The following is a 101,730-nucleotide window of genomic DNA, read 5'->3' as shown; positions in this document are numbered from 1 at the left end:
CTCAGAAGTGAAACGATGCATCGCCGATGGTAGTGTGGGGTTTCCCCATGTGAGAGTAGGTCATCGTCAAGATTAAATTCCAAAACCCCTATCTGCGCATGCAGGTAGGGGTTTTGTTTTTGTCCGCGAGAAAGACTCGTGCACAAATTGGCACAGTTATTTTTGATTCATGGCACTAGAATAGGCCCAACTTTTTCGGAGTCAGAGCTTCATATGCCAGATCCGGTTGACACCTCAAAGCTGTCAGAATTACCGCTGAGCAATTTGGTGGCATGCCATGAGTGCGACTTGCTGTTGCGCAAGCCAGAGCTCGACCATGGCGAGAAAGCCCTGTGCCCGCGATGTGGTTACGAGCTCTACGCCCATCGATACAACGTCGTGCAGCGTAGTCTCGCCCTGGTGATTGCGGCACTGCTGTTGTATATCCCGGCGAACTTTTTACCCATCATGCAACTCAATCTGCTCGGGCAATCGTCGCAAGACACCGTCTGGAGCGGGGTTGTTGCGCTGTTCGATACAGGCATGCAAAGCGTTTCAGTCATTGTGTTCCTGTGCAGCATGGCCATTCCGCTGCTCAAGCTGCTCTGCCAACTGGTGGTGTTGCTGAGTATCCGTTTTGACGTCGGACGTAGCTACGGCTTGCTGCTCTACCGGATTTACCACCATTTGCGGGACTGGGGGATGCTCGAGGTTTACCTCATGGGCGTACTGGTCGCGATCGTCAAGCTGGCAGATATGGCAGCAATGACCATCGGCCTTGGCCTCGCATGTTTCATTGGATTGTTGTTGGTTCAGGTCTTGCTGGAGGTCGTGATGTCTCCCCACCAGATCTGGCAGGCTTTATCAGGAGAGGATGCCCATGCGGGCGATTGATGCAGGCATTCTGATTTGCGCCGAATGCCATGAATTGAACAAGCAGGAAGCTGATACCGACGAACAGGTCTGCACTCGCTGTGGCGCGCTGGTGCATGCCCGCCGCCCGAACAGTGTGGCGCGGACCTGGGCGTTGCTGATCACCGCCGCCATTCTTTACATACCGGCCAATCTGCTGCCGATCATGACCGTGAGTTCCCTGGGCAAGGGTGATCCGAGCACCATCATGTCCGGCGTGATCGAACTGGTTCAGCACGGCATGATTCCCATCGCCGCGGTGGTGTTTATCGCCAGTATCATGGTGCCCACGTTCAAACTGGTGGGTATCGCCCTGCTGCTGTTCTCCGTGCAGCGCCACCAGCCACTCTCGGCCCGCCAGCGTATATGGATGTACCGCTTTATCGAGTTCATCGGCCGCTGGTCAATGCTCGATATCTTTGTGATCGCCATCCTGGTGGCGCTCGTGAATTTTGGACGGCTTGCCACCATCGAAGCCAATCTTGGCGCCATCGCGTTCGCCAGCGTGGTGATTCTGACGATGCTTGCCGCAGTAACTTTCGATCCCCGACTGATTTGGGATAACACGGAGTCGGACGACGACCATGACTGATTTGCCTGTAGCGAAAACCCGACCGGCCTCGAACTGGTCTGCCATCTGGATTCTGCCCCTGATCGCCTTGATCATCGGCGGTTGGCTTGGCTGGCGTGCCTACAACGAAACCGGTATCGAGATCCAGGTACGTTTCGAAAGCGGTGAAGGCATCCAGGCCAACAAGACCGAAGTCGTCTACAAAGGCATGTCGGTCGGCAAGGTGAAGACCCTCAAGCTTGATGATGAAGGCAGCTCCAAAGGTGTGATCGCGACCGTCGAGATGAACAAGGACGTGGAGCAATACCTGCGCACCAGCACGCGCTTCTGGCTGGTCAAGCCGAGCGTGACGCTGGCCGGTATCACCGGACTGGAGACGCTGGTTTCGGGTAACTATGTCGCAGTCAGCCCGGGCGAGGGCGAGCCTACCCGCAAGTTCAAGGCCCTGGCCGAGGAGCCGCCGCTGTCCGACGCGCAGCCAGGCCTGCACCTGACGATCAAGGCGGATCGCCTGGGTTCGCTGAACCGTGGCAGCCCGGTGTTCTACAAGCAGATCAAGGTCGGGCAGATCAAAAGCTACGTGCTCTCCGAAGACCAGAGTACGGTCGAACTCAAGGTCTTCATCGAGCCGACCTACGCCAAGCTGGTGCGCAAACACACACGCTTCTGGAACGCCAGCGGCATCAGCATCGATGCCAACCTGTCCGGTGTAAAAGTACGCAGTGAGTCCCTGGCCAGTATCGTCGCTGGCGGTATTGCGTTTGCCACGCCTGAAAACCGCAAGGACAGCCCGCCGACCGATCCGAGCCTGCCGTTCCGTCTTTATGAAGATTTCGACGCGGCAGCGGCCGGGATCAAGGTCAAGGTCAAGCTGACTGACTTCGAAGGCTTGCAGGCTGGCCGCACGCCGGTGATGTACAAAGGCATTCAGGTCGGCACCCTCAAGGCGCTCAAGGTCGATCCCGATTTGTCCGGTGCCAGCGCCGAGTTGACGCTGGACCCGCTCGCCGAGGATTACCTGGTCGATGGCACGCAGTTCTGGGTGGTCAAGCCGTCGATCTCCCTGGCGGGCATCACCGGCCTTGAAGCATTGGTCAAGGGTAACTACATCGCCGTGCGCCCAGGAGACAAAGGCGCCGCGCCGCAACGCGAGTTTGTCGCACGGCCGAAAGCGCCGCCGCTGGATTTGCGTGCACCGGGCCTGCATCTGGTGTTGTTCACCGATAACCTCGGCTCGCTGGAAGTGGGCAGCCCGATACTTTACAAGCAGGTCAAGGTGGGCTCGGTCCAGAGTTATCAGTTTTCGCGCAAAAAGAAACAGCTGGTGATTGGCGTCCATATCGAGAAGGAATACGAAGACCTGGTCAACGCTTCCACGCGGTTCTGGAACGCCAGTGGCATCACGTTGACTGGCGGTCTGACCGGCGGGATCCAGGTCAAGAGCGAATCGTTGCAAAGCCTGATGGCCGGCGGCATCGCCTTTGAAACACCGGAAGCCAAGGCTCCGTTGCAGAAGCGCATCCCGCGTTTCCGCCTGTTCGCCAGTCATGAACTGGCCAACCAGAAAGGCGCGATGATCACGATCAAGGTCGACCGGGCCGATGGCCTGCGTACCGGCACTCCGATCCGCTTCAAGGGTTTGGATGTCGGCAAGATCGAAGACGTTGACCTGAGTGACGATCTGCAGTCGGTGCTGCTGACTGCACGGATCGATGAAGTCCCGGAGCGCATCGCTCGCGTCGGCAGTCAGTTCTGGGTGGTCAAGCCTGAGCTTGGGTTGATCAAGACCTCGAACCTGGAAACGTTGGTTACCGGGCAATATATCGAGGTGCAGCCAGCAGCGAAGAACCTGGGGCCGCAGAAGAACTTCGTGGCGCTGGCCAGTCCGCCGGAAACCACCAAGCAGGAAGCTGGTTTAAGCCTGGTGTTGAGCGCCCCTCGCCGTGGCTCGCTCAAAGTTGGGGTGCCGGTGACCTATCGCGAAATCACCGTGGGCAAGGTCACGGGTTACGAGTTGGGGCAGACGGCGGATCGCGTGCTCATCCGCATCCTGATCGAGCCGAAATACGCGCCATTGGTGCGCAGTGGCACGCGTTTCTGGAACACCAGCGGTTTTGATTTCGATGTCGGCCTGTTCAGAGGGGCGACGGTGCGCACCGAGTCGCTGGAGACGATGATTCAGGGCGGTGTTGCCTTCGCTACGCCAGACGGCGAGCGTATGGGCAACCCGGCGCGGCCCGAGCAGACGTTTGCGTTGTTCGACAAGTTCGAAGAGGAATGGCTGACCTGGGCGCCGAAGATCCCGCTCGGCAAGTAACAGGAAGTACTTGGGCGTCAGTGATGACGCCATCGCCAGCAGGCTGGCTCCCACAATGAATTTATATATACAGGTCCAATGTGGGAGCCAGCCTGCTGGCGATGAGGCCCTGAAGCGCACTGAAAGAACCACAAAAAAGGCCGCGATCCAATGGAGCGCGGCCTTTTTCGTCTCTAACGGTTCAACTAAACCGCATCCAGCTCCGGCTCATCCGCTTCGACATTCACCGGCGCCTTCACCGGTTCGTGACGACGGATGTACTTCCAGTCCTCTTCGTCGATGTAGATGCCCGCCGGGCCGCTGCCGCCTTCCAGGTCGATGGCGACACTGGCGCAGACCTGTGGCTTCACACTGGCCAGGATCGGCACGAAGCCCAGTTGCAGGCTGGTTTCCAGCAGTGCTGCCTGGTTCTTCTCGTCAATGTCCGCCGCCTCGTCGAGGTAGTACGGCAAGCGCACACGCCCGGCCAGGTCACGGTCCATCAAGTGCAGCAACAAATACATGTTGGTCAACGCCTTGATGGTCATGGTGGTGCCGTTGGACGCGGCGCCGTCGATGTCGGTGTGGATCACCGGCGATCCGTTGACCTTGGTGATCTCGAACGCCAGTTCGAACAAGTCCTTGAGGCCGAGCTGGTTGTGGTTCGCCGCCACCAGCCGCGCCAGGTATTCCTTGGCCTCTTCGTTCTTGTTGTCCTGCTCGGCGCTCTGGCTGAGGTCGAAGACCGACAGGGTCTCGCCTTCTTCGTACTGGCCGGCGCTGTGGATGATCTGGTCGATGTGCTTGAGCGCTTCCTTGTTCGGTGCCAGCACGATGCGGAAACTCTGCAGGTTGGACACCTGGCGCTTGTTGATCTCGCGGTTGAACAATGCCAGCTGGTGCTCGAGGCTGTCGTAGTCACTACGGATGTTACGCAGGGTCCGGGCGATGTCGGTTACGGCCGCGCGACGGGCCTTGCCCAGAGTCAGGGCTTCGTCGGTGCGGTGCGCGTACGCGTTGATCAGCAGTGACAGGCGACGTTCCATATCGTCTTCGCTGTCGAACTTGGCCACGCCCTTGAGGCGTACCTGGGCATACAGCGCCTCGATCTGGCCATCGGCGCGCAGCAGGCCCTGCCAGCTGTCCTGATAGTCGTTGAGCAGTGGCAGCAGGTTGTCCATCGAATCGTCGACCGGATCCATGAACGGCGTGCCGAACGGCAGATCTGCCGGCAACAACTGACGGCGGCGCAGGGCGTCGTCGAGGGTGCGTTGCTTGGCTTCCATGTCACCGATCTGGCGGCCAACCAGTTGCAACTTGGCCGACAGTTGCTGGACACGTTCGGTGAAGGCATCGCTGGAACGCTTCAATTCGTCTTGGGCGGCCTCCATCTGCGCCAGCTGTTCGAGCTTGTCGCCTTCTTCGGCGCTCAGGGTTTGCGCGCGACGGAAGTCTTCCAGCGCTTTCTGCGCATCCAGCACTTGTTGGTACAGCGCTTCGGTCTGGGTCTTGCTCGCGGCGCGGTCGGCGGCCACGGCTTGCTGGGTTTTCAGTTGCTTGAGTTCTTTGTCCAGGCGCTCTTTCTGGTCGCGCAGCGCCGCGCGGTCAGCCAGGGCCTGCAACGCCGGCGGTTCGATGTGCGAGATGTCGATGGACAGGCCTGGCACCTCGAAACGCTCGCCTTTAAAGCCGTCGAGGATCAGTTCGACGGATTTCACCCAGTCGCCATTCTCGTCCAGGCTGATGCCGTGTTCGCCCAGCGGCAGACTGAACAGCGCGCTGTTGAACAGGCGCATCAGGCGTTCGACGTCTTGCTGCGAAAACTCCTCGCGCAGGCGGGCGTAGCTGTTGTTGTCGGCGTGGTCGAGTTGCTGCTTGACCGACTTCAGGCGTTTTTCCAGGTCGCGCAGGCGTTCTTCCAGGTCCTCGGCGCTGAACTGCCGCGATTGCGCCAGGGCGCCTGCCAGCTCGTCGTGGGCGTCCTTGGCCGCGAGCAGTTGTTGCTCTAGCACCTTGACGTCATCGATCAGCGCGAAGCGATGCTTGAGCACCGACAGCTCGCCGAGCCAGCGCTGGATGCCGGTGATTTCCCGCTCCAGGCGCATCAGTTCCTGGGTGCCACCCCGTTGATCGTTCTGCAGGGCGTCCTGCTCGTGGCGATAGTGCTCGGCCTGGAGGGTCAGCTCTTCCTTGCGGGCACTGGCGTAGTCCGACCAGGTGCCGAGCAGGGAGTCGAGCAGCGGCGAGATCCGGTGCAGCTTGCCGCGCAGGATGTCGCGCTGCTTCACGCCGTTGGCCAGGGCTTCGACCAATGGGCCGGCGGCCACCAGCGAGTGGTAGTCCTGTTCCATGCGTCGCACATCGCGGAAGGCTTCTTCGCACGCGGCGATGTAATCGACGCTACCGGAGCGCAAGCTGTGCTCGAAGGCATCGAGAAATAGCTGCTTGAGCTTGGCCGCGGTGATTTCACGCATGTGCAGCAGGTTGATGAACAGGGCGCGGAAGGTCTTCAGGCTTTGTTCGCTGGTGGAACGCAGCGGGATGAGAGTCAGGTCCAACGGGATCGAGGTGTGTCCACCGACCAGCAAGCGCCGCAGTTCATCGGGCTTGAGTTCGTAGGCTTTGAGGCCTTCGCGCTCCAGGTTGCTGAACAGCTCCTTCTGGCGCAGGCAGGTGTCGTTTTTCTGGTAGTGCGCCAGGTCCAGCTGGCCGGCATAGGCGAAGAACTGGTGACCGAAGCCGCCACCCGGGCCGCGTCCGACCACGCCGATGACGTGAGGACCGTGGGGCAGGTTCACTTCGACGAGGATGTAGCTGGTGTCCGAGGCAAAGTAGAAGCGCCGGGACTGCTCCAGGCTGTACTTGCCGAAGCTCATGTCCGACATGCGCGCCAGGATCGGAAACTGCAGGGCGTTGATCGAAGCGGATTTACCGAGGTTGTTCGCGCCGTAGACCGACAGTGGCTCTTCCAGCGGAAACAGGCCAAGGCTGTAGCCGGCGGTGTTCAAAAGGGCAAAGCGGCGGATGCCGTAGCGTTCCTTGCTCATGCGTCGAGCTCCTGTTCTTCGGCGATGGCGCGGGCCAGGGCGTCTTCTTCGCTTTCCTCCGCAAATTCCGCGAGGTCAAGCGGGTCGTCGGTCTGCAGCAGTTTTTCGTCGCTGTCGTCGTCGATCAGCACCGGGACCGGCAGCGGCAATACGCTGTGCAGGCTGGCCGCCAGGTCACGGTCCTGCTGCACCGACAGGCACACATCGAGGAAGCGGTGCATCGGCGGCAGGAAGCGGTACACGCCGTTTTCTTCGCCGGCGAAGCCGAGCTGGGTCATGCGTCGCATGATCTTTTCTTCCAGCTCGTCCTGGGTCTGCACTTCGGCCTGGATGAACAGGTCGCGGTACTTTTCCAGCAGCGATGGCAGTTCATCGCGGCCGAGGCTGCCACCGTCGAGCACGGCGATCGGGTCGCGGCCCTGGTCGGCCAGGTGCTCGACGAGGATGAAGGTGAACAGCGCCAGGCGCTGGGCGGTCTTGTTCACCGCCGCGGCTGCCAGGTCCGGCACGAAGTAGTAGAAACCACGGGTGTCGCAGACCAGTTCAAAACCCAGGGCCTTGAACAGCGTGCGGTACTGGTCCTGGAAGTTCGACAGCTGTGCGTACAGCTCCGGATCGCGGCGGCTGACGTGGTAACCCTTGAACAGCTCGCGAAAGATCGGTGCCAGCTGGGACAGTTCGGAAAGATCAAGATGCATAAGGAGTGCTCGCAGAATTCTCGGCGGCGGCGTCGTCGCCGACCGAGAGCAGGGCGAAGGAGCGCAGGCTGACCTGATGCTCGTGAGTATGGTAATCGCGGCGTTCCAGGCGTTCGCGCTTGAAGCGTTTTTCCCGGGACAGGCGCGAGAACCAGTACAGCAATTCGTCGGTGGCGCCGTCCGGTTCCTGCTCCAGCAGCCAGGTCATCAGGTCCGGCATCGGCAGGGCGTCTGCGCAGCGTTCGAGCATTTCGCGAACCGTGCGTGGCGCGCGCGGGGCTTCGCCTTTCTGGGTCTTGTGGGCCTTGGGGAACCGCGCCGGTTTCGGTTCGAAGCGGGCCAGGGCGTACACGTAGGCCTCGACTTGGCTGGCGCTGCCGAGGAAAGTGCTTTGCGGCCGTGTGAACAGTGGCATGGCCGCCTGCGGCACGGCATCGATGCCTTTGCGACGAATGGCCGCCAGGGCCAGTGCCGCGCCACGGGTGACGGCGTTGTGGCGACGCGCTTCTTCACGCAGCGGCAGCAACAGTTCGCGCGCGTGACGCAGGGTCAACTGGGCGCTGGTCTGCATTTCGAGGATGCGCGCGTGGGTGCGCAGCAGCATGTCGTCGTCGACCAGATGGCCGAGGCGTTGCTGCTCGGAGAGCATCTTCAGCAGTACCGTTTCGACCTTGCGCACGCCTTGTTCGAAGGCGCCGTCGGCGTTCACCAGATCGATCATCGGCTCGACGTATTCGTCCCAGGTCGCCAGCACTTCGGCGTAACGCTGGCGCAACGGAATCTGTCGGTCGCTGGTTTTTGCCCTTTCGGCGACGGCCACCAGTGCCTGTTCGTCGTTATCGAGCTTTTTCAGTACATCGCGAACCCGCATGTCGAGCAGGCGCAACTGACGCGCCAGGTCGTTGCCGTCGCGGATGTCGAAGGCGTCCTGGATGTAACCGGCCAGGCGCTCGAGATGGCGCAGGTAGGCTTCGATTTCCAGGCACAGGCCCAAACGGTGTTCACGGCGCAGGTAGGCGAGGAAGTCGTGAATTTGCGCATTAAGCTCGAAACGGTTCGGGCTTTTCGCCACGGGAACCAGGATATCGAGGCGAATCCACACGTCCAGCAGGCTGGTGATGTCCTGGGGCGTACTGTCGAGTTGCTGGGCGGCCAGTTGCGTGCGCAATTCGTTGAGGCTCAGGGTGCCTTGGTCGAAATGCTCACACAGTGGCTCCAGAAGTGCCCAATGTTCAGCGAGGGCGCGCAAGACGCGCTTGGGTTCGATCATCGGAATGGCCAGCTGGTTGGCGATTAAAAGCCGCGATTGTACTGCATCGAGGGCGTATCGATTCACTCTCGGGACGGGCTGTTACTTTTTCTATCGGTAAAGTCTGTCGATCAACAGCGGGCGATCTTCAGCGAAGGGCGGTAGAATCGGCGCACTTTAGTTATCCACAAGTGGCCGACCTTTGCTTATCGAGTCCCGTCGTCGCGCTTATTTGAACGCCATGCAGGTGGTCAACTGGCTGCCGCGCACCGAATTGCCCTTTGCCGCCCCGTCGCGGCCCGAGCTGCTGGAGCCGCCACAGGTGCTGGACGTTGCTCCCGTGGCGCCAGCACCGGTGGTCGAAGCGCCCGCTACGCCTGCGGTAAAACCGGCCGAGAGGGTGAAGGTCGAGGTGCCGCGGCCATCGCTGGCGAGCACGCGGACCGGCGCTACACCTGCGGCCGAGCCTGCGCCGGTGGTCGTCAGGGTCGCGCCGGTGCCGCCACCGCGCTTTGCCCTGCAACTACTGAGAGCCGGCCGCTGCCTGCTGCTGGTGGAGTTACCCACAGGCGAATCGTTCCAGGCCCGCGACCCCGCTTACCTGCTGCTCAAGGACATGCTGCGCGCCGCCGGACTCCCGGACAGCCCGCAGATCGTCGGCGAGCCGGTACGCTGGCCGCTGCTGGTGCGCGGGACAATGGATCAGGGCCCGGAGGCGGCCCGTGACTTTGTCCAGGGTTTCCTCTCGGTGCGCATGGAGGAGGCGCCATGCGCCTGCCTCTGGCTGATCGGCCTGCCCGCGGTGCGATTTGCCGGTGAGGCGGACGCTGATGCGTTCAACAGAGAACTGCAGATCGAAGGTCTGGGCTCGGCCTGGGCGGTGCCGGGCCTGGAATTGTTAATGGAAGAGCCACAGCGCAAGGCCGCCGTGTGGCAAGCCATGCGTCGGCTGATGGCGCGCTGGAAAGAATCGAATGAGTGATGCCGTATCGTTCCGCCCGATGACCGAGGCGGACCTGGAAACTGTTCTGAAGATCGAATACGCGGCTTACAGCCATCCCTGGACACGCGGGATTTTTCTCGATGGCCTGGGCAAGTACCAGATCTGGTTGATGTTCGAAGGCCAGCAGCAGGTGGGCCATGGGGTGGTGCAGATCATTCTTGATGAGGCGCATCTGCTCAACATCACCGTCAAGCCGGAAAATCAGGGCCGCGGCCTGGGTTTGACGTTGCTGGAGCATTTGATGTCGATCGCCTACAAGGCTGACGCCCGGGAGTGCTTCCTGGAAGTGCGTGACAGCAATACCGCGGCGTTCAAGTTGTATGAGCGTTATGGCTTCAACGAGATCGGCCGGCGACGGGATTACTACCCGGCGGTGGGCGGGCGCGAAGATGCGGTGGTGATGGCCTGCACCCTCGTCGATTGATACAAATCCCCCTGTAGGAGCTGCCGAAGGCTCGGGCCGCGTTCGGACGATCTTTTGATCTTGTTTTTCAAGAAGCAAAATCAAAAGATCGCAGCCTGCGGCAGCTCCTACAGGGACCGATCAGCGTTTGCGGTCCAGCGGATCGCGTTGCGCCATCTCCGCCTCATCCAGCCCATTGCCCCCACCAATGTCGTCTTCATCGACAATGCTCAAGTCCCAATCGGCCTGATCACCTTCACCCGTTTCCTGGCCGTCCCGGGCACCGTCCTCACGAATAAGTGTTTCCGGGCTCATGTCGTCATCGGTGGGTTCATGGTCATCGGTCGATGCGCCCGTGATGCCGGCTTCACGCACGCGTTCTTCGGGCATCAGGTTCTCGCGCTCCCTTTGCGGCAATTCATCGCCGATTTTTGCGCTGGGTTCTTCCGCGTCGAAATCTAGTTCATGCACCGAGCCCATGCGGTCTTCGTTATCATCGATGGGTTCCGGTTGCACCGCATCGTACGGACGTCGTGAATCAGTCATGGCGATTCCTCATACTGGTAGCCTTACTAGGGTGGACCCACCGGGATCCAGAGAATTCAACCGGCATGGAGCGCCATGAGCAGCGAGCATCTGCATATCGCGCGTGACCCCGACGGGCGGTTGTCTGTCAAAGCAGCGCACCATTACCGAGGCTTCATTGCATGAACGAATTACAAGATCTGATTGATAACAACGAGCGCTGGGCCGACGCGATCACCAAAGAAGATCCTGACTTCTTCGCCAAGCTGGCTCGTCAACAAACCCCGGAGTACCTGTGGATCGGCTGTTCCGATGCGCGGGTGCCGGCCAACGAGATCGTCGGCATGCTGCCGGGCGATCTGTTCGTACACCGCAACGTGGCCAACGTTGTGCTGCACACTGACCTCAACTGCCTGTCGGTGATCCAGTACGCTGTGGACGTGCTCAAGGTCAAACACATCCTCGTGACCGGTCACTATGGTTGCGGCGGCGTGCGCGCCTCGATGCAGGATCGCCAGTTCGGCCTGATCGACGGTTGGCTGCGTTCGATTCGCGATCTCTACTACGAGAAACGCGAAGAGCTGGCCAAGCTGGCCACCGAAGAGGAGCAGGTCGACCGCCTCTGCGAACTCAACGTGATCCAGCAAGTGGCCAACGTCGCCCATACCAGCATTGTGCAAAATGCCTGGCACCGCGGGCAGAGCCTGTCGATCCATGGTTGCATCTACGGCATCAAGGACGGTCGCTGGAAAAGCCTGAACACCACCATCAGCGGTTTCGAGCAATTGCCGCCGCAGTACCGGTTGCGTCCGGTCGAGACAAAATAAAGCCCTGCGCCGACGCCGGTGTTGCAAAACACCGGGCCGTCGGCGACTGCCGTTCGTCGGGTTACAGCGGCGGCGCGGGTATCGCCGGGGCTGGCGCCGGCGCCTTGAGCAATTTGAGCTGGGCCTTGATCGATGCGCTCGCACATTTGCCCACAGCCTGTGCGGCCGTCAGCTTGCGGATCGAGGTGTAGAACAGCTCGCAGGTCTTGTCGGCCTGGGCCACTTGCCAGGTCTGGGTGCAGCTTTTCAGCTCGACGTCTGCATTGCTGTCCGACTCACGGCCCATGGCGGCCTGCCAGCAGGCAACGCTCAAATCCTGGCCCATGATTTTCAGGCCCGCGGTATCGGCCTGGCCTTGGGCATCTTTACCGGTGTAGCTGGCCGGATCGGCGGCGTACCAGATGTAGCTCGGATGGTTGGCGCCCAATACCGGCACTTTCACCCCGTCGACCGGGCTGATGGTCACCAGGCTCAGTACGTTCATGGTTGGCCCGTACTGCTGCTTGATCCAGTTACGCACCGGTGCGCCGAAGGCAACCATTGGCAAAGCCTCCCCGTTGGCGTGCTGGGTGATCTGCTTGACCATGGTGGTCTGGTAGTCCTTGAAGTAGTCGTAGACGCCTGCCAGGTCCTTGCCGGCGTTTGACGGCGCGGCAATCGGGGCGATATCGATGATCGTCTGGTAGCCCGGTGTCTGCTCGGCCGGGATGCCATTGACGGTCAGCAGCGTGGCCCAGCGATCCGAGGTAGCCGATTTCAGATAGTCCTGGGCCTGGGTCAGCGAATAATCGGGCGGAAAGTGCAGCAGTTCGACACTTTTGCGGTTCTCCAGGGCCATGCCCAGCGGCAGGAAAAAATACCAGCTGTAGCCCCACTTGCCGTCGGCATTCAGTTTGCTGGCGCCGTTGTAGGCCAGGTCGCCGGCGTCCAGCAGTGCTGCCAAGGGCTTTTCATAGCCGTTGGGGACGCCCGTGATCTCGGCATGCAGCTGACCGTTATCGGTTTTCACCAGGACCTTCGCCGCGTCATAGCCATCGCGCTGCACGCTTTGAGTCAGGTAATGCTCGACGGTCTGCTCCAGCGTCCAGTTGCGAAAACAGATCACGTTGCAGTTGTTGGGGTAGGCGAAGAGGCGGGTAACGCGTTCGGTACTGCCCAGTTTCAGGGCAACGTCGGCGTGGGCAGCGGTACTCAGGGTGAGGGCCGCGAGGGTGAGTCCTGCGAGTTTAAGCATGCTCAGATCCTTTTCAGCGGGGTCGCGATACCAAGATGCACGTCATACTGGATCAACACAATGATGCACAAAAGTAGACTTCAAGCATTTTTTAGCGTGCGATCCAGTCCGCAACCAGTGTTTGCGGGCTGGTGTGAGGTGAGGCAATGACAAGGCGATTGCCTCACCTGTATCTATAGCCGATTCCTTACGGCATCACCGGCGGCATGTACGCCAATGTGGTCCCCAGTGCCCACAGCAACAGCAATACCAGCGGTGTGTGCACCAGCAACTGCACGAACGAGAATCCGATCAAGTCCCGCGCCTTCAATCCCAGCACGCCCAGCAGCGGCAGCATGTAGAACGGGTTGATCAGGTTGGGCAGCGCTTCTGCGGCGTTGTAGATCTGCACGGCCCAGCCCAGGTGGTAGTTCAGGTCGTTGGCCACTTGCATCACATACGGCGCTTCGATGATCCACTTGCCGCCGCCGGACGGAATGAAGAATCCCAGGATCGCCGAGTACACGCCCATCAGCAGGGCATAGGTATCGTGGGAGGCAATGCTGACGAAGAAGGTCGAAATGTGGTGGGCCAGGGTCTGCGCATCGGCGCCCTTGACCGTGGTCATCAGCGCGGCGATCGAACCGTACAGAGGGAACTGGATCAGCACGCCGGTGGTGGTCGGCACCGCACGGGACACCGCATCGAGGAAGCTGCGCGGGCGCCAGTGCAAAAGGGCACCGAGCATGATGAACAGGAAGTTGTAGGTGTTCAGGCCGGAGATCGCGCTGATGGCCGGTTTAGTGGAAAACTCGTGGAACAGCCATCCAGCCGCCAGCAGCACCAACAGGATGGTCAGCAGCGGGCTGTGTTCCAGCCATTCGCCGGGACGGGTGCGCGGTTGCAGCGGTGGCAGGTTGAAACTCGGGTCGACGCCGCAGGCCTTGGCGTCTCGCGCCGTGTTCGGGCCGGGGGCGGTGGCGTAGGCGATGATCAGCGAGATGACGATCAAGGCCAGCAACATGACGCCCGATTGCCAGAGAAAGATCGTCTGAGTGAAAGGAATCACCCCGGTGATCGACAGAATCGACGGCGGCAGGCTGGCCGGGTTGGCTTGCAACTGCGCAGCCGACGAAGACAGGCCCAGGGCCCACACCGCGCCCAACCCCAGATACGCCGCCGCACCTGCGGCGCGGTAGTCCATCTTCAGGTCCGTACGGCGCGCCAGCGCACGCACCAGCAGGCCGCCGAACACCAGCGACAGACCCCAGTTGAGCAGCGATGCGATCATGGAGATCAGCGCCACCCAGGCCACGGCGGAGCGACCGTTCTTCGGCAACTTCGCCAGGCGGTCGATCAGCTTCACCGCCGGTGGAGAACTGGCCACCACATAACCGCCTATCACCACGAACGCCATTTGCATGGTGAACGGGATCAGGCTCCAGAAACCGTCACCAAAGGCCATGGCCGCGTCAGTAGGCTTGGCGCCCATGGCCAGGGTGGCCACGGCGACGATGATCACCGCCAGGGCGGCAAACACCCAGGAGTCGGGGAACCAGCGTTCGGCAAAACTTGAACAGCGCAGGGCAAAGCGGGCGGAGCGGCTATCTTCGATATCAGCGGCCACGGGACTACCTCGAATTTTTATGTTTGTTGTGGTCTTCGGGACAGCAAAGGCCCCTCTGGACAGACGCCAACATTAATTCAAGCGCATGTTTTTTGCGGCGCTGTTTTTGCGGCTATGGGACTTTGGTCTAACGGGTTGTCCGAAGGCGCGTTTGCGTAGACCATGGGCGCCTTGGTTTTTGCCTGTGCCAGAGTTCTTTTCATGACTGCCAATACCGATCCTCGTCCGCTGCCGTTCAGCCGCTCGGACTACAAGACCCTGGGGCTCGCAGCCCTCGGCGGCGCGCTGGAAATCTACGATTTCATCATCTTCGTATTTTTCGCCCTGACCTTGAGCCAGCTGTTTTTCCCGCCGGAAATGCCTGAGTGGCTGCGGTTGCTGCAAAGCTTCGGCATCTTCGTCACCGGGTACCTCGCACGGCCCCTGGGCGGGATCCTGATGGCGCATTTCGCCGACAGCCTGGGCCGCAAGAAGGTGTTCAGCCTGAGCATCCTGCTGATGGCGCTGCCGTGCCTGCTGATCGGGATCATGCCGACCTACGCGCAGATCGGCTATTTCGCGCCGCTGTTGCTGTTGGCCCTGCGCGTGCTCCAGGGCGCGGCGGTGGGTGGCGAAGTGCCGAGCGCCTGGGTATTCGTGGCCGAACACGCGCCGGCCGGCCATCGCGGCTACGCCCTGGGCTGCCTCCAGGCGGGGCTGACCTTCGGTTATTTGCTCGGCGCCCTGACGGCAACGTTCCTGGCGCAGGCCTTCACCCCGGCTGAAATCCTCGATCACGCCTGGCGTTATCCCTTCCTGCTGGGTGGGGTGTTTGGCGTGATTGGCGTCTGGCTGCGCCGCTGGCTCAGCGAAACCCCGGTGTTCATGGCCATGCAGGCGCGTCGCGAGGCGGCCGTCGAGTTGCCGCTGCGGGCGGTCCTGCGCGAACATCGCCTGGCCCTGCTGCCAGCGATGATCCTCACCTGCGTGCTGACGTCGGCGGTGGTGGTGTTCGTGGTCATCACCCCGACCATGATGCAGAAAACCTTCGGCATGACCGCCAGCCACACCTTTGCCCTGAGCGCGCTGGGCATCGTTTTCCTGAACATCGGCTGCGTGCTCGCCGGTTTGCTCGTCGACCGCATCGGCGCCTGGCGCACCGTGATGCTCTATAGCCTGCTGTTGCCACTGGGCATCGGCGTGCTCTATGCCTGCCTGATCAGCGGCGGCAGCTGGGTGGGCCTCGCTTATGCGGTGGCCGGGCTGAGTTGCGGGGTGGTGGGCGCGGTGCCTTCGGTGATGGTCAGCCTGTTCCCGGCGCGGATTCGCGTCTCGGGTATTTCCTTCACCTACAACATTGCCTACGCGGCCTGGGCGAGCATCACGCCCTTGCTGTTGATCGGCTTGATGCCGTGGAGTCCGTGGATCTGCGTGATTTTCTGCGCGGTGATGGGCGCGGTGGGCGTGGGAAGCGCGGCGTATTTCGGCACGCGGATGCCGAGAGTCGCCGGTTGTCCGGCCGCCGGCGCGGCGTGACAGGCAGGGAGTGACTGGCGCGGCGTCATTATATTTGTAGGACAATACTGACGCGCTCTTCAGAAAATACCCGCAAGGCCGATGGCTAGGCTGCAAGTCGCTCTCCATCCCAGCCCATCGGTGCATCCCCATGTTCAATAAACGCTTGAAGCAAGAGCTGTCGGCTCTTCGCGAAGAACTCTCCAGCCTTCAGCAAGTCAAGGAAAGCCTGGAAAGCGAGATGCTGGTGCTGACCCTCGATATCGATGGGCGGGTGCAGTCGGTCAACCAGAATTTCCTCGGCGAGATGCACTACAAGAGCAACGAACTGATCGGCCGGTACATCGAAGAGATCGTTCCGGATCATGTAAAAAACGACGAATTCCAGCTGCGTTTCAAGACCGCGCTCGGCCGTGGCGAGCACTTTGCCGGGGCCGTGCGCCTGTTGCGCGGCACTGGCCAGGAAGCCTGGTTGCGTTCGATCGTGCAGCCAGTGCGCTCGGCAGATGGCCGGATCAAACATTTCTCGATTTTCTCCAGCGACCTGACGCGCACCATCGAGGGCTCCCGCGAGCACGAAAACCTGATCGGTGCGCTGGTGCGCTCGACGGCGGTGATCGAGTTCGACCTGGGCGGCAACGTGCTGTCCGCCAACGACCGCTTTCTCAGCGGCATGGGCTACAGCCTGGCGCAGATCAAAGGCAAGCATCACCGCACCTTTTGCTTTGCGGAGGAGTACAACAGCGCCGAGTACCAGAACTTCTGGCGCCGCCTGAACGCCGGCGAGTTCGTGGCTGCCCGTTTTAAACGCATCGATAGTCACGGTCGTACGGTCTGGCTGGAGGCTTCCTACAACCCGGTGACGGATGCCAACAACAAGCTCTACAAGGTGGTGAAGTTCGCCACGGTGATCACCGATCAGGTCAACCAGGAGCAGGCCGTGGCCGAAGCAGCCAACATTGCCTACGGCACCTCGCAGCTAACCGACCAGAGCGCCCAGCGCGGCAACGCCGTGGTGACGCAGGCGGTGGATGTGATGCGCGACCTGGCCAGGCATATGCAAACCGCTGTCGATGGCATCGAAGCCTTGAATGAGCAATCGCTGGTGATCGGCAGTATCGTCAAGACCATCAGCGGGATTGCCGAACAGACCAACCTGCTGGCGCTCAACGCCGCCATCGAAGCGGCCCGAGCCGGTGAGCAAGGCCGGGGTTTCGCGGTGGTGGCGGACGAGGTTCGGCAACTGGCCTCGCGTACCAGCCAGGCCACGGATGAAATTGTCCTGGTGGTGCGGCAAAACCAGGACATGGCCCGCAACGCCGTGGCCCTGATGGCCGACGGCAAGCTCCAGGCGGAACAGGGCCTGGCGCTGGCGGCGGAGGCGGGCACGGTGATTGTCGAGATCCAGGACGGGGCGCAGAAAGTGGTCAATGCAGTGGGGCAGTTTGCCAATCAGTTGGCGTCCTGACTGTAGGGTTTTTATCCAGCTACAATCGGCTTTTTCCCTCAGGAGCTGACACCCATGAGCGCTTCCCATCGCCGTCCGGTCCCGTTGCCCAAGGCGTATCGCCTGCTCAATCACGGGCCGACCGTGCTGGTCAGCGCGGCCCATGGCGGACAGCGCAATATCATGGCGGCAGCCTGGGCGATGCCGCTGGATTTCGAACCGCCAAAAATCGCCGTGGTCCTGGACAAGTCCACCTGGACCCGCCAGCTGCTGGAAGCCTCGGCCACTTTCGTGCTGAACGTTCCCTGTGCGGCTCAGGCCGATATCGTGCAGACCGTCGGCTCGACCTCCGGCCTGGAGCTGAGCCGGGAGCAGGGGCGCGACAAGTTCCAGGTCTATGGCCTGCCGACCTTCGACGCTGAGTTGATCGATGCACCGATGCTCGACGGCTGTGTCGCCTGGCTGGAATGCCGGCTGTTGCCGGAACCCGGCAATCATCAGCAATACGATCTGTTCCTGGCCGAAGTGATTGCCGCCCAGGCCGATGAACGCGTGTTCAGTGACGGCCGCTGGCATTTCGAGGGCCAGGACGCGTTGCGCACCTTGCACCACGTCGCTGGCGGGCATTTCCTGACCATTGGCGAGCCGCTGGACGGCAAGACCTTGCAGCCGTAACGTGGCGGCTATCCGAGTTGCAAGCACATCCAACATGGGGTCAGGCAATGAGTAAACTGCGTGTGGGCGTTATTTTTGGCGGGCGGTCGACCGAGCACGAGGTGTCGCTGCAGTCGGCAAAAAACATTGTCGATGCACTGGATCGTTCGCGCTTCGAGCCGGTACTGATCGGCATCGACAAGCAAGGCCACTGGCACCTCAACGATCCCTCGAATTTCCTGCTGAACCAGGAAAACCCGGCCCTGATCGCGCTCAATCAATCCAATCGCGAATTGGCCGTGGTTCCAGGCAAGGCCCGCCAGCAGCTGGTGGAAACCGCCGGTCCCGAGTTGTTGGGCCATGTCGATGTGATCTTCCCGATCGTCCACGGCACCCTGGGCGAAGATGGTTGCCTGCAGGGCTTGCTGCGCATGGCCGACCTGCCGTTTGTCGGCTCCGACGTGCTGGGGTCGGCGGTCTGCATGGACAAGGACATCAGCAAGCGCCTGTTACGTGATGCCGGCCTGGCCGTCGCGCCGTTCGTCACCCTGAACCGCGCCAGCGCCGCGCGCACGGGTTTTGCCGAAGTCAGTGGCAAGCTCGGCCTGCCACTATTCGTCAAGCCGGCCAACCAAGGGTCTTCCGTCGGTGTGAGCAAAGTGACCGACGAAGCCGAATACGAGGCGGCAGTCGAGCTGGCATTGAGCTTCGATGAAAAAGTGCTGGTCGAGTCGGCGATCAAGGGGCGCGAGATCGAGTGCGCGGTCCTTGGCAACGAAGAGGCCATCGCCAGCGGCTGTGGCGAGATCGTAGTGCACAGCGGGTTTTACTCTTACGACAGCAAGTACATCGACGAAAAGGCTGCGCAGGTGGTGGTTCCGGCCCAGATCAGCGTCGAAGCCAGCGAGCGCATTCGCGCCATGGCCGTCGAGGCGTTCCAGGTGCTGGGCTGCTCCGGGCTGGCGCGTGTCGATGTCTTCTTGACCGAGAGCGGCGAAGTCCTGATCAACGAAATCAATTCGCTACCGGGGTTCACCCGCATCAGCATGTACCCGAAACTGTGGCAGGCCGCCGGCATGACCTACAGCGAACTGGTCACGCGCCTCATCGACCTGGCGCTGGCGAAACACCAGGCTCGGCAGGCGTTGAAAATCAGTCGTTGAGTGAAATGGGCCAGCCTACACCCAGGCAGGCCCCTTCACGCTGCAGGCGACTCAATCCCCCAGCGCTTCCCCTTCACGCCGAGGATCGGCGCCGCCGGCCAGCGACGCCTTCCCCTGTGCATCCTTGACCCGGACAATCGCCTGGGTGCCGCTCGTCATGTCGATTTCATTGACGGTGTGACCCTTGTCCTTGAGTGCCTGGATCAGTGTGGCGCTGAACTGGCCGTTCTCCAGTTCAGTCGGGCCATTTCGGCTGCCGAAGTTGGGCAGGTTGATCGCCGCTTGCGGATCAAGCTGCCAGTCGAGCAGGCCGATGGTGGATTTGGCCACGTACTCGATGATCTGCGAACCACCGGGCGATCCGATGCTGGCGAGGAACTCACCGCTGTGGCGGTCGAAGATCAAGGTCGGGGCCATGGAAGAGCGCGGACGCTTGCCGGGTTCGACGCGGTTGGCGACTTTCTGTCCGTTCTCCTCGGGAATGAACGAGAAGTCGGTCATCTCGTTGTTGAGCAGGAAACCCTGGACCATCAGGTGCGAGCCGAAAGCGGATTCGATGGTGGTGGTCATGGACACCGCGCCGCCTGCGTCATCGACCGCCACCACTTGCGAGGTGGAAATGCGCAGGGGCGAGCGATCTGGCGCGTAAGCGACCTGGATGCCCGGTGGCGTGCCCGGCTTCACCGTGCCCATGCTGCGCTCGCCGACCAGCGCAGCCCGGCTGGCCAGGTACTCCGGGTCGATCAGGCCCTTGACGGGCACTGGCACGAAGTCCGAGTCGGCCACGTACTGCGCACGATCGGCATAGGCCAGGCGCTCGGCTTCGCTGATCAGGTGCACGGCCTCGGCGGGCGGTTCGAAGCCGGCGGTGGTGCCGGTTTTTACCGGCTTCAGCGGCGCCAGGGCCCAGCGCTTGTCGCGCGTCTCCAGGGCCTGCAGGGTGCCGAGGATCTGCGCCATGGCGATCCCGCCCGACGACGGTGGCGGCATGCCACAGACTTGCCAGCGCTTATAGTCGGTGCACAAAGGGGCGCGTTCCTTGGCGCTGTAGTTCGCCAGGTCGCTCAGCGACAGGGTGCCAGGGTTGGCGTGGCCCTGGACCTTGGCCACGATCTCTTGCGCAACGGGCCCTTTGTACAAGGCGTCCGGCCCTTCTTTGGCGATGCGGCGCAATACGGCGGCCAAGGGTGGATTTTTCAACAGGGTGCCGCTGGCTTTCGGGCTGCCATCGGCATTGAGGAAATAGGCTGACATCTGCGCAGAGCGCCTCAGGGACGAGTCCGCGGCGATCAGTCGGTGCAGGCGGGGCGAAATGGCAAAACCTTGCTCCGCGAGGGCGATGGCCGGTTCGAACAGCTGCGCCCATGGCAGGCGACCGTGTTTTTGATGGGCCAGTTCAAGGGCTCGCAAGACCCCCGGGGTGCCCACCGAGCGCCCGCCAATCACTGCCTGGGTGAACGTCATCGGTTGGCCATCGGCCTGCAGGAAGAGTTTCTCGGTGGCGCCGGCCGGTGCGGTTTCGCGCCCGTCGTAGGTACGCACGGATTGGCCATCCCAGAGCACGATCAACGCGCCGCCGCCTATCCCTGAGGACTGCGGCTCGACCAGCGTCAGCACCGCTTGCATCGCAATGGCAGCGTCGATGGCCGAGCCGCCGCGACGCAGCATCTCCCTTCCGGCTTCGGCCGCCAACGGGTTGGCGGCGGCCGCCATGTGCCGGGAGGCGTACCGGGTCTGCAGGTCGGTGCGATAACCGGAGGCGCTTTCCGGTGCAGACGGCAACGTCGGGGCGGATGCGTGGTGGCAGGCGCCAAGGGTCAGGGCGGTGGTGATCAGCGCGAGGGCGGACAGGCGAACGCGACTCGAGTGGGAGGCAAAGAACATGGGTACTCCGTCCGTGGGAGAAATGTACCGGGGACTGTATCGGCCACCTCGCGGTGACGCAAACCAGGCTCCGTGCTTGCGCTTCATCAATCGACGGATTTTCGGTAGGGTCGTGTTCAGCGATCACGCCACAAGACCCACAAGAGGCAGCCATGCACAGCGAGTTTCCAACCCAGCCAAGCTACCGTTCCCAGCGCGAACAATTCCTGGCGGCGGCAACCGCGGCCGGCGCGACGCTGAGCGAGTACACCCATCCACTCAAGGGGCCTTCAGGCGAAGCCTTGGCTACCGATGTGGCGGTGCTCGGCGATCCTGGCGCCAAACGCCTGCTGATCGCGCTGAGCGGCACTCACGGGGTCGAGGGCTTCTATGGCTCGGGTTGCCAGATCAAGTGGCTGCAGGAGCTCGGCAAGCGCTCATTGCCGGCCGATGTCGCGGTGGTGATGATTCATGCGATCAATCCCTGGGGCATGGCGTGGCTGCGCCGGGTCAATGAAGACAACATCGACCTGAACCGCAATCAGCTGGATTTCGAACGTGCGTTGCCGGACAACCAGGCCTATGACGCCCTGCATGAGATTTACGCTTGCACCGAGTTGCGCGGGCCCGAGCGTGACCGCGCCGATGCCTTGCTCGAGGAGCAGATCCACCTGCATGGCTGGCCCGCGGTCATGTCGATTGTCGAAGGTGGTCAGCATGGGCATGCGGATGGGCTGTTCTACGGCGGGGTTGCCCCGAGCTGGTCGAACCGAACGTTGCAGCAGATCCTGCAAAACCATGTGGCCCATGCTGAAGTCGCCCTGTGTTTCGACCTGCACACCGGCGCCGGGGAGTACGGTCATCCGATGTTGCTGACGATCACCCAGGGGCCGTATCCGGCACTGGCCGATGCGCAGGCGATTTATGGCCCATGGCTCTACACCCTGCACACCGGTGCCGACACCCTGAGCGAAACCGGAGTGGCGGCGACGGCCACCGGCTACACCTCGCAAGCCTTGATCGAGGCGCTACCGCAGGTGCGGTTGATGCCCTTCGTCATCGAGTGCGGGACTTATCCGGGACCGGACGTTCATCGACATCTGCGTGATGACCACTGGCTGCATCTGCACGGTGATGTCCACGATGGGGTAGGGCGCGAGATCAAATTGAACCTGCTTGAACAGTTCTATCCCGCCGACAGCGATTGGCAGGCCATGGTCTGGTTGCGCACCTGGCAGATCTGGGAGCGGGCGCTGTCGGCGCTACCGACGGTTCGTTGCTGATGATGATGTAGGAGCGAGCTTGCTCGCGATGGTCGTCAACGATGACGCGTGCTGACTGACTAAACACGGTGCCCTCGAGTCCATCGCGAGCAAGCTCGCTCCTACAATAATGGCGCAGCCATTTTCTTGAGGCAAAAAAAAACGGCCTACCTTTCGGTAAGCCGTTTTTAGCACTTGGTGGCTACACAGGGACTTGAACCCCGGACCCCAGCATTATGAATGCTATGCTCTAACCAACTGAGCTATGTAGCCAAGATGGCGCGCATTATTCACCGGTAATGCATATGCGTCAAGCGTAAATTTAAAATATTTCTCTACACTTTCAACCGCTTATCTTCCGGAGCCGAAAAGCCGGGCGGGAGGAGGGCATTGATCGGTCTGAAATCTGCCGAATACCGAGGTCGTTAGCAGGCTAAGGGGATGGCGCTGCCGCAGCGAAAAATGGCACATTGATGCACCTGCCCGTGTGCACCCCTCTGTTTTTCGGAAATTTCATGGCTATCAGCAACGTTCAGTCCGCCACTGCGGCGGCGCCCGCGACTTCCCAAGGCAGCCCTCTGGTCATGCGCATCATTGGCGCAGTGGCACTGGCGCACCTGATCAACGACCTGATTCAATCGGTGTTGCCGTCGATCTACCCGATGCTGAAGGCCAACTATGGCCTGACGTTTACCCAGGTCGGCCTGATCACCCTGACGTTTCAGCTGACCGCATCGCTGCTGCAACCCTGGGTCGGCTATCACACCGACCGCCATCCCAAGCCCTGGCTGTTGCCGGCCGGGACGGTCTGCACCCTGATCGGCATCATGATGATGTCGGTGGTCGGCAGCTTCCCGCTAATTCTGCTGGCGGCCGGCTTGATCGGCATTGGCTCCTCGACCTTCCACCCGGAAGCTTCTCGCGTGGCACGCTTGGCCTCGGGCGGGCGATTCGGCCTGGCGCAATCGACCTTCCAGGTCGGCGGCAACGCGGGCTCGGCGTTCGGGCCGTTGCTGGCGGCGGCGATCATCATCCCTTACGGGCAAGGGCATGTGGCCTGGTTCGGCCTGTTCGCGGTGTTTGCACTGTTCGTGCTCTACCGGATCAGCCGCTGGTACGCCAACCACTTGAACCTGTTCAAGCTCAAGCAGGGCCAGGCCGCGACCCACGGCCTGTCCAAGGGCCGGGTGACCAGCGCGCTGGTAGTGCTCGGGCTGCTGGTGTTCTCCAAGTACTTCTATATGTCCAGCCTGACCAGTTACTTCACGTTCTACCTGATCGAGAAGTTCGACCTGTCTGTGGCCAGTTCGCAACTGCACCTGTTCCTGTTTCTCGGCGCGGTGGCGGCGGGAACATTCTTTGGCGGGCCAATCGGCGACAAGATCGGGCGTAAGGCCGTGATCTGGTTCTCGATCCTTGGCGTTGCACCCTTCACGTTGCTTCTGCCGCACGTGGACCTGTTCTGGACCACTGTCCTCAGTGTGGTCATCGGCTTCATCCTCGCCTCGGCCTTCTCGGCGATCGTGGTGTACGCCCAGGAGCTGGTGCCGGGTAACGTCGGGATGATTGCCGGGGTGTTCTTCGGCCTGATGTTCGGTTTCGGCGGGATTGGCGCGGCGCTGCTGGGGCACCTGGCGGACAGCCACGGCATCGAATACGTGTACTTCCTGTGCTCGTTCCTGCCGTTGCTGGGCGTCTTGGCGATTTTCCTGCCACGTACCAAAAAGGCCTGATCAACCACCACATGGCCGGAAGCTCGAGCTTGCACGAGACTTCCGGCCGAAAAGCCGGATAATGGCGGCCATTCGTTTGCTCGTTATTCTGGTACCCCGCATGGAAATCAAGGTCAACTTTCTCGACAACCTTCGACTTGAAGCCAAGTTCGATGACTTCACCGTGGTGGCCGATCAACCTATCCGCTACAAGGGCGATGGTTCGGCCCCCGGTCCGTTCGACTACTTCCTGGCTTCGTCGGCGTTGTGTGCGGCGTACTTCGTGAAGTTGTACTGCGACACCCGCAACATTCCCACCGATAACATCCGCCTGTCGCAGAACAACATTGTCGACCCGGAAAATCGCTACAACCAGATCTTCAAGATTCAGGTCGAGTTGCCGGCCGACATCTGCGACAAGGACCGCCAGGGCATCTTGCGCTCCATCGACCGTTGCACCGTGAAAAAAGTGGTGCAGGCCGGGCCTGAGTTCGTGATTGAAGAGGTGGAAAATCTGGATGCCGACGCCCAGGCATTGCTGATGCCGGCTTCCACTTCGGGTTCGCAAGCGGGCACCTACATCGTCGGCAAGGACCTGCCGCTGGAGCAGACCATCGCCAACATGTCGGGCATTCTGGCCGGCCTGGGCATGAAGATCGAAATCGCCTCGTGGCGCAATATCGTGCCCAACGTGTGGTCGCTGCATATCCGCGATGCGCACTCGCCAATGTGTTTCACCAATGGCAAGGGCGCCACCAAGGAAGGCGCACTGGCGTCGGCCCTGGGCGAGTTCATCGAGCGGCTGAACTGCAACTTCTTCTACAACGATCAGTTCTGGGGTGAAGACATCGCCAACGCGGCGTTTGTGCATTACCCGAACGAGCGCTGGTTCCAGCCTGGCCCCAAGGATGAGCTGCCGACCGAGATTCTCGACGAGTATTGCCTGCGGATTTTCAACCGCGATGGCGAGTTGCGTGGCTCGCATCTGTTCGACACCAACTCGGGCAACGAAGAGCGCGGCATCTGTTCGCTGCCGTACGTGCGCCAGTCGGACGGCGAGGTGGTGTATTTCCCGTCCAACCTGATCGAAAACCTGTACCTGAGCAACGGCATGAGTGCCGGCAATACGCTGACCGAAGCGCAGGTACAGTGCCTGTCGGAAATCTTCGAGCGCGCGGTAAAACGCGAAATCATCGAGGGTGAATTTGCCCTGCCGGATGTGCCGGCCGACGTGCTGGCGAAGTACCCAGGAATTCTGGCCGGTATCCAGGCGCTGGAAGAGCAGGGGTTCCCCGTGTTGGTCAAGGATGCGTCCCTGGGCGGCGAATTCCCGGTGATGTGCGTCACCTTGATGAACCCGCGCACCGGTGGTGTGTTCGCCTCGTTCGGCGCGCACCCGAGCCTGGAAGTGGCGCTGGAGCGCAGCCTGACGGAATTGTTGCAGGGCCGCAGCTTCGAAGGCCTCAATGACCTGCCCCTGCCGACCTTTGAAGGTCATGCGGTGACCGAGCCGAATAACTTCGTCGAGCACTTCATCGACTCCAGCGGCGTGGTGTCGTGGCGCTTCTTCAGTGCCCAGTCGGATTACGAATTCGTCGAGTGGGACTTCTCCGGCCAGGGTGAAAACTCCAATGCCGAGGAAGCAGCGACCTTGTTCGGCATTCTCGAAGGCATGGGCAAGGAAGTCTACATGGCTGTATATGAGCACATCGGTGCCACGGCCTGCCGCATCCTGGTACCGGACTACTCGGAAATTTATCCGGTGGACGATCTGATCTGGGACAACACCAACAAAGCGCTGTTCTTCCGCGAGGACATCCTCAATCTGCACAGTCTCGACAAGGCCGGCCTGAAGTCTCTGGTCAAGCGTCTGGAAGACAGCGAGCTGGACGACTACACCGACATCACCACCTTGATCGGCATCGAATTCGACGACAACACTGCCTGGGGTCAGTTGACGATCCTGGAGTTGAAGTTGCTGATCTACCTCGCCTTGCAGAAATTTGAAGAGGCGAAAGAGGCGGTGGAAATGTTCCTGCAGTACAACGACAACACGGTCGAGCGCGGCTTGTTCTACCAGGCCGTAAATGTGGTGCTGGAAATGGAGCTGGACGAGGACCTGGAGCTGGTCGATTACGAGGCCAACTTCCGCCGGATGTTCGGCAACGAGCGCATGGACGCCGCTATCGGCTCCGTAAACGGCAGCGTGCGCTTCTTCGGCCTGACGCCGACCAGCATGAAGCTGGAAGGTCTCGACCGGCACCTGCGCCTGATCGACAGCTACAAGAAACTGCACTCGGCCCGTGCCAAGGTGGCGAATTAATCCACGTTGATAGCGGCCACAAAAAAAGCACCCCAGGGTGCTTTTTTTGTTGATGGCTACGAACGTCAGACGTTGAAGCGGAAGTGCATCACGTCGCCGTCCTTGACGATGTAGTCCTTGCCTTCCAGGCGCCATTTACCGGCTTCCTTGGTACCGGCTTCGCCCTTGTACTGGATGAAGTCGTTGTAGGCGATCACTTCGGCGCGGATGAAGCCTTTTTCGAAGTCGGTGTGGATCACGCCAGCGGCTTGTGGTGCGGTGGCACCGACGCGTACGGTCCAGGCGCGGACTTCTTCGACACCGGCGGTGAAGTAGGTCTGCAGGTGCAGCATTTCGTAGCCGGCGCGGATCACGCGGTTCAGGCCAGGCTCTTCCAGGCCCAGGGCTTCGAGGAACATGTCTTTCTCTTCGCCGTCGTCGAGCTCGGCGATTTCCGCTTCGATCTTGTTGCAGACCGGAACGACCATGGCACCTTCTTCTTCGGCGATGGCCCTGACCACGTCCAGGTGCGGGTTGTTCTCGAAACCGTCTTCAGCGACGTTGGCGATGTACATCACAGGCTTGGTGGTCAGCAGGTGGAAGCCCTTGATCACCGCTTTCTCGTCGGTGCCCATGTTCTTCATCAGGCTGCGCGCAGGCTTGCCTTCGGTGAAGTGAGCGATCAGTTGCTCGAGCAGGCCTTTCTGGACGACTGCGTCCTTGTCACCGCCCTTGGCGTTGCGCGCGACTTTCTGCAGTTGCTTCTCGCAGCTGTCGAGGTCGGCGAAGATCAGTTCCAGGTCGATGATTTCGATGTCGCGTTTCGGGTCGACGCTGTTGGAGACGTGAATCACGTTCTCGTCTTCGAAGCAGCGGACCACGTGGGCGATGGCATCGGTTTCACGGATGTTGGCCAAAAACTTGTTGCCCAGGCCTTCACCTTTCGAGGCGCCGGCCACGAGGCCTGCGATGTCGACGAATTCCATGGTGGTCGGCAGGATGCGCTTCGGATTGACGATGGCAGCCAGGGCTTCCAGGCGCGGATCCGGCATCGGCACGATACCGCTGTTGGGTTCGATGGTGCAGAAGGGGAAGTTCTCGGCCGCGATACCGGATTTGGTCAGGGCGTTGAACAGGGTGGACTTGCCGACGTTAGGCAGGCCGACGATGCCGCAATTGAATCCCATGGTGTTTCCCCTCGGGTAAAAGTCAGGCCTTCTGGCTGTGCAGGTTTTTCATCGCGCGGTTCCATTCACCGGCGAGGATATCCGGCAGCACGCCGAGGGCAAAGTCGATGCTGGCATCGAGTTTTTCCTGTTCGGCGCGTGGCGCACGACCCAGGACGAAGTTTGAAACCATACTGGCAACGCCCGGGTGGCCAATGCCAAGCCGCAGGCGATGAAAGGTGTTCTGATTGCCCAGTTGCGCAATGATGTCGCGCAACCCGTTGTGACCGCCATGGCCGCCGCCCTGCTTGAGCTTGGCAACGCCGGGTGGCAGGTCGAGTTCGTCGTGCGCCACGAGGATTTCTTCAGGCTTGATTCGGAAGAATCCGGCAAGTGCCGCTACGGCCTGGCCGCTGCGGTTCATGTACGTGGTGGGAATCAGCAGACGAACATCCTGACCCTGGTGCGAATAGCGCCCGGTCAGGCCGAAATATTTGCGGTCCGCCACAAGGTTCACGCCTTGTGCGTTCGCGATGCGCTCAACAAAAAGGGCCCCTGCGTTATGCCGGGTCTGTTCGTATTCAGCGCCTGGATTACCCAGGCCAACGATCAGTTTGATGGCAGTCACGATAGGGGCCCTTCCTTGGAGTGGTGGATAACATCGCCGCAATCAGGGAGAGCGGCGAAAGTGGACGAAAATTGCTCATTTACCATGATGTAAACTCCGCGTTCTCGCCCGCTTTCTCGCTACGTTCCAGTCCGCGATGTTACTTGATCACTCCGGCTTCACAGAGTGAATTACTCTGCTGCGCCTTCTTCGGTAGCTTCTGGAGCAACACGTGGAGCGTGGACGTTGGCAACAGCCTTGTCATCGCCGTGTGCCAGGGCCACGAACTCAACGCCTTTAGGAGCCTTGAGGTCCGACAGGTGAATGATCGAACCGATTTCGGCGTTAGCCAGGTCGACTTCGATGAATTCAGGCAGGTCTTTCGGCAGGCAGGTCACTTCGATTTCCGAAACAACGTGCGAAATTTCGCCGCCTTTCTTGGTCGGAGCTTCTTCGCCAACGAAGTGTACAGGCACGATAGCGGTCAGTTTCTGGCCAGCTACAACGCGTACGAAGTCAGCGTGCATCACGTGGCCTTTGGCCGGGTGACGCTGCAGAGCCTTGATGATTACGTTTTGCTTGGTGCCACCAACGTTCAGCTCGATGATGTGGCTGTAAGCCGCTTCGTTTTCGAGCAGTTTGGCAACTTCCTTAGCCAGCATGCTGATGGATTCAGGGGCTTTTTCGCCACCGTAAACTACAGCTGGAACCAGGCTTGCGAGACGACGCAGGCGGCGGCTCGCACCTTTCCCCAGGTCGGAACGCACTTCAGCATTCAGAGTAAAATCGTTCATGTTGTATCTCCAAAATAACCACATTCGCCCCAGCGTTTGCGACCAGCGCTAAAGGCGATATGGGCAAAAAAGCCCCGCCCCGACAGGAATGCCGGGGCGGGGCGCTTTTCGTCAACGAGACATTTCGAGAAGGGCAGGGCCCTTAGCGGAACATCGCGCTGATCGATTCTTCATTGCTGATGCGGCGGACCGCCTCGGCAACAACCGGTGCGATATCCAGTTGACGGATACGCGCACAGGCTTGTGCTGCAGCGGACAGCGGGATGGTGTTAGTCACCACCAGCTCGTCCAGCACGGAATTTTCAATGTTTTCGATCGCCCGACCCGACAGCACAGGGTGCGTGCAGTAGGCGAAAACCTTGGCAGCGCCATGCTCTTTCAAGGCCTTGGCCGCGTGGCACAGGGTGCCGGCGGTATCGACCATGTCATCGACCAGAATACAGGTACGCCCTTCGACATCACCGATGATATGCATCACTTCAGAGTGATTGGCTTTCTCACGGCGTTTGTCGATGATCCCGAGATCCACGCCCAGGGATTTGGCAACGGCACGTGCACGCACGACGCCACCAATGTCCGGGGACACGATCATCAGGTTTTCGAAGCGCTGATCTTCAATGTCATCCACCAGGACCGGGGAGCCGTAGATGTTATCTACCGGAATATCGAAGAAACCCTGGATTTGGTCAGCATGCAGATCAACCGTGAGAACACGGTCGATGCCGACTACGGTAAGCATGTCAGCAACGACTTTCGCGCTGATAGCCACACGTGCGGAACGCGGACGGCGATCCTGACGGGCATAACCAAAGTAAGGAATAACAGCAGTGATACGAGTAGCCGAGGAGCGGCGGAAGGCATCAGCCATCACTACCAGTTCCATCAGGTTATCGTTGGTCGGAGCGCAAGTCGGCTGAATAATGAAGACATCTTTACCGCGGACGTTTTCATTGATCTCGGCTGTAATTTCGCCGTCGGAGAATTTACCGACAGAGATGTCACCGAGAGGGATATGCAGCTGACGTACGACACGCCGAGCCAGATCGGGGTTAGCATTCCCCGTAAAGACCATCATCTTGGACACGCGCAGTACCTAGAGGCTGAGGGTAACCTGGATGAGTATGGAAAATGGCAGGGGCGGCTGGATTCGAACCAACGCATGGCAGGATCAAAACCTGCTGCCTTACCGCTTGGCGACGCCCCTGTATCTGTTGCAACGATTACCCAGTAATCGGTTCCTTTAGAGCAGACCTTGCAGCTTGCGATGCAACATCGAAATGTTGCTTCCTTTTGCTACAAACCCTGTAAGGGTCTCTGTAAGAAGGGCCGAGACTTTATCAGCTTCAGCTTTGCTTGGGAAGCCCCCAAACACACAACTTCCAGTTCCGGTGAGTTTTGCTTCGGTAAATTTACCTAACAAATTCAATGCGTTACGTACCTCTGGATAACGCCTTGATACCACCGGCAAGCAGTCATTTCGACTGTTTCCCTTGGGAACGGGGCGCACTTTAATGGGCGGCGTGTTACGTGTCAACAACGGATCTGAAAAAATTTCTGCCGTACTTACAGAGACTTGCGGCACCAGCACCAGATACCAGGGTTCTTCCGGGTCGACCGGGGTCAATTTTTCCCCCACGCCTTCGGCGAAAGCCGCATGCCCACGCACGAAAACCGGGACGTCGGCCCCCAGCGTCAGACCCAGCGCGGCCAGCCGATCTTCATCCCAACCCAATCGCCAGAGATGGTTGAGGCCGAGCAGGGTAGTGGCAGCATTCGAACTGCCGCCGCCGATGCCGCCGCCCATGGGCAGGACTTTATCGATCCAGATATCCATGCCGAGTGAACAGCCGGATTGTTCCTGGAGTTTTTTCGCGGCCTTGATGATCAGGTTGCTGTCGTGGGGGACGCCTTCGAATTCGGTGTGCAGGCGAATGACGCCGTCGTCGCGCACGGCGAAGGTGATTTCGTCGCCGTAGTCGAGAAACTGAAACAGGGTCTGCAGTTCGTGGTAGCCGTCTTCACGGCGACCCAGGATGTGCAGCATCAAATTGAGTTTGGCCGGAGAGGGCAGGGTCAGTTGCTTGGCTGGCATGTCACTGCCCCAACTTGCGCGGTTGCCAGGTCTTGATCACCAGCGTGACATCCAGGTCGGTGCCGTGCAGTTTGATCCGCTCGGGCAGCCAGTAGCCGTTTTGTTCGGTATAGGCCATGTATTCGACCTGCCAGCCGTCCTGTTCGAGACGGGCGAGGCGGCTCTCGCCATCGAGGGTCAACCGGCTTTTGCTGTCTGGAGCCGGGAGCCCGCGGACCCACCAGGCCAGGTTGGAAACCGGCAGTTTCCAGCCCAGCTGCTCTTCAAGCAGGGCATCCGGGGACTGCGCTTCGTAGCGACCCTGGTTGGCGACTTCCAGGGAAACCTTGCCCGGGCGCCCGGTCAGGCGCGCCGCGCCGCGACCCAGGGGGCCGGAGAGGCGAATGTCGTAGTAATCCTGGCGTTGCAGCCAGAACAGCGTGCCACTGCCGGAATCTTTTGGTGCGCGAATGCCGATCTTGCCGTCGATCTGCCAGCCATCAAGGCTCGCCAGCTGCTGTTTGTGCTCGCGCCATTGGGCGGGATCTCCGTGGCCCTCGACCGATTCGCGGGCACCGAAGCCCGCACAACCGGCGAGCAGGGCGATGAGACTGAAAACGATGAAGTGGCGCAAAAACATAATCTTAAAGGGTCTCTGATCCGGTCAGGCGCTTGATGGTACCGCGCAGGGTAGGGCTGTCGGGTTGTTCCTTGAGGAATTTGCCCCAGACTTGCCGGGCTTCGGTCTGCTTGCCGTTGGCCCACAGGACTTCGCCCAGGTGAGCGGCGACTTCCTGGTCGGGGAAGCGCTCCAGGGCCTGGCGCAGCAGGCGCTCGGCTTCGTCGAGATTGCCCATGCGGTAGTTCACCCAGCCTAGGCTGTCGAGAACGGCCGGGTCTTCCGGACTGATCTGGTGGGCTTGCTCGATCAGCGCCTTCGCTTCGGCGTAGCGCGTCGTGCGGTCAGACAGGGTGTAGCCGAGGGCGTTCAATGCCATGGCGTTGTCCGGGTCGCGCTTGATGATCAGGCGCAGGTCTTTTTCCATCTGGGCCAGGTCATTGCGTTTTTCCGCCTGCATGGCCCGGGTGTACAGCAGATTCAGGTCGTCCGGGTATTGCTGCAGCGCCTGCTCCAGGACTTTCCAGGCCTTGTCCCCCTGTTTGTTGGCAGACAGGGTTTCCGCTTCGATCAGATACAGCTGGATCGCGTAGTCCGGTTGCTCGTCGCGTTGGGCCGCGAGTCGTTTTTGCGCTTCGGCGGTCCTGCCGTTGCCCATCAGGATATCGGCCTGGCGCAGTTGCGCCGGCAGGTAGTCGTTGCCCGGCCCGACCTTGGCGTACTCGATCAACGCGCCTTGTGGATCGTTGCGTTCTTCGGCGATGCGCCCCAGGTTCAGGTGCGCCGAGTCGACGTGGCTGTCACGGGCGATCAGGTCTTCCAGGTAACCCTTGGCCTCGTCCCAGGCCTTGGCTTCCAGGCACACGAGCGCCAGCGAATAACGCAGGTCGTCGTCCTCCGGGTATTGCTGCACCAGGCTCGAGAACTCGGCCTTGGCGTCATCCATGCGGTCCTGTTCAACCAGCATGCGCGCGTAGGTCAGGCGCAGGCGCTTGTCGTCCGGGTATTTGCGGATGTTTTTTTGCAGCAGCGGCAAGGCTTCGTCACCGCGATCCAGGGATTGCAGCAGGCGTGCGCGCAGCAGGATCGGGGCGATTTCGCCGTCGTCCGGCGGATTGTCTTCCAGCAGGGTCAGCGCGCCTTTGGTGTCGCCATCCTGTTGCAGCAGCAAGGCCTTGCCAAAAATCAGCTGGCCGTTGTTCGGGTGGCGCTGCAACAAACGGTCGAAACTTTTCATCAGGCCATTGCGCGTATCCTGGTCGGTATCGGCCGCAGACAGCGCGAGGAAGTCGAAATGGGTATCACCCTTGCCTTGCAGGACTTTCTCCATATAGACCATGGAGTCGTCGTAGCGCCCGGCGCGCGCCAGTTGCACGGCGGCGGCCCGCTGGGCCTCAAGGTCGTCCGGAGCGTTCTTGGCCCAGATCAGTGCCGTGTCCAGGGCGGCCTGGTCGGCGCCCAGGTATTCGGCAATGCGGAATGCTCGCTCGGAAATGCCCGGATCCTGGGTGTTGATGGCCTGGGTCACGTAGTTGTCCAGGGCAATGTCGAAACGATTGCGCTGGCCAGCGAGTTCCGCGCTCAACAGGCTGAAGACGGTGTCTTCGCTGAATGAGCTGTAGACCTTGGGCTTTTCAGGGGCCGCCGTGGTGTCTTCGACCGGCGACGGGTCGTCCGTCGACGCGGGGCCCAGGGCCTGGCAGCCACTGAGAAAGACAAGGGCAAGGAGCAACGCGGAAGATCTATTCATATAGGAAGAGGACGACTAACCTGCGGTCGGATCATCATGACACAAGCCTCACGTCAAACATAACCGCCGAACTGATTTCAAGTGAGCGCGCTCCCCTGTAGGAGCCGGCTTGCTGGCGATGGTCGTGAACGATGACGCATTTATCCTGGAAAGGACGCGGCGCCTGCAAGTCCATCGCCAGCAAGCCGGCTCCTACAAACGAGAACCGCTCGCAAGCTCGGACCTCATCTACCAGGCCAATAGATATCGAGTAGTTGTTCTCGATGTGTCGAAGTAGGACAATTGCCGGCTTCACGTCACCACCAGCGACCTTGAATGGCCTTCCTTGCACTCGGTATTAACCACAAGACTGCTTCAGTAGACGTCCGCGAGCGCGTGGCCTTTACCCCTGAGCAGCTGGTTGAGGCCTTGCAGCAGCTCTGCCGACTCACCGACAGCCGCGAAGCTGCGATCCTCTCCACCTGCAATCGCAGTGAACTCTATATAGAACAGGATCACCTGTCGGCGGATACCGTGCTGCGCTGGCTGGCCGAATATCATCATTTGAGCCTTGATGAGCTGCGCGCGAGCGCTTATGTGCACGAAGACGATGCGGCAGTTCGTCACATGATGCGGGTCGCCTCCGGGCTCGATTCGCTGGTGTTGGGCGAACCGCAGATCCTCGGCCAGATGAAATCGGCCTACGCCGTGGCTCGGGAGGCTGGCACCATCGGGCCGTTGCTCGGGCGCTTGTTCCAGGCCACGTTCAACGCGGCCAAGCAAGTGCGCACCGACACCGCCATTGGCGAGAACCCGGTGTCCGTGGCGTTTGCCGCGGTCAGCCTGGCCAAACAGATTTTCAGCGACCTGCAACGCAGCCAGGCCCTGCTGATCGGCGCCGGCGAGACCATCACCCTGGTCGCCCGCCATCTGCATGACCTGGGCGTGAAGCGTATCGTGGTCGCCAACCGAACCCTGGAGCGCGCGAGCATCCTGGCCGAGCAGTTCGGCGCCCATGCGGTGCTGCTGTCGGACATTCCGGCGGAGCTGGTGCGCAGCGACATCGTCATCAGCTCCACCGCCAGCCAGTTGCCGATCCTTGGCAAGGGCGCTGTCGAAAGCGCCCTGAAGCTGCGCAAGCACAAGCCGATCTTCATGGTCGATATCGCCGTCCCGCGTGATATCGAGCCGGAAGTCGGCGAGTTGGACGACGTCTACCTGTACAGCGTCGACGACCTGCACGAAGTGGTCGCCGAGAACCTCAAGAGTCGCCAGGGTGCAGCCCAGGCCGCGGAAGAGATGGTCTCGGTCGGCGCCGAAGATTTCATGGTGCGCCTGCGCGAACTGGCGGCGGTCGACGTGCTCAAGGCCTATCGTCAACAGAGCGAACGCCTGCGCGACGAGGAATTGCAAAAGGCCCAGCGCCTGCTGGCCAACGGCAGCAGCGCCGAAGAGGTGCTGGTGCAACTGGCGCGCGGCCTGACCAATAAACTCTTGCACGCACCGAGCGTGCAGTTGAAAAAGCTCTCTGCCGAAGGTCGCCTCGATGCGCTGGCGATGGCCCAGGAACTCTTTGCCCTCGGTGAGGGCTCATCGGAAAGCTTTTCGGATAAGAAACCGCAATGAAAGCGTCACTGCTCAATAAGCTGGACATCCTCCAGGACCGTTTCGAGGAATTGACCGCCTTGCTTGGCGACGGCGAAGTCATTTCCGATCAGAACAAGTTCCGCGCCTATTCCAAGGAATACGCGGAAGTCGAGCCGATCGTCGAAACCTATAAACAGCTGCTTAAAGTGCAGGGCGACCTCGAAGGCGCCCAGGCGCTGCTCAAGGACAGCGACCCGGACATGCGCGAAATGGCCGTGGAAGAAGTCCGCGAAGCCAAGGAGCGCCTGGTCGAACTGGAAGCCAACCTGCAACGCATGTTGCTGCCCAAGGACCCGAACGACGGGCGCAACGTGTTCCTCGAAATCCGCGCGGGCACCGGCGGCGACGAAGCGGCGATTTTCTCCGGCGACCTGTTCCGCATGTATTCGCGTTATGCCGAGCGGCGCGGCTGGCGGGTGGAAATCCTCTCGGAAAACGAGGGTGAACACGGCGGCTACAAGGAAGTCATCGCGCGAGTCGAGGGCGACAACGTCTACGGCAAGCTCAAGTTCGAGTCCGGCGCCCACCGCGTGCAACGCGTGCCAGCGACCGAGTCCCAGGGACGCATCCACACCTCGGCCTGCACCGTGGCGGTATTGCCCGAGCCGGACGAACAGGAAGCGATCGAGATCAACCCGGCAGACTTGCGCATCGATACCTATCGTTCCTCCGGTGCGGGCGGTCAGCACGTGAACAAGACCGATTCGGCGATCCGCATCACGCACTTGCCGTCCGGCATCGTGGTCGAGTGCCAGGAAGAGCGTTCGCAGCACAAGAACCGTGCGCGGGCGATGTCCTGGCTGTCGGCCAAGCTCAACGACCAGCAGACCAGTGCCGCGGCCAATGCCATCGCCAGCGAGCGCAAATTGCTCGTGGGCTCGGGGGATCGCTCCGAACGCATCCGCACCTACAACTTTGCCCAGGGCCGGGTCACCGACCACCGGGTCAACCTGACCCTGTATTCCCTCGACGAAATCCTCGCCGGGGGTGTCGATGCGGTGATCGAGCCGTTGCTGGCCGAGTACCAGGCCGATCAACTGGCAGCCATAGGTGAGTAAATGACGATCATTGCCAGTTTGTTGCGGGCCGCCGATCTGCCCGACTCACCCACGGCGCGACTGGATGCCGAGTTGTTGCTGGCGGCCGCGCTGGGCAAGTCCCGCAGCTTCCTGCACACCTGGCCGGAACGCATCGTGCCGAGCGAAGCGGCGTTGACCTTCGCCGAGTATTTGCAGCGTCGGCGCAGCGGTGAGCCGGTGGCTTACATTCTTGGCCAGCAAGGTTTCTGGAAACTCGATCTGGAAGTCGCGCCGCACACGCTGATCCCGCGCCCGGACACCGAGTTGCTGGTGGAAGCCGCGCTGGAACTGTTGCCGGCCACTCCTGCCAACGTCCTTGACCTGGGCACAGGCAGCGGCGCGATTGCCCTGGCCCTGGCCAGCGAGCGCCCGGCATGGAAAGTCACTGCCGTGGATCGTGTGCTGGAAGCCGTGGCCCTGGCCGAACGCAATCGCCAGCGCTTGCAGCTCAACAATGCCACGGTGCTGAGCAGTCATTGGTTCAGCGCTCTGCAAGGCCAGCGTTTTCAACTGATCATCAGCAATCCGCCCTATATCGCATCCGCCGATCCGCATCTGGTGGAAGGCGACGTGCGTTTCGAGCCGGCCAGCGCCCTGGTGGCCGGTGTCGACGGGCTCGACGATTTGCGTTTGATCATTGCCCGGGCGCCGGACCATCTGGACGCGGGCGGCTGGCTGATGCTCGAGCACGGTTACGATCAGGCCGAGGCGGTGCGTGACTTGCTGCTGAGCCGTGGTTTTGCACAGGTCCACAGCCGCACCGACCTGGGCGGTCATCAACGCATAAGCCTGGGGCGCCTGCCATGCTGAACGATCAGGAGTTGCTGCGTTACAGCCGGCAGATTCTGTTGCAGCACATTGATATCGACGGTCAGTTGCGGCTCAAGGAAAGCCGCGTGCTGATCGTCGGCCTCGGCGGGCTTGGCGCGCCGGTGGCGTTGTACCTGGCAGCGGCCGGCGTCGGTGAGTTGCATCTGGCAGACTTCGATACGGTCGACCTGACCAACCTGCAACGCCAGATCATCCATGACACCGACAGCGTCGGCATGAGCAAGGTCGACTCGGCGATCAAGCGCCTGACGGCGATCAACCCGCAGATCGCGCTGGTCGCCCATCGCGCGGCGCTCGATGAAGACTCGCTGGTGGCGGTCGTGGCCGGGGTGGATCTGGTCCTCGACTGTTCCGATAATTTCTCCACCCGTGAAGCGGTCAACGCAGCCTGCGTGAGCGCCGGCAAGCCGCTGGTCAGCGGTGCGGCGATTCGCCTGGAAGGGCAATTGTCGGTATTCGACCCACGCCGAGCAGAAAGCCCGTGCTACCACTGTTTATATGGGCACGGCAGCGAAGCCGAATTGACCTGCAGTGAGGCCGGCGTGGTCGGTCCGCTGGTGGGGCTGGTTGGCAGTCTGCAAGCGCTCGAAGCGCTGAAGTTGCTGGCCGGCTTTGGCGAGCCGCTGGTGGGGCGCCTGTTGCTGATCGACGCCTTGGGTACGCGCTTTCGTGAGTTGCGGGTCAAGCGTGATCCGGGTTGCAGCGTCTGTGGGCCCAAGCATGCGTGAAGCGCCGATTGGCGTGTTCGACTCCGGCGTCGGTGGGCTTTCGGTGCTGGCTGAGATCCAGCGTTTGTTGCCTGACGAATCTCTCTTGTATTTCGGCGATTGCGGGAACATTCCCTACGGCGAGAAAACCCCGGAGTTCATCCGCCAGCGGTGCAGCGTCATGGCCGAGTTTTTTCAAGGTCAGGGCGCCAAGGCCCTGGTATTGGCCTGCAACACCGCCACGGTCGCGGGGGTTGCCGACCTGCGTCGCGATTACCCGCAATGGCCCATCGTCGGCATGGAGCCCGCGGTCAAGCCGGCCGCCGCCGCTACCCGCAGTGGCGTGGTTGGCGTGCTGGCTACCACGGGCACCCTGCAAAGCGCCAAGTTCGCCGCGCTGCTCGACCGATTCGCCACCGATGTTCGAGTGCTCACCCAACCCTGCCCCGGGTTGGTCGATTTGATCGAACGAGGCGATCTGCACAGTCCTGCCCTGCTTCAGTTGCTGCAGGGTTACGTCGCGCCGCTGCTTGCCGCAGGCGCCGACACCATCATCCTGGGCTGCACCCATTACCCGTTTCTCAAGCCGCTGCTCAAGCAAATGATCCCCGAGGACATCAGCCTGATCGACACCGGTGCGGCCGTCGCGCGCCAGCTTCAGCGCCTGCTGGCCGAGCGCGAATTGCTCGCCGCGGGGCCTGCAAGTACTGCGCAGTTCTGGACGAGCGCCGATCCGGTTCATTTCACAAATATATTGCCGATCTTGTGGAATAACGCTGGCGTTGTGCGAAGCTTCGAAGGGTAAACAAGTTGTGGGGCAGGGCACAATTGGGGTGAACTTCTGAATAACCGTCGACTTCTATAGCTGTGTAGTTAGAGCAAAAAAAATCAGACGTAATCGTTCGGAAAAGGATGTTTCTATGAAGCGACTATTTTGCTTGGCCGCGATTGCGGCTGCATTGATGGGGCACAGTTTCACTGCACAGGCGGCGGGCGTGGAGTTCGGGGTCGGCCAGACCGGCGATTCGACCATGACCTATCGCCTGGGCATGCAGTTCGATTGGGACAAGAGCTGGTGGCAAAGCGACGTCGGTCGTTTGACCGGTTACTGGAGCGGCGCCTACACCTATTGGGATGGCGACGACAAATCCAGCAACCACAGCCTTTCGTTCTCGCCAGTGTTTGTTTATGAATTCGCCGGCCAGAGTGTTAAGCCCTATGTTGAACTCGGCGTTGGCGTGGCGGTGTTCGCCACTACCGAAGTCGAACACAACGATCTGGGCAGCGCGTTTCAGTTCGAGGACCGCTTCGGTGCGGGCCTGCGCTTTGCCGGCGGGCATGAAGTGGGCATTCGCGCGACGCACTATTCCAATGCCGGGATCGCCAGTCCCAACCAAGGCGTAGAAAGTTACGCGCTGCATTACACGATGCCGTTGTAATACATACTGCTTGAGCAACATACCCTGTGGGAGCCAGCAGGCTGGCTCCCACAATGAGTTTCAGCGATACGCAGTCGAAATGCCCTGGCGTTCCTCAATGCATTCCGGTGCCCCCATCTCGAATTCGCGGCAGATCAGCGGACGTTTTTCGTAGATGGTGCACATCATCGTGTTGCGATCCAGCGCGGCGCACCAGCCGTCATCCAGGCGCAGCATGACCTCACCACCCCAGTCATCAGTGTCGATGAATCGCTCGGGCACGCCTGTATCGGTGATCAGCATGACTTCGAGCTGGCAGCAGCAGGCTGCACAGGTCGAGCAGGTCACTGCTGGCGTGGCGATTTGCGTGTGGGGGATGGTTTTCATGGCGCGCAGTGTAAGGCAGTCAGGCGGCACAGTGTGAACGCTCAGACGGACGCTCAGTCGCTGACATCCGTTGCAAGTCTGTTGATCACAACTGATCCATGATCGGGGGGTTGCTGCGAACCATGCGATTGCCAATCGCCAACTTCATCCGGTCGGGCATTTTCGACAGCGGCCACAGGGTTGCCATGAACATCCCCGGCAACGGGATATCCACAGGCCGGTTCCTCAGCTCATGGAAAACGTGCTGCGCAGCTTTGCCCGCCGACCAGGTGATTGGCGCGGGGGAGTCGTTTTTCGTGGCCAGTGACGTGTCGACGAATCCGGGGCTGACCACCGTGACTTCGATGCCTTCAGGCGCCAGGTCAAGGCGCAGGGATTCGAACAGGTAACGCATCCCGGCTTTCGAGCCGCCATGGGCTTCGGCGCGGGGCAATGGCAGGTAGGTCACCGAGCTGGCCAAGCCCACCAGGTGTGGCGCCGTGCCAGAGCGCAGCAGTGGCAACGCCGCTTCGATGCAGTAGCTGCTGGCGAGCAGGTTAGTGCGCACGACATGCTCGATGATCGAGGCGTCGAACTGCTTGGCATCCACGTATTCGCAGGTACCGGCGTTGAGGATCACGGTGTCCAGGGAACCCCAGTCATGGGCAATCTGTTCGCCGATTTCACGTACCGTCTGGCTGTTGGTCAAGTCGCCAGCCACCACCAATACCTGACCGGGATAGCGCAGGGACAGGACTCTGAGCGGCGCCAGCGAGCGGGAGCTGACGGCCAGGTGGGCGCCGGTTCTCAGTATTTCTTCGGCGAGCGCGGCGCCAATGCCGTTGCTCGCACCGGTCAACCAGTATCGTCGTGGAGGTGTAAGGCTCATCCCGTTCTCCTTTGCAGCCAGGCAATCGCCCGGCCCCACACCGGTGAATGTTCGTAAAAATGCAGCATTGGGCTATTCATGATGGCTCCCGGCAGTTTGCCGCGGCGGCAGGTTCTTGAACGCGGCCAGGGCGCGGGCGCGAGACGTATTCAGGTCGACGATCGGTGCGGGATAATCTGTAACTCCGAACAGACCGCCAAGTTGCGCCGGGTTGTGCACAGCCTTGTTATCGAGCTCCGACAGTTGTGGTAGCCAGTGCTTGATGAACAGGCCTTCGGCGTCGAATTTTACCGACTGGCTCAGCGGGTTGAAAATCCGAAAATAAGGCGCCGAGTCGGTGCCGGTGGACGAACTCCACTGCCAGCCGCCGTTGTTCGCCGCCAGGTCACCGTCGATCAGGTGACGCATGAAAAAGCGTTCGCCCTCGCGCCAGTCGATCAACAGGTTCTTGGTCAGGAACATCGCCACCACCATGCGCAGGCGATTGTGCATCCATCCGGTTTCCAGCAATTGGCGCATGGCCGCGTCGATGATCGGCAAGCCGGTCCGGCCCTGCTGCCAGGCGGCCAGTTCCTCGGGAGCGTTGCGCCACGCCAGGGCTTCGGTTTCCGGGCGAAAGGCACGGTGCCTGGAAACCCGCGGGTAGCCCACCAGAATGTGTTTATAGAACTCTCGCCATAGCAGTTCATTGATCCAGGTCACGGCGCCCACCTTGCCGCTTTCAATCTCTCCCTGATTGCTCTGCAGTGCGGCATGCAGGCACTGGCGGGGAGAAATCACCCCGGCAGCCAGATAAGCCGAGAGTTGACTGGTGCCAGGTTTAGCCGGGAAGTCGCGCTCGCTCTGGTAGTAGTCGATCTGCACGTCGGTAAAGCTGTCGAGACGGCGCCGGGCTTCATCTTCACCGGCCGGCCACAGGGCGCGCAGACTTTCAGAGGGCACGTCGAAGCCTTCGACCTGCGTCGTGATGGCGTCGCGGGTCATGTTCAGCGGCGCTTGCGCCACAGGTGCAGGTACCAGGCCGGGCAGCGAATGTCGCAGCCTTTCATGGCAGACCTTGCGGAACTGACTGAAGACCTGAAAGTAAGTACCGGTTTTGCTCAGGACACTGCCGGGCTTGAACAGCAATTGATCGAGATGGTTGCTGACCTCGATGCCTTCGGCCTTCAGGGTCCGGGCCACCGCAGCATCGCGACGGGTTTCATGGATGCCGTATTCCTCGTTGAAATGCATCGCGTCGATCTGCAGTTGCCGGCACAGCTCGAGTAGCGCGGCCGGTGCGTCATCCCAACGGGGGGCAGTGCGCATCAGCAGGGGAATGTTCAACTGGCCCAACGCACGACTCAATGCCTGCAGGTTGCGCAGCCAGAAGTCCACTTTGCACGGGGCGTCGTCATGTTCACGCCATTGCTCCGGGCTCAACAGAAACACCGCCACGGTCGGGCCACGCGCTGCCGCGGCCGCAAGGGCGGTGTTGTCATGTACGCGCAGGTCGCTGCGCAGCCAGATCAATTGCATGTGGGTGTCCGCTCGGTCCGTTGAAGTGCCATTAAACGAGCCCGCATTGAACCAGCACCTGGTGCGCCGCCAACGGATTGTCGGCCAGGTACAGATCAGCGATCTCTAACGTTATTGCGGACAACTCGGTGTTGTGAATGCACACCGTAGGTCCGGCGATTATTTTTGGGCAACTGGCGCCGTTTAAAAGTTTCACCAGCTGTGAAAGGTTTATCGCTTTGCTGGAATACAGCAGTACGCCCCGTGGCTGCAGTAGATCGACAGCCAGTGCCAGCTCGCTGGCCGGGAGTGGCCAGTCAAACACTTGCACCGGGCAATCGGCGCTGCTGATCAACCAGGCGGTGAGCCACAGGTGAGGTTCAAGTGGCAGGTCCGAGTGGTTGATCAACAGCAGTGGCGCGCTGTGTAACTGACGATTGTCATGGTAGATGCGCGCGCCAAACTTGCTGCGTAGCCAGGAATAAAAAAATACCCGCTCCATTTGCGTGCCGAACTGGCCTTGCCAGCGTTGTTCCAGCTCCGCCAGCAGGGGCAGGAGCAACTGCTCGCACAGGGTGCGCGGCGGGTACAGCGCCATGGCTTGGTTGACGGTGTCGTCCAGGGTGCGTTCGGTCAGCTGCGTGACGGCGGTGAGCAAGGTATGGCGCAACACCTGCCAATCGTTTTCCACGAACCCGCTGAAGGCCTGCGGGGTGTCGAGCAATTGCTTGACCTGGCTGACGGCCACGCCGCGGTTGATCCAGGTGAGGATCGACAAAATGCGCTGTACATGTTCAGCGGAGAACAGCCGATGCCCCTTGGGTGTGCGTTGCGGCACGATCAGGCCATAGCGGCGTTCCCAGGCTCGCAGCGTCACGGCGTTCACCCCGGTCTGCCGAGCGACTTCGCGGATCGGCAGCCAGCCTTCGTCCAGGGCCTTCTTGAAGTCGGCACCGAGGTCTTCACTGGCGCTGCTGTCGAGTAGAGGTTTCATCAGATGGCGTTTCGCAGGCTGAGATTTTCCGGATGCGGTTGCAGGTACACCTGCTGCTCGATGTACGGATCCGGATGCTGACGAAAGTGATGCTTGAGCAACGTCAGTGGCACCACCAGCGGCACGATGCCTTGGCGGTATTGACCGATGAGATGGTGCATCTCCTGTTTGTCCGCAGCGCTGAGGGTCTTTTTCAGGTAACCGCTCAGGTGCTGCAACACGTTGGTGTGGGTGCGGCGGGTGGCACATTTCTTCAGGGCTTCCATCAGTTGGCTGAAGTAGCGCGCTCCGAGTTCTTGCGGGTCGGTCTGGCCCATGTTGCCAAGCAAATTGCCGAGGACTTTGTATTGCACCGGGTTGTGGGCCATCAGCAGGTATTTATAGCGCGAGTGAAACGCTGTCAGGCCGCGACGGCTCAAGCCTTCCTGCAGCAACTGTTGCCAAGCGCAGTAGGCGAATACGCGGACAAGAAAGTTTTCCCGTAGCACCGGGTCATTGAGCCGGCCGTCTTCTTCCACCGGCAGGTCCGTTTGCCGGGCGCAGAACGACTGGGCGTAGATGCCCCGGCCACCGCCAGTCACCGGTGCACCGTTGGCGTGGTAGACCTTCACCCGTTCCAGGCCGCAGGAAGGGGATTGCTGCATGAAGATGTAACCGCAGATATCGCCAAGCTCCGCCGACATATGGCGGCCATAGTCCGCCAGCGGTTGGGTGACATCGAGGTCGCGGTCCACCGTGCCGATAGCCCGGGGAGCCTGCGCATCGCCCACCAGCCGGATGGGTTGGCGCGGAATGCCCAGGCCGATCGCGACTTCCGGGCAGATCGGGACGAAATCGAAGTAGTCGCTCAGGACCTGGCGGCACAGCTGCGATGCCTTGTGGCCGCCGTTGTAGCGCACGTCAAAACCCATCAGGCAGGCGCTGATGGCGATTTTTGGTTTGGCGGGGGGCAGGAGCATCGAGCACCTCGGAATCTAAATCTGTACAGCGCTGAAAGTCTGTACAACAAGGTTCATCATAGATTCAAAGGTGTACAAGTCAAACTTGTTGTATAAGTTTTTGCGTGACGGGTCTCAGCGACGTTGCCAGCGATCAGGTACTGCGGTGTACAGCACACCACGTCATCGTTCATCGCTGGCAAGCCAGTGTCGCGGCATTGCGGTTACTGCAAGTGTGCATGCAGGCGGCGGGCGGCTTCCTGGCCGCTGAGCCACGCACCTTCGACGCGTCCGGACAGGCACCAGTCGCCACACGCATACAGGCCAAGGTCGGCATCGGCCAGGGTAGCCCATTCATGGCTGCTGGCGGGGCGGGCGTAGAGCCAGCGGTGGGCCAGGCTGAAGCTGGGCGCGGGCATAGCGTCGTGCAGCAGCTCGGCGAACGCGCCATGCAACTGCTCGATTACCGCTTCCTTTGGCAGGTCGATATGCTGGCGGCTCCAGGCACTGGTGGCGTGCAGCACCCAGGTGTCGAGGCTGTTGTCGCGTCCTGGTTTGCTGCGATTGCGAGCCAGCCAGTCAAGCGGACTGTCTTGCACGAAGCAGCCTTCCATGGGCGTTTCCAGAGGCGTCTCGAAGGCCAGGGCTACGGCCCAGGTAGGGTCCATTTTCACGCCGGCGGCAGCGCCCGCAAGCTTCGGCGCGGAGGCCAGCAGCGCGGTGGCCTGGGGGGCCGGGGTGGCGATGACCACATGACTGAACGGACCGTGGGTGAAGCCTTCGGCATCCTGCAGATGCCAGTGTTCCTCGCCGCGATACACCTCGGTGATCCGGCAGGAAAAATGTACTTCCAGGTCGCCCAGCAAGGCCCGGGTGATGGCACTCATGCGCGGGGTGCCGACCCAGCGTGTCTGTTCGTCCGGCGACAGATCGAGCCGGCCGCCATGGTAGGTATACAGCTGCGGCGTCCATTCCGCGACCCAGCCATTGGCCTGCCAGCGTTGGACTTCGGTGACGAAACGACGATCGCGGGCGGTGAAATATTGCGCGCCCATGTCCAGGGCACCCGCATCGCTGCACTTGCTTGACATGCGTCCGCCACTGCCGCGGCTTTTATCGAAAAGTTGCACGACATGCCCCAGGTCAGTCAGGGCTTGCGCGGCTGAGAGTCCGGCAATGCCGGTGCCGATGATTGCGATAGGTACAGTCATAAGGGCCTCGTTTACCTGTCTGTACAGACTACGCCGGGGTTGAAACCTGTACAATATTGTTTTTTGGTATAACTTTCAGCGTTCTCGTTCTGACAGCTTGGCCTATTGTTAAACACAGAGCCTGCCCGATACCAAAAGATCCCTTGCTTATAAAAATAGACTAGTGATCAGGGTAAAACGCCACGCGAGGAAGAAGTCATGCACATATTGCTGACCGGCGGTACTGGTTTGATAGGACGTCAGCTCTGCCGACACTGGTTGAGCCAGGGTCACCGCCTTACCGTCTGGAGTCGGACCCCTGCAAAAGTCGCGAAAATCTGCGGTGCCCAGGTGCGTGGTATCGCACGGCTTGACGAGGTCGGGCAAGACCCGGTGGACGCCATCGTCAATCTGGCCGGCGCGCCGATTGCCGATCGCCCGTGGACCCACAAGCGCAAGGCGCTGTTGTGGAGCAGCCGCATCACCCTGACGGAAACCCTGCTGGCCTGGCTCGAAAGTCGTGAACAGAAGCCGCAGGTGCTGATTTCCGGGTCTGCGGTCGGCTGGTACGGCGATGGCGGTGAGCGTGAGCTGAGCGAGGATTCACCGCCGGTCATCGATGATTTCGCCAGCCAGTTATGTATCGCTTGGGAAGAAACGGCCCAGCGCGCCGAAGGCTTGGGCATACGCGTGATCTTCATTCGCACCGGGCTGGTGTTATCGGCAGAGGGCGGCTTTTTGTCGCGCCTGTTGCTGCCCTTCAAACTGGGGCTGGGCGGGCCTATCGGCAGTGGCCGGCAGTGGATGCCGTGGATTCATATCAACGATCAAATCGCCCTGATTGATTTTCTTCTGCATCGGGAAAGCGCCAGTGGTCCTTATAATGCCTGCGCGCCCAACCCGGTGCGCAATCGGGAATTTGCCAAGACGTTGGGCAGCGTGCTGAACCGCCCGACGTTTATGCCCATGCCGACCCTGGCTTTGAAGGTGTGCCTGGGCGAGTTGTCATTGCTGTTGCTGGGCGGCCAGAAGGCCATACCGGCTCGCTTGCTGGAAGCGGGATTCACTTTCCAGTTCACTGATTTGCGCGCGGCCCTGGACGAGTTGTCCAGCCGCCTTTGAAATAGGACGTTGCATGACCGATCACGCGTTGCTTCTGGTCAACCTGGGCTCACCGGCATCCACTTCGGTGGCGGACGTGCGCCGCTACCTCAATCAGTTTCTGATGGACCCTTACGTCATCGACCTGCCATGGCCGCTGCGGCGCTTGCTGGTGTCGCTGATCCTGATCAAGCGCCCCGAGCAGTCTGCGCATGCCTACGCGTCGATCTGGTGGGACGAGGGTTCGCCACTGGTGGTGCTCAGTCGTCGCCTGCAACAGGCCATGACTGGGCAGTGGCATCACGGCCCGGTGGAGCTGGCGATGCGTTACGGTGAACCGTCGATCGAGTCGGCACTGGTGCGCCTGGCAGCCCAAGGGCATAAACGAATCACCCTGGCACCGCTTTATCCACAGTTCGCCGACAGCACCACCACCACGGTGATCGAGGAAGCCAAGCGCGTACTGCGTGAGAAAAACCTCGACGTGCAATTGTCGGTGCTCCAGCCATTCTACGATCAACCGGAATACCTCGACGCGCTGGTAGCCACGACCCGGCCTTATCTGGAACAGGATTTCGATCACCTGTTGTTGAGCTTCCACGGTTTGCCGGAGCGGCACCTGACGAAGCTCAACCCGGGGCACAGCTTCGAAGGCGGGGGCGACTGCTGCGCCGGTGCACCGCCGCAAGTGGTCGCGACCTGTTATCGCGGTCAATGCCTGCGCACCGCCGCAGCGTTCGCCAAGCGTCTGGGGTTACCAGATGGCAAATGGTCGGTGTCATTCCAGTCGCGCCTGGGGCGAGCCAAATGGATCGAACCCTATACCGAAGCGCGCCTGGATGAGCTCGGCAAAAGCGGGGTCAAGAAAGTGCTGGTGATGTGCCCGGCCTTCGTCGCCGATTGCATCGAGACCCTGGAAGAAATCGGTGATCGCGGGCTGGAGCAGTTCCGCGAAGCGGGGGGAGAGGAATTGGTGCTGGTGCCTTGCCTCAACGATGACCCGCAGTGGGCGAAGGCGTTGAGTGCGTTGTGTGAAAGGGCACCTTTGGTGCTTTGAAAGCTTCGCCGGCAAGCCACGCTCTTGCAGGAGCGTGGCTTGCCCGCGAAGGCGTCCTCAGATCTGGCTTAGATCAGCGGCTCATCCGCCTTCTTGTGCTTCCAGCTGTCATTGCCCGGCAGGATCAGGTTCAGCGCAATCGCCACCACCGCGCACAGCGCGATGCCTTTGAGGCCGAAATCGTCCGGGCCTGTGCCGGTTCCGACCAGCACGCCGCCAATACCGAACACCAGTGTCACCGAAACGATCACCAGGTTGCGCGCTTCACCCAGGTCGATCTTGTGGCGAATCAGCGTGTTCATCCCCACGGCCGCGATCGAGCCGAACAACAGGCAGAGAATCCCGCCCATCACCGGCACCGGAATGCTTTGCAGCAGTGCACCGAATTTGCCGATGAACGCCAGGCTGATGGCGAAGATCGCCGCCCAGGTCATGATTTTCGGGTTGTAGTTCTTGGTCAGCATCACCGCGCCGGTCACTTCCGCGTACGTGGTGTTGGGCGGGCCGCCGAACAGGCCCGCGGCGGTGGTGGCAATGCCATCGCCCAACAGGGTGCGGTGCAGCCCAGGCTTCTTCAGGTAATCGCGACCGGTCACGCTACCCACGGCAATCACGCCGCCGATGTGCTCGATGGCCGGGGCCAGGGCCACCGGAACGATGAACAGGATCGCCTGCCAATTGAACTCCGGCGCAGTGAAGTGCGGGATGGCGAACCATGGAGCAGCGGCAATCTTCGCGGTATCGACCACGCCAAAGTAGAACGCCATGCCAAACCCCACCAGCACGCCGGAAATGATCGGCACCAGGCGGAAAATGCCTTTGCCGAATACCGCGACGATCAGGGTGGTCAGCAATGCGGGCATCGAGATCAGCATCGCCGTCTGGTAGTGAATCAGTTCACTGCCGTCACCGGCCTTGCCCATCGCCATATTGGCGGCGATCGGCGCCATGGCCAGGCCAATGGAGATGATCACCGGGCCAATCACCACCGGCGGCAGCAGGCGGTCGATGAAGCCGGTGCCTTTGATTTTCACGGCCAGGCCGAGGAAGGTATAGACAAAACCGGCCGCCATCACGCCACCCATGGTCGCGGCGAGACCGAACTGGCCCTTGGCGAGGATGATCGGGGTGATGAAGGCGAAACTCGACGCCAGGAATACCGGCACCTGGCGTCCGGTGACGATCTGGAACAGGATCGTCCCCAGGCCAGCGGTGAACAGTGCCACGTTGGGGTCCAGCCCCGTGATCAGCGGCATCAACACCAGGGCGCCGAAGGCCACGAACAGCATCTGGGCACCAGACAGCACCGTGCGCCAGAGCGGATCGTTGAACTCTTGCTGCATGCTCACGCGTCCTTCTGCTTGGTGCCGAAGATCTTGTCGCCAGCATCGCCCAGGCCCGGGATGATGTAACCGTGTTCGTTGAGTTTCTGGTCGATGGAAGCGGTGTAGATGATCACGTCCGGGTGAGCTTTCTCGACCACGGCGATACCTTCGGGTGCAGCGACCAGCACCATGGCGCGGATGTCTTTGCAGCCGGCTTTTTTCAGCAGGTCGATGGTGGCAACCATCGAGCCGCCGGTGGCGAGCATCGGGTCGATGATCATGGCCAGCCGTTCGTCGATTTCCGGCACCAGTTTCTCGAGGTAGGTGTGGGCTTCGAGGGTTTCCTCGTTGCGGGCCACGCCCACGGCGCTGACCTTGGCGCCCGGGATCAGGCTGAGCACGCCTTCGAGCATGCCGATACCGGCGCGCAGGATCGGTACTACGGTAATTTTCTTGCCGGCGATTTTCTCCACCGACACGGTGCCGCACCAACCTTCGATATCGTAGGTTTCCAGCGGCAGGTCTTTGGTGGCTTCATAGGTCAGCAGGGCACCGACTTCCTGAGCGAGCTCGCGGAAATTCTTGGTGCTGATGTCTGCGCGGCGCATTAGGCCAAGTTTGTGGCGGATCAGCGGGTGGCGGATCTCGAGGATGGGCATGGGAAAGGCTCCGGCGGCGGGCAAAAAAACCGGCCTAGATTAATCTATCCGAGGGTGATGTCCTATAGACATAGAGTACGTTAGTCCACAAACGCTTGATTCGGCCTCGGTTGATGCGTACCTTTGCCCGCTTTTCCGAATCCGACCCTCCCCCCAACCCCCCCTGGAGAGCGCCATGTCCGCTGATCTCGAGCATATCCGTCAAATCATGCGAGAGGCTGACTGCCTGTACACCGAAGCTGAAGTCGAGGCAGCCATCGCCCGCGTCGGTGCACACATCAACGATCAACTGGCGGACAGCAACCCGGTGGTGTTCTGCGTGATGAACGGTGGCCTGATTTTCGCCGGCAAACTGCTCACCCATCTGCAATTTCCGCTGGAAGCGTCCTACCTGCACGCCACTCGTTATCGCAACGAAACCAGCGGCGGCGAGCTGTTCTGGAAAGCCAAGCCGGAAATTTCGTTCATCGACCGTGATGTGCTGATCATCGACGACATCCTCGATGAAGGTCATACCCTTGGCGCCATCATCGACTTCTGCAAGCACGCTGGCGCGCGCAAAGTGCACACCGCCGTGCTGATCGACAAGGACCACGACCGCAAGGCTCGCCCGGACCTGAAGGCCGATTTTGTCGGATTGCCATGCATCGACCGTTACATATTTGGCTACGGCATGGACTACAAAGGCTACTGGCGTAACGCCAACGGGATTTTTGCCGTTAAAGGAATGTAAGCAATGGCCACACCGAGCTTTCTTGATCAAACGCTGTTTACTGAGTTGGCCAAGAAAGCCGTGGCCAATCCCCGTGGACGCCAGCATCACAACTTCCACCAGATGGAAGATGCCTGCCACCGGATGGCGGTGGGTCTGCAGCCGAGCACTTATATTGCGCCTCACCGCCACCTGGGTGAAAACAAGGCCGAGACCTTGCTGGTCCTGAAGGGCCGGCTTGGGCAGTTGATTTTCGACGAGGCCGGGGCGGTGGTGAACAAGCAGATCCTGCAGGCTGGCGGCGACTGCGTCGGCGTGGATTTGCCGACCGGTGTGTTCCATGGCCTGGTGGTGCTCGAAGCTGACAGCCTGATGTTCGAGTGCAAGGCGGGTCCTTATCGTCCGGTCGGCGAAGGCGAGCTGGCGCACTGGGCGCCGCGTGAAGGCGAGCCTGGTGTTGCCGAGTATCAGGCCTGGATGCGCGCGCAGTTCGATTGATTCTCCAATTGTAGGAGCGAGCTTGCTCGCGATGGGCGTGAACGATGACGCCTGCTGTCTGGAGAAACGCGCCGCCTTTAAGATTTTCGCGAGCAAGCTCGCTCCTACACCCGATTCCGGAGCCTGTCATGAGCCGTTTGATCCGCTGTTGTGCCGCCCTGTTGCTGATCCTCTGCCTGCCGCTGGCCGCCGCGCCGGCCCCCATGCACGCACAGTTCCTGCCGCCGGATGACCTGACCCTGCGTGATGCCGAACCCGAGCAGCAACAACTGTTGCAAGTCACCGAATATTCGGTGGTGGTTGGCAGCCAGCGCCAGTCCAGCCAACAGCCGATCCCTGTCACCTCGCCGCTGATGATTCGCCTCAAGGGCAAATCCTTGAACAAGGGCGCGAACATCACTCAGGTGCTGGTCAATTTCGATGGCGAAAGCAAAAGCCTGAAAAAACCGCTCTACGACGACAAGAGCAAGACCCTGACGCTTTATTACCCGTTGGCTCAATACCGGGTGGTGATCGACTTGCTGCGCAACGACACGGTGTATTGCCAGTTTCTCAGCTACGCCAACGGCCACATCTGGGCTGATCTGCACACCGGGGCTGTTCGTCCGCGTTGAGCCCGGTGCCCGCGCAGGGGTAAACTGCCCGCCCCGTGAAATGTCTGCGAGCTGGAGTCGGCAATGCGTAAAGATAAGAAACAAGTGATTGGTGACGAGATCGGCGATGAGCAGATCAAGTTGTTCCTCGATTTCGAGCCGGTCGACGCGACTTCCCCGTCCCTGCACAAGCTGATCAAAGCCTATCGTGGCCTGCGGATCGACGACTTCGAGCGTTTCCTGACGTTCTTCGTCGAGGCAGGTTACGACGTGAACGGCAAGGACGAGCACGGCAATGACTTCGTTGCCCTGATCCAGGATCAGCGCAACGCGCCGGAATACATCGAGTTGATCGAAAAGGCTCGTGGCTAAGCGCCTTTAAAGCCCTGCGCCCCTTGTAGGAGTCGGCTTGCCGGCGAAGGCGGTATCACTGGCATACCGCGGCGTCTCCCTTCGCTGGCAAGCCAGCTCCTACAAAAAGGCATAAAAAAACGCCCCGCCATCATTGATGGACGGGGCGTTTTTTATGCGGCCAAATCAAGCGAAACTTGGAGTCTCGCTGCTTTCTTCAACCAGTTCCAGGGCAACGTTGTTCTGCGCGTTGATCTTGCGATACAGCGCCGCGTCGGTTTCCAGGACTTTCTCCCGGGCCGGAAAGATTTCGGCCAGTTTGCCAGCCCATTCACCCTTGGCTTTGCCCGGGAAGCATTTTTCGATCAGTTCCAGCATGATCGAAACCGTCACCGAGGCACCTGGCGAGGCGCCGAGCAGGGCGGCAAGGGAGCCGTCCTTGGCCGCGACCAGTTCGGTACCAAATTGCAGGATGCCGCCTTTTTTCGGGTCTTTCTTGATGATCTGCACCCGTTGGCCGGCCACTTCCAGGCGCCAGTCTTCGGCTTTCGCTTCAGGGTAGAAGCGGCGCAGGGAATCCAGGCGCTGCTCCATCGACTGCATCACTTCGCTGACCAGGTACTTGGTCAGGTCCATGTTGTTTTTCGCCACCGCCAGCATCGGGCCGATGTTGCCGGCGCGAACCGACAGCGGCAGGTCCATGAAGGAACCGTGCTTGAGGAACTTGGTGGTGAAACCGGCGTAAGGTCCGAACAGCAGGGATTTCTTGCCGTCAACGACACGGGTGTCCAGGTGCGGCACGGACATCGGTGGCGAGCCTACGGCCGCCTGGCTGTAGACCTTGGCCTGGTGGTGCTTGACCACTTCCGGGTTGTCGCAACGCAGCCATTGGCCACTGATCGGGAAGCCGCCGAAGCCTTTGCTCTCTTCGATGCCCGAAGCCTGCAGCAATGGCAATGCCGCGCCGCCAGCACCGAGGAAGACGAACTTGGCATCGACTTCACGGGTATTGCCGCTGTTGACGTCCTTGATGCTGACGGTCCAGCCGCCGTTGTTGCGCTTGAGGCAGGTTACGCGCTTGCAGTACTTGACCTGGGCATCGGGAGCGCTGGTCAGGTGCTTGAGCAACTGGTTGGTCAGGGCGCCGAAGTTGACGTCGGTGCCGTTGATCACGCGAGTGGCGGCGAGGGTTTCGCCAGGATCGCGCCCCGGCATCATCAGCGGCATCCATTCGGCCATCTTGGCCTTGTCTTCGGTGTATTCCATGTCGGCAAAGGCGTGGTGCTTATGCAGCACGTCGAAGCGTTCCTTGAGGAAGGACACGCCGCTCTCACCCTGCACGAAACTCAGGTGTGGCACCGGGCTGATGAACGATTTGCACGAGCCGAACGTGCCTTTCTTGGTCAGGTACGACCAGAACTGCTTCGACACCTCGAACTGGGTGTTGATGTGCACGGCTTTCTTGATGTCGACGGTGCCATCGGCAGCCTGCGGCGTGTAGTTCAGCTCGCACAGGCCGGCGTGACCGGTACCGGCATTGTTCCAAGGGTTGGAACTCTCCGCGGCACCGGAATCCATCAGCTCGACGACTTCCAGCTTGATCGCGGGGTCGAGCTCTTTGAGCAGTACCGCAAGGGTGGCACTCATGATGCCGGCCCCAACCAGTACTACGTCGACTGCTTCGTTATGCGCCATTTAACGCGTCTCCAAAATCTGCAGCACCAAATTGTCGGCATGGCTGCCAGGCGTTCCGGGGCGAGTCAGTGATGCCCCTCGAGCTCATGGCAGTATCGCCATGTCCGAATCTTCGCAATTTTTCGCAACTTCGACGGACGCTACCGGTCGGGTCTACTGAGAGTCATATGAACTCATTTCAACGGGCGACTGGCAATTCGACTTATGGTCGATACATCCGCTTGTGCAACCAAATCCGTAGCGGACAGGCTTCAGGCTCCGGTATTCGAGGTGTACTCGGTCCTGTGTCGTTGGGCTGTACTGGACGCTAATGGTGCATATTCAGACGCAAAACTATTCATTTGCTCGCCACACTCTTGTGAAGTTGTGAAAACCCGTTTTTTTCACGCTCTTTTGAAGACGTGAACCTCAAAAAAGGGCTGTCCCAGCCTGGCACCGTGCCCGGAACGTCTGCCGCCAGGAAATTCATGGCAGGCAATACGGGCAAACAGCTCAGTGACCGAGCGTAATGACAGCTCTGCAGATTCGCGAAAAGCGGTGGTTGTGCTTGAGGAACAGCAAGCGCGCCAGCTTCACTCGATCTGTGTGGGCGGCTCTCTGTGGGCGGTGCGGGGTGCCAAAACCGAAGCATTGACGATGCTGCGAGGCCCGATCAGGAGACGTCCTTATAATCGGGGGGAGATTGTAGCGAAGAAACGCAGGGAATTGGTCGTGTTTAATGACTTTTATTAGGCGTCTGGTCAGGTCGCCATCAAGTGCTGTGCCCGTGAGCGGGGTTGCTGCTGGCTGACGCGGGCGCTGGCGGGCAGGGGTTGCTGCAGCCAGTTGAGGCGAATTTCTTCGATTTCGACCCAGCCATCGCCCATGGGCTGGAGGCTGCACTGTTTGAATGCCTGGCAAAGACCGTTGCTGTCGAGCAGGGCAAAGCTGCGGTGCCGTGGGCGTGGGGCGAACAGCGAGACAAGAAAGCGCATGGCGAAGTACCTTCTGGGTGACTGCTGTGAAGGATGGCAGCGAGCCGTGACGCGCAAGTGTATGGGCGATGACATATGCGTGACAGGCGGCGGATTCTGAAAGATTTGTCAGAACTTTCTACAATGGTTGCGCTGGTTCGCCGTAGCGGCGCACCGCTATACTGCGGGCCTGTTAGTGCCTGATTCTGGAGAGAAGAGTATGTTGCAACGCCTGTTGTTCGGTTTGATCACTGTGACCAGCTTGACGTTGGTCGGCTGCGCCCACAGCCCGCAACAACTGAATCCGGAACCCAAGCTGACGGCGCAACTGGCGCCGGTCGGCCACGGCCAGCCGGTAGTGGTGCGCGTGGTCGACGGACGTCCGTCGCCAACCCTGGGCACCCGTGGCGGCCTGTACCCGGAAACCAGCGCGATTACCGTTCAGGGCGCGCAGATCCTGCCAAAACTGCAGGCGCAGGCCGAAGCGGCCGTGCGGTTGCTGGGCTTCACCCCGACCACCAATGCGGCGAACGCGCCACAGATCACCGTGACCCTGGCCGAGTTGAAGTACCAGTCGCCTAAAGAAGGCATGTACGTGACCGAGGCAACCATTGGCGCGACCTTCCGCTCCGATGTGCAGAATGCCAACCGTCGCTACAGTGGTCGTTATGGCGCGTCCCTGGACCAGCGTTTTGGCATGGCGCCGAACCAGGAAACCAACACCAAGCTGGTCAGCGACGTGTTGAGCGATGCCTTGACCCGCTTGTTCAAGGACCCGACCGTGGGTCAGGTTCTCGGCGAGTAAGTGTTCGCCAGCTACCGAAAAGCCCGGCGCCAGTGATGGTCCCGGGCTTTTTTCATGGCCATTGGTCATTTGATTCGTTAATTGTCGCAAAGGCAGGGGCAGGCGCGCAGGCTTTCGGTAGAATTCGCCCGCGGTCACAGGTGAGGTGCCTGCCGCTCCAGTTTCGTTTGAGGTTCGTGATGTCACTGCATTTGATGACGCTGTTTACCGCCCATCCCGCCAAATTGATCAATCTGCTGGCCTTGCTGCTGGCCTTTCCGGGCGGGTGGTTGCTGCACGCCACCCGTCGCCGCGAACAGCGCGCGATGGCCAGCCTGCAGTCGCAGCGCCAGACCAGTCCAAGTCAGGAGCCGACGCTGGATTGGGCAACACTGCGCATGAACCGGTTTTTCTACCGCTTCGGGTTTGCCTGCATGGCGCTGGCGTTGCTGGTGTCGTGGATCAGCACAAAGGTCTGAAACCTCTGATCCTGATCAAAAACGGCGCCCGAGGGCGCCGTTGTCGTATCCGCGGTTAAAGCGGCAATCCAGCCTTGACCCGATACTGATTGCGCACCGGGGTCGCATATTGCAGCACCAGGAACGGGCGATGTTCCTCGGGGCAGGCGTCCAGGCGTTGCTGCCATTGTTCCTGGGCCTTGGCCAGTTCGTCGGCCGGGAATAGCTTGGCGGCATTGGGGACCTGCAATTGCGGGTCGGCATCCTGCCATTGGGCGTAGGCCAGGTAGTGCACCGGGAACAGGCGGTAACCGCCGAGGATCTGCTTGTCCATCTCGACCGCCAATTGCTTGGTGTCTTCGAACAGCTCGGTGATGGGCGCCGCAAAGTTCACGTGCACCCGGCCCTTGTAGCCGGTGATGCCCTTGGCGATGCTCACGTCATCCTCGCCCGGAGCCTTGGTATAGGTGCCGGTGGTGGCGCGGATGTAGAGTTCGCGGGCCTTGGCCTGGTCGCATGGATCGTACTCGTAGCTGATCGACACGGGGGTCAGGTTCAGCGAGCGGATGACCTCACCGAACGGCTCGTCCTTGCGGCTCATGTGGAACATCTTGAGGATCGCCGACTCGGTGCGGTCGTCGCCGTCCTTGGCCCGGCCTTCGGCCTGGGCGATCCAGATCGAGGCGCAATCGTTGCGGATCGAATGGTTGATGTACGCCGACAGCAGTTGGTAGGCCGCCATCTTCTCGCGCCGACCGGTGATCGAACGGTGCACGATGAAGCTCTTGTTCAGGCGCATCAGGTCGCTGACAAAAGGCTTCTGCAGCAGGTTGTCGCCGATGGCGATGCGCGGCGTCGGCAGGCCGGCGTGGTACACGGCGTAGTTGACGAAGGCCGGATCCATCACGATGTCACGGTGGTTGGCGATGAACAGATAGGCGCTGCCGGACTTGAACTGCTCCACGCCGGTGTACGTCACTCCGTCCGTGGCGCGCTCGATAGTGTGGTCGACGTAGTACTCGACTTTGTCCTGCAAGGTGGCCACCGACGTGATGCCGGCGAACTCGCGGCGCAGCCGATGAGCTATAAGAGGTTTGAGCGCCCAGCCCAAGGCGCCGGCAAAACGCGGGAAGCGGAAGTGGGTGAGGATATCTAGAAACGCCTTGTCGCCGAGCAGTCGCGCCAGCACCGCTGGGACTTCGCTATCGTCGTAAGGTCGGATGGCATCGAATTCGCCCATCATGCTCTCTTGTTAGAAACGGCTAGGGTAAGTAAAGGTTTTGATCGAAAACCAGCAGGGCACGGTCTGAAAAAGTAGTCAGACAAAAATAGCCCTGCAAATAGACCGGCGATTATACGCACAAGTCACCTGGGAGGCCGCGATGCTGGAAACTGCGCAGTATGAATGCCCATATTGTGGTGAAGAAGTCGAAACGACTGTGGACTTGTCCGGCGGTGATCAAACTTATATCGAGGACTGCCAGGTGTGTTGTCGGCCGATCACGTTCGTGTTGCAGGTTCACGAAGAGGACTGGTTCCTGGAAGTCTTCAGCGAAAACGAGTGAGGCACCCATGCAGCGCATCTACGAACCGGAAAACCTGATGGAAGGCGAGTTGCTGCAAGGCATGCTCGCCAGCGAGGGCGTCGAAGCGCATCTGGTGGGCCGCGACCTGGTGGGTGCCACCGGGGAGTTGCCGATCTTCGGCCTGCTCGGCCTGGCGGTGGATAATGACCAGGCCGAATACGCCCGGGAGCTGATCACCGCGTACAATGCTGCGCTGCCGCTGTCCGGCGATGAACCGGAAAGCTTTCCCGGCACGCTGGTCTGTTAGGCTGGCGTTCGTTTGATCAAGAGTCGTGCTGCCCCATGTGTGGACGTTATGCCCTGTTTCGCTGGAATCGCGACTTCGCGACCCTGCCAGGTTTTCCGGCCGATCAACAGGCCCAGTGGAACATTTCCCCCAACGATTCGGTGCTGATGCTGCGCGCAGGCCAGGACGGCCAGCGTGAACTGGCGCGCGCCCGCTGGGGCCTGACACCGCCGTGGCTGACCGACCTGTCCCGTACCCCGGCCCATGCCCGGGCTGAAACCGTTGCCGAGCAACCGATGTTTCGCGAGGCCCTGCGTCTGCGCCGTTGCCTGCTGCCGGCCAACGGTTTCTACGAATGGCGCGGCACCACGCGCAAGCGGCCGTATTGGCTGACGCCGGGAGAGGGATCGTCGCTGTTTTTCGCCGCCATTTGGGAGGCGTATCCGGTGCAGGAGCAGGTGTGGCTGAGCACGGCGGTAATCACCCAGCCGGCGGCCAGTCAGCGCCGACCGTTGATTCTCGATGAGGCGGGGCAGGCCGCGTGGCTCAATCCCGAGACGCCGCTGCATGCCCTGCAAGCCCTGCTCGCCAGCGAGCCGGCGGCGTTGCGCGAGCGGGTGCTGGCCAACATGGTCAATGATCCGAAGCTCAATGGGCCGGAGTGTTTGACACCCGGTTGAGATGCGGTGCCTGGGCGGACGCCTTCGCTGGCAAGCCAGCTCCTGCTGGGGGGTTATTTTTCCTGCGTTGGTGAGAGCTTTGCCTGAAAAAAGCGTCTTATTTCCTGTGTATCTGGCGTCGATACATTTCCACGCCTAGGATAGGCGGCAGTTTTCATGGAGTTTTTCGATGAGCAAGATTTTCGTTGTAGGTGCACTGGGCGCAGCGCTGCTGCTCGCTGGCTGTCAGTCGGTCAACACCACCAGCGGTGGCGCCGTGGGGGTTGAGCGCAAGCAATACATGTTCAGCATGCTGTCCACTGACGAGGTCAATCAGATGTACGCCCAGTCCTACCAGAAGACGGTGGGCGAGGCGAGCACCAAAGGTGTGCTGGACAAGACCAGCAGCGATGCCAAGCGCATCCAGGTGATTTCCGATCGGCTGATTGCCCAGGCGCCGGTTTTCCGTCCGGATTCGGCCCAATGGAAGTGGGAAGTCAATCTGATCAAGAGCGATGAGCTCAACGCCAACTGCGGTCCTGGTGGCAAGATCATTTTCTACACCGGCCTGATGGACAGCCTGAAGCTGACCGACGACGAAATCGCCGCCATTCTCGGCCACGAAATCGCCCACGCCCTGCGCGAGCACGGTCGTGAGGCCATGTCCAAGGCCTATGGCATCGAGATGGCCAAGCAGGGCGCCGGTGCCTTGTTCGGCCTCGGCTCGGACACCCTGGCGCTGGCCGATACCGTGGCCAACTACGGCATGACCTTACCAAACAGCCGGGCCAATGAAAACGAGGCCGACCTGATTGGCCTGGAGCTGGCCGCCCGCGCCGGCTACAACCCGAACGCCGCGATCACCTTGTGGAACAAGATGGCCAAGGCGTCGGAAGGTTCGCCGCCGGAGTTCATGAGCACTCACCCAGCGTCGTCGAGCCGTATCGCTTCTTTGCAGGCGGCGATTCCGAAAGTCATGCCGCTGTATGAGCAGGCCAAGAAGTCCTGATATTGACTCATCGTCGATAAGGGCCTCATCGCCAACAGGCTGGCTCCCACAGGGAAATGCATTGCAACTGTGGGAGCCAGCCTGCTGGCGATGAACGATAACGCGGTCTACCGACCTAAACCGTCAAACCCACCCGCTGCTCTGCATCGCCTTGTACACCGCGACAATCGCCAGGATGAAAAACGCCGACGCCGCCAGTCGACGGATCAAGGTCAATGGCAGTTTGTCCGCCGCAAAGTTACCCGCCAAAACCACCGGTACGTTGGCAATCAGCATGCCCAGGGTGGTGCCGATGATCACCAGCCACAGTTCCGGGTATTGCGCGGCGAGCATCACGGTCGCGATCTGGGTCTTGTCGCCGATTTCCGCGAGGAAGAACGCGATCAGCGTGGTCAGGAACGGCCCGAACTTGCGGGCGGTACTGGCCTCGTCGTCATCCATCTTGTCCGGTACCAGGGTCCACAGTGCGGTGGCGGCGAAACTCGCCGCGAGGATCCAGTGCAGCATCGTATCCGAGAAGAAACTGCCCACCCAGGCCCCTACCGCACCGGCTGCCGCGTGGTTGGCCAGGGTCGCGGCGATGATGCCGGCGATGATCGGCCAGGGTTTGCGAAAGCGGGCGGCGAGAATGAGCGCGAGCAGTTGCGTCTTGTCGCCGATTTCGGCCAAGGCAACGATTGCGGTGGGTACCAGTAGTGAATCCAGCATCAGGGGTTTTCCTAAGGGGCGGGTCGACACGGCTATGACACGTACAGCCTTCCCGCCCCGGGTAAGGTGTGCGTGTCATAGGTCTTGTCAAACCCTGCGATCCGTCTGATGCGGACGCTGGGGTCGCATGCGCCATGGTCTGTTGACCAAGTATGTTGACGCATGCCGGACGAGCATGGCGCTCGTGGGAGACTACTCCCCTAGGACGGAGCGGATTCTGCCTACGCAAAATCCATTAGGCAAGTGCAAATTTTTACCCGCGTTTGGCGCGGTAGATGCGGAAACCCTGGCCTTCGGCCTTGATGGCGCACACCCCGAGATGCTCTTCGATAAGCGGCTGATACTTCAGGAAGCTGTTGGCTACTAGCCGAAGTTCGCCACCGTTTTTCAGATGTTTGGCTGCTTTTCGCAGCAGGTTTTCCGTAGCGTAGTAATCGGTGTGCACGCCCACATGGAACGGCGGGTTGCTCAGGATTGCGCTCAAACCCATCGGTGCCGCGTCGATGCCGTCACCGGTAATGACATCCGCTTCCAGACCATTGGCCGCCAGGGTCAGGCGGCTGCTGGCAGCGGCAAAGGCATCGACATCCAGCAAGGTCACTTGGTTGTGCGGATAACGACGTTTCACCGCCGCACCCAACACCCCGGCGCCGCAACCGAAGTCCAGCAGGTGACCGCTGGGCAGTTTATCCAGGTGTTCCAGCAACAGCGCACTGCCGCGATCCAGTCGACCGTGGCTGAATACGCCTGGCAGGCTGATGACTTTCAGCGGGCCTTCGGCCAGCGGCAATTCATAGGTCTGGGCCAGGCTCTCCAGGGGTTTGGCCTCTGGCGCGTTGGCCACGGTGACCAGCCACAGCTGGCAATGCCGCGCACTGTCGAGCTTGCGTGGTTTGCCAAACGGGTTCAGTTGCTTGGCGGCGCCTTCGATGCCGCTTTTTTTCTCGCCGACCAGGTATAACTCGCGGCCGGCCAACCGAGAGGCGAGTGCGTTGAGGATGTAATCGGTCAGGTCCTTGGACTTGGGCAGAAACACCACGGCGCTATCGAACGCGCGCTCAGGCGCTTCAACACCAAAATGGCTGCGCTCGGCGAAGCGCGCATCCAGCGCGGCCTGGTCGCCGGCGTGCCAACTCCAGCCGTGGGCGTCGTGCAGGCGCCCGAGCAAGTCGTCGGCGGGTAGACCGGCCAACAACACCGAGCCCTGGAATAATTCAGCCTGACGAAGCAGTACTTCACTGCGCGGATCCATAACTGCTCCTGTAAAAAAAAGTGCCGCAGTTTATCAACTGACGACCCGCAGCGCCTTACCGCTGAAGTATCCCAAGGCGTTTTCAGTCACTTGGCCAACAATTCGTTGCCGCGCTTCGCGACTGCCCCAGGCGTTGTGTGGGGTGACGATCAGGCGTGGAATGTCCTGGGCCAGCAGCGGATTGCCGTTGACCGGCGGCTCCACGCTGAGCACGTCGGTGGCGGCACCGCCCAGGTGACCATTGCGCAAGGCATCGGCCAGCGCCTGCTCGTCGATCAGGCCACCGCGGGCGGTGTTAACCACGAACGCGCCGGGTTTCATCGAGGCCAGTTCACGGGCACCGATGAAGTGACGGGTGTGCTCGTTGAGCGGACAGTGCAGGGTCAGTGCGTCGATTTGCGGCAGCAGTTGCTCCAGTGACAAACGGTCTGGTCGGGCAGGGCGCCCCGGGATCTGGCCGAGCAGCACGCGCATGCCAAACGCCTCGGCCAGGCGCGCGACCGCACCGCCCAGTTCACCGTGACCGAGCAGGCCGAGGGTTTTGCCTTCCAGTTCGACGATCGGGTAATCCAGCAGGCAGAACTGTTTGGCCTGTTGCCAGCGGCCTTCACCGACGGCTTTCTGATAGTCGGCCAGGCGCGTGGCCAGGTTGAGCAGCAGCATGATCGTGTGCTGCGCCACCGATGGCGTGCCGTAACCCTGGCAGTTGCACACGGTGATCCCGTGGGCGCGGGCGGCGGCGAGGTCAACGTTGTTGGTGCCGGTGGCGGTGATCAGGATCAGTTTCAGCTGCGGGCTGGCAGCGATGGCGGCCGCGTTGATCTGGATCTTGTTGGTGATGGCGACGGTGGCGCCCTTGAGGTGCTCGATCACCTGGTCGGGCAGGGTCTGGGCGAACAGCTGCAGTTCGCTGAAACAATCGCGCAGCGGGCCGAGGTCGAGATCGCCCAGGTCCAGGGAGGGGTGGTCGAGGAAAACAGCGCGGTGAATGTTCGTCATCAACTGTACCTTTTGTGCAATGAACTGAAGGCGTAATCTGCCGAGCCTAACAGATGAAATAAATAGTTACGCTTGACCTTGAGGAGCCCCAATGTACTGGACCGAGTTCTTGACCGTTGCGCTGATTCACCTGCTGGCCGTGGCCAGCCCCGGCCCGGACTTTGCCGTGGTGGTACGGGAAAGCGTGACCCATGGCCGGCGCGCCGGCACCTGGACAGCGCTTGGCGTCGGTACGGCGATTTTCCTCCACGTTGGCTATTCGTTGCTGGGCATCGGCCTGATCGTGTCCCAGTCGATCGTCCTGTTCAACGCATTGAAATGGGCCGCCGCCGCTTACCTGCTGTACATCGGCTTCAAGGCGCTGCGGGCGCAACCAGCCAAGGCCGTGACCGACGATCTGCACAAGGAAGCCGGCGAGCGCACCGCCCGTGGCGCTTTCACTTCGGGGTTCGTGACCAATGGCCTGAACCCGAAAGCCACGCTGTTTTTCCTGTCGCTGTTCACCGTGGTGATCAATCCGCAGACACCGCTGGCCGTACAGGCCGGTTACGGGGTGTACCTGGCGGTGGCAACGGCGATCTGGTTCTGCCTGGTGGCCATGCTGTTCAGCCAGCAGCGCGTGCGCGCCGGTTTCGCCCGCATGGGTCATTGGTTCGACCGGACCATGGGCGCGGTGCTGATCGCCATTGGCGTGAAACTCGCGTTTACCGAAATGCACTGAGTGTAACGGTGCACGATTACCCACGAATGCTGGCGCAACGCTAGCATTCGTGCGTCTCTGCAAATCATCCCTTTGGCTGATTTGGCTGGCGATCAGGGGCACTACAGTGCTTACTCTATAGCCACGACCGAGTAGTCAGAAAAGGGATTCTTATGTTGCAGACTCGCGTTATCCCCCCAGCCGAAGGCGCTTACCAGTTTCCGCTGCTGATCAAACGGCTGCTGATGTCCGGCGCGCGTTATGAGAAAACCCGTGAGATCGTTTACCGCGACCAGTTGCGCTATAGCTATCCGACCCTGATCGAACGGGTCGCACGGCTGGCCAATGTGCTGACGGATGCCGGGGTCAAGCCCGGGGATACCGTGGCGGTGATGGATTGGGACAGCCACCGATACCTGGAATGCATGTTTGCCATCCCGATGATCGGCGCGGTGATCCACACCATCAACGTGCGCCTGTCGCCGGAACAGATCCTCTACACCATGAATCACGCCGTGGACCGCTTTGTCCTGGTCAACAGCGAATTCGTCGGCCTGTACAACGCGATCGCCGGGAACCTGGTCACGGTCGAGAAAACCCTGCTCCTGACCGATCTGCCGGAAAAGACCGCCGACCTGCCAAACCTCATCGGTGAATACGAGCAATTGCTGGCCGCGGCAAGCCCGCAGTGCGAGTTCCAGGACTTCGACGAGAACTCGGTGGCGACCACCTTCTACACCACGGGCACCACCGGCAACCCCAAGGGCGTGTACTTCACCCATCGGCAGCTGGTGCTGCACACCATGGGTGTCTCGACGATCATGGGGTCAATCGACAGCGTGCGCCTGTTGGGCACCAGTGACGTGTACATGCCCATCACGCCGATGTTCCACGTGCATGCCTGGGGCCTGCCCTATGTGGCGACCATGCTCGGGCTCAAGCAGGTGTACCCGGGGCGCTACGATCCGGAGTACCTGGTGGAGTTGTGGCGCAAGGAAAAGGTTTCCTTCTCGCACTGCGTGCCGACCATCCTGCAAATGGTCCTCAACGCCAAGGCGGCCCAAAACATCGACTTCGGTGGCTGGAAAATCGTCATCGGCGGCAGCGCGCTCAACCGTGCGCTGTACGAAGCCGCGAAAGCCAAGGGCATCCAGTTGACCGCCGCCTACGGCATGTCGGAGACCGGGCCGCTGGTGTCCTGCGCGCACCTCAATGACGAACTGATGGCCGGTTCCGAGGACGAGCGCACTACCTACCGGATCAAGGCCGGTGTGCCAGGGCCGTTGGTGGAAGCGGCGATCGTCGACACCGAAGGCAACTTCCTGCCTGCCGATGGCGAAACCCAGGGCGAGCTGGTGTTGCGCGCGCCGTGGCTGACCGAGGGCTATTTCAACGAGCCGCAGAAGGGCGCCGAACTCTGGGCCGGCGGCTGGCTGCACACCGGGGATGTGGCGACCCTGGACAGCATGGGGGTGATCGACATTCGCGACCGGATCAAGGACGTGATCAAGACCGGCGGCGAATGGATCTCCTCCCTGGACCTCGAAGACCTGATCAGTCGCCACGCGGCGGTACGCGAAGTAGCAGTGGTGGGAATTGCCGATCCGCAGTGGGGCGAGCGGCCGTTTGCCTTGCTGGTCCTGCGCGAGGGCCATGCCATTGGCGCCCGCGAACTCAAGGAACACCTCAAGCCATTCGTGGAATTGGGTCACCTGAGCAAGTGGGCGATTCCGAGTCAGATCGCCCTTGTTACTGAAATTCCCAAGACCAGTGTCGGTAAGCTCGACAAGAAGCGAATTCGCGTCGACATCACCGAATGGCAGGCCAACAACAGTACTTTCCTCTCGACGCTTTAAGCGTCCCTCGGCGTGCCCGAAAGGGCACGCCAGCCCCACCAAGCAAGCGCTTGGCTTGTCAAATCCGTATTTTCAGCCATTCTTGCCGTGCCGACACCTGTCGGCTTGGCAAAGGACTGCTCCAGAGTGGTCGGCAGGCGCAAATCACACTTTAGAGGGATCAAGCACTACTACCTGCTGGCTATAGTCCGCTCAAGGATTTTTAAGAACGGAGCAAACGCACAAACCGGGGCGATGCAACTTTGGAATGACTTTGGGAAGCCATGGCTCCCTGTTATCCAAGCGTTTTTAGAAGTGCTATTTGCCATAACAATAAAATGCACATGGAGTAGCGTCGATGACATCAGTAAACCAGTTCTGGCGCCGGGCTAAACTGCCTCTGGCCGTCAGCCTTGCCTCTACGCTCGCCGGGCCTGCATTCGGCGTCAGTTTCAACATCGGTGAAATCGAAGGTCAGTTCGACTCTTCCCTGTCGATCGGTGCGAGTTGGTCTACTGAAAGCGCCAACAAAAACCTCATCGGCGTCAACAACGGCGGTCGCGGCCTGTCCCAGACTTCCGATGACGGTCACCTGAACTTCAAAAGCGGTGAAACCTTCTCGAAGATCTTCAAGGGTATCCATGACCTTGAGTTGAAGTATGGCGACACCGGCGTTTTCGTCCGTGGCAAATACTGGTACGACTTTGAGCTCAAGGACGAGAGCCGTCCGTTCAAGGACATCAGCGACGACAATCGCAAGGAAGGCGCCAAGTCCGCTGGCGGCCAGATCCTCGACGCCTTCGTCTATCACAACTACGCCATTGCCGATCAGCCAGGTTCGGTACGTCTGGGCAAGCAAGTGGTGAGCTGGGGTGAAAGTACCTTCATCGGCGGCGGCATCAACTCGATCAACCCGATCGACGTGTCCGCATTCCGTCGTCCCGGCGCCGAGATCAAGGAAGGCCTGATTCCGGTCAACATGTTCTATGTGTCCCAGAGCCTGACCGAGAACCTCTCCACCGAAGCCTTCTACCAGATCGAATGGGACCAGACGGTCGTCGACAACTGTGGCACTTTCTTTTCCCAGCCGGACATCGTAGCCGACGGTTGCGATAATAACCTGCGCGTGCTGAACAAGCGTTCGACCATTCCGGCCGCTGCTTTGCCTACGCTGACCCGACTAGGCGTCGACGTGGACAACGAAGGTGTTCTGGTACGCCGTGGCCCGGATCGCGATGCGCGTGACAGCGGCCAATGGGGCGCTTCCCTCAAGTACATGTTTGACCCGCTGGACACCGAGTTCGGTGCCTACTTCATGAACTACCACAGTCGTGCGCCGATCTTCAGCGCCACCGGTGCGCCAGCGTCGACCTTTGCCGGCGTTGCAGCCTTGCCGGCGCAGTTGCGTGCTCTGGCGCCACTGATTGTCGCGGGTAACTCAAGCTACTTCATTGAGTATCCGGAAGACATCCGTCTGTATGGCCTGAGCTTCTCCACTACCCTGCCTACCGGTACGGCGTGGAGCGGTGAAGTCAGCTATCGTCCGAACGCACCGGTGCAGCTCAACTCCACCGACATTCTGTTCGCCGGTGTACGTCCATTGGGCGGGGCGCTGACCAACGCTTCTCTGCTTTCCGCCCCACCGGGCTCTGACCTGCACGGTTATCGCCGCAAGGAAATCACCCAGTTCCAGACCACCCTGACGCACTTCTTCGATCAGGTCATGGGCGCCAGCCGTTTGACCCTGGTGGGTGAAGTCGGCGTAACCCACGTTGGCGGCCTGGAAAGCACCTCCGACGTTCGTTATGGTCGCGATCCGGTCTACGGTCCTGGTGAACTGCCGGCTACCGGCGGCCAGAATACCTGCCAGGCACTTAACGCCAGCACCATCGCCGGTGCCGGCCCTGGTACGCCGACCAACAACCTCAATCGCAATTGCAACGACGAAGGCTTCACTACGGCAACTTCATGGGGGTATCGCGGTCGCGCTATCTGGGAATACAACGACGTATTCGCCGGTGTGAACCTCAAGCCGAACGTGGCCTGGTCCCACGACGTGGAAGGTTACTCCCCTGGCCCTGGCGGCAACTTCGAGGAAGGTCGCAAAGCGGTCAGCCTGGGCGTCGATGCCGAGTACCAGAACACCTACACCGCAAGCCTGGCGTACACCAACTTCTTCGACGGCAAGTACACCACCGTGGATGACCGCGACTTCGTTGCGCTCAGCTTCGGCGTGAACTTCTAAGCACTGTATTTTCAGGACGAACACACATATGAAAATAACAAAGAGTCTGTTCCACGCCGGTGTACTTGGGCTTTCGCTGCTGGCGACCAGCGTCATGGCGGCGGTCCCCGCTGCCGAAGCGGACAAGCTGGGCAAGAGCCTTACGCCGATGGGCGCCGAAATGGCGGGCAATGCCGACGGTTCGATCCCGGCCTGGAAACCCATGCCGAAGAACGCCGGCAGCGTCGACAGCAAGGGTTTCCTGTCCAATCCGTACGCCAGCGAAAAACCGCTGTTCACCATCACGGCGCAGAACGTCGACCAGTACAAGGACAAGCTCGCCCCGGGTCAGTACGCGATGTTCAAGCGCTACCCGGAAACCTTCAAGATGCCGGTCTACCCGTCCCATCGCGGCGCTACCGTGCCGGATGACGTGTTCGCCGCCATCAAGCGCAACGCCACCAACACCAACCTGGTGTCCGGCGGCAACGGTCTGGAAAACTTCGAAACGGCCGTGCCGTTCCCGATTCCGAAAAGCGGCGTCGAAGTGATCTGGAACCACATCACCCGCTATCGCGGCGGCAGCGTGACCCGTCTGGTGACCCAGGCCACGCCACAGCCGAATGGCTCGTTCAGCCTGGTGTACTTCCAGGACCAGTTCGTGTTCCGCGACAAGATGAAGGACTACGACCCGAAAAACCCGGGCAACATCCTGTTCTACTTCAAGCAGAAAGTGACCGCGCCGGCGCGTCTGGCCGGTGGTGTGCTGCTGGTCCACGAAACCCTCGACCAGGTCAAGGAACCGCGTTCGGCGTGGGTCTACAACGCCGGTCAGCGTCGTGTGCGTCGTGCGCCGCAAGTGTCCTATGACGGCCCGGGTACCGCTGCCGATGGCCTGCGTACCTCCGACAACCTGGACATGTACAACGGTGCACCGGATCGTTACGACTGGAAGCTCGAAGGCAAAAAAGAGATGTACATCGCTTCCGATGCCTACAAGCTCGACGATCCAAGCCTCAAGTACACCGACATCATCAAGGCCGGCCACATCAACCAGGACCTGGCTCGCTACGAGCTGCGCCGGGTCTGGCATGTGGTTGCAACCTTGAAGGAAGGTCAGCGTCACATCTACGCCAAGCGTGACTTCTACATCGACGAAGACACCTGGCAGGCCGCAGTGATCGACCATTACGACGGTCGCAACCAACTGTGGCGCGTGGCCGAGGCGCATGCCGAGAACTACTACGACAAGCAAGTGCCGTGGTACGCCCTGGAAGCCCTGTACGACCTGCAATCGGGCCGTTACCTGGCACTGGGCATGAAGAACGAAGAGAAGTCGGCGTATGACTTCGGCTTCACCGCCACCACCAGCGACTTCACCCCGGCGGCATTGCGCCAGGATGGTGTTCGCTAACGTGCACTGACCTGAGGCCGCATCCTCTGGAAAAACGCCCCGACTGGTTCGGGGCGTTTTTTTTCTGTAGGAGCTAGCTTGCTCAGGGCGGCGTTCCGACGATGGTCGTCAACGATAACGCGTGAAACCAGTCACCCCGCGGCGCTTTCAAGTTTTTCGCGAGCAAGCTCGCTCCTACAGTGTGTAGACTTTTTGTAGCCATTTGTAGCAATAACCTTCATTCCCTTCTCGTTTACCGCTAGTCTGCGGACATCTGCAACGCCGCCACCCGCAATTCAAACAAGAGCCGGCCATGACTGATCTGTCCCCACCACCCGGTCCTGCAAGCGTCGCTGTCGCCGCACTGGACGGGCGCTTTTTCCGACCGCCATTGCCCGACGGCCATGTGCAGCGCCCACGCCTGTGCGAGCGCTTGAGCGCAGGTCTGGGTGGCAGGTTGTTGCTGGTCAGCGCACCGGCCGGGTTTGGCAAGAGTTCGTTGGCGGTGGAGTTCTGCCAGGCGCTGCCGGCTCACTGGCAAAGCCTCTGGCTGGGGTTGAGTTCGCGAGACAGCGACCCGGGCCGATTCCTCGAGCGCTTGCTCGAAGGCCTTCAGGACTTCTTTCCACAATTGGGCAGGCAGTCCCTTGGGTTGTTGAAGATGCGCCAGCGGCATCAACCGTTCGCCTTTGAAGAATGGTTGGACGGCCTGCTCGACGAGCTGGTCGTGCACCTGTCGACGGCGACCCCGCTCCTGCTGGTGCTCGATGACTATCACCTGGCCCAGGGGCCGGTACTCGATCGCTGCCTGCAGTTCTTCCTCAATCACCTTCCCGATGGCTTGCTGGTGATGGTCACCAGCCGCCAGCGTCCCGACTGGCACCTGGCGCGATTGCGCCTGTCGCGCCAGCTACTGGAACTGCATGAGCAGGACCTGCGCCTGACCCACGATGAAGCCTTGAGCCTGCTCGATCGGCACAGCAGTTCCTTGCGTGGCGAGGCGCTGGAAAACCTGATCCAGCGCAGCGAGGGCTGGGTGGCCGGGTTACGCTTCTGGTTGCTGGCTGCCTCCGAGGCCGGCACCCAGGGCGCATTGCCCCAGGCGCTGCATGGCGGGGAAGGGCTGATCCGCGATTACCTGCTCGAAGAGGTGATTGATTGCCTGCCCGCCGAGGTACAAGCCTTCCTCTACGACACCGCCCCCCAGGAGCGCTTTTGTAGCGAGCTCTGCGATGCCGTTCGCGATGCCCATGACAGCGCGGCCATCCTCAGCTTCCTGGCGGCCCACCAGGTGTTCCTGGTGCCGCTGGACGAGCACGGCCACTGGTATCGTTATCACCATCTGTTTTCCGATCTGCTGCGCACCCGACCTGGCGCGCAATCGATGGTTCCAGCCGCCAGCCTGCACCTGCGCGCCTGTCGCTGGTTCAATTCCCAGGGCCTGCTCGATGAGGCAGTAGAGCAGGCGTTGCGGGCCGGGCACCTGGACGTTGCGGCCAACCTGGTGCAAAACCTTTCCGAAGAGCAACTGCTGGCCGAACAGAACGTCGGCATGTTGCTGCGCTGGAAAATGGACTTGCCCGACAGCCTGCTGATCAGCACGCCGCGCTTGATTGTGCTCTATAGCTGGGCGTTGGGGCTGGCCTGCCAGCTGGACGCCGCCGAGGAACTGGCCAGCCACCTGAGCCGCTTCCTGCCGGCGCCGTCGGCCACCGCGCAAAAGTCGATGCTGGCCCAATGGCTGGCCCTGAGCGGGATCATCGCGCGCGGGCGCGGTAACCGCGAACTGACGATACGTTATTGCACCGAAGCGCTGCAGAGCCTTCCGTGCAAGCGTTATGGCCAGCGATTGTTGTGCCTCTCGACCCTGTCCAACCTGGCCATTGCCGATGGCGATATGTGGCGTGCGAGGAATTTGAACCGCGACTCCCTGGAGCTGGCGCAACGGGTGGGCAACCCGCTGTTCGAGGCGTTGGCCCACTACGACCGCGCCCGAGTATTGCAGGCACGGGGCGAAGTGCTGCGATCGCTGGATGAAGTCCGGCAAGGGCTGCAACGCCTGCATGGGCTGTCTGCACAGCGGCTCTTTGCCGTACGCGCCCGATTGACGTTGTACGAGGGTTTTCTGTTGGCCGTGCGCCTGCAACCACAAGCCGCGCGGTTGCGCTTGCAAGCCGGTTTGAGCGAGGCCCGCGCCTGTCGCGACATCAGCGTGCTGATCGGCCATTGCGTGATCGCCCGGCTTGAAGGCAGCAGCGGTGAGTTCGCCAAGGCCTTTGCCGAACTTGCCGAAGCCGAACGGTTGATGCACATCTGGGACGTGCCGCCGATCTACTACCTGGCAATGATCACCCTGGTCAAATGCGAACTGTGGCTGGCCCAGGGGCGGACCGACCTGGCGCAAGCCTGGTTGACTCGATTGGGCCAGACCTACAACGGCGAGCAGCCGGCCGCTCCACCGGAATTCCATCCGCAACTGCCGCTGCATATCGAATTGCAGCAAGCCTTGCTGGAGGTCATCCAGAACCAGCCGATGCTGGCCGAAGGGCGTTTGAATACGCTGCTGGAAAATGGCCAGCAAACCGGTCGGCAGATGCTCAGTGCCATGGCGCTGACACAAAAGGTTTCGCTGTTGCTGGGCTGCGGACGCGAACCCGAGGCCCGCAAGGCGCTGATCCAGGCCCTGGACGCCGCAGCCGGGGGCGTGTTGCAACCCTTTGAAGGGCTATTGGCCGAGCACCCGGATTGGCTGCGAACACAGCTTCAACTCTGCACGCCGTCGCCCGTTTCCCAGGACCTTGCCGGAAAACTTCCCACCGTGGCCTCTCGCCCGGCACCGGAACCTACTCCAGCCTCGGAACAACTCAGCACCCGGGAGATGGCCGTCCTTCGTCTGATTGCCCAAGGCTGCTCGAATCAGGAAATCAGCGACCAGCTGTTCATTTCCCTGCACACGGTGAAAACCCACGCCAGCCATATCAACAGCAAGCTGGGGGTTGAGCGGCGTACACAGGCAGTGGCGCGGGCGAAGGAGTTGGGGGTGTTGGTGTAGCGTTGGGCGGGTTTTCTTGCTGGCGTCCTAGGCCGTGGTCGCGTCGCCAGTGCAAATCGCACGTTCGTCGTTATGAAGTATGGTCAAGGGTTCGTCCATGGCGTGGCCAGTGACAGCGTGATGAGATAGCGCTCCTCTGTGGGTCGGTTCTGGTCCTTGAATCGATTCACTATCAACATCACTTGATACCGGTTGCACGCGTGCCAATAAGTTTTGCCGCCTTTGTTCACGTCCCGTAATTGGGCTCGCCACTCAGGAGTGTCGGCGAATGAAGGGAAGTAATCGACCTTGATAGGGGTCCATCCAGCGTTGCGCCATTGCTCTTGCAGATCCAGCACGACCTTGAGGGTGTCGTCGAGTAGTAGCGGCTCGATTTGTGGAGACATGCGGACACCGTCGACCCGTTCATCGCGTCCAAAACCCACCGTGAAAAAACGGGCCAGCGGGGTCACAAAGCCAAACTCAGGATCTGCGAAGCGCAGACGGGCATCAGACTTGGGAACATTGAACCAGGAGTGCCCTGGTATGACTGGATCGATTCTTGCGCTGGAGCGCTGGCGCATAGCCTCGTAAGGCTCGCCAATCAACAGGGCGATTTCCGGCTCATCCGAGAGTACTTGAATCGCGGCTGACGTCAGGAGGGCTGCGATCGCCAGTGCCAACACACCGCGTCGCCAGCCCATGCGTTGCATCAGGTTCACCGTACGCCTCCACCCCAGGCGATATCCCGAATCGATTGCTCAATCTGGTCGCGTTGGTCGCTGTGCAGCAAATCGTCAAACTGCGCCGCGGCTTTGAGCACAAAGGCCATGCGCCGTTCGATGTCAGCCAGGTTGGCAAAGGGATTGCTGCCAAAACCAATGGTGCGTCCGTCCACGATGGGACGGCACTGGCTGGCCAGCGTCAGCTCGATGGCTTGGGCGGCACCGGAGGGGATGTTAGTGACATAGGAGGCATGGTTACCGCGCAATAACCATTTCAGACCGCTGTCGTTGTACATCGCTGGTTGCAGAATATTCCGCTGTTCGTGTTTGGCCAGATGCTCAACACTTTCCGCGATGTTACCCGCCTCAATCGCCTCGAAGGCCAGGAGGATTTCCTTGTGGTCAGTCCCGAACTTCAGCGTTTCCTGCCCGACCGGCCACAACACCGGATGTTGGCCGTTCCCATAAATGTTGCTACGTGATTCCAGACATTCCTTCAGCGCCTCCAACCCCCGTTCCTTGTAGAACACATGCAGCGGATACACATCCAGGAACAGCGTGGTATTTCCCATGGCCAGCATCTCGTACACAAACCGGTACATTCGTTGCGAGTACGACAAGGGAAGGTCGGCACCCCAATGGGTGAAGCCCCACACCGGGTTGTCCCGGTTGGCCTCTTCGTACTCGAGCTGGCGCTGCTCAAACGCCCGAATGGTCGCACGCTTTTCCCGCTCACTGGGGCTGAGCAAGCCTCTCAGTCCTTGTCTGGCACTGTCCCTCAATTGCTGTATCGCCTCTTCTTCCGCCTGAATCTTCTCGACCGAATCCGCCGCGTGCAGCAATCCACATCCCACCTGTTTCGAAGCGAAGGCCGCCAGCCCGGCCCACTGAAAGCGCGGGTCGTGGCGCCATAGCTGGGCGTAGGCAGCATTGATCGCCTTATTACGCGCCTTCGGGTCGGCAATCAGCTTGCCGCCCGGTGCCACGACGTTTTCGACCCGCTGCTGGTAGCCACGCCAGAGGTTTTCACAGACCGTTCCTGGCCGTTCGCTTAGCGTCGGCGTCGGCGTCGGCGTGGGCGCCCGCGCGGAAGTGAAACCGGATTGTCGCGGCGCGACCGGGTTGTTGGGGGCAACGGGCGCGGCTTCCTGCTGCGGGGCACTCCTCACGGCCTGCGGTGCGGCACCCTGACTGGACTCATAGGTGGCGGTGGTAAACGAGGGGTAGAGCCCGGCCTTGCAGGGACAGCTGCTGCGGCTGTCCAGCGAGCCAGCGAACAGCCCGCCATGACTGTTCATGTACGAGATGCCACCGACGATTTCATAGGTTTCGTCGTTCTTGCCACAGGAAACCGGATCCCCCTCGCGAGCATGGGCGAAGCCAAACATCATGATGCGGGTATCGGTGTCCAGCACCTCACCACCGCAACTGGTCTTGTCGCCCTTGCGAATGAAATATCCCTTGGCCATTGCTTCAACTCCTTGTCCGTTGACGAGCAAGTTGTGCCTGCCTCCTAAGAAATGGAGGCATGGCAAAGTGCAGCGCAAGGGTTCTATACGAGGCTGTCAGGCGTAAATCAGACGTTTCCTTGTTTGCTGTAGTCCTGTTCCGCAATCTGGCAGTGGCAGTGGCAGTGGCAGTGGACGGCATCGGCGATGTCGTCCAGCTGTGCGAGAATAGACGATCCATTTTTTCCAGGAACACCCATGGACGCTGCCAAACCTGCGCTGATCCGCGAAACCTTCCCCGTCGGCCCCTTGCAGTGCAACTGCACGATCATCGGCGACCCGATCACCAAAAAGGCCATCGTGGTCGACCCGGGTGGCAATCACGAACTGATCCTCGCGCGGCTCGATGCCCTGGGCCTGAAGGTGGTCAGCATCATCCACACCCATGCGCACCTCGATCACTTCCTGGCTTCCGGCCAGCTGAAGGAAAAAACCGGCGCCACCCTGCATCTGCACAAGGAAGATCAATTTCTCTGGGACAACCTGGAGATGCAATGCCAGATGTTCGGCGTGCCCTACACGCCGGTACCGTCGCCGGATCGCTGGCTGGCCGACGATGAAGAACTGGCGTGTGGCTGTGGCGTGGCCTTGCACACACCGGGTCATACACCAGGCTCCATGAGCTTCTGGTTTGCCGATGCGAAGCTGCTGATAGCCGGGGACACCTTGTTCCGGCGCGGGGTAGGGCGCACGGACCTGTGGGGTGGCGATCAGGCGACCATCGTGCGTTCGATCAAGCAGCGCCTGTATACCCTCGACGAAGCGGCCATCGTGGTCGCCGGGCATGGGCCAGACACCCGGTTGGGCGATGAAATGCGCGAGAACCCCTTTGTTCGGGCCTGATTTGTAACAAGTGGAATTTTCACTCGTCGAAATGATCCAACGCCCGCAAAGGTCCAATGCATAAGTCCGTTGCACCACAGAATGCAAAAAAAGTAGGAGCTCTACATGTTCACCACGCCTCGTTTGATTATTGTCGCTACTGCCGTGGCACTGTTGGCCGGTTGCGCATCGCCCAACCCCTACGACAGCCAGGGCCAGGGCCAGGCCGATAGCGGCTCCACGGGCATGAGCAAAACCGCCAAGTACGGTGGCCTTGGGGCTCTGGCAGGTGCACTGGCCGGTGCTGCCATCAACCACGACAACCGTGGCAAGGGCGCGCTGATTGGTGCCGCCGTCGTAGGTGCTTCCGCCGCCGGTTACGGCTACTACGCCGACCAGCAGGAGAAAAAGCTGCGAGCCAGCATGGCCAACACTGGTGTCGAAGTGCAGCGTCAGGGCGACCAGATCAAATTGATCATGCCGGGCAACATCACGTTCGCCACCGATTCGGCGAATATCGCACCGAGCTTCTATCAGCCGCTGAACAACCTGGCCGGCTCGCTGAAAGAGTTCAACCAGAACCAGATCGAAATCGTCGGCTACACCGACAGTACCGGTGCCCGCCAGCACAACATGGACCTGTCCCAGCGTCGGGCCCAGAGCGTGGCGACCTACCTGACCTCGCAAGGCGTGAGCGGTACCAACCTGAGCGCCCGTGGTGCCGGCCCGGATAACCCGGTCGCCAGCAACGGCGACGTCAATGGACGGGCGCAGAACCGCCGGGTAGAGGTCAACCTGAAGGCGATTCCGGGCCAGCAGTATGGTGCACAGCAGCAAGGCAATGTTCAGCAGTACCCATAAGCGTCAGGCGTAAAAAAACCGCCCGATCCTCAACAGATCGGGCGGTTTTTTTTTTGTGTTGCGGATGTTCTCGCTACCTGTAGGAACTGCCGCAGGCTGCGATCTTTTGATCTTGCTTGTAAAAGTCAAAAGATCGCAGCCTCGTTGCACTCGACAGCGCCTACAGGGGCTTTTTACTTCTTCAGGCCGTAATGCTCATCAAGCATGCCCGGCGCGTTCGGGGCTTTGGGTGCGTAGTCGCGCGGCGGTTCCTGATTGCGCGGCGGCGTCAGGCGTTCCCGTGGGGCCTGCGTCGCGTCGGCGTGCAGGGAGGCCAGCAAGCGTTGGCGGGTCTGTTCGTCCAGGGCCAGGCGGTTGGCACCCTCGGCGAGATGATCCTGCACTTCCTGATAGCTCGCAGTCAGTTTCTTGACCAATGTCGCGGTGCTGTTGAAGTGGGTCACCACCTCGTTCTGATAACTGTCGAAACGTTCCTGAATATCGTCCAGCTGACGTTGTGTGCTGCTAGGCGCGGCATTCGGCGCCAGGCGAGCGATCAGGAAACCAATGGCGACACCCACAACCAGGGCAAGAGTCGGCAACAACCAAACTAAGAGCGAGTGTTCCACGAGTCCTTCCTCTATAAACGGCTTTGCTTTACGTTAACGGCTCGAACCTGCGCTGTATACCGCGATTCGCTCGCAATAGACAGTTGCAGACAATTTGCTAGACGAGTCGACCCGATTCGAGGTCACGGAGTTCCTTCCTTGCTTATGCGTGAAACCCCTGTAGTGATTGATGGCCCGGTCGGGCAACTGGAAGCTCTTTACCTGGATAGCGAGCAGCCGCGTGGCCTGGCGCTCATCTGCCATCCGAACCCGGTTCAGGGCGGCACCATGCTCAACAAAGTGGTCTCGACCCTGCAGCGCACCGCCCGTGATGCCGGTTTGATTACCCTGCGTTTCAACTACCGCGGCGTAGGTGCCAGCGAAGGCGCTCATGACATGGGCACCGGTGAAGTCGATGATGCCCAGGCCGTGGCCGAATGGTTTCGCGCCAGACACCCGGAATTGCCGCTGACCCTGTTCGGTTTTTCCTTTGGCGGATTTGTTGCGGCAAGTCTCGGCGGGCGCCTGGAGGCGCAGGGCGAGCAGCTCAAGCATCTGTTCATGGTCGCACCGGCGGTCATGCGCCTGGGTGCCCAGGATCAACTGCCCCAGCACGGCGAATTGACCCTGATCCAGCCGGAAACCGACGAAGTGATCGATCCGCAGCTGGTTTACCAATGGTCCGACAAGCTTGAACGTCCCCATGAGCTGCTGAAAGTGGCAGAATGCGGACACTTTTTTCATGGCAAGCTGACCGATCTCAAGGATCTGATCCTGCCGCGTCTCTCGAATTGATTGCAGTCTGACAAGCGATTACCCATGACGACTCGTACCCGTATTCTTACCGGCATCACCACCACCGGCACGCCGCACCTGGGCAACTACGCTGGCGCCATCCGCCCGGCGATCCTTGCCAGCCGTGACAGCAACGCCGATTCGTTCTATTTCCTGGCCGACTACCACGCCCTGATCAAATGCGATGACCCGCTGCGCATCCAGCGCTCGCGCCTGGAAATCGCCGCGACCTGGCTGGCTGGTGGCCTGGATGTGGACCGCGTGACCTTCTACCGTCAGTCCGACATCCCGGAAATTCCCGAGCTGACCTGGCTGTTGACCTGCGTTGCCGCCAAAGGCCTGCTCAACCGCGCCCACGCCTACAAGGCCTCGGTGGACAAGAACGTCGAGACCGGTGAGGACCCGGACGCCGGCATCACCATGGGCCTGTACAGCTACCCGGTGCTGATGGCCGCGGACATCCTGATGTTCAACGCGCACAAGGTGCCGGTCGGTCGCGACCAGATCCAGCACGTCGAAATGGCCCGGGACATCGGCCAGCGCTTCAACCACCTGTTTGGCCAGGGCAAGGAGTTCTTCACCATGCCTGAGGCGCTGATCGAGGAAAGCGTGGCCACGCTGCCGGGCCTGGACGGCCGGAAGATGTCGAAGAGCTATGACAACACCATTCCATTGTTCAGCAGCGCCAAGGAAATGAAGGACGCGATTTCCCGTATTGTCACCGACTCCCGTGCACCGGGTGAGGCTAAAGATCCGGACAATTCGCACCTGTTCACCCTGTTCCAGGCGTTCGCCACCCCGGCGCAAGCTGACGAGTTCCGCAGCGATCTGCTGCAGGGCCTGGGTTGGGGCGAGGCAAAAAATCGCCTGTTCCAGCTGCTGGACAGCGAGCTGGGCGAATCCCGCGAGCGTTACAACCAGTTGATCGAGCGTCCGGCGGACCTTGAAGACATCCTGCAGCACGGTGCGAAAAAGGCGCGTGCAGTCGCGACCCCTTTCCTCAACGAGTTGCGTGAGGCGGTTGGCCTGCGTTCGTTTGTTGCCCAGGCGCAAGTGGCGGCGACCAGCAAAAAGAAAGTGGCCAAGGCTGCGCGTTTTGTCAGCTTCCGCGAAGACGACGGCAGTTTCCGCTTCCGTCTGCTGGCGGCCGATGGCGAGCAACTGTTGCTGTCGGGAAACTTTGCCGACGGTAAAACCGCCGGTCAGGTGACCAAGCAGCTGCAATCGGGCCAGCCACTGGACGTGCGCAGCGAAGACTTGGGCTTCAGCGTCTGGCTTGAGGGCCAGTGCGTGGGTGACAGCCCGGCGTTCGCTGACAGCGCCGCGCGCGATGCGGCGATCGAGGCATTGCGGATCGCCCTGACGCCAGTTCAGGAATAACCAACGGCTCGGCCCGACCAAGGGCTGATTGCCATTCCCCCGGGCCATCGCTACAGTGACGGCCCGTTTTTGTTGCCTTGCTAACGAATTATGACGCCCCTAGAACGATATCAAGCTGATCTGAAACGCCCGGAATTCTTCCATGATGCCTCGCAGGAAACTGCCGTGCGTCATCTGCAGCGCCTGTACGACGATCTGGTCGCGGCTGAGCAGAACAAGCCGGGCCTGCTGGGCAAACTGTTTGGCAAGAAGGATCAGGCACCGGTCAAGGGCCTGTACTTCTGGGGCGGCGTGGGTCGCGGCAAGACCTACCTGGTCGACACCTTCTTCGAAGCGCTGCCGTTCAAGGAAAAGTCCCGCACTCACTTCCACCGTTTCATGAAGCGCGTGCACGAAGAGATGAAGACCCTGGGCGGCGAGAAAAACCCGCTGACCATCATCGCCAAGCGTTTCTCCACCGAAGCCCGGGTGATCTGCTTCGATGAATTCTTCGTTTCCGACATCACCGACGCCATGATCCTTGGCACCCTGATGGAAGAGCTGTTCAAGAACGGCGTGACCCTGGTTGCCACGTCCAACATCGTGCCGGACGGCCTGTACAAGGATGGCCTGCAACGCGCGCGCTTCCTGCCGGCCATCGCCCTGATCAAGCAGAACACCGAGATCGTCAACGTCGACAGCGGCGTCGACTATCGCCTGCGTCACCTCGAACAGGCGGAACTGTTCCACTTCCCGCTCGACGAAGCGTCCCACGAAAGCCTGCGAAAAAGCTTCCGCGCGCTGACGCCGGAATGCACCGCAGCGATCGAAAACGACGTGCTGATGATCGAGAATCGCGAAATCCGCGCGCTGCGCACCTGCGACGACGTGGCCTGGTTCGACTTCCGCGAACTGTGCGACGGGCCGCGCAGCCAGAACGACTACATCGAACTGGGCAAGATCTTCCACGCCGTGTTGCTCAGCGGCGTCGAGCAGATGAGCGTCACCACCGACGACATCGCCCGGCGCTTCATCAACATGGTCGACGAGTTCTACGATCGCAACGTCAAGCTGATCATTTCTGCCGAAGTCGAACTCAAGGATCTGTACACCGGCGGTCGCCTGAACTTCGAGTTCCAGCGAACCCTGAGCCGCCTGCTGGAAATGCAATCCCACGAATTCCTGTCTCGGGCGCATAAGCCGTAAGACGATTCGTAAAATAGAAAAGGCCTGCAAATGCAGGCCTTTTTTATTACACAACTCCCCTGTAGGGGCTCAAGCAGCCTGCTGAAACTGCTGCCGATACTGGTTCGGCGACAACTCCGTATGCTGACGAAACAGACGTGCGAAGAAACTCGCGTCGTCGTAGCCCACTTCGTAACTGATGGTCTTGATGCTCTTGCGGCTGCCGGACAGCAAGCCTTTGGCGGTTTCGATGCGCAGTCGCTGCAGGTAGTGCAGTGGTTTGTCGCCGGTGGCGGTCTGGAAGCGACGCATGAAGTTGCGGATGCTCATGCCGTGTTCGCGGGCGACGTCTTCGAAGCGGAATTTGTCGGCGAAGTGTTCTTCGAGCCAATGCTGGATCTGCAGGATGATCACGTCCTGGTGCAGCTTTTGCCCACCGAAACCGATTCTTCCGGGTGAGTAGCTGCGTTGCACTTCATAGAGGATGTCTCGTGCCACGGCCTGGGACACGTTGGCGCCGCAGAAGCGCTCGATCAGGTAGATGTACAGGTCGCATGCCGAGGTGGTGCCGCCCGCGCAATACAGGTTGTCGGCATCGGTCAGATGCTTGTCCTGATTGAGTTGGACCTTCGGGAAACGTTCTGCAAAGGCATTGAAGAAGCGCCAGTAGGTGGTCGCCTCCTTGCCATTGAGCAGGCCGGCTTCGGCGAGCCAGAACACGCCGGTGGCCTCGCCGCACAGGACAGCGCCCCGCGCATGTTGCTGGCGCAGCCAGGGCAGGACCTGTGGATAACGTTTGCTCAGGGTATCGAAATCGTCCCAGAACGCGGGGATGACGATGATGTCGGCATTTTCCAGGCCACCATCCACCGGGATCATGACGTCGCTGAAGGTGTTGACCGGTTTGCCATCGGGGCTGACCAGTCGGGTTTCGAACGCCGGAGTCAGGCCGTGGCCCAGTTGTTTTCCGTAGCGCAGGCTGGCGAGGTGGAAGAAATCCTTGGCCTGCAAGAGGGTGGAAGCGAAAACCCGGTCAATGGCCAGGATGCTGACGCGCCGCAAGGGCGTGGAGGCTTGGTTAGACATAATTCAACTTTATTCTTATAGGGGAAAGTGGTCACCAGACGGCTGGATCGTCTTATTTTTTGTCGGATGTGTCCAGTGTCCTGTATCGGACGCGAGGCATAGTCTCTGAAGGTCCAGTCCTTCTAAAAACAAAGATAAGGGTGCCGCATGATTCCCAGAACCTTGTTCAGTTCCGAGCACGAACTTTTTCGCGACAGTGTGCGAACGTTCCTCGAAAAAGAAGCGGTGCCGTTCCACGGGCAATGGGAAAAACAGGGCTATATCGACCGTCAGCTGTGGAACAAGGCCGGGGAGGCGGGAATGTTGTGCTCGCATCTGCCGGAACAGTACGGCGGGTTGGGGGCGGACTTCCTGTACAGCGCGGTGGTCATCGAAGAAGTGGGGCGCCTGGGGCTGACCGGTATCGGTTTTTCCCTGCATTCGGACATCGTTGCGCCCTACATCCTGCATTACGGCAGTGAAACGCTGAAACACAAATACCTGCCGAAACTGGTGTCTGGCGAGATGGTCAGTGCCATCGCCATGACCGAGCCAGGCGCCGGTTCCGACCTGCAAGGGGTGAAGACCACCGCGGTGCTCGATGGCGACGAGTATGTGATCAACGGCTCGAAGACCTTCATCACCAACGGTTTTCTCGCCGACCTGGTGATCGTCGTCGCCAAGACCGATCCGAAGGCGGGCGCGAAGGGCACCAGCCTGTTCCTGGTGGAGGCCGATACGCCCGGCTTCGACAAGGGCAAGCGTCTGGAAAAGGTCGGGATGAAAGCCCAGGACACCTCGGAGCTGTTCTTCCAGGACGTGCGAGTGCCCAAGGAAAACCTGCTGGGCCAAGCCGGGATGGGGTTCGCGTACCTGATGCAGGAATTGCCGCAGGAGCGCCTCACCGTGGCCATCGGCGGCCTGGCTTCAGCCGAAGCCGCGTTGCAATGGACCCTGGACTACACCCGCGAGCGCAAGGCTTTCGGCAAGGCGATCGCCGACTTCCAGAACACCCGGTTCAAACTCGCCGAGATGGCGACCGAGATCCAGATCGGCCGGGTCTTTGTCGACCGCTGCCTGGAGTTGCACCTGCAAGGCAAGCTCGATGTGCCGACGGCGGCGATGGCCAAGTATTGGGGCACGGATCTGCAATGCAAGGTGCTCGACGAGTGCGTGCAGTTGCATGGCGGCTACGGGTTCATGTGGGAGTACCCGATTGCCCGGGCGTGGGCGGATGCGCGGGTGCAGCGGATCTATGCCGGGACGAACGAAATCATGAAGGAGATCATTGCCAGGGCTCTGTAGGAGCGAGCTTGCTCGCGATGGGCGTCAACGATAACGCTGAAAGCCTGGCACCCCGCGGTGTGCTCAGGTTTTTCGCGAGCAAGCTCGCTCCTACAGGTGCGGGTTATGGCGCCGGATTCGGGTGATCCTTGTGAATCGCCTCGATCCCTTCCAGTACTTCCTCCGATAATTTCAGATCAAAACTGGCAATGTTGCTGTCCAGTTGCTCGAGCGTCGTGGCGCCAATGATGTTGCTGGTCACGAACGGTTGTTGCGTGACGAATGCCAGGGCCATTTGCGCCGGGTCCAGGCCGTGCTCGCGGGCCAGGGCGACGTAACGGCTGCAGGCCGCTTCCGACTGTGGGTTGAAATAGCGGCTGAAGCGGCTGTAGAGGCTCAGGCGACCTTTTGGCGGGCGCGCCCCACCTTCGTACTTGCCTGACAGGAAACCGAACGCCAGTGGCGAATAGGCGAGCAGGCCGCACTGTTCGCGAATGGCGATTTCCGCCAGGCCGACCTCGAAGCTGCGGTTGAGCAGGTTGTAGGGGTTCTGGATCGACACCGCGCGCGGCCAGCCGCGTTGCTCAGCCAGGGCCAGGAAGCGCATGGTGCCCCACGGTGTTTCGTTGGACAGGCCGATGTGGCGGATCTTGCCGGCGCGGACCTGTTCGTCCAGCGCTTCGAGGGTGTCCTCCAGGGGCGTCAGGTTGGCTTCGGTCTGGTGCTTGTAGCCCAGTTGCCCGAAAAAGTTGGTGCTGCGCTCCGGCCAGTGCAGCTGGTACAGGTCGATATAGTCGGTCTGCAGGCGCTGGAGGCTGGCATCCACGGCTTCGGTGATGTGCTGGCGGTTATGGCGCAGGTTCTTGTCGCGGATGTAGTCGATGGTGTTGCCGGGGCCGGCGATCTTGCTGGCGAGGATCCAGTCGGCACGGTCACCGCGACTTTTGAAATAATTGCCGATGTAGCGCTCGGTGGTGGCATAGGTTTCGGCCTTGGGTGGGACCGGGTACATTTCGGCGGTATCGATGAAATTGATCCCGGCGCCCTTGGCCCGCTCGATCTGGGCGAAGGCGTCTGCCTCGCTGTTCTGCTCGCCCCAGGTCATGGTGCCGAGGCAGATTGCACTCACGTTCAGGTTGGTTCGGCCTAGCTGGCGATAGTCCATCGGGTGCTCCCCTGGGAAAAACAATCATAAAAGCAGGTTGAATTATTTTTCGCAATCTGCATAATTGCGCACCTCTTTCTGCAGTGGAAGTGATGCGCCGCCGCCGAAGAATCTTGCCGTTGAACGGACGCGCCGACCCGAGCCCCCGAAAGCGTCTGTATCCGGCTGCCTTTGACTTGTCAAAGTACGCACTATTCAGTAAGATCCGCCGTCTAATTTACAGGGCGGCCCCTGAGGCTATAAAGAATGAAAACTTTTACTGCTAAACCGGAAACAGTAAAGCGCGACTGGTTTGTCGTCGACGCTGCTGGTCAGACCCTGGGTCGTCTGGCCACCGAAATCGCGAGCCGTCTGCGTGGCAAGCACAAGCCTGAGTACACTCCTCACGTTGACACCGGCGACTACATCGTCGTAATCAACGCCGAGCAGATCCGTGTTACCGGTGCTAAAACCACTGACAAAATGTACTACTCCCACTCCGGATTCCCGGGCGGCATCAAGTCGATCAACTTTGAAAAGCTGATCGCCAAGGCCCCTGAGCGCGTGATCGAGACCGCGGTCAAAGGCATGCTGCCTAAGAACCCGCTGGGTCGCGACATGTACCGTAAGCTGAAAGTCTATGCGGGCGCTGCACACCCTCATACTGCTCAGCAGCCCCAAGAACTGAAGATTTAACGGAATAGTTCATTATGTCGGCGACTCAAAATTACGGCACTGGCCGTCGCAAGACCGCAACCGCACGCGTTTTCCTGCGTCCGGGTACTGGTAACATCTCCATCAACAACCGTTCGCTGGATAATTTCTTCGGCCGCGAAACTGCCCGCATGGTAGTTCGTCAGCCGCTGGAATTGACTGAGACTGTCGAGAAGTTCGACATCTACGTCACCGTGATCGGCGGTGGTGTGAGTGGTCAAGCTGGCGCAATCCGCCACGGCATCACCCGCGCTCTGATGGACTACGACGAAACTCTGCGCAGCGCTCTGCGTAAAGCTGGCTTCGTAACCCGCGATGCTCGTGAAGTTGAACGTAAGAAAGTTGGTCTGCGTAAAGCGCGTAAGCGTCCGCAGTACTCGAAGCGTTAATTCGCTTCCACGTTCAAAAAAGAACGCCCAGTTTCCTCACGGAGCTGGGCGTTTTTTTGTGCCTGCGATTTTCTCAAAGAATTGCGCTGTGACAACTTGCCACATCAGCAGAGGCCCTATACTACAAGGCTTGGCAGTGGTGCCCCGGGGTAATTACCTTGTCAGAATTGGGGCTTTTCATTACCATTCGGCAAAATTTTTATAAGTACAGAGTTTTACTTAGTAGATGCCTGATTTAACAGGCCACAAAGCTGATGGGAGAGGACTGAATGAGCAATGACGGCGTGAATGCAGGCCGGCGTCGCTTCTTGGTAGCAGCCACATCCGTGGTGGGTGCTGCAGGAGCGGTGGGGGCTGCGGTCCCGTTCGTGGGGTCATGGTTTCCCAGTGCCAAGGCGAAAGCCGCAGGTGCACCGGTGAAAGTGAATGTCAGCAAGATCGAGCCAGGCCAGCAGATGATTGCTGAGTGGCGCGGCCAGCCGGTATTCATCGTCCGCCGTACGCAGGAAATCCTGGGGAATCTGAAGAAGATCGAGGGCCAGTTGTCTGACCCGACCTCCAAGAACTCGACTCAACCAACCTATGTTGATCCGGAAACCCGTTCGATCAAGCCAGAGGTCCTGCTGCTGATCGGTATCTGCACGCACCTGGGTTGCTCGCCGACCTTCCGTCCCGAAGTCGCGCCCGCCGACTTGGGCAAGGACTGGGTAGGTGGCTATTTCTGTCCTTGCCACGGCTCCCACTACGACCTGGCTGGCCGCGTCTACAAGTCGCAACCTGCGCCTTTGAACCTGCCAGTTCCCCCGCATTCCTATGAGACCGATGACATCATCGTCGTTGGCGTCGATACGGAGAAAGCGTGATGAGCAAGTTCATGGATTGGGTTGATGCGCGCTTTCCCGCCACCAAGATGTGGGAAGACCATCTCAGCAAGTACTACGCTCCGAAAAACTTCAACTTCTTCTATTTCTTTGGCTCCCTGGCGCTGCTCGTCCTGGTCAACCAGATCGTTACCGGTGTCTGGCTGACCATGAGCTACACCCCGTCGGCGGAAGAAGCCTTTGCTTCCGTCGAGTACATCATGCGCGACGTCGAGTACGGCTCGATCCTGCGCTTGCTGCACTCCACCGGCGCTTCGGCGTTCTTCATCGTGGTCTATCTGCACATGTTCCGTGGTTTGCTCTACGGTTCGTATCAGAAGCCGCGTGAGCTGGTATGGGTGTTCGGCATGCTGATCTACCTGGCGCTGATGGCCGAGGCCTTCATGGGCTACCTGCTGCCGTGGGGCCAAATGTCCTACTGGGGCGCCCAGGTGATCATCTCGCTGTTTGGTGCGATCCCGGTCATCGGCAACGACCTGACCCAGTGGATCCGTGGTGACTACCTGATTTCCGGCATCACCCTGAACCGCTTCTTCGCCCTGCACGTGGTGGCCTTGCCGATCGTGATTCTCGGCCTGGTGGTGTTGCACGTCCTGGCCTTGCACGAAGTTGGTTCGAACAACCCGGACGGCGTCGACATCAAGAAACACAAGGACGAAAACGGCGTGCCGCTGGACGGGATCGCGTTCCATCCGTACTACACCGTGAAAGATATCGTCGGTGTGGTGGTGTTCCTGTTCATCTTCTGCTCGATCGTGTTCTTCTTCCCGGAAATGGGTGGCTACTTCCTCGAGAAGCCGAACTTTGAAGTGGCGAACGCCTTCAAGACTCCAGAGCACATCGCTCCGGTCTGGTACTTCACTCCGTTCTACGCAATTCTGCGGGCGATTCCGGACAAGCTGTTGGGCGTAATTGCCATGGGCGCTTCGATTGCCATGCTGTTCGTCCTGCCATGGCTGGACCGTAGCCCGGTCAAGTCGATGCGCTACAAGGGCTGGCTGAGCAAGATCTGGCTCTGGGTGTTCTGCATTTCGTTCGTGATCCTGGGCGTGCTGGGTGTTCTGGCGCCGACTCCAGGTCGTACGCTGCTGTCGCAGGTGTGTACCTTCCTGTACTTCGCCTACTTCATCCTGATGCCGTTCTACACCAGGCTCGAGAAGACCAAACCGGTTCCGGAAAGGGTGACTGGCTGATGAAAAAACTATTTGCTGTATTGATGCTTGCTGCCCTGCCGGTGTTCGCTTTCGCAGCTGAACACGGTGGTCCCGAGCTGGAAAAAGTCGACATCGACGTCTCCGACAAGGCTGCGATGCAGGATGGCGCGCGTACGTTCGCCAACTATTGCATGGGCTGCCACAGCGCCAAGTTCCAGCGTTACGAGCGGGTTGCCGATGACCTCGGCATCCCGCATGAACTGATGCTCGACAAGCTGGTGTTCACCGGCGCCAAGATCGGCGATCACATGACCATCGGCATGCAGCCGGCTGACGCCAAGACCTGGTTCGGTGCGGCGCCGCCCGACCTGACCCTGGTCGCTCGTGTTCGCGGCACCGACTGGCTCTACGGTTACCTGAAGTCGTTCTACGAAGACCCATCGCGCCCATGGGGTGTGAACAACAAGGTCTTCCCGAACGTGGGCATGCCCAACGTGCTGGTCGGCCTGCAGGGTCGTCAGGTCGTCGGTTGCAAGCAGGTTCAGATCGTCGAGGACGGCAAGAAGCAATATGATCCGTTGACCGGTACGCCGCTGACTCATGAAGCGTGCGATCAGCTGACCATCGTGCCGAAGAGTGGCGCCCTGACCGAAGAGCAGTTCGATGAGAAGGTCAAGAATCTGGTAACCTTCCTGGCTTACTCGGCTAACCCGGTTAAGCTGCAACATCAGCGCATCGGTACGTACGTATTGCTGTACCTGGCGTTCTTCTTCGTATTCGCTTACTTGCTCAAGCGCGAATACTGGAAAGATGTGCACTGATAAAGCTTCAAGCAATTGCTGTTAATCGCGCGCGCCCAAGGGCGCCTCTGAAGGTGTAACGAGCCTGGTGAACCAGGCGTTACGGGAGGCGCCCTCTGGGCGCGCTCGCTTTTCCGCTTCCGATAATTTCAACAAGCGAGGAGGATCGCCATGGGCGTGACCAATCGGTTGGCCTGTTACTCCGACCCCGCCGACCACTATTCCCACCGAGTGCGAATCGTACTGGCAGAGAAGGGTGTCAGCGCCGAGATCATTTACGTTGAGGCTGGTCGCCAGCCGCCTAAACTGATCGAAGTGAACCCTTACGGCAGCTTGCCGACGCTGGTCGATCGTGACCTGGCGTTGTGGGAGTCTACGGTGGTGATGGAATATCTGGATGAGCGTTACCCGCATCCGCCGTTGTTGCCGGTCTATCCGGTGGCGCGTGCCAACAGTCGTTTGCTGATTCATCGTATTCAGCGAGACTGGTGTGGTCTGGTGGATCTGATCCTGGATTCGCGGACCAAGGAAGCAGCGCGTGCGGTGGCACGTAAAGAGCTGCGCGAAAGCCTCACCGGCGTTTCGCCGCTGTTTGCCGACAAACCGTTTTTCCTCAGTGAGGAACAAAGCCTGGTGGATTGCTGCCTATTGCCAATACTCTGGCGATTGCCGATTCTGGGTATAGAACTGCCGCGGCCTGCCAAGCCGCTGCTTGATTACATGGAGCGCCAGTTTGCGCGTGAGGCTTTCCAGGCGAGTCTGTCTGGTGTCGAACGCGACATGCGCTAAGGCTTAAGGAGCCGCTATGAACTCCAGTCGACCTTATCTGGTCCGTGCGCTCTACGAGTGGATTGTTGATAACGATTGCACCCCGCACATGCTGGTCAATTCCGAGTATCCCTCGGTACAGGTGCCGCAAGGTTTTGCCAGTGATGGCCAGATCGTCCTGAACGTATCGCCACAAGCCGTGCGTCATTTGCACATGGACAACGAGGCGGTGAGCTTCGAAGGCCGCTTTGGTGGGGTGCCGCATACCCTGTACGTGCCTATTGCATCGATCCTGGGTATCTATGCCCGGGAGAATGGCCAGGGCATGGTGTTCGATCTGGAGTCGCCCATGGAGGACGAGGAGGAGATCGAGCCGGATGACGATATCCCGCCTCCGGACAGCGAGCCGCCGCGGCCAAGCGGAAGGCCCAGCTTGAAGGTGGTGAAGTAACAAAAAAGGCGATCCGAAAGGATCGCCTTTTTTGTTACTTCACCACCTTCAAGCGATGTAGGAGCGAGCTTGCTCGCGAAAAACCTCAGGGCACCGCGGGGTATCAGAATTGCCGTGTCATTGTTGACGTCCATCGCGAGCAAGCTCGCTCCTACAGGTGCAGGTCAGTCGATGTACTCAAACAACTTCACAATCTTCTGCACCCCGGAAACCCCCTGCACCAGGTTGGTCGCCTGGGCAGCTTCCTGTTTGGTCAACAGGCCCAGCAGGTAAACGATGCCGTTCTCGGTAACCACCTTGATGCGCGAGCCGGGGATGTTCGGATCGGTGAGCATCTGAGTCTTGATCTTGGAGGTCAGCCAGGTGTCGTTCTGGCGGGCAAGGAAGCCGGAGGGTGGCAGCACCTGCAGTTCGTTATGCACCGTCTTGACCCGCTGAACGGCCGCAGCGGCCTGTTCGGCCTTGGCCTTGAGGTCGGCACGCGGAGTTTGTCCGGCGAGCAGTACGACGCCGTTGAAGCTGGTGACGACGATGTGCGAGTCGTTGTCCAGAGCAGGATCGGCCTTGGCGATGTTCACGCCGACCTTGGTGTCGATCAAAGAGTCGTCGATCTTGCTGCCGAAAGTGCGGGTGCCGCGGTCATCTTCAATCGGTGCTTCGCGGCTGGCGTTAACCACCGAGGTGCAGCCGCTGATGCCGAGGCATAGGGTCAGGGCCAGTAGGCCGAGGCGATTAGGGGTCATTCTTCACTCCCGAACAGTTGGCTGTCGATCAAGTCGCAAAGGCAGTGGATCGCCAGCAGGTGGACTTCCTGAATACGTGCGGTGACATTGGCCGGTACGCGAATCTCGACGTCCTCGGGCAAAAGCAGCGACGCCATGCCGCCGCCATCGCGTCCGGTCAATGCTACGACAATCATTTCGCGATCATGTGCGGCCTGGATCGCCTGAATTATGTTTGCCGAGTTGCCGCTGGTGGAAATCGCCAGCAGTACATCGCCCGGCTGGCCGAGCGCACGGATCTGTTTGGAGAAGATTTCGTTGTAGCTGTAGTCGTTGGCGATCGAGGTGATTGTCGAGCTGTCGGTGGTCAACGCAATGGCTGGCAGGCTCGGGCGTTCACGTTCGAAGCGGTTGAGCAGCTCGGACGAGAAGTGCTGTGCGTCGCCGGCAGAGCCGCCGTTGCCGCAGGAAAGCATCTTGCCCTCGTTGAGCAAGGCGTTGACCATCACCTGGCTGGCTTGCTCGATGTGCGGTGCAAGTACTTCCATCGCCTGTTGCTTGGTATCGATACTGGCCTGAAAAAGCTGGCGAATTCGGGATTGCATGTCCATCTGTGTGACCTTAATGAGCGCGGCTGTCCGGCACGTGAATGTGCAGCCCGCAAAGCAAAGAGCAAAATTGTTGAGTGGTGGTGTCCGGTTCGCGGCGTAGGCAATCAGCTGTCGAAGGCATTTTGCAACCAGTTCAACTGATCGAGGTCGCTGTCGATCGCAACCACGTCGAAGCGGCAAGGGGAGTTGGCCCAGCGCGACTCGCGCTGAAGAAAATACTGTGCGGCAAAAATCAGTTTTTGCCGCTTGCGCTCATCGATGCTATCGAGCGCGCCACCCCATTGAGTGTTTTTTCTGTAGCGAACTTCAACGAATACTACTGTATCGCCCTCCAGCATGACCAGATCAAGCTCGCCGCGTTTACACAACCAGTTCTGCGCCAGTAGCTGCAGGCCATGTTGCTGAAGATGCTCGAGCGCATGGCGCTCGGCATCTTTACCGCATTGCTGGCGTGACCTTTCAGGCATCAGCGAGGGGTGTTCGGCAAGCGTTGAACCTGGCCATTGACGAATTCGGCCCATGGCAGCTCACGCACGATGCGCTGGTTCTGGGTCATGCTCAGGCTGCCCGATTGACCTTCGATGCGGCTGTCCGGCAGCGCCTTGAGCTGGCCCAGGCGTGGTGCCAGGCTGTAGGCGTCCACGCCCATGGCGTACAGGCGGCCAAGGCTGCCGGCCGCTTGCGGCCATTGCGCGGTCACCTGGCGGCGCAACGGGTCATTGGCGTCCAGCAACCATGGGGTTTCGCAGAAGCGCACGCCATTCATGTCGTTGTACTGGTTGACGTCGCCGCTGGCGCTGTAGACGTGGGACGTGGCGTAGACCGGAACGTCACCTGCGTACTGGAAGTTCAGGGTCGGCTTGATCTGCTGGGCCTGTTGCGGTGTGGCGGCAAGGAAAATGAACTCGATGTCCTGGCGACGCGACGGCTGGGCCGCTACTTGCGAGCCAACGGTGCTTTGCAGGCTCTTGGCGCGACCTTCGCTCTGGCGTAGCTGGAACATGTCGGCAATCTGCTGGGCCAGTTGCACCGGCTGGTCGACACGCTCGGTGGCGACGATGCTGCCGCCATTGGCCTGCCAGTCCTGGCTGAACGCCTTGAGTACGCGGTCGCCCCATTCGCCTTTCGGCACCATGATTGCGGCGCGGTGCAGGCCGTCGGCGCGAGCGCGACGGGATACTTCGCGGGCTTCGTCTTCAGCGGCCAGGCCAAACTGGAACAGCTGGGCTGGGCCTTGGGCGCCTTCGCTGTAGTTCAGGGCCAATGTGGTGATCGGCAGTTGCGGGCGGGCGCTGAGCTGTTTGACCAGTGGTTTTTCCAGCGGGCCTACCACCAGTTGCACGCCGTCGGCCTGGGCCTTGCGATAGAACTCGTCGAGCGAGGTCAGGCGCGAGCTGTCGTAGAACTCGATGGCTGGCGGTTTCTGCCCGGCTTGTTGCGCCTGGTAATGGGCGGCCATGAAGCCTTCGCGCAAGGCTTTGCCGACCGACGCCAGAGGGCCGTCCTGCGGCAGCAACAGGGCGATTTTGCTCAGGGGCTGGCTGGCCAGGTCCTTGAGGTTGGTCAGTGGCAGAGGCAGTTGGCGGGAGGCCGGGTGTTTCGGGTTCTGGGCGCGCCAGTTATCGATTGCCGCCTGCTGCTGTTCAAGGGTGCCAGCGGTTTTCACCGCCAGCGCCAGGGCCATCCAGCCACCAAGATCATCGCTGGAGGTCGGCTGCAATTGTTCAGTCGGCAGCGAAGCGATCAGGGTCCAGATCGCCTCGTGGTTTTTGCTCGCCGCTTCACCGCTCAGCATGGGTGCAATGAAGATGCGTTCCTTTGCCGCGGCCAGGGTCTGGCCGTCGGCTTCAAGGGCGCGGGCGCGAACGGTGCCGGTGCGGACCTGTTGCTCTTCAGGCATTTCGCCCAGGCGCTGGAAGCTGGGGTGGCTCAAGGCGGTCAGCGCGGCTTTCGGCTGGTTGCGTGTCATGGCCAGTTCAGCCGCCAGGGTGTTGGCGAACATCTGTTGACCTGGCTTGAGTGTTTCAACGGGAACCTGTTGCAGGATCTGCGCGGACTGGCCGGCATTGCCCTGGCGATAGGCCAGGTCGGCCGCGCTCAGGCGTAGCAGCGCCGCGTCTTCCGGTGTTTTGCTTTGGGCAGCCTTTTCGAGCAGTTGCTCGATGCTGGCATCCGGGGTCCGTGGAAGTTCGCCAAGGCTGGAGGAGGGCGAGCTGGCGCAAGCCGCCAGCAAGGCAGCGAGGCATAGGGCAGAGAACAGCCGCAGGCAAGCGATCATGTAGTGTTCCTGATACTCGATCAAATTAGCGTGGAATTGTACCCAAGCACTGGCCGGGGCGCGATGTTGCTGGTGCGAAACGATCAATTTAGCTGGTGTAAATGTTGCCGTATGGCACAAAAGCCTGAAAAAGCGGGTGCTGCTTGCCCGTATCGCGAACGTCGCTACGCGCTACAATGGCCGCTTTATCGATCATGAGGTATGCGATTTGACTGCTCCAGGTGCTTTGAATTCCGCTGCTGGCTCGCTATATGTGGTGGCGACGCCCATCGGCAACCTGGACGATATCAGTGCTCGGGCGCTGAAGATTCTGCGTGAGGTGGCCTTGATTGCCGCTGAAGACACCCGCCACTCCCAGCGCCTGATGCAGCATTTCGGCATTCCCACGCCCCTGGCTGCCTGTCATGAGCACAACGAGCGCGATGAAGGTAGCCGCTTTATTACCCGCCTGCTCGCGGGTGACGATGTTGCGCTGATTTCCGATGCCGGCACCCCGCTGATTTCCGATCCGGGTTATCACCTGGTCCGTCAGGCGCGTGCGGCAGGCATCAATGTGGTGCCGGTACCGGGTGCCTGTGCGTTGATTGCGGCCTTGTCTGCAGCGGGTTTGCCGTCGGACCGTTTCATCTTCGAAGGCTTCCTGCCGGCCAAGGCGGTGGGCCGGCGTGCGCGGCTGGAGCTGGTAAAAGAGGAGCCGCGTACGCTGATTTTCTATGAGGCGCCGCACCGGATCCTCGAGTGCCTGCAGGACATGGAGCTGGTGTTCGGTGCCGAACGCCCGGCGTTGCTGGCGCGGGAGCTGACCAAGACGTTCGAAACGCTCAAGGGTTTGCCGCTCGCCGAGTTGCGCGAGTTCGTCGAGTCGGACAGTAATCAGCAGCGCGGCGAGTGCGTGGTGCTGGTGGCGGGCTGGACGGCCCCCGAGGAGGAGGGTGCGGTCAGCAGTGAAGCGATGCGTATTCTCGATCTATTGCTCGAAGAGATGCCGCTCAAGCGTGCCGCGGCGTTGGCCGCGCAAATTACCGGCGAACGAAAGAATGTGCTGTATCAGATCGCGCTGGATAAACAGAAAGGCGAGTAAAACCCGACGCACAGGCGTGCGCAACGGTGCTTAACGCTTGTTCTTCGGGCGCTCTGCCGGTAATCTTCGCGGCGGAGAGTCGATCGGACAGTCGCTGCCCTCTATGAAAATTAGGGGGGGGAGGAAAGTCCGGGCTCCATAGGGCGAAGTGCCAGGTAATGCCTGGGAGGCGTGAGCCTACGGAAAGTGCCACAGAAAATAACCGCCTAAGCGCTTCGGCGCCGGTAAGGGTGAAAAGGTGCGGTAAGAGCGCACCGCACGTCTGGCAACAGTTCGTGGCTAGGTAAACCCCACTTGGAGCAAGACCAAATAGGGTCCCAAGGCGTGGCCCGCGCTGGGACCGGGTAGGTTGCTAAAGATGTCCAGTGATGGCCATCGTAGACGAATGACTGTTCAAGACAGAACCCGGCTTACAGATCGACTCTCCACCTTTTTTCTCCCCTCTGCTTAAATCATTGAGCAGGGGTCTGATGATGGCAAATTCCCTCCTTTCACAAACGTCCTCATTATCACTTTCGTAATATCAAAAAAATCTTACTCTTAATAAATCACTTTAACTTCTGAGCGCAGCCGCCTGTGCTGACTCAAGTTGTTGGGCAGTTTCATCCGCCCGATTCTGGTTGCTCCTCTCTTTATGCTCCTAAATCTCAGTTCTGTAAGGGTTTTCCTGTAATCCGCGCCTTGACGGTGTGGTGGGCGCATTCCTATAGTGTGCGCAAGTGGCGGAAAGTGGCGTAAAGTGGGTTTTTTGAGCGTAGAACGCTAGAATTTGGAGAAACGCTGACGTGTTTCGCGGAGCCAACGCTATCAATCTCGATGCAAAGGGCCGTCTCGCTATGCCGAGCCGGTACCGCGACGAGCTGGTTTCGCGTAGTTCCGGTCAGTTGATCGTCACCATTGATGCCGTTGATCCGTGTCTGTGTGTCTACCCCCTCGATGAGTGGGAAATTATTGAAACCAAATTGCGTGCACTGCCTTCGCTTCACGAAGCGAACCGCCGTCTGCAGCGTTTACTGATTGGTAATGCCGTCGACCTCGAGCTCGATGGCAGTGGTCGTTTTCTGGTTCCACCGCGTCTTCGTGAATATGCCAAGTTGGATAAGCGCGCGATGCTGGTAGGCCAACTGAACAAGTTCCAATTGTGGGACGAAGATGCCTGGGATGCGGTTGCTGCCGCTGACCTGGCTGCTATTCAAGAACCGGGCGCGATGCCTGACGAACTGCGTGAATTGATCCTGTGACTATAGATAGCGGCTTTAACCACATCACCGTACTGCTTGACGAAGCCGTCGAGGCTCTCGCCGTACGTCCTGATGGCTGCTATCTGGACGGTACGTTCGGACGCGGCGGACACAGCCGGTTGATCCTCAGCCAGCTCGGACCCGATGGTCGGTTGCTCGGGTTCGACAAAGACCCTCAAGCGATTGCCACCGGGCAGACGCTAGCGGCCGAAGACGGCCGCTTTGTCGTTGTACAGCGCAGCTTTGCCGAGCTGGGAGCGGAGGTTGCGGCGCGCGGCATGAACGGCAAGGTCAGCGGTGTGCTGCTTGACCTGGGCGTATCTTCGCCACAGCTGGACGACCCTGAGCGCGGTTTCAGCTTCCTCAACGATGGTCCGCTGGACATGCGCATGGACCCGTCTCGCGGGATCAGCGCCGCCGAATTCGTCAACACCGCGCCCGTGGAAGAAATTGCCAGGGTGTTCAAGGAATACGGCGAAGAGCGTTTTTCCGGGCGCATGGCCCGTGCGGTTGCCGAACGGCGTGATATCAAGCCGTTCGAACGCACCGCCGATCTGGCTGAAGTGCTGAAAGTCGCGAACCCTGCGTGGGAAAAGGGCAAGAACCCGGCAACCCGTGCATTCCAGGGGCTGCGCATTCACGTCAACAACGAATTGGGTGATCTGGAAGTCGGTCTCGAAGCGGCGCTGGAGAGCCTGGAGGTGGGCGGTCGCCTGGTGGTCATCAGCTTCCATTCGCTGGAAGATCGCATCGTCAAGCTGTTCATGCGCAAGCTGGTCAAAGGCGAAGCCGACAACCTGCCACGCAACCTGCCGGTTCGGCATGTCGCCTTCGAACCGAAAATCAAAATCCATGGCAAAGCGCAGACGGCCTCGGACGCCGAACTCAAGGCCAACCCACGTTCCCGTAGCGCCGTCATGCGCGTGGCGGAGAAGCTGCGGTGAGCAAGCTTTTCGCCAAGCCACTTCCCGGCGGAAGCTTTTTCATGCTGCTGTTGTTCGTGGGCGTGCTCGTGTCGGCCATTGGCGTGTCCTACAGCGCCCACTGGAACCGCCAGTTGCTGAACACGCTGTACGGCGAGTTGAGCGTGCGCGACAAGGCACAGGCCGAATGGGGTCGCTTGATTCTTGAACAAAGCACCTGGACCGCCCATAGCCGTATCGAAGTGCTGGCCACCGAACAGCTGAAAATGCGCATTCCCGGCGCCGCCGAAGTGCAGATGGTGGCGCCATGATGAAACTCGAAGGCGCTCTTTTTCCATGGCGCTTCCGCCTGGTCCTGGGTTTGCTTGGCGTCATGGTGGCGGCGATCGCCTGGCGCATCATTGACCTGCAAGTGGTCGACCGTGCCTTTCTTAAAGGCCAAGGCGATGCGCGCAGCGTTCGGCATATTCCGATTCCGGCTCACCGTGGCCTGATTACGGACCGTAATGGCGAGCCTCTGGCCGTCAGTACTCCGGTCACCACCTTGTGGGCCAATGCCAAGGAAATGCAACTGGCCAAGGAAAAGTGGCCGGCACTGGCTGCCGCGCTGGGGCAGGACCCCAAGGCCCTGGCCGAGCGCCTCGAGGCACAAGCCAACAAGGAATTCATTTATCTGGTGCGCGGGCTGACGCCTGAGCAAGGCCAGGCCGTACTCGACCTGAAAGTGCCGGGTGTCTACGGCATCGAAGAGTTCCGCCGTTTCTACCCGGCCGGTGAAGTCACCGCGCATATGGTCGGCTTTACCGACATCGACGACCACGGTCGAGAAGGGGTCGAACTCGCCTACGATGAATGGCTGGCCGGGGTCCCCGGCAAACGGCAAGTGATCAAGGACCGGCGCGGCCGGTTGATCAAGGATGTCCAGGTCACCAAAAACGCCAAGGCCGGAAAGCCCTTGGCGTTGTCCATTGACCTGCGCCTGCAATATCTGGCCAACCGCGAATTGCGCAATGCGATCATCGAGAACGGTGCCAAGGCCGGCAGCCTGGTGATCATGGACGTGAAGACCGGCGAAATCCTCGCCATGGTCAACCAGCCGACCTACAACCCGAACAACCGCCGTAACCTGCAACCGGCGATGATGCGTAACCGCGCGATGATCGACGTGTTCGAGCCGGGCTCGACCATGAAGGCGATCTCCATGAGTGCGGCCATCGAAACCGGGCGCTGGAAACCGAGCGACACCGTCGAGGTGTACCCGGGTTCCCTGCAGATCGGCAAGTACACCATCAAGGACGTCTCCAAGAGCGAAGGTCCGGTGCTCGACCTGGCCGGCATCCTGATCAATTCCAGTAACGTCGGCATGAGCAAGATCGCCTTCGATATCGGTGGCGAGACGATTTTCCGCCTGGCGCAGAAAGTCGGTCTTGGCCAGGATACCGGGCTCGGCTTCCCGGGCGAGCGCGTCGGCAACCTGCCGAACTACCGCGAATGGCGCAAGGCTGAAACCGCTACGCTGTCCTACGGCTACGGTGTTTCCGTGACGGCGATCCAGTTGGTCCATGCCTTCTCGGCCCTGGCCAACAACGGTCGCCTTGCGCCGCTGACCCTGATCAAAACCGACAAGGCGCCGCAGACCACCCAGGTGCTGCCGGAAGCCGTCGCGAAAACCATGCAAGGCATGCTGCAACAAGTGATCGAAGCGCCGCGCGGTGTATTCCGTGCGCAGGTGCCGGCCTATCACGTGGGCGGCAAGTCGGGTACTGCGCGTAAAACCTCGGTCGGCACCAAAGGTTACGCCGAGAACTCCTACCGTTCGCTGTTCGCCGGTTTCGGCCCGATGAGCGATCCGCGTTACGCCATAGTGGTTGTGATCGACGAGCCGACCAAGGCCGGTTACTTCGGTGGCCTGGTATCTGCGCCGGTATTCAGCCGTGTGATGTCCGGCACCCTGCGTCTGATGAACGTCACCCCCGACAACCTGCCACCGACCCAGCAAGCGAACGCAACGCCGGTCGTTCCACTGAAAGCCAATGGAGGGCGCGGCTGATGTCTTTGAGCCTGAACAAGATTTTCCCCCACGCCGGCCACGATCTGCTGATCCGTGAATTGGCGCTGGACAGTCGCAACGTACGCGCAGGTGACCTGTTCCTCGCGGTGCCGGGCGGCAAGTTCGATGGCCGTGCGCACATTGCCGATGCGCTTGCGCGTGGCGCTGCGGCCGTGGCCTATGAAGTGGAAGGCGCCACTGTGCTGCCGATCACCGACGTGCCGCTGATTCCGGTCAAGGGCCTGGCGGCGCAGCTGTCGGACATCGCCGGACGCTTTTATGGCGAGCCGAGCCATCACCTGAAACTGGTGGGCGTGACCGGCACCAACGGCAAGACCAGCGTGACCCAACTGGTGGCCCAGGCGCTGGATCTGCTCGGCCAGCACTGCGGCATCGTCGGCACCCTCGGCAGCGGTTTTCATGGCGCGCTGGAAAGTGGCCTGCACACCACGCCAAACCCGATTGCCGTGCAAGCGACCTTGGGCGACCTGAAAAAGGCCGGCGCCAAGGCGGTTGCCATGGAAGTCTCGTCCCATGGCCTGGATCAGGGCCGGGTTACCGCGCTGGCATTCGATGTGGCGGTGATGACCAACCTGTCCCGCGACCACCTGGACTACCACGGCACCATGCAGGCCTATGGCGAAGCCAAGGCCAAGCTGTTCGCCTGGAACGATCTGAAATGCCGGGTGGTCAACCTCGACGACGAGTTCGGCCGGCAGCTGGCCGCCGACAAGCGCGAATCGCGGTTGATCACCTACAGCCTGCTCGACAGCCGCGCTTACCTCTATTGCCGCGAAGCGCAGTTCGACGACGAAGGTGTGCGGGCCACGCTGGTCACGCCCCAGGGCGAACACCACCTGCGCAGCACGCTGCTGGGTCGTTTCAACCTGAGCAACGTGCTGGCGGCGGTGGGCGCCTTGCTCGGCCTGGATTACGCCCTGGACGAAATTCTCAAGGTTCTGCCGAAACTCGAAGGTCCGGCTGGGCGCATGCAGCGCCTGGGTGGCGGCACTCAACCGTTGGTGGTGGTCGATTACGCCCACACCCCGGACGCCCTGGAAAAAGTCCTCACAGCCCTGCGCCCACACGTCAAAGGGCGGCTGCTGTGCCTGTTCGGCTGTGGCGGCGATCGCGATCGCGGCAAACGTCCATTGATGGCCGAAGTGGTCGAGCGTCTGGCCGATGGCGTGCTGGTCACCGACGACAACCCGCGCACTGAAGACCCATCGGTGATTTTCGACGACATCCGTGCCGGTTTCAGTGCTGTGGAAAAAGTGACCTTCGTTGCCGGCCGTGGCCAGGCGATTGCCCAGTTGATCGCCGGCGCGTCGGCCGATGACGTGATTGTCCTGGCCGGTAAAGGTCATGAGGACTATCAGGAAATCAATGGCGAGCGCCACGCCTTTTCCGATCTGGTCGAGGCTGATCACGCCTTGACCGCGTGGGAGGTGGCCCATGCTTAAGGCCTTGAACCTGAGCGAACTGACCGGCGCGCTGAATGCGCGCTTGATCGCTGCAGATGCAAGCTTCGACGGCGTCAGCATCGACAGTCGCGCCATCAAGCCGGGCCAGCTGTTCATTGCCTTGGCCGGTCCGCGCTTCGATGGGCATGACTACCTCAATGAAGTCGCGGCCAAAGGTGCCGTGGCAGCCTTGGTCGAGCGCCAAGTCGCCGACAGCACGCTGCCGCAATTGCTGGTGGCCGATACCCGCCAGGCCCTGGGGCAACTGGGCGCGCTGAATCGCGCGGCGTTCACCCAGCCAGTCGCCGCCATCACCGGTTCCAGCGGCAAGACCACAGTCAAGGAAATGCTCGCGAGCATCCTGCGCACCCGTGGTCCGGTGTTGGCAACCCGTGGCAACCTGAACAACGACCTCGGCGCGCCGTTGACCCTGCTCGAACTGGCACCGGAACACACCGCCGCCGTGATCGAACTCGGTGCTTCGCGCCTGGGTGAAATTGCCTACACCGTGGGCCTGACCAAGCCCCATGTGGCCATTCTCAACAATGCCGGTACCGCCCATGTCGGCGAGTTCGGCGGGCCGGAAAAAATCGTCGAAGCCAAGGGCGAGATTATTGATGGGCTGGATGCCAATGGCGTCGCCGTTCTCAATCTCGACGACAAGGCGTTCGATATCTGGAAGACCCGCGCTGGCGAGCGCAAGGTGCTGACCTTCGCCCTGAGTAATGTCAGTGCTGATTTCTACGCCAGCGACCTGGCTACCGATGCCCGTGGCTGCCCGTCGTTCAACCTGCACAGTCCTGAAGGTGTGGAGCGCGTTCAACTGAACCTGCTCGGCACCCATAACGTCGCCAACGCCCTGGCTGCCGCGGCTGCTGCCCATGCCCTGGGCGTGTCGCTGTTCGGCATCGCCACCGGCCTTGGCGCGGTGCAACCGGTCAAGGGTCGTACCGTTGCGCAACTGGCCAGCAATGGCATGCGCGTCATTGATGACACTTACAACGCGAACCCCACCTCCATGTGCGCCGCCATTGATATACTGGCCGGCTTTTCCGGTCGCACCGTCCTGGTGCTCGGGGATATCGGCGAGTTGGGCGACTGGGCGCAGCAGGGGCACCGCGACGTGGGCGAGTACGCCCGTGGCAAGGTTTCTGCGCTGTACGCCGTCGGGCCGATGATGGTTCACGCCGTCAACGCCTTCGGACCCCAAGCCCTTCACTTCAGCACGCAGGCTGAACTGATCAAGGCCCTGGGGGCCGAGCAGGATACAAACACCACCATTTTGATCAAGGGCTCGCGCAGCGCCGCGATGGAAAACATCGTTGCCGCTTTGTGCGGGACCAGTCTGGAGAAACATTAATGCTGCTGCTGCTAGCGGAGTATCTGCAACAGTTCTACAAAGGCTTCGCGGTCTTCCAGTACCTGACCCTGCGCGGGATTCTCGGTGTGCTGACCGCGCTGGTTTTGTCACTGTGCTATGGCCCGTGGATGATCCGCACCCTGCAGAACCGTCAGATCGGCCAGTCCGTTCGTAACGACGGCCCGCAATCGCACCTGTCCAAGTCCGGTACCCCGACCATGGGCGGCGCGCTGATTCTGTCGTCGATCGGTGTCAGCACCCTGCTGTGGGCTGACCTGACCAACCGTTATGTCTGGGTCGTTCTGTTGGTGACCCTGTTGTTCGGTGCCATCGGCTGGGTCGACGATTACCGCAAAGTGATCGAGAAGAACTCCCGTGGCTTGCCGAGCCGCTGGAAGTACTTCTGGCAGTCGGTGTTTGGCCTGGGCGCGGCGATCTTCCTCTACATGACCGCTGCGACGCCGGTGGAAACCACCCTGATCCTGCCAATGCTCAAGGACCACAGCATTGCGCTGGGCGCTGGTTTCATCGTCCTGACGTACTTCGTGATCGTTGGTTCGAGCAACGCGGTCAACCTGACTGACGGCCTCGATGGTCTGGCGATCATGCCGACCGTGATGGTCGGTGGTGGCCTGGGTATCTTCTGCTACCTGTCGGGTAACGTGAAATTCGCCGAATACCTGCTGATTCCTTATGTACCGGGCGCGGGTGAGCTGATCGTCTTCTGCGGCGCGCTGATCGGTGCCGGTCTGGGCTTCCTTTGGTTCAACACCTACCCGGCCCAAGTCTTCATGGGCGACGTCGGCGCGCTGGCGCTGGGCGCGGCCCTGGGCACCATCGCCGTGATCGTCCGCCAGGAAATCGTCCTGTTCATCATGGGCGGCGTGTTCGTGATGGAAACCCTGTCAGTCGTCATTCAGGTTGCCTCCTTTAAGCTGACCGGTCGCCGTGTGTTCCGCATGGCACCGATTCACCACCACTTTGAACTCAAGGGCTGGCCCGAGCCGCGCGTGATTGTCCGTTTCTGGATCATCACCGTGATTCTCGTGCTGATCGGTCTTGCCACCCTGAAACTGAGGTAGAAACTCGTGTCCCTGATCGCGTCTGACCACTTCCGCATCGTTGTCGGCCTCGGCAAGAGCGGCATGTCCCTGGTTCGCTTCCTGGCGAACCGGGGCGTGGCCTTTGCGGTGGCCGATACGCGGGAAAACCCACCGGAACTGGCCACGCTCCAGCGTGACTACCCGCAGGTGGAAGTGCGTTGCGGCGAGCTGGACGTCGAGTTCCTGTGCCGTGCCGACGAGCTCTACGTGAGCCCCGGCCTGGCGCTGGCAACTCCGGCCCTGCAGGCCGCCGCTGCCCGTGGCGTGAAACTGTCCGGCGACATCGAGCTGTTCGCGCGTAACGCGAAGGCGCCGATCGTGGCCATCAGCGGTTCCAACGCGAAGAGCACCGTGACCACCCTGGTTGGCGAGATGGCGGCAGCGGCGGGCAAGCGCGTCGCCGTTGGCGGCAACCTCGGTACGCCGGCGCTGGACCTGCTCAGCGACGACGTCGAGCTGTACGTGATGGAGCTGTCGAGTTTCCAATTGGAAACCACCGATCAACTCAACGCCGAAGTGGCGACCGTACTCAACATCAGCGAAGACCACATGGACCGCTACAGCGGCCTGCCGGCCTATCACCTGGCCAAGCACCGGATCTTCCGCGGCGCCAAACAGTTCGTGGTCAATCGCCAGGACGCCCTGAGCCGTCCGTTGATGGGCGAGGGCCAGCCGTGCTGGACCTTCGGCCTGACCAAGCCGGATTTCAAGGCTTTCGGTATCCGTGAAGAAGGCGGTGAGAAGTACCTGGCCTTCGAATTCCAGAACCTGATGCCAGTGCGCGAACTGAAAGTCCGCGGCGCCCATAACCAATCCAACGCCTTGGCGGCATTGGCACTCGGTCACGCCGTCGGCTTGCCGTTCGACGCCATGCTTTCAGCGCTGCGCACCTTCGCCGGGCTCGAGCATCGCTGCCAATGGGTCCGCGACCTGGATGGCGTGGGTTACTACAACGACTCCAAAGCCACCAACGTGGGCGCTGCGCTGGCGGCCATCGAAGGCCTGGGCGCGGACATCGACGGCAAGATCGTGCTGATCGCCGGTGGCGACGGCAAGGGTGCCGAATTCAAGGACCTGCGTGATCCGGTAGCGGCCAACTGCCGCGCCGTGATCCTCATGGGCCGCGACTCCGACAAGATCGGCCAGGCCATCGGCGATGCCGTTCCGTTGATTCGTGTTGGCTCCCTGCTCGAAGCCGTCGAACAATGCCGCGCCGCTGCCCAGCCGGGCGACGTGGTGCTGCTGTCGCCGGCGTGCGCCAGTTTCGACATGTTCAAGAACTACGAAGACCGCGGTCACCAGTTCGTCCAAGCAGTGGAGGAACTGGCATGAGTCTTCGGGGCATCATCAAGCCGTACCCATCGCCGCTGATTACCGGACGCGGCATCGACCTCGACTTCCCGATGCTCGCCGGTTGCCTGACGCTGCTCGGCCTGGGGCTGGTGATGATTGCATCGGCCTCCACCGAAGTGGCGGCGGTCCAGTCGGGCAGCGCCCTGTACTACATGATTCGCCACCTTATCTATGTGGTGCTGGGCCTGGGTGCCTGCATCGTCACCATGATGATCCCGATCGCCACCTGGCAACGCCTCGGCTGGTTAATGCTGCTGGGTGCATTCGGTTTGCTGGTGATGGTGATCATTCCCGGAATCGGCCGTGAAGTGAACGGTTCGATGCGCTGGATCGGCTTCAGCTTCTTCAACGTCCAGCCTTCCGAGATCGCCAAGGTGTTCGTGGTGATCTACCTCGCCGGTTACCTGGTGCGTCGGCAGAAAGAAGTGCGTGAAAGCTGGATGGGATTCTTCAAGC

96 protein-coding genes, 2 tRNA genes, 1 other RNA gene, 1 pseudogene and 1 riboswitch (1 of these 101 cut by a window edge) are annotated in these 101,730 nt (G+C 60.6%); of the genes and pseudogenes, 61 read left to right on the top strand and 39 right to left on the bottom strand.

Annotated features, from left to right (window positions below):
* The first annotated feature begins 213 nt into the window (after positions 1-213).
* From ACYP2Q_RS23595 to ACYP2Q_RS23585, 3 genes are read left to right on the top strand one after another with little or no spacing between them, the layout of a single operon-like run.
* Positions 214-873: a paraquat-inducible protein A gene (locus ACYP2Q_RS23595; RefSeq protein WP_459732689.1), complete on the top strand. Its 660-nt coding sequence runs from the start codon at positions 214-216 to the stop codon at positions 871-873.
* Positions 860-1,483 carry a paraquat-inducible protein A gene (locus ACYP2Q_RS23590; protein ID WP_459732688.1) on the top strand — a complete coding sequence of 208 codons (624 nt, stop codon included), beginning with the start codon at positions 860-862 and terminating at the stop codon, positions 1,481-1,483. The genes ACYP2Q_RS23595 and ACYP2Q_RS23590 overlap by 14 nt, the downstream gene beginning before the upstream one ends.
* On the top strand, positions 1,476-3,779 hold the full coding sequence (locus ACYP2Q_RS23585; RefSeq protein ID WP_459732687.1) for a PqiB family protein: 2,304 nt from the start codon (positions 1,476-1,478) through the stop codon (positions 3,777-3,779). Before ACYP2Q_RS23590 ends, ACYP2Q_RS23585 begins: the two co-directional genes overlap by 8 nt.
* A 185-nt stretch (positions 3,780-3,964) precedes the next feature.
* On the opposite strand, the gene mksF is transcribed toward ACYP2Q_RS23585, so the two are convergent.
* From mksF to mksB, 3 genes are read right to left on the bottom strand one after another with little or no spacing between them, the layout of a single operon-like run.
* The gene (mksF, locus tag ACYP2Q_RS23580; RefSeq protein ID WP_459732686.1) at positions 3,965-6,805 is read right to left on the bottom strand and encodes an Mks condensin complex protein MksF; all 2,841 of its coding nucleotides are present in this window, start codon (positions 6,803-6,805) and stop codon (positions 3,965-3,967) included.
* Complete coding sequence (gene mksE, locus ACYP2Q_RS23575; protein WP_459732685.1) at positions 6,802-7,503, bottom strand: Mks condensin complex protein MksE; 702 nt, start codon at positions 7,501-7,503, stop codon at positions 6,802-6,804. The genes mksF and mksE overlap by 4 nt, the downstream gene beginning before the upstream one ends.
* The gene (gene mksB, locus ACYP2Q_RS23570; RefSeq protein WP_459732684.1) at positions 7,493-8,773 is read right to left on the bottom strand and encodes an Mks condensin complex protein MksB; all 1,281 of its coding nucleotides are present in this window, start codon (positions 8,771-8,773) and stop codon (positions 7,493-7,495) included. Before mksB ends, mksE begins: the two co-directional genes overlap by 11 nt.
* 220 nt (positions 8,774-8,993) lie before the next feature.
* On the opposite strand from mksB, the gene ACYP2Q_RS23565 reads away from it, so the two are divergent.
* Positions 8,994-9,734: an energy transducer TonB gene (locus ACYP2Q_RS23565; protein ID WP_459732696.1), complete on the top strand. Its 741-nt coding sequence runs from the start codon at positions 8,994-8,996 to the stop codon at positions 9,732-9,734.
* Positions 9,727-10,179 carry a ribosomal protein S18-alanine N-acetyltransferase gene (rimI, locus tag ACYP2Q_RS23560; protein WP_007978046.1) on the top strand — a complete coding sequence of 151 codons (453 nt, stop codon included), beginning with the start codon at positions 9,727-9,729 and terminating at the stop codon, positions 10,177-10,179. The genes ACYP2Q_RS23565 and rimI overlap by 8 nt, the downstream gene beginning before the upstream one ends.
* A 120-nt stretch (positions 10,180-10,299) precedes the next feature.
* On the opposite strand, the gene ACYP2Q_RS23555 is transcribed toward rimI, so the two are convergent.
* The gene (locus tag ACYP2Q_RS23555) at positions 10,300-10,704 is read right to left on the bottom strand and encodes a serine kinase/phosphatase (RefSeq protein WP_459732683.1); all 405 of its coding nucleotides are present in this window, start codon (positions 10,702-10,704) and stop codon (positions 10,300-10,302) included.
* A gap of 161 nt (positions 10,705-10,865) precedes the next feature.
* On the opposite strand from ACYP2Q_RS23555, the gene can reads away from it, so the two are divergent.
* Positions 10,866-11,510: a carbonate dehydratase gene (gene can / locus ACYP2Q_RS23550; protein ID WP_046818942.1), complete on the top strand. Its 645-nt coding sequence runs from the start codon at positions 10,866-10,868 to the stop codon at positions 11,508-11,510.
* A gap of 61 nt (positions 11,511-11,571) precedes the next feature.
* On the opposite strand, the gene ACYP2Q_RS23545 is transcribed toward can, so the two are convergent.
* Both ACYP2Q_RS23545 and ACYP2Q_RS23540 read right to left on the bottom strand, forming a co-directional pair.
* Complete coding sequence (locus ACYP2Q_RS23545; RefSeq protein WP_459732682.1) at positions 11,572-12,744, bottom strand: hypothetical protein; 1,173 nt, start codon at positions 12,742-12,744, stop codon at positions 11,572-11,574.
* Positions 12,745-12,931: 187 nt separating this feature from the next.
* On the bottom strand, positions 12,932-14,350 hold the full coding sequence (locus ACYP2Q_RS23540) for a short-chain fatty acid transporter (RefSeq protein ID WP_459732681.1): 1,419 nt from the start codon (positions 14,348-14,350) through the stop codon (positions 12,932-12,934).
* Positions 14,351-14,551: 201 nt separating this feature from the next.
* Between ACYP2Q_RS23540 and ACYP2Q_RS23535 the strand changes: the two genes are divergently transcribed.
* The 5 genes and pseudogenes from ACYP2Q_RS23535 to ddlA all read left to right on the top strand — a co-directional run bounded on the left by ACYP2Q_RS23535 (position 14,552) and on the right by ddlA (position 19,108).
* Entirely contained in the window at positions 14,552-15,865 is a 1,314-nt protein-coding gene (locus tag ACYP2Q_RS23535; RefSeq protein WP_459732680.1) for an MFS transporter, read from the top strand.
* A 130-nt stretch (positions 15,866-15,995) separates the two neighbouring features.
* Positions 15,996-16,724: pseudogene (locus tag ACYP2Q_RS23530) on the top strand (PAS domain-containing protein); the annotation flags it as partial.
* Positions 16,704-17,312, top strand: coding sequence for a methyl-accepting chemotaxis protein (locus tag ACYP2Q_RS23525; RefSeq protein ID WP_459732695.1), 609 nt, complete (start codon positions 16,704-16,706; stop codon positions 17,310-17,312). The pseudogene ACYP2Q_RS23530 and the gene ACYP2Q_RS23525, both read left to right, overlap by 21 nt.
* Positions 17,313-17,366: 54 nt before the next feature.
* Positions 17,367-17,966, top strand: coding sequence for a flavin reductase family protein (locus ACYP2Q_RS23520; protein ID WP_459732679.1), 600 nt, complete (start codon positions 17,367-17,369; stop codon positions 17,964-17,966).
* A 47-nt stretch (positions 17,967-18,013) separates the two neighbouring features.
* A complete protein-coding gene (gene ddlA, locus ACYP2Q_RS23515) occupies positions 18,014-19,108 on the top strand; it encodes a D-alanine--D-alanine ligase (RefSeq protein ID WP_459732678.1) in 1,095 nt (364 codons plus the stop codon).
* A gap of 51 nt (positions 19,109-19,159) precedes the next feature.
* Here ddlA and ggt read toward each other — a convergent pair whose 3' ends face one another.
* On the bottom strand, positions 19,160-20,992 hold the full coding sequence (gene ggt / locus ACYP2Q_RS23510) for a gamma-glutamyltransferase (protein ID WP_459732677.1): 1,833 nt from the start codon (positions 20,990-20,992) through the stop codon (positions 19,160-19,162).
* 152 nt (positions 20,993-21,144) lie between these two features.
* Between ggt and ACYP2Q_RS23505 the strand changes: the two genes are divergently transcribed.
* Positions 21,145-22,254 (top strand): DUF2817 domain-containing protein, encoded by a 1,110-nt coding sequence (locus ACYP2Q_RS23505; protein WP_459732676.1) that lies wholly within the window; start codon positions 21,145-21,147, stop codon positions 22,252-22,254.
* A 175-nt stretch (positions 22,255-22,429) separates the two neighbouring features.
* Here ACYP2Q_RS23505 and ACYP2Q_RS23500 read toward each other — a convergent pair.
* Positions 22,430-22,506, bottom strand: a tRNA-Met gene (locus ACYP2Q_RS23500).
* Between the two features lie 242 nt (positions 22,507-22,748).
* Between ACYP2Q_RS23500 and ACYP2Q_RS23495 the strand changes: the two genes are divergently transcribed.
* Positions 22,749-23,966, top strand: a complete 1,218-nt coding sequence (locus ACYP2Q_RS23495; protein WP_459732675.1) for an MFS transporter — start codon at positions 22,749-22,751, stop codon at positions 23,964-23,966.
* A 100-nt stretch (positions 23,967-24,066) separates the two neighbouring features.
* Positions 24,067-26,268, top strand: a complete 2,202-nt coding sequence (locus ACYP2Q_RS23490; RefSeq protein WP_459732674.1) for an OsmC domain/YcaO domain-containing protein — start codon at positions 24,067-24,069, stop codon at positions 26,266-26,268.
* A 65-nt stretch (positions 26,269-26,333) separates the two neighbouring features.
* Here the strand turns inward: ACYP2Q_RS23490 and ychF are convergent, their stop codons facing one another.
* The 8 genes from ychF to ACYP2Q_RS23450 all read right to left on the bottom strand — a co-directional run bounded on the left by ychF (position 26,334) and on the right by ACYP2Q_RS23450 (position 33,254).
* Positions 26,334-27,434: a redox-regulated ATPase YchF gene (ychF, locus tag ACYP2Q_RS23485; RefSeq protein ID WP_459732673.1), complete on the bottom strand. Its 1,101-nt coding sequence runs from the start codon at positions 27,432-27,434 to the stop codon at positions 26,334-26,336.
* 22 nt (positions 27,435-27,456) lie between these two features.
* Positions 27,457-28,041, bottom strand: a complete 585-nt coding sequence (pth, locus tag ACYP2Q_RS23480; protein ID WP_046030136.1) for an aminoacyl-tRNA hydrolase — start codon at positions 28,039-28,041, stop codon at positions 27,457-27,459.
* A 170-nt stretch (positions 28,042-28,211) separates the two neighbouring features.
* Entirely contained in the window at positions 28,212-28,814 is a 603-nt protein-coding gene (locus ACYP2Q_RS23475; protein ID WP_274074158.1) for a 50S ribosomal protein L25/general stress protein Ctc, read from the bottom strand.
* A 142-nt stretch (positions 28,815-28,956) separates the two neighbouring features.
* Positions 28,957-29,898 (bottom strand): ribose-phosphate pyrophosphokinase, encoded by a 942-nt coding sequence (locus ACYP2Q_RS23470; RefSeq protein ID WP_003171603.1) that lies wholly within the window; start codon positions 29,896-29,898, stop codon positions 28,957-28,959.
* Positions 29,899-29,943: 45 nt separating this feature from the next.
* Positions 29,944-30,018: transfer RNA gene (locus ACYP2Q_RS23465), tRNA-Gln, on the bottom strand.
* Between the two features lie 36 nt (positions 30,019-30,054).
* Complete coding sequence (gene ispE / locus ACYP2Q_RS23460; protein WP_459732672.1) at positions 30,055-30,906, bottom strand: 4-(cytidine 5'-diphospho)-2-C-methyl-D-erythritol kinase; 852 nt, start codon at positions 30,904-30,906, stop codon at positions 30,055-30,057.
* A 1-nt stretch (position 30,907) separates the two neighbouring features.
* Entirely contained in the window at positions 30,908-31,525 is a 618-nt protein-coding gene (lolB, locus tag ACYP2Q_RS23455; RefSeq protein WP_459732671.1) for a lipoprotein insertase outer membrane protein LolB, read from the bottom strand.
* Positions 31,526-31,529: 4 nt separating this feature from the next.
* Positions 31,530-33,254, bottom strand: coding sequence for a tetratricopeptide repeat protein (locus tag ACYP2Q_RS23450; RefSeq protein ID WP_459732670.1), 1,725 nt, complete (start codon positions 33,252-33,254; stop codon positions 31,530-31,532).
* A 315-nt stretch (positions 33,255-33,569) separates the two neighbouring features.
* Between ACYP2Q_RS23450 and hemA the strand changes: the two genes are divergently transcribed.
* The 6 genes from hemA (at position 33,570) to ACYP2Q_RS23420 (ending at position 38,936) form a co-directional block, all read left to right on the top strand.
* Positions 33,570-34,859 (top strand): glutamyl-tRNA reductase, encoded by a 1,290-nt coding sequence (gene hemA / locus ACYP2Q_RS23445; RefSeq protein ID WP_459732669.1) that lies wholly within the window; start codon positions 33,570-33,572, stop codon positions 34,857-34,859.
* Complete coding sequence (prfA, locus tag ACYP2Q_RS23440; RefSeq protein ID WP_020799741.1) at positions 34,856-35,938, top strand: peptide chain release factor 1; 1,083 nt, start codon at positions 34,856-34,858, stop codon at positions 35,936-35,938. Before hemA ends, prfA begins: the two co-directional genes overlap by 4 nt.
* Positions 35,939-36,769 carry a peptide chain release factor N(5)-glutamine methyltransferase gene (prmC, locus tag ACYP2Q_RS23435; protein WP_459732668.1) on the top strand — a complete coding sequence of 277 codons (831 nt, stop codon included), beginning with the start codon at positions 35,939-35,941 and terminating at the stop codon, positions 36,767-36,769.
* Entirely contained in the window at positions 36,763-37,518 is a 756-nt protein-coding gene (locus ACYP2Q_RS23430; protein WP_459732667.1) for a molybdopterin-synthase adenylyltransferase MoeB, read from the top strand. The genes prmC and ACYP2Q_RS23430 overlap by 7 nt, the downstream gene beginning before the upstream one ends.
* Positions 37,511-38,302 carry a glutamate racemase gene (gene murI, locus ACYP2Q_RS23425; protein WP_459732666.1) on the top strand — a complete coding sequence of 264 codons (792 nt, stop codon included), beginning with the start codon at positions 37,511-37,513 and terminating at the stop codon, positions 38,300-38,302. Before ACYP2Q_RS23430 ends, murI begins: the two co-directional genes overlap by 8 nt.
* Before the next feature lie 115 nt (positions 38,303-38,417).
* The gene (locus tag ACYP2Q_RS23420) at positions 38,418-38,936 is read left to right on the top strand and encodes an acyloxyacyl hydrolase (protein ID WP_459732665.1); all 519 of its coding nucleotides are present in this window, start codon (positions 38,418-38,420) and stop codon (positions 38,934-38,936) included.
* 60 nt (positions 38,937-38,996) lie between these two features.
* On the opposite strand, the gene ACYP2Q_RS23415 is transcribed toward ACYP2Q_RS23420, so the two are convergent.
* The 6 genes from ACYP2Q_RS23415 to ACYP2Q_RS23390 all read right to left on the bottom strand — a co-directional run bounded on the left by ACYP2Q_RS23415 (position 38,997) and on the right by ACYP2Q_RS23390 (position 44,810).
* Positions 38,997-39,302, bottom strand: coding sequence for a YkgJ family cysteine cluster protein (locus ACYP2Q_RS23415; protein ID WP_034149582.1), 306 nt, complete (start codon positions 39,300-39,302; stop codon positions 38,997-38,999).
* Between the two features lie 85 nt (positions 39,303-39,387).
* Positions 39,388-40,170 carry an SDR family NAD(P)-dependent oxidoreductase gene (locus tag ACYP2Q_RS23410; protein ID WP_459732664.1) on the bottom strand — a complete coding sequence of 261 codons (783 nt, stop codon included), beginning with the start codon at positions 40,168-40,170 and terminating at the stop codon, positions 39,388-39,390.
* A gap of 72 nt (positions 40,171-40,242) precedes the next feature.
* Positions 40,243-41,688 (bottom strand): deoxyribodipyrimidine photo-lyase, encoded by a 1,446-nt coding sequence (gene phrB / locus ACYP2Q_RS23405; protein WP_459732663.1) that lies wholly within the window; start codon positions 41,686-41,688, stop codon positions 40,243-40,245.
* Between the two features lie 31 nt (positions 41,689-41,719).
* On the bottom strand, positions 41,720-42,661 hold the full coding sequence (locus ACYP2Q_RS23400; protein ID WP_459732662.1) for a MerR family transcriptional regulator: 942 nt from the start codon (positions 42,659-42,661) through the stop codon (positions 41,720-41,722).
* Entirely contained in the window at positions 42,661-43,620 is a 960-nt protein-coding gene (locus tag ACYP2Q_RS23395; RefSeq protein WP_459732661.1) for a YbgA family protein, read from the bottom strand. Before ACYP2Q_RS23395 ends, ACYP2Q_RS23400 begins: the two co-directional genes overlap by 1 nt.
* Before the next feature lie 203 nt (positions 43,621-43,823).
* Positions 43,824-44,810 (bottom strand): NAD(P)/FAD-dependent oxidoreductase, encoded by a 987-nt coding sequence (locus ACYP2Q_RS23390; RefSeq protein ID WP_459732660.1) that lies wholly within the window; start codon positions 44,808-44,810, stop codon positions 43,824-43,826.
* 198 nt (positions 44,811-45,008) lie between these two features.
* Between ACYP2Q_RS23390 and ACYP2Q_RS23385 the strand changes: the two genes are divergently transcribed.
* Complete coding sequence (locus ACYP2Q_RS23385) at positions 45,009-45,911, top strand: TIGR01777 family oxidoreductase (RefSeq protein ID WP_459732659.1); 903 nt, start codon at positions 45,009-45,011, stop codon at positions 45,909-45,911.
* A 13-nt stretch (positions 45,912-45,924) separates the two neighbouring features.
* Positions 45,925-46,947: a ferrochelatase gene (hemH, locus tag ACYP2Q_RS23380; protein WP_459732658.1), complete on the top strand. Its 1,023-nt coding sequence runs from the start codon at positions 45,925-45,927 to the stop codon at positions 46,945-46,947.
* A 68-nt stretch (positions 46,948-47,015) separates the two neighbouring features.
* Here hemH and ACYP2Q_RS23375 read toward each other — a convergent pair whose 3' ends face one another.
* Together ACYP2Q_RS23375 and upp are read right to left on the bottom strand one after the other, a co-directional pair.
* Entirely contained in the window at positions 47,016-48,290 is a 1,275-nt protein-coding gene (locus ACYP2Q_RS23375; protein ID WP_431757277.1) for a uracil-xanthine permease family protein, read from the bottom strand.
* A 2-nt stretch (positions 48,291-48,292) separates the two neighbouring features.
* Entirely contained in the window at positions 48,293-48,931 is a 639-nt protein-coding gene (gene upp, locus ACYP2Q_RS23370; RefSeq protein WP_008060213.1) for a uracil phosphoribosyltransferase, read from the bottom strand.
* A gap of 175 nt (positions 48,932-49,106) precedes the next feature.
* Here upp and ACYP2Q_RS23365 point away from each other — a divergent pair, with 175 nt between their 5' ends.
* The 4 genes from ACYP2Q_RS23365 to ACYP2Q_RS23350 all read left to right on the top strand — a co-directional run bounded on the left by ACYP2Q_RS23365 (position 49,107) and on the right by ACYP2Q_RS23350 (position 51,106).
* Complete coding sequence (locus ACYP2Q_RS23365; protein WP_274074176.1) at positions 49,107-49,664, top strand: hypoxanthine-guanine phosphoribosyltransferase; 558 nt, start codon at positions 49,107-49,109, stop codon at positions 49,662-49,664.
* Between the two features lie 3 nt (positions 49,665-49,667).
* Complete coding sequence (locus tag ACYP2Q_RS23360; RefSeq protein WP_459732657.1) at positions 49,668-50,141, top strand: WbuC family cupin fold metalloprotein; 474 nt, start codon at positions 49,668-49,670, stop codon at positions 50,139-50,141.
* Positions 50,142-50,269: 128 nt separating this feature from the next.
* The gene (locus ACYP2Q_RS23355) at positions 50,270-50,755 is read left to right on the top strand and encodes a hypothetical protein (RefSeq protein ID WP_459732656.1); all 486 of its coding nucleotides are present in this window, start codon (positions 50,270-50,272) and stop codon (positions 50,753-50,755) included.
* A gap of 63 nt (positions 50,756-50,818) precedes the next feature.
* The gene (locus ACYP2Q_RS23350) at positions 50,819-51,106 is read left to right on the top strand and encodes a PA4642 family protein (RefSeq protein ID WP_008060216.1); all 288 of its coding nucleotides are present in this window, start codon (positions 50,819-50,821) and stop codon (positions 51,104-51,106) included.
* A 165-nt stretch (positions 51,107-51,271) separates the two neighbouring features.
* Here the strand turns inward: ACYP2Q_RS23350 and mqo are convergent, their stop codons facing one another.
* Entirely contained in the window at positions 51,272-52,780 is a 1,509-nt protein-coding gene (gene mqo, locus ACYP2Q_RS23345) for a malate dehydrogenase (quinone) (protein WP_459732655.1), read from the bottom strand.
* Positions 52,781-53,520: 740 nt separating this feature from the next.
* Positions 53,521-53,754: a hypothetical protein gene (locus ACYP2Q_RS23340; protein ID WP_459732654.1), complete on the bottom strand. Its 234-nt coding sequence runs from the start codon at positions 53,752-53,754 to the stop codon at positions 53,521-53,523.
* A gap of 199 nt (positions 53,755-53,953) precedes the next feature.
* Between ACYP2Q_RS23340 and ACYP2Q_RS23335 the strand changes: the two genes are divergently transcribed.
* Together ACYP2Q_RS23335 and ACYP2Q_RS23330 are read left to right on the top strand one after the other, a co-directional pair.
* Positions 53,954-54,538 carry a YajG family lipoprotein gene (locus ACYP2Q_RS23335; RefSeq protein ID WP_095152868.1) on the top strand — a complete coding sequence of 195 codons (585 nt, stop codon included), beginning with the start codon at positions 53,954-53,956 and terminating at the stop codon, positions 54,536-54,538.
* Positions 54,539-54,717: 179 nt separating this feature from the next.
* Positions 54,718-54,996: a hypothetical protein gene (locus ACYP2Q_RS23330; RefSeq protein WP_459732653.1), complete on the top strand. Its 279-nt coding sequence runs from the start codon at positions 54,718-54,720 to the stop codon at positions 54,994-54,996.
* A gap of 55 nt (positions 54,997-55,051) precedes the next feature.
* Here the strand turns inward: ACYP2Q_RS23330 and ACYP2Q_RS23325 are convergent, their stop codons facing one another.
* Complete coding sequence (locus ACYP2Q_RS23325; protein WP_459732652.1) at positions 55,052-56,218, bottom strand: 1-acyl-sn-glycerol-3-phosphate acyltransferase; 1,167 nt, start codon at positions 56,216-56,218, stop codon at positions 55,052-55,054.
* Positions 56,219-56,357: 139 nt separating this feature from the next.
* Between ACYP2Q_RS23325 and ACYP2Q_RS23320 the strand changes: the two genes are divergently transcribed.
* From ACYP2Q_RS23320 to ACYP2Q_RS23305, 4 genes are all read left to right on the top strand, one after another.
* The gene (locus ACYP2Q_RS23320) at positions 56,358-56,540 is read left to right on the top strand and encodes a CPXCG motif-containing cysteine-rich protein (RefSeq protein ID WP_034149563.1); all 183 of its coding nucleotides are present in this window, start codon (positions 56,358-56,360) and stop codon (positions 56,538-56,540) included.
* 7 nt (positions 56,541-56,547) lie between these two features.
* On the top strand, positions 56,548-56,808 hold the full coding sequence (locus ACYP2Q_RS23315; RefSeq protein WP_095059971.1) for a putative signal transducing protein: 261 nt from the start codon (positions 56,548-56,550) through the stop codon (positions 56,806-56,808).
* A 35-nt stretch (positions 56,809-56,843) separates the two neighbouring features.
* Positions 56,844-57,467: an SOS response-associated peptidase gene (locus tag ACYP2Q_RS23310; protein ID WP_459732651.1), complete on the top strand. Its 624-nt coding sequence runs from the start codon at positions 56,844-56,846 to the stop codon at positions 57,465-57,467.
* A 169-nt stretch (positions 57,468-57,636) separates the two neighbouring features.
* Positions 57,637-58,455, top strand: coding sequence for a M48 family metallopeptidase (locus ACYP2Q_RS23305; protein WP_459732650.1), 819 nt, complete (start codon positions 57,637-57,639; stop codon positions 58,453-58,455).
* 123 nt (positions 58,456-58,578) lie between these two features.
* On the opposite strand, the gene ACYP2Q_RS23300 is transcribed toward ACYP2Q_RS23305, so the two are convergent.
* The 3 genes from ACYP2Q_RS23300 to ACYP2Q_RS23290 all read right to left on the bottom strand — a co-directional run bounded on the left by ACYP2Q_RS23300 (position 58,579) and on the right by ACYP2Q_RS23290 (position 61,414).
* Complete coding sequence (locus tag ACYP2Q_RS23300) at positions 58,579-59,163, bottom strand: TMEM165/GDT1 family protein (protein WP_046818984.1); 585 nt, start codon at positions 59,161-59,163, stop codon at positions 58,579-58,581.
* An 89-nt stretch (positions 59,164-59,252) separates the two neighbouring features.
* A riboswitch (yybP-ykoY riboswitch) is annotated at positions 59,253-59,377 on the bottom strand.
* A 39-nt stretch (positions 59,378-59,416) separates the two neighbouring features.
* Complete coding sequence (locus ACYP2Q_RS23295; protein WP_459732649.1) at positions 59,417-60,415, bottom strand: methyltransferase; 999 nt, start codon at positions 60,413-60,415, stop codon at positions 59,417-59,419.
* Between the two features lie 33 nt (positions 60,416-60,448).
* Positions 60,449-61,414: a 2-hydroxyacid dehydrogenase gene (locus ACYP2Q_RS23290; protein WP_459732648.1), complete on the bottom strand. Its 966-nt coding sequence runs from the start codon at positions 61,412-61,414 to the stop codon at positions 60,449-60,451.
* Between the two features lie 91 nt (positions 61,415-61,505).
* Between ACYP2Q_RS23290 and ACYP2Q_RS23285 the strand changes: the two genes are divergently transcribed.
* The 5 genes from ACYP2Q_RS23285 (at position 61,506) to ACYP2Q_RS23265 (ending at position 70,618) form a co-directional block, all read left to right on the top strand.
* A complete protein-coding gene (locus ACYP2Q_RS23285; RefSeq protein ID WP_459732647.1) occupies positions 61,506-62,135 on the top strand; it encodes a LysE family translocator in 630 nt (209 codons plus the stop codon).
* 152 nt (positions 62,136-62,287) lie between these two features.
* Positions 62,288-63,970: a fatty acid--CoA ligase gene (locus ACYP2Q_RS23280; RefSeq protein WP_459732646.1), complete on the top strand. Its 1,683-nt coding sequence runs from the start codon at positions 62,288-62,290 to the stop codon at positions 63,968-63,970.
* A 337-nt stretch (positions 63,971-64,307) separates the two neighbouring features.
* Entirely contained in the window at positions 64,308-66,194 is a 1,887-nt protein-coding gene (locus ACYP2Q_RS23275; protein ID WP_459732645.1) for a DUF1302 domain-containing protein, read from the top strand.
* A 28-nt stretch (positions 66,195-66,222) separates the two neighbouring features.
* On the top strand, positions 66,223-67,587 hold the full coding sequence (locus ACYP2Q_RS23270; protein WP_459732644.1) for a DUF1329 domain-containing protein: 1,365 nt from the start codon (positions 66,223-66,225) through the stop codon (positions 67,585-67,587).
* 292 nt (positions 67,588-67,879) lie between these two features.
* The gene (locus ACYP2Q_RS23265) at positions 67,880-70,618 is read left to right on the top strand and encodes a LuxR C-terminal-related transcriptional regulator (RefSeq protein ID WP_459732643.1); all 2,739 of its coding nucleotides are present in this window, start codon (positions 67,880-67,882) and stop codon (positions 70,616-70,618) included.
* Positions 70,619-70,701: 83 nt separating this feature from the next.
* On the opposite strand, the gene ACYP2Q_RS23260 is transcribed toward ACYP2Q_RS23265, so the two are convergent.
* Together ACYP2Q_RS23260 and ACYP2Q_RS23255 are read right to left on the bottom strand one after the other, a co-directional pair.
* The gene (locus ACYP2Q_RS23260; RefSeq protein ID WP_459732642.1) at positions 70,702-71,319 is read right to left on the bottom strand and encodes a hypothetical protein; all 618 of its coding nucleotides are present in this window, start codon (positions 71,317-71,319) and stop codon (positions 70,702-70,704) included.
* Entirely contained in the window at positions 71,316-72,791 is a 1,476-nt protein-coding gene (locus ACYP2Q_RS23255) for a PAAR domain-containing protein (protein WP_459732641.1), read from the bottom strand. Before ACYP2Q_RS23255 ends, ACYP2Q_RS23260 begins: the two co-directional genes overlap by 4 nt.
* A 237-nt stretch (positions 72,792-73,028) precedes the next feature.
* Between ACYP2Q_RS23255 and ACYP2Q_RS23250 the strand changes: the two genes are divergently transcribed.
* Complete coding sequence (locus ACYP2Q_RS23250; protein WP_459732640.1) at positions 73,029-73,673, top strand: MBL fold metallo-hydrolase; 645 nt, start codon at positions 73,029-73,031, stop codon at positions 73,671-73,673.
* A gap of 105 nt (positions 73,674-73,778) precedes the next feature.
* On the top strand, positions 73,779-74,513 hold the full coding sequence (locus tag ACYP2Q_RS23245; protein WP_459732639.1) for an OmpA family protein: 735 nt from the start codon (positions 73,779-73,781) through the stop codon (positions 74,511-74,513).
* A 173-nt stretch (positions 74,514-74,686) separates the two neighbouring features.
* Here ACYP2Q_RS23245 and ACYP2Q_RS23240 read toward each other — a convergent pair whose 3' ends face one another.
* A complete protein-coding gene (locus tag ACYP2Q_RS23240; protein WP_008060245.1) occupies positions 74,687-75,121 on the bottom strand; it encodes a Z-ring associated ZapG family protein in 435 nt (144 codons plus the stop codon).
* Between the two features lie 144 nt (positions 75,122-75,265).
* On the opposite strand from ACYP2Q_RS23240, the gene ACYP2Q_RS23235 reads away from it, so the two are divergent.
* From ACYP2Q_RS23235 to zapE, 3 genes are all read left to right on the top strand, one after another.
* On the top strand, positions 75,266-75,895 hold the full coding sequence (locus ACYP2Q_RS23235) for an alpha/beta hydrolase (RefSeq protein WP_459732694.1): 630 nt from the start codon (positions 75,266-75,268) through the stop codon (positions 75,893-75,895).
* 24 nt (positions 75,896-75,919) lie between these two features.
* Positions 75,920-77,275 carry a tryptophan--tRNA ligase gene (locus ACYP2Q_RS23230; RefSeq protein ID WP_459732638.1) on the top strand — a complete coding sequence of 452 codons (1,356 nt, stop codon included), beginning with the start codon at positions 75,920-75,922 and terminating at the stop codon, positions 77,273-77,275.
* 90 nt (positions 77,276-77,365) lie between these two features.
* Entirely contained in the window at positions 77,366-78,460 is a 1,095-nt protein-coding gene (zapE, locus tag ACYP2Q_RS23225; RefSeq protein WP_459732637.1) for a cell division protein ZapE, read from the top strand.
* Positions 78,461-78,529: 69 nt separating this feature from the next.
* Here the strand turns inward: zapE and ACYP2Q_RS23220 are convergent, their stop codons facing one another.
* Complete coding sequence (locus tag ACYP2Q_RS23220) at positions 78,530-79,525, bottom strand: GlxA family transcriptional regulator (RefSeq protein WP_459732636.1); 996 nt, start codon at positions 79,523-79,525, stop codon at positions 78,530-78,532.
* A gap of 147 nt (positions 79,526-79,672) precedes the next feature.
* On the opposite strand from ACYP2Q_RS23220, the gene ACYP2Q_RS23215 reads away from it, so the two are divergent.
* Complete coding sequence (locus ACYP2Q_RS23215; RefSeq protein ID WP_459732635.1) at positions 79,673-80,809, top strand: acyl-CoA dehydrogenase family protein; 1,137 nt, start codon at positions 79,673-79,675, stop codon at positions 80,807-80,809.
* A 103-nt stretch (positions 80,810-80,912) separates the two neighbouring features.
* On the opposite strand, the gene ACYP2Q_RS23210 is transcribed toward ACYP2Q_RS23215, so the two are convergent.
* Positions 80,913-81,953, bottom strand: a complete 1,041-nt coding sequence (locus ACYP2Q_RS23210; protein ID WP_274074200.1) for an NADP(H)-dependent aldo-keto reductase — start codon at positions 81,951-81,953, stop codon at positions 80,913-80,915.
* Between the two features lie 246 nt (positions 81,954-82,199).
* On the opposite strand from ACYP2Q_RS23210, the gene rplM reads away from it, so the two are divergent.
* From rplM to ACYP2Q_RS23175, 7 genes are all read left to right on the top strand, one after another.
* Positions 82,200-82,628: a 50S ribosomal protein L13 gene (gene rplM, locus ACYP2Q_RS23205; protein WP_003228062.1), complete on the top strand. Its 429-nt coding sequence runs from the start codon at positions 82,200-82,202 to the stop codon at positions 82,626-82,628.
* 14 nt (positions 82,629-82,642) lie between these two features.
* Positions 82,643-83,035 (top strand): 30S ribosomal protein S9, encoded by a 393-nt coding sequence (gene rpsI, locus ACYP2Q_RS23200; RefSeq protein ID WP_003228056.1) that lies wholly within the window; start codon positions 82,643-82,645, stop codon positions 83,033-83,035.
* A 269-nt stretch (positions 83,036-83,304) separates the two neighbouring features.
* Positions 83,305-83,898 carry a ubiquinol-cytochrome c reductase iron-sulfur subunit gene (gene petA, locus ACYP2Q_RS23195; RefSeq protein WP_034149537.1) on the top strand — a complete coding sequence of 198 codons (594 nt, stop codon included), beginning with the start codon at positions 83,305-83,307 and terminating at the stop codon, positions 83,896-83,898.
* On the top strand, positions 83,898-85,109 hold the full coding sequence (locus tag ACYP2Q_RS23190; RefSeq protein WP_459732634.1) for a cytochrome b: 1,212 nt from the start codon (positions 83,898-83,900) through the stop codon (positions 85,107-85,109). The genes petA and ACYP2Q_RS23190 overlap by 1 nt, the downstream gene beginning before the upstream one ends.
* The gene (locus ACYP2Q_RS23185; protein WP_459732633.1) at positions 85,109-85,891 is read left to right on the top strand and encodes a cytochrome c1; all 783 of its coding nucleotides are present in this window, start codon (positions 85,109-85,111) and stop codon (positions 85,889-85,891) included. The genes ACYP2Q_RS23190 and ACYP2Q_RS23185 overlap by 1 nt, the downstream gene beginning before the upstream one ends.
* 150 nt (positions 85,892-86,041) lie before the next feature.
* A complete protein-coding gene (locus tag ACYP2Q_RS23180) occupies positions 86,042-86,659 on the top strand; it encodes a glutathione S-transferase N-terminal domain-containing protein (protein ID WP_007972581.1) in 618 nt (205 codons plus the stop codon).
* A 16-nt stretch (positions 86,660-86,675) separates the two neighbouring features.
* Positions 86,676-87,089, top strand: coding sequence for a ClpXP protease specificity-enhancing factor (locus tag ACYP2Q_RS23175; RefSeq protein ID WP_007943725.1), 414 nt, complete (start codon positions 86,676-86,678; stop codon positions 87,087-87,089).
* 164 nt (positions 87,090-87,253) lie between these two features.
* Here the strand turns inward: ACYP2Q_RS23175 and ACYP2Q_RS23170 are convergent, their stop codons facing one another.
* From ACYP2Q_RS23170 to ACYP2Q_RS23155, 4 genes are all read right to left on the bottom strand, one after another.
* Positions 87,254-87,832: a BON domain-containing protein gene (locus ACYP2Q_RS23170; RefSeq protein WP_008147477.1), complete on the bottom strand. Its 579-nt coding sequence runs from the start codon at positions 87,830-87,832 to the stop codon at positions 87,254-87,256.
* On the bottom strand, positions 87,829-88,422 hold the full coding sequence (locus ACYP2Q_RS23165; RefSeq protein WP_007972584.1) for a phosphoheptose isomerase: 594 nt from the start codon (positions 88,420-88,422) through the stop codon (positions 87,829-87,831). Before ACYP2Q_RS23165 ends, ACYP2Q_RS23170 begins: the two co-directional genes overlap by 4 nt.
* Before the next feature lie 104 nt (positions 88,423-88,526).
* Positions 88,527-88,889 (bottom strand): YraN family protein, encoded by a 363-nt coding sequence (locus ACYP2Q_RS23160; RefSeq protein WP_459732693.1) that lies wholly within the window; start codon positions 88,887-88,889, stop codon positions 88,527-88,529.
* Positions 88,889-90,700, bottom strand: a complete 1,812-nt coding sequence (locus ACYP2Q_RS23155) for a penicillin-binding protein activator (RefSeq protein ID WP_459732632.1) — start codon at positions 90,698-90,700, stop codon at positions 88,889-88,891. Before ACYP2Q_RS23155 ends, ACYP2Q_RS23160 begins: the two co-directional genes overlap by 1 nt.
* Before the next feature lie 208 nt (positions 90,701-90,908).
* On the opposite strand from ACYP2Q_RS23155, the gene rsmI reads away from it, so the two are divergent.
* The 11 genes from rsmI to ftsW all read left to right on the top strand — a co-directional run.
* The gene (gene rsmI, locus ACYP2Q_RS23150) at positions 90,909-91,781 is read left to right on the top strand and encodes a 16S rRNA (cytidine(1402)-2'-O)-methyltransferase (RefSeq protein WP_274643041.1); all 873 of its coding nucleotides are present in this window, start codon (positions 90,909-90,911) and stop codon (positions 91,779-91,781) included.
* Between the two features lie 75 nt (positions 91,782-91,856).
* An RNA gene (rnpB, locus tag ACYP2Q_RS23145) (RNase P RNA component class A) lies at positions 91,857-92,210 on the top strand.
* A 356-nt stretch (positions 92,211-92,566) separates the two neighbouring features.
* Entirely contained in the window at positions 92,567-93,022 is a 456-nt protein-coding gene (mraZ, locus tag ACYP2Q_RS23140; RefSeq protein ID WP_459732631.1) for a division/cell wall cluster transcriptional repressor MraZ, read from the top strand.
* Positions 93,019-93,966 (top strand): 16S rRNA (cytosine(1402)-N(4))-methyltransferase RsmH, encoded by a 948-nt coding sequence (gene rsmH, locus ACYP2Q_RS23135; RefSeq protein WP_459732630.1) that lies wholly within the window; start codon positions 93,019-93,021, stop codon positions 93,964-93,966. Before mraZ ends, rsmH begins: the two co-directional genes overlap by 4 nt.
* Positions 93,963-94,256 carry a cell division protein FtsL gene (gene ftsL / locus ACYP2Q_RS23130; RefSeq protein WP_032834661.1) on the top strand — a complete coding sequence of 98 codons (294 nt, stop codon included), beginning with the start codon at positions 93,963-93,965 and terminating at the stop codon, positions 94,254-94,256. Before rsmH ends, ftsL begins: the two co-directional genes overlap by 4 nt.
* The gene (locus tag ACYP2Q_RS23125) at positions 94,256-95,995 is read left to right on the top strand and encodes a peptidoglycan D,D-transpeptidase FtsI family protein (RefSeq protein WP_459732692.1); all 1,740 of its coding nucleotides are present in this window, start codon (positions 94,256-94,258) and stop codon (positions 95,993-95,995) included. The genes ftsL and ACYP2Q_RS23125 overlap by 1 nt, the downstream gene beginning before the upstream one ends.
* Positions 95,995-97,458 carry a UDP-N-acetylmuramoyl-L-alanyl-D-glutamate--2,6-diaminopimelate ligase gene (locus tag ACYP2Q_RS23120; RefSeq protein ID WP_459732629.1) on the top strand — a complete coding sequence of 488 codons (1,464 nt, stop codon included), beginning with the start codon at positions 95,995-95,997 and terminating at the stop codon, positions 97,456-97,458. The genes ACYP2Q_RS23125 and ACYP2Q_RS23120 overlap by 1 nt, the downstream gene beginning before the upstream one ends.
* Complete coding sequence (locus tag ACYP2Q_RS23115) at positions 97,451-98,818, top strand: UDP-N-acetylmuramoyl-tripeptide--D-alanyl-D-alanine ligase (protein ID WP_459732628.1); 1,368 nt, start codon at positions 97,451-97,453, stop codon at positions 98,816-98,818. The genes ACYP2Q_RS23120 and ACYP2Q_RS23115 overlap by 8 nt, the downstream gene beginning before the upstream one ends.
* On the top strand, positions 98,818-99,900 hold the full coding sequence (mraY, locus tag ACYP2Q_RS23110; RefSeq protein ID WP_008060275.1) for a phospho-N-acetylmuramoyl-pentapeptide-transferase: 1,083 nt from the start codon (positions 98,818-98,820) through the stop codon (positions 99,898-99,900). Before ACYP2Q_RS23115 ends, mraY begins: the two co-directional genes overlap by 1 nt.
* A 6-nt stretch (positions 99,901-99,906) precedes the next feature.
* Positions 99,907-101,253 carry a UDP-N-acetylmuramoyl-L-alanine--D-glutamate ligase gene (gene murD / locus ACYP2Q_RS23105; protein ID WP_459732627.1) on the top strand — a complete coding sequence of 449 codons (1,347 nt, stop codon included), beginning with the start codon at positions 99,907-99,909 and terminating at the stop codon, positions 101,251-101,253.
* Positions 101,250-101,730 carry the 5' end (the start) of a putative lipid II flippase FtsW gene (gene ftsW, locus ACYP2Q_RS23100; RefSeq protein ID WP_008060279.1) on the top strand. Its footprint extends 737 nt past the window's final position, so only the first 481 of its 1,218 coding nucleotides appear in the window; it begins with the start codon at positions 101,250-101,252; the stop codon falls past the right edge of the window. Before murD ends, ftsW begins: the two co-directional genes overlap by 4 nt.

It is taken from the genome of Pseudomonas sp. MHK4 (assembly GCF_054600775.1).
The sequence above is the reverse complement of the archived record's forward strand: the minus strand, read 5'-3'. Positions and strand labels throughout refer to the sequence as shown.

Bases quoted from the DNA above. Each gene is read 5' to 3' on its own strand.
- ACYP2Q_RS23275 (WP_459732645.1), top strand. From the start codon at position 64,308: ATGACATCAGTAAACCAGTTCTGGCGCCGGGCTAAACTGCCTCTGGCC.
- mksB (WP_459732684.1), bottom strand. From the start codon at position 8,773: ATGATCGAACCCAAGCGCGTCTTGCGCGCCCTCGCTGAACATTGGGCA.
- ACYP2Q_RS23355 (WP_459732656.1), top strand. From the start codon at position 50,270: ATGAGCCGTTTGATCCGCTGTTGTGCCGCCCTGTTGCTGATCCTCTGC.
- mqo (WP_459732655.1), bottom strand. From the start codon at position 52,780: ATGGCGCATAACGAAGCAGTCGACGTAGTACTGGTTGGGGCCGGCATC.
- ACYP2Q_RS23330 (WP_459732653.1), top strand. From the start codon at position 54,718: ATGTCACTGCATTTGATGACGCTGTTTACCGCCCATCCCGCCAAATTG.
- rpsI (WP_003228056.1), top strand. From the start codon at position 82,643: ATGTCGGCGACTCAAAATTACGGCACTGGCCGTCGCAAGACCGCAACC.
- ACYP2Q_RS23360 (WP_459732657.1), top strand. From the start codon at position 49,668: ATGGCCACACCGAGCTTTCTTGATCAAACGCTGTTTACTGAGTTGGCC.
- ACYP2Q_RS23270 (WP_459732644.1), top strand. From the start codon at position 66,223: ATGAAAATAACAAAGAGTCTGTTCCACGCCGGTGTACTTGGGCTTTCG.
- lolB (WP_459732671.1), bottom strand. From the start codon at position 31,525: ATGTTTTTGCGCCACTTCATCGTTTTCAGTCTCATCGCCCTGCTCGCC.
- ACYP2Q_RS23475 (WP_274074158.1), bottom strand. From the start codon at position 28,814: ATGAACGATTTTACTCTGAATGCTGAAGTGCGTTCCGACCTGGGGAAA.
- ACYP2Q_RS23315 (WP_095059971.1), top strand. From the start codon at position 56,548: ATGCAGCGCATCTACGAACCGGAAAACCTGATGGAAGGCGAGTTGCTG.
- mksE (WP_459732685.1), bottom strand. From the start codon at position 7,503: ATGCATCTTGATCTTTCCGAACTGTCCCAGCTGGCACCGATCTTTCGC.
- murI (WP_459732666.1), top strand. From the start codon at position 37,511: ATGCGTGAAGCGCCGATTGGCGTGTTCGACTCCGGCGTCGGTGGGCTT.
- upp (WP_008060213.1), bottom strand. From the start codon at position 48,931: ATGCCCATCCTCGAGATCCGCCACCCGCTGATCCGCCACAAACTTGGC.
- ACYP2Q_RS23185 (WP_459732633.1), top strand. From the start codon at position 85,109: ATGAAAAAACTATTTGCTGTATTGATGCTTGCTGCCCTGCCGGTGTTC.
- ACYP2Q_RS23400 (WP_459732662.1), bottom strand. From the start codon at position 42,661: ATGAAACCTCTACTCGACAGCAGCGCCAGTGAAGACCTCGGTGCCGAC.
- ACYP2Q_RS23220 (WP_459732636.1), bottom strand. From the start codon at position 79,525: ATGTCTAACCAAGCCTCCACGCCCTTGCGGCGCGTCAGCATCCTGGCC.
- ACYP2Q_RS23410 (WP_459732664.1), bottom strand. From the start codon at position 40,170: ATGAGCCTTACACCTCCACGACGATACTGGTTGACCGGTGCGAGCAAC.
- ACYP2Q_RS23340 (WP_459732654.1), bottom strand. From the start codon at position 53,754: ATGCGCTTTCTTGTCTCGCTGTTCGCCCCACGCCCACGGCACCGCAGC.
- ACYP2Q_RS23235 (WP_459732694.1), top strand. From the start codon at position 75,266: ATGCGTGAAACCCCTGTAGTGATTGATGGCCCGGTCGGGCAACTGGAA.
- ACYP2Q_RS23450 (WP_459732670.1), bottom strand. From the start codon at position 33,254: ATGAATAGATCTTCCGCGTTGCTCCTTGCCCTTGTCTTTCTCAGTGGC.
- ACYP2Q_RS23165 (WP_007972584.1), bottom strand. From the start codon at position 88,422: ATGGACATGCAATCCCGAATTCGCCAGCTTTTTCAGGCCAGTATCGAT.
- ACYP2Q_RS23335 (WP_095152868.1), top strand. From the start codon at position 53,954: ATGTTGCAACGCCTGTTGTTCGGTTTGATCACTGTGACCAGCTTGACG.
- ACYP2Q_RS23215 (WP_459732635.1), top strand. From the start codon at position 79,673: ATGATTCCCAGAACCTTGTTCAGTTCCGAGCACGAACTTTTTCGCGAC.
- ispE (WP_459732672.1), bottom strand. From the start codon at position 30,906: ATGCCAGCCAAGCAACTGACCCTGCCCTCTCCGGCCAAACTCAATTTG.
- ACYP2Q_RS23230 (WP_459732638.1), top strand. From the start codon at position 75,920: ATGACGACTCGTACCCGTATTCTTACCGGCATCACCACCACCGGCACG.
- ACYP2Q_RS23285 (WP_459732647.1), top strand. From the start codon at position 61,506: ATGTACTGGACCGAGTTCTTGACCGTTGCGCTGATTCACCTGCTGGCC.
- ACYP2Q_RS23125 (WP_459732692.1), top strand. From the start codon at position 94,256: ATGAAACTCGAAGGCGCTCTTTTTCCATGGCGCTTCCGCCTGGTCCTG.
- ACYP2Q_RS23175 (WP_007943725.1), top strand. From the start codon at position 86,676: ATGAACTCCAGTCGACCTTATCTGGTCCGTGCGCTCTACGAGTGGATT.
- ACYP2Q_RS23310 (WP_459732651.1), top strand. From the start codon at position 56,844: ATGTGTGGACGTTATGCCCTGTTTCGCTGGAATCGCGACTTCGCGACC.
- ACYP2Q_RS23495 (WP_459732675.1), top strand. From the start codon at position 22,749: ATGGCTATCAGCAACGTTCAGTCCGCCACTGCGGCGGCGCCCGCGACT.
- ACYP2Q_RS23290 (WP_459732648.1), bottom strand. From the start codon at position 61,414: ATGACGAACATTCACCGCGCTGTTTTCCTCGACCACCCCTCCCTGGAC.
- ACYP2Q_RS23375 (WP_431757277.1), bottom strand. From the start codon at position 48,290: ATGCAGCAAGAGTTCAACGATCCGCTCTGGCGCACGGTGCTGTCTGGT.
- ACYP2Q_RS23535 (WP_459732680.1), top strand. From the start codon at position 14,552: ATGACTGCCAATACCGATCCTCGTCCGCTGCCGTTCAGCCGCTCGGAC.
- ACYP2Q_RS23305 (WP_459732650.1), top strand. From the start codon at position 57,637: ATGAGCAAGATTTTCGTTGTAGGTGCACTGGGCGCAGCGCTGCTGCTC.
- ychF (WP_459732673.1), bottom strand. From the start codon at position 27,434: ATGGGATTCAATTGCGGCATCGTCGGCCTGCCTAACGTCGGCAAGTCC.
- ACYP2Q_RS23210 (WP_274074200.1), bottom strand. From the start codon at position 81,953: ATGGACTATCGCCAGCTAGGCCGAACCAACCTGAACGTGAGTGCAATC.
- rplM (WP_003228062.1), top strand. From the start codon at position 82,200: ATGAAAACTTTTACTGCTAAACCGGAAACAGTAAAGCGCGACTGGTTT.
- hemA (WP_459732669.1), top strand. From the start codon at position 33,570: ATGGCCTTCCTTGCACTCGGTATTAACCACAAGACTGCTTCAGTAGAC.
- ACYP2Q_RS23250 (WP_459732640.1), top strand. From the start codon at position 73,029: ATGGACGCTGCCAAACCTGCGCTGATCCGCGAAACCTTCCCCGTCGGC.
- hemH (WP_459732658.1), top strand. From the start codon at position 45,925: ATGACCGATCACGCGTTGCTTCTGGTCAACCTGGGCTCACCGGCATCC.
- ACYP2Q_RS23160 (WP_459732693.1), bottom strand. From the start codon at position 88,889: ATGCCTGAAAGGTCACGCCAGCAATGCGGTAAAGATGCCGAGCGCCAT.
- ACYP2Q_RS23590 (WP_459732688.1), top strand. From the start codon at position 860: ATGCGGGCGATTGATGCAGGCATTCTGATTTGCGCCGAATGCCATGAA.
- ACYP2Q_RS23430 (WP_459732667.1), top strand. From the start codon at position 36,763: ATGCTGAACGATCAGGAGTTGCTGCGTTACAGCCGGCAGATTCTGTTG.
- ACYP2Q_RS23545 (WP_459732682.1), bottom strand. From the start codon at position 12,744: ATGCTTAAACTCGCAGGACTCACCCTCGCGGCCCTCACCCTGAGTACC.
- ACYP2Q_RS23595 (WP_459732689.1), top strand. From the start codon at position 214: ATGCCAGATCCGGTTGACACCTCAAAGCTGTCAGAATTACCGCTGAGC.
- ACYP2Q_RS23300 (WP_046818984.1), bottom strand. From the start codon at position 59,163: ATGCTGGATTCACTACTGGTACCCACCGCAATCGTTGCCTTGGCCGAA.
- ACYP2Q_RS23155 (WP_459732632.1), bottom strand. From the start codon at position 90,700: ATGATCGCTTGCCTGCGGCTGTTCTCTGCCCTATGCCTCGCTGCCTTG.
- petA (WP_034149537.1), top strand. From the start codon at position 83,305: ATGAGCAATGACGGCGTGAATGCAGGCCGGCGTCGCTTCTTGGTAGCA.
- ACYP2Q_RS23395 (WP_459732661.1), bottom strand. From the start codon at position 43,620: ATGCTCCTGCCCCCCGCCAAACCAAAAATCGCCATCAGCGCCTGCCTG.
- ACYP2Q_RS23420 (WP_459732665.1), top strand. From the start codon at position 38,418: ATGAAGCGACTATTTTGCTTGGCCGCGATTGCGGCTGCATTGATGGGG.
- ACYP2Q_RS23490 (WP_459732674.1), top strand. From the start codon at position 24,067: ATGGAAATCAAGGTCAACTTTCTCGACAACCTTCGACTTGAAGCCAAG.
- ACYP2Q_RS23190 (WP_459732634.1), top strand. From the start codon at position 83,898: ATGAGCAAGTTCATGGATTGGGTTGATGCGCGCTTTCCCGCCACCAAG.
- ACYP2Q_RS23415 (WP_034149582.1), bottom strand. From the start codon at position 39,302: ATGAAAACCATCCCCCACACGCAAATCGCCACGCCAGCAGTGACCTGC.
- ACYP2Q_RS23325 (WP_459732652.1), bottom strand. From the start codon at position 56,218: ATGATGGGCGAATTCGATGCCATCCGACCTTACGACGATAGCGAAGTC.
- ACYP2Q_RS23565 (WP_459732696.1), top strand. From the start codon at position 8,994: ATGCAGGTGGTCAACTGGCTGCCGCGCACCGAATTGCCCTTTGCCGCC.
- ggt (WP_459732677.1), bottom strand. From the start codon at position 20,992: ATGTTCTTTGCCTCCCACTCGAGTCGCGTTCGCCTGTCCGCCCTCGCG.
- ACYP2Q_RS23120 (WP_459732629.1), top strand. From the start codon at position 95,995: ATGTCTTTGAGCCTGAACAAGATTTTCCCCCACGCCGGCCACGATCTG.
- ACYP2Q_RS23170 (WP_008147477.1), bottom strand. From the start codon at position 87,832: ATGACCCCTAATCGCCTCGGCCTACTGGCCCTGACCCTATGCCTCGGC.
- mksF (WP_459732686.1), bottom strand. From the start codon at position 6,805: ATGAGCAAGGAACGCTACGGCATCCGCCGCTTTGCCCTTTTGAACACC.
- ACYP2Q_RS23180 (WP_007972581.1), top strand. From the start codon at position 86,042: ATGGGCGTGACCAATCGGTTGGCCTGTTACTCCGACCCCGCCGACCAC.
- ACYP2Q_RS23555 (WP_459732683.1), bottom strand. From the start codon at position 10,704: ATGACTGATTCACGACGTCCGTACGATGCGGTGCAACCGGAACCCATC.
- ACYP2Q_RS23390 (WP_459732660.1), bottom strand. From the start codon at position 44,810: ATGACTGTACCTATCGCAATCATCGGCACCGGCATTGCCGGACTCTCA.
- ddlA (WP_459732678.1), top strand. From the start codon at position 18,014: ATGAGTAAACTGCGTGTGGGCGTTATTTTTGGCGGGCGGTCGACCGAG.
- ACYP2Q_RS23385 (WP_459732659.1), top strand. From the start codon at position 45,009: ATGCACATATTGCTGACCGGCGGTACTGGTTTGATAGGACGTCAGCTC.
- ACYP2Q_RS23245 (WP_459732639.1), top strand. From the start codon at position 73,779: ATGTTCACCACGCCTCGTTTGATTATTGTCGCTACTGCCGTGGCACTG.
- rimI (WP_007978046.1), top strand. From the start codon at position 9,727: ATGAGTGATGCCGTATCGTTCCGCCCGATGACCGAGGCGGACCTGGAA.
- ACYP2Q_RS23505 (WP_459732676.1), top strand. From the start codon at position 21,145: ATGCACAGCGAGTTTCCAACCCAGCCAAGCTACCGTTCCCAGCGCGAA.
- mraY (WP_008060275.1), top strand. From the start codon at position 98,818: ATGCTGCTGCTGCTAGCGGAGTATCTGCAACAGTTCTACAAAGGCTTC.
- prmC (WP_459732668.1), top strand. From the start codon at position 35,939: ATGACGATCATTGCCAGTTTGTTGCGGGCCGCCGATCTGCCCGACTCA.
- ACYP2Q_RS23295 (WP_459732649.1), bottom strand. From the start codon at position 60,415: ATGGATCCGCGCAGTGAAGTACTGCTTCGTCAGGCTGAATTATTCCAG.
- ACYP2Q_RS23585 (WP_459732687.1), top strand. From the start codon at position 1,476: ATGACTGATTTGCCTGTAGCGAAAACCCGACCGGCCTCGAACTGGTCT.
- ACYP2Q_RS23320 (WP_034149563.1), top strand. From the start codon at position 56,358: ATGCTGGAAACTGCGCAGTATGAATGCCCATATTGTGGTGAAGAAGTC.
- ACYP2Q_RS23365 (WP_274074176.1), top strand. From the start codon at position 49,107: ATGTCCGCTGATCTCGAGCATATCCGTCAAATCATGCGAGAGGCTGAC.
- zapE (WP_459732637.1), top strand. From the start codon at position 77,366: ATGACGCCCCTAGAACGATATCAAGCTGATCTGAAACGCCCGGAATTC.
- can (WP_046818942.1), top strand. From the start codon at position 10,866: ATGAACGAATTACAAGATCTGATTGATAACAACGAGCGCTGGGCCGAC.
- ACYP2Q_RS23280 (WP_459732646.1), top strand. From the start codon at position 62,288: ATGTTGCAGACTCGCGTTATCCCCCCAGCCGAAGGCGCTTACCAGTTT.
- ACYP2Q_RS23350 (WP_008060216.1), top strand. From the start codon at position 50,819: ATGCGTAAAGATAAGAAACAAGTGATTGGTGACGAGATCGGCGATGAG.
- ACYP2Q_RS23265 (WP_459732643.1), top strand. From the start codon at position 67,880: ATGACTGATCTGTCCCCACCACCCGGTCCTGCAAGCGTCGCTGTCGCC.
- phrB (WP_459732663.1), bottom strand. From the start codon at position 41,688: ATGCAATTGATCTGGCTGCGCAGCGACCTGCGCGTACATGACAACACC.
- ACYP2Q_RS23255 (WP_459732641.1), bottom strand. From the start codon at position 72,791: ATGGCCAAGGGATATTTCATTCGCAAGGGCGACAAGACCAGTTGCGGT.
- prfA (WP_020799741.1), top strand. From the start codon at position 34,856: ATGAAAGCGTCACTGCTCAATAAGCTGGACATCCTCCAGGACCGTTTC.
- ACYP2Q_RS23520 (WP_459732679.1), top strand. From the start codon at position 17,367: ATGAGCGCTTCCCATCGCCGTCCGGTCCCGTTGCCCAAGGCGTATCGC.
- ACYP2Q_RS23115 (WP_459732628.1), top strand. From the start codon at position 97,451: ATGCTTAAGGCCTTGAACCTGAGCGAACTGACCGGCGCGCTGAATGCG.